Below are 114,510 nucleotides of genomic sequence, written 5' to 3' on the forward strand. Positions count from 1 at the left end.
CGCTCGGTGTGATCGCGCTGGCGGTGCTGATGGCGTCGCTCGCGCTGGGCAGCGTATCGCTCGCGCCGCTGCGCGTGCTCGCGGCGCTGCTGCCCTCGCATGGGCCGTCTGCGGGCTCCGCCGATCTGACGGCCGAGATCGTTCGCACGCTGCGTTTGCCGCGCGCGCTGGCCGGCTTTGCTTGCGGCGCGTTGCTCGCGTTGGCCGGCGCGCTGCTGCAGGTGCTGTTGCGCAATCCGCTCGCCGAACCTTACGTGCTGGGTGTGTCGGGCGGCGCGGCGAGCTTCGCGCTCGTCGCGATGATCGCCGGTTGCGCCTGGTGGATCGTCGACGCGAGCGCCTTCGCCGGCGCCTTCGTGTCGATCCTGCTGGTGCTCGGCCTCGCGCGCCGCGAGTTGTGGCGCGGCGAGCCGCAGGACACGTCGCCGCGTTTGCTGCTGACCGGCGCGGTGATCGCCGCGGGCTGGGGCGCGCTCATCACCTTGCTGCTCAACCTCGCGCCCGACAACCGTCTGCGCGGCATGCTGTTCTGGCTGACGGGCGACCTCAACGGCGGCGCGATGCCGTGGACGGCGCTCGCCGCGCTCGTTGTCGTGCTGGTCGCGATCATGCCCGCCGCGCCGCGTCTGAACGTGCTGCTGCGTGGCGACGCCGCCGCGCAGGCGTTGGGCGTCGCGGTGATGCCGTTGCGCTTGCGGGTGTATCTGGTGGCTTCGCTGGCGGCGGCCGCGGCGGTGACGACGGCGGGCACCATCGGCTTCGTCGGGCTGGTTGTGCCGCATATGCTGCGGCTCGCGTTCGGCAACGATCAGCGCATGCTGCTGCCGGCCGCCGCGCTCGGCGGCGGTGTCGCGGTGATGGGCGCGGACCTGGTCGCGCGCACCGTGATCGCGCCGGCGCAGTTGCCGGTCGGCGCGATCACGTCGATCATCGGCGTGCCGGTGTTTCTGTGGATGCTATTGCGCAGGCGCCGATGATGCCGACCTTCGATACCGCCCAGGCCGTCCTCAGCGCGCAACGTCTGACCTTGCGTGCCGGCGCGCGCACCTTGCTCGGCGCTTTCACGCATACGTTCTACGAAGGCGAGATCTGGTGCGTGGCCGGACCGAATGGCGCGGGCAAGACGACATTGCTCTCCACGCTGGCGGGTCTGTTGCAACCGTCGGCGGGCCATGTCGAACTCGACGGCGTGCGTGTGGCCGACTGGCCGCCGCTCGCGCTCGCGCAGCGCCGCGCGTTGATGCCGCAAAGCGCGCCGGACGCATTCAGCACGAGCGTGTTCGATATCGTGATGCTGAATCGCTTTCCGCATCTCAGCGGCTGGGGCTGGGAACGCGCGGCCGATCGCGAAGCGGCGCAGGCGGCGTTGGATTTGCTGGGCCTCGCCGCATTTGCCGCGCGCGATGTGCTCTCGCTCTCGGGCGGCGAGCGTCAGCGCGTGGCGCTGGCGGCGACGCTATGCCAGGACGCGCCATTGCTGCTGCTCGACGAACCGTTATCGCATCTCGATCTGCATCATCAGATCGACTGTCTCGAAGCGCTGGCCGCCTGGACGCGCGAGCCTCGGCGTACAGTGATGTTTTCGTGCCACGATCTGAACCTGGCGCGCCGCTTCGCCACGCATGCGCTCTTGCTCGACGGCGCAGGCGGCGCCTATGCCGGACCGGTACAAGATGTGCTGACGCCCGCGCTCGCGAGCCGGGCCTTCGGTTACCCCTTGATCCTGATTCGCGACGGCGAACACGAGGCGCTGATTCCCGCGCCGCGCGCGCGTCACGAATCGCTCGCCGGCCAAGACACGCCGGCAGGCTGATCGCTTCAATTCAACATTCTCTTTCAGACACGCTTATGACTTCATCGCCACGCTTGCCCGGATTGCCCGAAGTCGAACCACTCGATCAAACGCTGCGTGATCACTTGCAGCACATCATCGATACCAAGACCAAGCCGCCCGGCAGTCTCGGCCGGCTCGAAACGCTCGCGCGCCAGATGGGCCTGATTCAGCGCACCACGCATCCCGCCGTGACACGTCCGGCGATGATCGTTTTCGCTGGCGACCACGGCGTGGCCGAGGAGGGCGTGAGCCCTTATCCGCAAGCCGTGACCGCGCAAATGGTCGCCAACTTTCTCGCGGGCGGCGCGGCGATCAATGCGTTGAGCCGCGTCGCGGGCATCGAACTCGAAGTGGTCAACGCGGGCATCGCGACGCCGCTGCCTTCGGCGGAAGGACTCGTCGACATTCCGGTCGCGGCCGGCACGCGCAACTTCGCGCATGAAGCGGCCATGAGCCGCGACCAGGCCCTTGCCGCGATGCAGGCGGGCGCGGCGCGCGTGCGGCATCACGCGGCGCTCGGCACCAATGTGATCGGTTTCGGCGAGATGGGCATTGCGAATACCTCGGCGGCTGCCTGTCTGATGAGCCGCTTGTGCGGCGTGCCGATCGACGAATGCGTCGGCCGCGGCACGGGTCTGGATAACGCGGGGCTCGCGAGGAAGCGCGACGTGCTGGCGTCGGCGCTCGCGCATCACCCGGTGTCCACTGATCCGCTCGACGTGCTCGCCACCTTCGGCGGCTTCGAGATCGCAATGATGGCGGGCGCCTATCTCGCGGCCGCCGAAGCACGCATGACGATACTGGTCGACGGTTTCATCGCGAGCTCGGCCTTGTTGATCGCCGACGCCTTCGCACCGAGCGTGCGCGAATATTGCGTGTTCGCGCATGCGTCGAACGAAGCGGGGCATCGCCGCATGCTCGATCATTTCGGCGCGCTGCCATTGCTCTCGCTCGATATGCGGCTCGGTGAAGGCACCGGCGCGGCGCTCGCAGTGCCTTTGCTGCGCGCGGCGGTGGCGTTCGTCAACGAGATGGCGAGCTTCGAATCGGCCGGCGTCGCGAATCGCGATGCGTGATCGTTCATACGGAAACACGCTCCCGGCCCGCTCATGAATCCGCTCGCGGAACTGCGCTATTTTTTCACGGCGCTCGGTTATTTCACGCGCGTGCCCGTGCCGCGCTGGGTCGGCTATGAACCGCATTATCTGAATGCGGCGGCGCGTTATTTTCCGCTGGTCGGCGTATTGATCGGCGGATTGAGCGCGCTGGTCTATCTGGCCGCGTTGCGCGTGTTTCCGGCGGGCGTGGCGGTGCTGCTCTCGATGGCCGCGTCGCTGCTCGTGACCGGCGCATTCCATGAAGACGGTCTCGCAGATTGCGTCGATGCGTTCGGTGGCGCCTATACGCGCGAAGATGTATTGCGAATCATGCATGACTCGCGCATCGGCGCTTTCGGCGCCATCGCGCTCGTGGTGGCGCTCGCATTGAAATGGCAAACGCTCGCCGCCATGCCGCCGATGCGCGCCGCAAGTCTGATGATTGCCGCGCACGCGGCGAGCCGAACGTGCGCGATCAGCTATCTGGCTACGCTCGACTACGTGCGCGCCGAAGGCAAGGCCAAACCGGTGGCGCAGCGCCTGAGCGGCGGCGCGTTCGTCTGCGCCGCGATATCCGGTTTGCCGTGGCTGCTCTGGCCGAACTGGCTCGATGCGCCTGACTGGCGCTTTGCGGGCTCGGCGCTTGCGGTACTGGTCGTACTTCGCGTGGCAATGGGCCGTTATTTCGTCAGGCGCATCGGCGGTTATACCGGCGACTGCCTCGGCTTCGCACAGCAGATTTTTGAGTTGAGCATCTACCTGGTGGGGCTCATATGGATATCGTCCTGATTCGTCATCCCGCGGTCGCGCTCGATGCGGGCGTGTGTTACGGCCACAGTGACGTGGCGCTTGCCGAAAACGCCGAGGTGTCGTCGGCGGCGCTCGCCTTGAAGCTCGCGACTTTGCAGATGCCCGCGCCACGCGTGCTGATGTCGAGCCCGTTGAAGCGCTGCTCGGCGCTGGCTGCCGAGATGGCGAACGACTTCGGCTGTGTGATCAGTCACGACGATCGTCTGATGGAAATGAACTTCGGCGATTGGGAAACGCAACGCTGGGACGCGATCGATCGCGAACTGCTCGACGACTGGGCGGTCAATTTCGAACATGCGCGTGCGCATGGCGGCGAAAGCGTGGCGCAGTTCGTCGCGCGGGTGCGTGCATGGCTCGATGCGTTCGCACTGACGCGCGAGTTGTCGCCGGCCTATGTGGTCACGCACGCGGGCGTGATGCGGGCCATTGCATCGATCGTGCTGGACGTGCCGCTCGAACGCTGTCTGCGCTGGTCGCTCGACATGAGCGGCATCGTATGGTTGCGCAGGAACGATGAAACGCAGCAGTGGTCGCTGGTGCGGTGGAATGCGTAAGACGGGCAGGGCGCCGATCGCCCTTGCCTCATTGCGCGCCTGACTTTCTGCGTGAGCGCGCTATGTCGAGGTCTTCGCACATCTGTTTCGCGCCCTGCGCGATGCGCGGCGCCGGCCGGTTGATCAGATCGCCGTCGATCGCAAAGAGGTTGTGGTTCGCCACCGCGGTGAGGCTCGGCCACGCTCGCCATGCGCCGAGTTGCGGCAAGGTAGTGTCCGGTTCGGTCGCGCCCGGCGCCGCCGTGACGATCGCTTCCGGATTCGCCGCGAGCACCGCTTCGGTCGAGACGGTCGGCACCAGCGGTGCGAGTTTTGCGAACACGTTGCGGCCGCCGCACAACGCGATCACGTCGCTGACCATATGCTCGCCGTTGAGCGTCATCAACGGTTGATCCCACACCTGATAGAACACGCTGACGGGCGCCCGGCCCGCATACCGGCTGCGCAGCGCCGCGATGTCCTGGCGGTACGCGGCCGCTGCCGCATCCGCCGCCGGCGACGTGCCGAGCAATTGTCCGAGCTTCGTCAGCGACGCGGCCACGTCGTCGAGATGATGCGGCTCGCTGAAGAAGAGCGGAATGTGCATCTCGCGCAGGCGGTCGAGCTGACGCTGCGCATTGCCATGCCGCCACACCACGATCAGATCGGGCTTCAGCGCAACAAGTCGCTCGAGATCGAGCGACTTGTTGTCGCCGACGCGTGGCAATTTTTTTGCCTCCGGCGGGTAGTCGCTATAGGACACTGCGCCGATCAGCTTCGCGCCGCCGCCCGCCGCATACAGCAATTCGGTGACGTGCGGCGCGAGGCTGATTACACGTTGCGCGGGAGCGGGCAGGGTGACGGTTGCGCCGGTGTCGTCGGTGACGGAGATGGCGGCAAACGCGTGCGTCGCGTTGATGCAAAGCGCTGCGGCGATGGTGAAGCGGGCGAGTCGATTCATCGGGCGAAGAGGTGGGAGACGTAGGGTGAGCGTGGCAGGGATGCAAGGTCTTTGCTGCATCAGCCCCTTCGCGTGGGATCGATCTCCCGAACAGCCTCACGCAGGCTCCCGTCAAAGCGTGTCCATTCGGCCTCGCTTGCAGGCAAGCCGAATCTGACGCTACCTGACGGCGTGAACAGACGCGTCCACACGCCGCGCCGCGCCAAGGCTCGATGCAAAGCGGCGGCGCGTGCGTCGCAGGTCCACGCGAAGAGCGGTGTGCAGCGCGTGTCGAACCCTTGCGCATGCAACAGGTCGGCCAGCCGCGCGCTTTCGGTGTCGAGCCGGGTGCGCATGTGCCGTTGCCAGGCCTCGTCGGCGAATCCGGCTCTGACGGCGTGACGGGCCGGGCCGCTGACGGTCCACGCGCCGAGCGTGTCGCGCAAACGTTCGAGCAACGCAGGTGCACCGAGTACGAAACCCGCGCGTACGCCGGCGAGACCGAAGAATTTCCCCGGCGAACGCAACACGAGCAGGCCGTCGCGATGCGTGCTCGCCGCGAGCGATGCCGACGGCATCGCATCGGCGAACGCTTCATCGACCAGCAGCGTGCCGCCGCGCGCGCCCAACTGGGCATGCCAATGCAGCAGCCTGGCGGCGCTCAGATGCACGGCGGTCGGATTGTTCGGATTCACGACGACTGCATGCGTAAGCGTGTCGGGCAATGTTTCGAAGGAGACATCGAGCACGATCGTTTCATGGCCGGCGCGCTCGAATGCGGGCGCGTATTCGCCGTACGTGAGCGGCGCGATGCCGACGCGTGCGCGCGGCAGCAGCGCGGGCAGCGCGCGAATCGCCGCCTGGCTACCTGCAACGGGCAGCACATGCGCGGCGTCGGGCGCGCCGTAGTAGCGCGCGGCGCAGGCGGCGAAATCGTCGCCGTCGTCGGGCAGGCGGCGCCAGGCATCGGCGGGAACCGGCGGGACCGGATAGCCGTGCGGATTGATACCCGTCGAAAGATCGAGCCATTGCGCGTGCGGAATGCCGTAGCGTCTGGCCGCTTCTTGCAGATTGCCGCCGTGCGCGATCGTACCGGTTGCAGCGGGCATTCCGTTTGCCTCGTTCGCTTTGCTCGTTTCGCCCGTTGTGTTCAAGCGGCCTGTCATTCGATCAAACATGAAAGGGCACGCTCAGCAACGCCAGCACGATCAGCGCGGCGAGCCATAGAACGACCGTGCGCTCGACCAGCATCAACGCGGCGTTGACGTCGGCGGCCTTGGCCTCGCGTCCGAAGCCGAGCATCGGGCGATGTTCGAGTGCGCCGTGATAAACCGCCGGGCCGCCGATCAGCACGTTCAGACTGCCTGCGCCGGCTGCCATCACCGGTCCGGCGTTCGGGCTGTCCCAGCGCGGCGCCTGTTCGCGCCAGCAGCGCCACGCGGTGCGCGTGTCGCCGAGGAGCGCATAGCTGGCGGCTGTCAGACGGGCGGGAATCCAGTTGAGCACGTCGTCGATCCGCGCGGCGGCCCAGCCGTAGCGCAAATAGCGCGGCGTGCGATAACCCCACATCGCGTCGAGCGTGTTGGCGAGACGAAACCCCAGCGCACCCGGACCGCCCGCGATGGCAAACCAGAACAGCGCGCCGAAGATCGCATCGTTGCCGTTTTCGAGCGCCGATTCGACGGCGGCGCGCGACAGCGCACCTTCGTCCGCATGCGCGGTTTCGCGCGAGACGATGCGCGCGGTCAGCAAGCGCGCTTGCGGGAGATCGCGCTGCGCCAATGCCTGCGCGATCGGCGCAATGTGATCGTGCAGACTGCGCGCGCCGAGCGCGAACCACAGCAGCGCGACATGCACCGCGCAGGCCGCGAAAAACGGCAGCACGGCAACCAGGCACCAGGCGATCAGCACGGGCGGCATCACGGCCAGCGACCACGCGAGCAGCCCTTTGAGCCGCAAGCGGCGGCCGGTGTTGTAGCGCGTTTCGAGACGCATCGCCCATTTGCCGAACCCTACCAGCGGATGAGCCGTGCGCGGCTCGCCAAACCAACGGTCGAGGGCGACGCCCACGGTGGTCAGCGTCACGAGAAGCGGGAGCGACAGCATCACGCGTGGCTCGCGGTTTTCAGCGCGAGCGGCAATCCGGCGACCATCATCGTGGCCTGGGTGCTCAACGCGGCGATGCGCTGGTTGAGCCGCCCGAGTTCGTCGACGTAAAGACGCGTGGCCGCGCCGAGCGGCACCACACCCAGACCGATCTCGTTGCTGACCACGATGACCTTGCCTTGGGCGTTGACGAGCGCCGCTTCGAGCGCGGCGACGTGCGCGTGATAGCGATCGATCGGCAGCGCGTCGCCTTCGGGCGGACAGAGCAGATTGGCGAGCCACAGCGTCAGGCAATCGACCAGGATGCAGTGGCCGGGCGCGTCGCTTTGCGTCACCGCGCCGGCGAGATCGACGCCTGCTTCGAACAGTTGCCAATGCGCCGGACGCCGCTCGCGATGGTGGGCGATGCGCGCGCTGAATTCGGCGTCGTCAGCGACGCGCGCGGTGGCGATGTAGGTGACGGGCAGGGCGCTGCCTGTGGCAAGCTGTTCGGCGTGCACGCTCTTGCCCGAACGGGCGCCGCCGAGAACGAAGGTGAGGTCGCGGGGAGTCATCGCGTGATTGTACCGGCGTGCAGTGCGGGCCGGCGCGATGGGATAATGCCGCGTTCCATGCATGGCGCCTCAGCGCACCACACGGGGCCGGCGCTGCGCGGCTTGTTACCGGCACGCGTTGATGTCCGTATGAAAACGCACGGCCCGGTGCCCCGCGTGAGCGCTGCGTTGCCGCCAGCTTCATTGTCTGTTTTGTCTGTTCACCGCCAGGCCCTGGCCCAAGACTCCGTGACCACCACTTCGACCTCGCATAACGCCGTACCCGTGCCGCGCGGCACGCTGATGATCCAGGGCACCACGTCCGACGCGGGCAAGAGCACACTGGTCGCCGGATTGTGCCGGCTCGCGCGCCGCGCCGGCGCGCGGGTCGCGCCGTTCAAGCCGCAGAACATGGCGCTCAACAGCGCGGTAACGGTGGACGGCGGCGAGATCGGCCGCGCGCAGGCTTTGCAGGCGGTGGCCGCGGGCATTGCCGCGCACACCGATCTGAACCCCGTGCTGCTCAAGCCGACCAGCGACCGCGGCGCGCAGGTGATCATCCACGGCAAGGCGCGCACGAACCTCGACGCGCGTGCGTACCACGACTACAAACCCGTCGCGTTCGAAGCCGTGCTGCAGTCGTATGCGCGTCTGCAAGCGGCGTACGACACGATTTTTGTCGAAGGCGCGGGCAGCCCCGCCGAAATCAATCTGCGCGACCGCGATATCGCCAACATGGGTTTTGCGGAGGCGGTGGATTGCCCGGTAGTGCTGGTGGCCGATATCGACCGAGGCGGCGTGTTCGCCCATCTCACGGGCACGCTCGCGTGTTTGTCGGCGAGCGAGCAGGCGCGGGTGCGCGGCTTCATCATCAACCGTTTTCGCGGCGACGTCGGTTTGCTGCAGCCCGGTCTGGACTGGCTCGAAGCGAAGACCTGCAAGCCGGTACTCGGCGTGATCCCCTATCTGCATGGGCTGACGCTCGACGCCGAAGACATGCTGCCGCCCGAATTGCGCGCGGCGCATAGCGGTGGCGCGGGGCGCATGCTGCGGGTAGTCGTGCCGGTGCTGCCGCACATCAGCAATCACACGGATTTCGACGCGTTGCGCGCGCATCCGCAGGTCGATTTTCATTACGTGCGCAGCGGCACACCGCCGCCGCCGGCCGATCTGATCATTCTGCCGGGCTCGAAGAACGTGCCTGGCGACCTGGCGTTTCTGCGCGCACAAGGCTGGGACGCGGTGCTGCAAAAGCATCTGCGCTATGGCGGCCGGGTGATCGGGATTTGCGGTGGCATGCAGATGCTGGGGCGTGAAGTGGCCGATCCGCATGGCGTGGAGGGCGCGCCGGGTACGTCCGCGGGACTCGGCTGGCTCGACTATTCGACAGTGCTCACGCGCGACAAGACGCTGAAGAATGTGACCGGGCGCCTCGCGTTGCCCGGCGCGCCGGAAGTGGCCGGCTACGAGATCCATATGGGCGAGACGCGCGGGCCGGCGTTGGACACGCCCGCGCTGCAATTGGGCGACGCGCGGGATGCCCGCCCCGACGGCGCGATCTCCGCCGATGGCCAGATTCTCGCCACCTACGTGCACGGCCTGTTCGACACGCCGGCCGCCTGTGCGGCTTTGCTCGCGTGGGCGGGTTTGAGCGATGCCGAGGCAATCGACTACCCGGCGTTGCGTGAGGCGTCTCTGGAACGCCTTGCGGATACGCTTGCCGAGCATCTCGATCTGGCGAAACTTTTTGCTGCGATGGGTTGATCGGGGTCAAAGGGGAAGATCAGATTAAATCCTGTTGGGAAATAATCAAAGCGTGAGAACTGGTTTTTCGCTTCGTACGGTTCGAATAGAGTGCAGGCATCGACGGCCGTTTCCGTGCTGTCTCTCTCTCTTCAAGGACCTGTCATGAACCCGAACTGTTCTGCCGAGCTTGCCGCTTTACTCCTTCGCGTCGCTCTAGGCGTGCTCTATCTCGCCCACAGTCTGCAAAAGATTTTCGTCTTCACGCTGCCCGGCACGGCGCAGTTCTTCGTCTCGCTCGGCTTGCCGGGCTGGCTCGGCTACGTGACGGCATTCGTCGAACTGTTCGGCGGCATTGCGCTGCTGCTCGGCGTGCAGGTGCGCTGGGCCGCGCTGGTGCTGCTGCCGTTCATGCTCGGCGCGATGTCGCAGCATCTCCACAACGGCTGGGGTTTCGCGTCGCCGAACGGCGGTTGGGAATATCCGGCGTTCTGGGCCGTGACGCTGGTGGTGCAGTCGCTGCTCGGCGGCGGGGCGCTGGCGTTCGGCGGGGCGAAGGCGCCGCGGGCGGTGGCCGCCTGAGCGGTTGGCTGCTCCCATGAAAAGGCACGCGCCGCAAGGCCGCGTGCCTTTTTTATGGTACCGCGTCCCTTTCCCTCGTCAATACAACACGATCTGCGTACACCGGAACAGCGCCATCGTCTTGCCGTTCGGATCGGTGACCGTGGCATCCCACACCTGTGTGCTGCGCCCGAGATGCACGCTCTTTGCGACTGCACGGATCGTCCCCTCGGTTGCCGTGCCGAGAAAATTGCTTTTCACCTCGATGGTCGTGAAATTGCGCGCGGTCTCCGGCAGATGCGCGAGGCAGGCGTAGCCGCAGGCGGTGTCGGCGAGACCGATCACGGTGGCGGCATGCAAAAAGCCGTTCGGCGCGAGCAGTTCCGTGCGCACGGTCAATTCCGCGATCAGCACGCCCTCTTCCAGCGACACGACATGCACGCCCAGCAGGCCTGGCAGCGAGCCTTTCTGGCGTTCGTGGAGGCGTTCGACGGTGTATTCCGGGCGCAGTTTGCTCATGAGATTCGGATCCTGGTTGAAGAAATCGGCAGCGCACAGCGGCTAATTAGCCGTTTGGGGGCTTCGGCCAGCGTGCATTTGTCGATATTATCAACGGCTGGATCGGCAAGTGGATCTGAAACCAATGCGGATCCGGGCACACTTGCGCATGTCAGACCCAATACGCGGCAAACCGGCTGGCGGCAGCCAGCCTTCTTTCCGGGAGAATTCATGACGGTGATCGTGGTGGCGAATCCGAAGGGCGGCGTGGGCAAAAGCACGCTGTCCACCAATCTGGCCGGCTATTTCGCGGCGGCCGGCGAGTGGGTCGCGCTGGCGGACCTGGACAAACAGCAGTCCGCGCATGCGTGGCTGTCGCTGCGGCCCGACACGCTGCCGGCCATCGAAACCTGGGAAGTCAATCTGGACGCGCCGGTCAAACCGCCCAAGGGACTGGAGCATGCTGTCATCGACACACCGGCCGGGCTGCACGGCAATCGCCTGAATATCGCGCTGGATCTGGCCGACAAGGTGATCGTGCCGCTCCAGCCGTCCATGTTCGATATTCTCGCCACCCAGGAATTCCTCGAGCGGCTGGCCAAGGAGAAAGCGGTCAGGAAAGGCGCAATTGAAATCGGCGTGGTCGGCATGCGCGTGGATGCGCGCACGCGCTCGGCGGAGCAACTGCATCGCTTTGTCGAGGGGCTGAAGTTGCCGGTACTCGGCTTTTTGCGCGATACCCAGAATTACGTGCAACTGGCGGCCCACGGGCTGACCTTGTGGGACGTGGCGAAAAGCCGTGTGGAGAAGGATCTGGAGCAGTGGCAGCCGATCGTCGAATGGACTAGCGGGGCGGGAAGGAAGGGTTGAGGCGGCAGGGCCGGCGGCTGTGTGCCGCCCGCCAGGTCGAGTCCCCGCGCGGTGAATTCCCCAAGGAATTCCTTGGGGGCGCACGCGTGGCGGACATCTGACAAACTGCTAGCGAACTTGCCAGCAAACTACTACTGCGCGTTCAGGTCCAGTTCTGCGTCGGCACGTGATCGCGGCTGCCCTTGATCCTGTTGTTGTCGTCCACGAACACGAGGTCCGGCTTCCAGCCGGCCTTCAGCTCCGCTTCGTCCACCACTGCGAACGCCGCGATAATCACCAGATCGCCCAGCTGCGCGCGCCGCGCCGCCGATCCGTTCAGCGAGATCATGCCGCTGCCGCGTTCACCCTTGATCGCGTAGGTCGAGAAACGCTCGCCATTGTTGATGTTCCAGATGTCGATCCGCTCGTTTTCGACGATGTTCGCCGCTTCCAGCAAATCTTCGTCGATCGCGCACGAACCTTCGTAGTGCAGTTCGCAATGCGTGACCGCGACGCGGTGAATCTTCGACTTCAGCATGTTGCGTTGCATGACCAATCCTGTGTGATTTCTTTGCGTGTCTACGTCTGCCTAAGACGGCTTCAGATTTCGAGGTTATCGATCAGACGGGTGGCGCCGAGCTTGGCGGCGGCCAGCACCACCAGTTCCGCATTCGCGTCTTCCGGACCCGGCGGCAGCAGATTCGAGCGCTTGCGCACGGCGATGTAGTCGGGCTGCCAGCCGCGTGTGGCGAGCGCCGCCATCGCCGCCCGTTCGATTTTCGCGAAGTCGCGCTCGCCGCCAAGCACCGCTTCGCGCACCTGATTCAGTTCGGCGGCCAGCCTCGGCGCCTCGGCGCGCTCGGCGGACTGCAGATAGCGATTGCGCGAGCTGAGCGCGAGGCCGTCGGCATCCCGCACAGTTTCGGCGGCAATGATGTCGGTGGGCAGCGCGAACTGGTTGCACATGCGGCGCACGATCATCAACTGCTGGTAATCCTTTTTGCCGAACACGGCAACGCGCGGCTGCACGCACGACATCAGCTTCATCACTACCGTGCACACGCCCTGGAAGAAGCCCGGCCGGAATTCGCCTTCGAGGATATCGCCCAGATCGTGCGGCGGATGCACGCGGTACTCCTGCGGCTCCGGATAGAGGTCTTTTTCCGTCGGTGCGAACAACACGTAGACGTTTTCCTTCTGCAGCTTCTCGATGTCCGCTTCCATCGTGCGCGGGTATTTGTCGAAGTCTTCGTTCGGACCGAACTGCAGCCGGTTGACGAAGATGCTGGCCACCACCGGGTCGCCGTGCTGACGCGCGAGACGCATCAGCGACAGATGGCCCTCGTGCAGATTGCCCATTGTCGGCACAAACGCGGTGCGATTCTGGCCGCGCAACTGGTCGCGCAATTCATGGATCGAGCTGATGACTTTCATGATCGGACAGGGATTTCCTCGCGCGGCGCGAGACTGGGTGGACGCAAAACCCTAAGGAATCGCGCGGGCCGCCGCCTCACTGGTAATGACAGGTTCGGAGCGCGGGATTGTAGTGGATTTGGACGGCTGCCGCACCGAAAAGAGGCACCTTCTCCCGGCGAACGGAATCGAGCCCCGTTTGAGGGTGTCAGGCGGGCAAATAGGCGAGGCGCACATAGATCGGCGCGAACGGTTCCGCCTGGGTGATTTCAACGAGCGATTCGCGGCACAGCTCAAGCACGGCGATGAAATTCACCACGACCACCGGCACGCCTTTGCTCGTGTCGAACAGGTCGGAGAATTCGATGAAGCGCGCGTTTTGCAGCTGCCGCAGGATCGAGCTCATATGCTCGCGCACCGAAAGCTCCTCGCGCGAGATTCTGTGATGCTGGACCAGCTTGGCGCGCTTGATCACGTCGGCCCACGCGGCGCGCAGGTCTTCGCTGTTCACGTCGGGAAAACGCGGCGTGATGCTTTGCTCGATGTAGACCTCGGCGCGCAGGAAGTCGCGCCCGAGTTGCGGCAACTGGTCGATGCGCTGCGCGGCGAGCTTCATCTGCTCGTATTCGAGCAGGCGCCGCACCAGTTCCGCGCGCGGATCTTCGGCTTCCTCGCCGCTGTCCGCCTTCTTGACTGGCAGCAGCATGCGCGATTTGATTTCGATCAGCATCGCGGCCATGAGCAGATACTCGGACGCGAGTTCGAGATTGGTCTGGCGCAACTGGTCGACGTAGCCGAGGTACTGCACCGTGACGTCCGCCATCGGAATGTCGAGCACGTTGAAGTTCTGCTTGCGGATCAGATACAGCAGCAGATCCAGCGGGCCTTCGAACGTTTCGAGAAACACCTCGAGCGCGTCCGGCGGGATGTACAGATCCGTCGGCATCTTGAAGAGCGGCTCGCCGTACAGGCGTGCAAAAGCGATGCCGTCGACGGTGTCGGGTGTCGAATCGGTGGCGGGCGCGGCCAGCGCGGCGTCGGCGGGGGCCGGCGGAGCGCCGTGTGCCTCGTCGGCGTGACTCACGCGCTTAGAAGTTTTGATAGTACGAGTAAGGCGTCTGTTCCACGCGCGAGGCTTTCTGCTCGGCGCGTTCTTCGAGATCGATCGGCTGTTTGTCCCACAGCAGCGCGCGGCCGCGGCGCTGCTCGGCTTCCAGGTTGGGCTTCTGTTGCTTGAGCTGGTTCAGGAACTGGGTGATGTCCGATTGATACATGGCTCGACGTCCGTGGTATAGGAATTGGCGGCCGCCCGGCGGTCATTCGCCGGACACCGCTGCTATTCCGCAATTTTACCGCATGCGCGGCGCGCGGGCGAAAAACGGCGGCAGCGCCAGGTGGCCGGCGCACGAAAATACCCGGAACCCGCGCGGCGCGGTGTGCGTCAAAGGCGGGCGCGTCGCCAACCAGGCGGCGTGCATCCGTTGTATTCCCTGGGTTCGGTGCGGGCGTCAGGGTCTTCGCTGGCGTGTTGCGCCGCGCGCGAATCTGGCGGCGAGGCCCGCCCGCACGCGGCGCACCCCTTTTTAGAGATCTCGCGGCATCATGCCGATGTGGTCAAATAGCGAGCTTCGGCCGCCGCGGCGCGCCTGAGCGACGGAATTCATCAACCACGGCCGGAGGTCCTGTTTGGCGGGGTGTGCGATCGACAAGCCGCGGCTGCGGCGCGGCAAGGCCGGTTTCCGGCGTGGGCCTCGCACGCCCATGCGGCACTGGCTGCGCGCGTGGCTGGCATTCGGTCTCGTCATGTTGACGCTGGCGGCCGGCCACGCTCACGCCGCGAAAGCGGCCGCCAGCTACAAGGTCGATATCGAAGCCACGCCGCGCTCGCTGCGCAAGCTGCTCGAAGCGCATCTGGATATTGCGCGTTTCGCCAAACGCCCCGACATCAGCGACGACCAGTTCGAGTTTCTGATCACCGCCACGCCTCAACAGGTGCGCGATCTGGCTTCCACGCAGGGTTATTTCACGCCGGTCGTGCGTACCGACGTGCGCACCGTCGACGATACGAAGCGCGTCACCGTGAGCGTCGATCCCGGGCCGCAAACGCTGATCTCGTCGATTTCGCTGTCGTTCCGCGGGCCGGTGCTCACCGAAGACCCGGCGCAGGAGAACGCCGCGCGCTTCGCGTTTTCGCTGCACGAAGGCGACCCGTTTTCGCAGGGCGGCTGGGACGATGCAAAAAACGCGTCGCTCAAGGCCTTGCAGGCGCGCCGGTATCTGGGCGCGAAGATTTACCATTCCGAGGCACGCGTCGATCCGCGCACACACGAGGCGAAACTGTCGGTCACGTACGAAAGCGGGCCGACTTTCACGATGGGCAAGTTGGACGTCTCCGGCACGCGGCGCTACCCGGAACAGATCGTCGACAACGTGAACCCGATTTCGGTGGGCGATATCTACGACGTGCAGCGCGTCGCCGAATTGCAGCGGCAACTGCAAAACACGCCGTACTACGCGAGCGTCGCAATCGACGTGGATAGCGACCCCGCCAAACCGGTCGAGACGCCGATGCACGTGAAGGTGTCGGAATATCCGTACAACAGCATTCGCGGCGGCGTGGGTTATTCCACGGACAACGGTCCGCTGGTTCAGGGCTCCTATTCGTACCTCGACACTTTCGGCAAAGCCTGGCCGTTCACCGTCGAGGGCCGCGTCGACCAGATCCAGCAGTACGGGCAAATCGAACTCTCGATGCCGCCGGGGCGGCGCGCGTGGACCAATAGCATGCTGGCTTCCTACACCACGACCGACGTTTCCGACACGCGCATCTACAGTATCCGTGGCGGCGTGCAGCGGGCCCGGACCTCGCAGTTCATCGACTACAACTACGCGCTCCTGTTCTATCAGGACCGGCTCGACCAGAACGCGGCCGCGCCGACCACGAGCCGCGCGCTGGTGCCGTCCTGGTCATGGACCCGGCGCAACACCGACGACCCGCTGTTCCCGCGCAAGGGCAACCTGATTCACGTCGAGGCGGGCTTCGCGGTCAAAGGGGTGCTCACCGACCAGACCTTCATTCGCGGTTATGCGCGCGGCCAGCAGTACCTGCCGATCGGCAAGGAAGACCTCGTGCTGATTCGCGCCGAACTGGGCGGTGTGTTCACGAGCGGCCCTTCGAGCGGCATTCCGGCTTCGCTGCTGTTTCGCGCGGGCGGCTCGAATTCGGTGCGCGGCTATGGCTATCAGAGCATCGGTAACAACGTCGACGGTTCGGTGCTGCCCACCAAGTACCTCGTCACGGCGGCGGCCGAATACCAGCATTGGTTCAACCACGACTGGGGCGCTGCTGCGTTTTTCGATGTCGGCACCGCCACGGATACCTGGGGCGAAAAAGTCTTTTATCCAGGCGTCGGTGTCGGGGCACGCTGGCGCAGCCCGGTCGGCCCGGTCAACGTCGATGTCGCCTACGGGATCCGCAACCGCAGCGTGCGGCCGTATCTGACGCTGGGCATCGCCTTCTGATGGAAACCTGCTTCCCCATGATCCACGCATGACCACGGACGTTTCCGCCCAACCTCCCGCCCAGCCGCCGGGTGCTCATCCGCCAGGAGAGCCGCCAAGGCAGCCGCCGGGACAGCAGCCGCCACCCGAAGGGCCTGCGCCCAGGCGCCGGCTCGGCCGGTTGCTGCTGAAATCGCTCGCGTGGACGGTGGCCGTGGTCGTGTTGTTGCTCGCGTTGGCGGCGGGTTTGCTATACGGCGCGCTGACCACGGAGCGCGGCACCGCCTATGCGTGGCAAGCGGCGGTGAAGCTGTTGGGCGGTAAGCTGAGCGGCACGCTTGAAAGCGGCGCACTCGCCAACGGCCTGCAATTGCGGCAAGTGCGCTGGCGCAGCCTCGACGGCAGCGGCACCGATATCCAGATCGATCGCGTGGCGGGCCGCTGGGCGCTCGCGCGCCAACCGTGGCGCTTCACGGTCGACTATCTGCATGTCGGCACGGTGGACGCGCGCATCGGCGCTTCGTCGTCGAGCAGCGGGCCGATGAAGCTGCCGCAAGACCTGCGCTTGCCCATCCAGCTCGACATTCGCGACGTCCAGGTCGACAAACTGTTGCTGCATCAGGGCGCGTCGACGACCGAATTCTCGCGCTTCGTCTTTCATGGACGCAGCGACGGTCGCCATCACGAGGCCGCGATCGAGCGGCTCGACACGCCGTTCGGCGCGGTGACGGCGGCCGCGAAACTCGACGGCGTGCGGCCGTTTCCGCTGAGCGGGGACATCGGCTATTCGGGCAAGGTCAACAACGAGGCAGTGCAGGTGGGCGGGCATCTGAGCGGCTCGTTAGAGAATCTGATCGCCGAGCTCGACGCGAGCGGCATGAAACTCGCGGGTCACGCCAGGGTCGAGGCCGAGCCGTTCGGCGACGTGCCGCTACAGCGCGCCACGCTGACCTTCGATCACATCAACCCGCAGGCGTTTTCGCCGGGTGCGCCGCAGGCCGATCTCGCCGTGCGGGCAGAGTTGCAGCCGGTCGGGCAGGGGGCGGCGGAGGCGGCCGTGTCGGGGGCGAGTGGGGCGAGTGGGGCCAGCGCGGCGCAGCGCGCCATTGCCGCAAGCGGCGAACACAGCGCTCAGCCCCGCGCGTCAGGCAAAAGCACCGCCGGATTCGCGGTCGCCGGCCACGTTTCGATCGTCAACGCCAAGCCCGGCGCGATCGACCAGAACCTGCTGCCGCTGATCGATGCCAACGCCGACGTGCGGCTCGACGCCCAGACGCAGCGCATCTCGAACCTGAACGTGCGCCTCGTGAAGAGCGCCACGCTCACCGGCGGCGGCGCGCTGAGCGGCAAGCACGGGCAGTTCGATCTGCAGGTCGCCGGGCTCGACCTGAATGCATTGCAGGCAACGGTGCGGCCTACGCAGCTTTCCGGTCCAATCAGTGTTCGTCTGAACGACGACGTGCAGAGTGTCACGCTCGATCTCGCGGACCCAAAAGCGGCGCTGCGCGCCCAAGGCAAGATTACCTTCGATCCCGCGCGGATGAGCTTCAACGACGTGCGCATCACGTCGGGCAAAGGCCGCATCGATCTCTCCGGCGCGCTCAAGCACGACGCGAATTCCACCTACAACCTGAAAGCGCAACTGACCGATTTCGATCCGTTGACGCTGACTTCGCAGATGCCGTCGCGCACGCCGGTGGCCGGCCCGGCACCGGCGGCGAGCAGTGCCGGAAAGAGCGGAACCGCGCAGGCCACGGCGCAAGCCGGCAGCACGGCTGGCGCAAAGAGCGCGGCGCCCGCCGACAAAGCCGCCGCCGCCGTGAAAAACACCGCGAAGGCAGCGGTCAGAACCGAAGTGGCCCAGCGCAAAACGCCGGCGCCGAAACGCGGCGCGCCGCCTGCCCGCAAGATCGAGGCGCGCGTGAACGGCACGCTCAGCGCGGCCGGCATGCTCGGCCCGGTCTTCACGACCAAGGCCGACTTCAAGCTCGGTCCGAGCGTGTACGACGGCCTGCCGCTGACCGGTAGCGGCACCGTCCAACTGGCGGGCTCGCGAATCCTGCCGAGCCGCGCGAACCTCTCGGTGGCGGGCAACCAGGTGGATGTGCAAGGCAGCTTCGGCGCGCGTGGCGACCGGCTGAAGTTTCGCGTCGATGCGCCGGAACTGGAGCGCCTCGGCTTCGGTCTGGCGGGGCTCGTCGCTGCCGATGGCGACATCACCGGCTCGTTCGCGCATCCGAATGTGGTGCTGAACTACAAGGCGGACAGCGTGGTGTTCAGCAGCAACCGCATCGGTCATGCGGAAGGCCACGCGGAACTGCGCGACGGCGCGAACGGCGCGCTCGTCTTTACCACCGACGCACGCAATGTCAGCGCGGGCGGCGTCGATCTGAGCACGCTCACGGCGCGCTTGTCCGGCACGCGCGCCAATCACACGCTCGAGGCGGCGGCCACCGGCAAGCTGCAGGACCGTCCGCTCGATCTCACGCTCGCCGCCAACGGCAAGCTGACCGAAGCGCGCGAAGGCACGCGCTGGGACGGCACGGTCACCCGCTTGCAGAATCGCGGCACGCCGTCGTTCAATCTGGAGTCGCCGCTCGCCGTCAGCGCCGGGCCGCAGCACCTGACGCTCGGCGCGACGAGGCTCACGCTCGAAGGCGCGGTGCTGAGCCTGAAAACGTTCGCCTTCGACCACGGCAAGATTCAGTCGGCGGGCAGCCTGACTGACATTTCGGCCGTGCGCCTTCAGGATCTGCGGCGCCAGATCACCGGCGAGCCGCCGATCGTCAAAACCGACCTGGTGTTCGACGGCGACTGGGACTTCACGCTCGGCAGCACGGCGAGCGGCCACATCCAGCTGAAGCGCCGTAGCGGCGACGTTACGGTCGAGATCGGCCGGGGCCTCGCTTCCCTGGGCATTTCGGATATCAGCGCGCGCGCTGAGTTCAGCGGCGGCAACCGGCTCAACGCCACGGTGCATGCGCAGGCAAGCCGCATCGGCGTGATCGACGCCGACGCGCACACCACGTTGGTCATGCGCGACGGCTTCCTGACCGTCAACGAAGAGGGCGCGCTTACCGGCAATGTGAATGCCAATGTGCCGTCGCTGAAAACGACCGGCGGCCTGTTCGGTCCGAGCTATCTGCTCGACGGCCACCTCGCGCTCAAGCTCGCGCTCGGCGGCACGGTCGCCAAACCGAACCTGACCGGCTCGCTGCTCGGCGACGGAATTTCCGCGACGATGGTCGACCAGGGCGTGCAATTAAAGGATGGCGTGGTGCGTATCGCGCTCTCGCAGAATCTGGTCGACTTCCAGCAGGTCGAGTTTCACGGCGCGAGCGGCACGTTGCGCGCCACCGGGCGCGTGCGTCTGGACGGTGCCCAGCCGGACCTGACCGCGAGCATCGTCGCGGACAAGCTCGAATTGTTCGCGGCGCCGGACCGTAACCTGTCGCTGTCGGGCAGCGCGACCGTGGCGAACGGCGGGACGCTGGGCGGCATGGAGATCAACGGCAAATTCGTGGTCGATCACGCGTTGTTCGACATGCCGGAGCAGTCCGCGCCGAAGCTCGGCGACGACGTGGTGGTGGTGCGCCCCGACGGTTCGGTGGCGGGCGAGCGGCCGCGGCCCGTGGCGGGCACCAACAAGCCGATCGGCCCGTTCGCGCCGCGCGCCAATATTGACATCAACCTGGGCAACAGCTTCCGCTTCCGCGGTCAGGGCGCGGATCTGGGCCTGAGCGGTACGATCACCGCCATGAGCGCGCCGAATTTGCCGCTGCGCGCAGTGGGGAACGTGCGTGTCACGCCTGGTTCGACCTATACCGCGTTCGGCCGCAAGCTCAATATCGAAAACGGCTTCTTCACGTTCAACGGTCCGGTGGCCAATCCCGGCATCAACATCCTCGCCATGCGCCGCAATCAGCAGGTCGAGGCGGGCGTGCAGGTCACGGGCACGGTTCAATTCCCGACCGCGAAGCTGGTGTCCGAACCGAACGTGCCGGATAACGAAAAGCTCTCGTGGCTGCTGTTCGGTCATGGCACGGATCAGGGCAACAACCTGGGTCAACAGAGCACCATGACGACGGCGCTCGCGTTGCTCGGCAGCGCGAGCGGCAAGCGGATCGCGCAGACTTTCGGGCTCGACGAGTTCTCCATTGGGCGAAGCGAAGTCGGACTGACCGATCCGCAGGTGGTGATGGTGTCGAAGGCGATCAACGAGTGGCTCGTGATCGGCTACGAACAGGGGCTGCAGTCGGCGAGCAATGCGATCAAGGCGACCGTCAACCTGACGCGGTACTGGTCGGTTGCGGCTTATGGCGGCACGTTCGACGGCCTCGATCTGCTCTACACGCGGCGCTTCGACCGGATCCACTGGTGATGCGCGCGATGCGGGCTTGAATCTGCGCGGCCAGGCAAAAAAGGCACCGCAAAAAAAGTACGGCAAAAAAACGGCACAGCAAAAAAAACGGCACGCCTTTTAGAGCGTGCCGTTTTTATTCGCGCCTGCAGCGCAAGCCGCCGCGCGTTTTGTTTCTTTACTTCACGCGCATGCCCGGCTTCGCGCCGCTATCCGGCTCGAGCACGTAAAGACCCGGTTCGGCTTTCTCGTCGGTGGCGGAGGCGGCCAGCACCATGCCTTCGGACATGCCGAACTTCATCTTGCGCGGCGCGAGATTGGCGACCATGACCGTGAGCTTGCCGACCAGTTGCTCCGGCTGATACGCCGACTTGATGCCCGAAAACACGTTGCGGGTCTTCTCTTCGCCGACGTCGAGCGTGAGTTGCAGCAGTTTGTCCGAACCTTCCACCGCCTTGCAGTCGACGATCTTCGCAATGCGCAAATCGATCTTCGCGAAGTCGTCGATCGAGATGACGCCGGGTGTTTCGTCTTTCTCGGCGGCGGCTGCTTTTGCTGCCTTCGACTTGCCCTTGGCGTCGGCCGGCGCGGCTGCTTCCGGCGTGGCTTGCAGCGAGTCGCGATTGGCGGCGAGCAGCGCTTCGATCTGCTTCGGATCGACGCGCGTCATCAGATGCTTGTACGCGTTGATTGGCCGGGTGGAACTGAGCGGCACGTTGGCGTCCGCCCAAACCAGCGGTTCGATGGCGAGGAAGCCTTCGACCGCTTCGGCGAGCTTCGGCAGCACCGGCTTCAGCGCCAGCGACAGCAGGCGGAACGCTTCTATGCTCACGCTGCACGTTTCATGCAGCGCGACGCCGTTCGCCGGGTCTTTGGCCTGATCCCACGGCTTGGCGGTGTCGACGTACGCGTTCACGGCGTCGGCCAGTTCCATAGTCTGACGCAGCGCGCGGTTGTACTCGCGGGCTTCGTAGTTCGCGGCGATTTGCGGCACGGCGGCGCGCAGCGAAGTGAGCAGCGGATGCTGCATCGCACTGTCCTGCACGCGGCCGTCGAAGCGCTTGATCAGGAAGCCGGCGGCGCGGCTCGCGATGTTCACGTATTTGCCGACCAGATCGCTATTGACGCGCGCCTGGAAGTCGTCGAGGTTCAGGTCGAGGTCTTCCATCGTGCTGTTCAGCTTGGCCGCGAAGTAATAGCGCAGCCATTCCGGATTCAGGCCCGTCTCGATCAGACTCTGCGCGGTGATGAAGGTGCCGCGCGACTTCGACATCTTCGCGCCGTCCACGGTCAGGAAGCCGTGCGCGAACACGTTGGTCGGCGTGCGGTGGCCCGAAAATTCGAGCATGGCCGGCCAGAACAGCGTATGGAAATACAGAATGTCCTTGCCGATGAAGTGATACTGCTCGGCCTTCGAACCCTTGCGAACCCACGCGTCGAAATCGAGGCCGCGTTTTTCGGCGAGGTTCTTGAAGCTCGCGTAATAGCCGACCGGCGCGTCCAGCCACACATAGAAATACTTGCCCGGCGCACCCGGAATTTCGAAACCGAAATACGGTGCGTCGCGCGAGATGTCCCAGTCGGCGAGCTTGGCTTCGCCGGCGTCGCCGAGCCATTCGCGCATCTTGTTGGTGGCTTCCGGCTGCGCCAGACCGCCCACCCATGCGCGCAGGAAATTCTCGCAACGCGGATCGGAGAGACGGAAGAAGTAGTGCGTCGAGGTCTTGCGAATCGGCGTGGCGCCCGAGACGACCGAGTACGGATTGATCAGTTCGGTGGGCAGATAAGTCGAACCGCATACTTCACAGCTGTCGCCGTACTGGTCTTTCGCGCCGCATTTCGGGCATTCGCCCTTGATGAAGCGATCCGGCAGGAACATTTCCTTGACCGGGTCATACGCCTGTTCGATGTCGCGCGCGTCGATCAGGCCTGCTTCCTTGAGCGCCAGATAGACGTTTTCGCTGAGAACGCGGTTCTCTTCGGAGTCGGTCGAATAGTAATTGTCGAACGAAATCCCGAAGCTGTCGAAGTCGCGCTTGTGTTCCTGCCAGACGCGGTCGATCAGCTGCTTCGGCGTGAGACCTTCTTTCTCCGCGCGCAACATGACGGGCGTGCCGTGCGTGTCGTCGGCGCCCACGTAGTAGACCTCGTGCCCGTGCATTCGCAACGTCCGGACCCAGATGTCCGTCTGGATATATTCGACCAGATGGCCAATATGGATTTGCCCGTTCGCATAGGGAAGGGCCGACGTGACGAGAATCTGGCGACGGCCTGACGGCGCGCCTGCGGAGAGATCGGTTGCGGGTGCTGACATAAGGATGGTGGGAGCCTGCGGTGGGACGAAACGTTGATTCTAGCAGGGCAGGCGCCCGGCGCGGGGCGGGCCGCGTGGGGCGGTGTGTCCCCGAGGGAACTCACGTGGTGTGTAAACCGAGCGCCCAAAAAAAACCGGGGCTATTAACCCCGGAGCAACAACGACAAGAGGAGAATGGTGACGCGGCGGCATCGCCAGCCACGTACCGTAAAGACAGACAGCGGATTTTCCGCAGAGTTCGAAATTTTTTTCGTTCTCGTGCGAGATTCCTGTTCTCCGCCTTTCACGGCTTTCTAAAGCATCACAATCGGCATCACGATCGCCGGCGATGCAGTTGCGGCGACCGGCTTTCTCAATCTCCCCTGGTTCTGTCTTTATTGCGTGGTGTGCTGAGCCGTTGCGCGCAGATAGATCTCCACGCGGCGGTTCGCTGCACGGCCGGCTTCGGTGTTGTTGTCGGCGATCGGCTGGGTTTGGCCCATGCCTTGTGCCGACAGGCGCTGCGGCGCGACGCCGCGCTGGCCCAGGTAGCCCGTCACGCTTTCTGCGCGGTTGACCGACAGCGTCTGGTTGTACGCCGGCTGGCCCGTGCTGTCCGTGTGGCCGACCACCTGAGCGATCAGTTCCGGGTTCTGTTGCATGGTCTGCGCCAGTTGGTCCAGCACCGGCGCGAACGACGGCTTGACTGCGTAGCTATTGGTGTCGAACGTGACCGAGCTTGGAATGTTCAGCTTGAGCGAGCCGTCCGGCTGTTCGGTGATCTGCGTGCCGGTGCCCTTCGTGGCGCCCGACAGCTTGTTGTGAATGGCCTGCCAGTTATAACCGGTGATGCCGCCCACCGCTGCGCCGACGCCCGCGCCGATCGCCGCGCCCTTGCCGCCGCCGAAGATTGCGCCCAGCGCCGCACCGGTGCCGGCGCCGACGCCAGTACCTACGGCTGTGTTGGTGCCCTGTTGGGTGGCGCAACCTGCCAGCAACGAACCGGCAACGGCAAAGACGGCCAGGCGAGTCATGATTTTTGCATTCATTTTTGATTCCTCTTGAGTGAAGCTAGTCAGGCGGAAAAGGCGGCGACAAGCGACAAATCTATACGGTGAGCATGACGGCGGTAAAGCCGTCGGCTCGATAATACGAGAAGTCCTACGCCTTATTCAGCCTCGGTCCGACAGTGAAGAAGGGTCTTCCGGCAGGGCGTGGCGCCAACCACTACAATAATGGCTGAAGCACGCAGCGATGCGGCCCCATTGCGTTCCGCCTGCCCGAAGGGTGCCCGGCACGCCGGGTTTTCGCAATGCTGTCTAACAATTTCTTTCAAATTCCGGCGCGTGGCGGAGGCTTCGATTCCGCTACGCCGCAAGTGTTCCCCACGGAGTCTCAATGAGTATCGATCGGGCTTTGGTCGACGCTGCCCTCGCGGCCGTCGCCGACCCCAACACCGGCCGACCGTACGCGGCGGCCAAAAATATCAAGAACGTCGCGGTGCAGGATGCCACGGTCAGCGTCGATGTGGTACTCGGCTATCCGGCCATGCGCCAATTCGACGCCATCCGCGCGCAATTCTCCGACGCGCTGCGCGCCGTGCCCGGTGTGGCCGACGCGCGTGTCCAGGTGTCGCAGCACATCGCGGCGCATACCGTGCAGCGCGGCGTGAAACTGTTGCCGAACGTCAAGAATATCGTCGCGGTGGCGTCGGGCAAGGGCGGCGTCGGCAAGAGCACGACGGCCGTGAATCTCGCACTGGCGCTGGCAAGCGAAGGCGCCTCCATCGGCATTCTCGACGCGGACATCTACGGCCCGTCGCTGCCGATGATGCTGGGTATCGTCGGCCGCCCCGAGTCGCCGGACGAAAAGTCGATGAACCCGATGACCGGCCACGGCCTGCAGGCCAACTCGATCGGTTTCCTGATCGAGCAGGACAACCCGATGGTGTGGCGCGGCCCGATGGCCACTTCCGCGTTGGAACAGCTGCTGCGGCAGACCAACTGGCACGATCTCGACTACCTGATCGTCGACATGCCGCCGGGCACAGGCGACATTCAGCTGACCCTGTCGCAACGCGTGCCGGTGACGGGCGCCGTGATCGTCACGACGCCGCAGGACATCGCGCTGCTCGACGCGAAGAAGGGTCTCAAGATGTTCGAGAAGGTCGGCATTCCGATTCTCGGCATTGTCGAGAACATGGGCACGCATATCTGCTCGAACTGCGGCCATGAAGAGCATATCTTCGGCGCCGGCGGCGGCGAGCGCATGGGCAAGGAATACGGCGTCGACGTGCTCGGCAGCCTGCCGCTCGACATCGGGATCCGCGAGCAGGCCGACTCGGGCAAACCGACCGTGGTGGCGGACCCGGAGGGGCGTATCGCCGAGATTTACCGGTCGATCGCACGCAAGGTGGCGATTCATATCGCCGAGCGGGCTCGCGACATGACGTCGAAGTTTCCGAACATCGTCGTCCAGAACACCTGAGAAAACGCCGGGCCGCCCCAAGTTTTCTCACCCCCCTCGGGGGGCTGGCGCGTAGCGACAGATTGGGGGGCGCTCCTGGAACGCCGGGCCGCCCCAAGTTTTCTCACCCCCTCGGGGGCCGGCGCGTAACGACAGGTTGGGGCCGTTCCTGACAGCCGTCCGGACAAGGGGTCAAGGCGTCTTTTTGCGCCTGGTCTCGCGGTATCATGTCGACTTCACAAGTTCGGCTCGGCGGCCGCAGGGGCGGCCGCCAGGCCGGCAAGAGGATCGCATGGGAAAACGAATCGACGGGCAGGCGGTGCATGCGTTCATCGTCCTGGCTGCCACCAGTGTGCTGTTATGCGGCTGTAGCGCGTTCCTGAGACCGCAGGAAAAACGTGCCGACGCTCAGTTGCTGCCCACCGTGGGCAATCAGGCGCGCGGCCTCGTCACGTTCATCGAGCGCTCGGACGGCGTGCAGGTCACCTACAATCTCGCGGGCATGCCGCCCAATAGCGACCACGCGCTGCAAGTGCACGAGCGCGGCGACTGCAACGCCGCCGACGGTTCCAGCGCGGGCCAGGTGTTCTCGCCAGCCGCGGAGCGGCTGAAAACCGGCGCGCGGGTCGAAGGCGATCTCGGCAACATTCACGCGGATGCGAACGGCGTGGCCACGGGCTTCATCGTCGCGCCGGACGTTTCGCTCGACGGCATCCGCTCGGTATTGCAGCGCGCGGTGGTGCTGCATCACGACGCGACTGATCCGTACGCCTACCCGCAGCATGGCGCAGGCCCCGCGCTCGCATGCGGAGTGATCCGCCAATGAGCGGCGCGCGCACCGCGTGTTCGCGGGCGAAGCAGCTCGCCGGCATTCGGCCAGGCGGCGTTCAGCAAGGGGCAGGTCACAGGACCGTTCTCAACCCTACCTGCGGCAGCATGCTCACGATCGCGTAAAATAAGCGCCTTTCGTTCGGCTGCCTCTTCAGCGCGACCGTTCCGCCTTATGGGCGGGGCACTCAGTCAAAGGGGCATAGGGCGCCCGAACGGCGTGCCGCCTGTCCCGCACCCCGAAGTCAGCGCAACGCAGGCGTGCAGTTAACCAAAAGTGACCCGGCACTTACCGGGTCGTAATCCGTCACACCCCTGTCATTCACGTCGAGCAGCGTTCACCTATGACTATCAAATCCGACAAGTGGATCCGGCGCATGGCCGAGTCGCACAAGATGATCGAGCCGTTCGCGCCCGATCAGGTTCGCGTCTCCGAAGACGGCCGGAAGATTGTCAGCTACGGCACGTCGAGCTATGGCTACGACATCCGCTGCGCCGACGAATTCAAGATCTTCACGAACATCAACTCGACCATCGTCGATCCGAAGAATTTCGACGAGAAATCGTTTGTCGACTTCAAGGGCGATGTCTGCATCATCCCGCCGAATTCGTTCGCGCTTGCGCGCACCGTCGAGTATTTCCGCATTCCGCGCAGCGTCCTGACCGTGTGTCTGGGCAAGTCCACGTATGCGCGTTGCGGGATCATCGTCAACGTGACGCCGTTCGAACCGGAATGGGAAGGCCACGTCACGCTCGAATTCTCGAATACGACACCTTTGCCTGCGAAAATCTACGCGAACGAAGGCGTCGCCCAGGTGCTGTTTTTCGAAAGCGACGAGATTTGTGAAACGTCGTACGCGGATCGCGGCGGCAAATATCAAGGTCAGCACGGCGTCACGTTGCCGAGAACGTGACGGCCGCAGCGTACTGAACCACCAGGCATACCGGGTGACCGCTGCAATTGACAGAATGCAGCGGTCGTTCTTTTTGGAGAATCGCCCATGAAGTTTCGTTTTCCCGTCGTCATCATCGACGAAGATTTCCGCTCCGAGAACATCTCGGGTTCCGGCATCCGGGCTCTGGCCGAAGCTATCGAGAAAGAAGGCGCGGAAGTGCTCGGGTTGACGAGCTACGGCGATCTGACCTCGTTCGCGCAGCAGTCGAGCCGCGCCTCGTGCTTCATCCTCTCGATCGACGACGACGAACTGCTGCCGTACGTCGATAACGTCGTGGTGGAAGGCGAGACGCCGGAACTGGCCGCCGCGATCGTCGCGCTGCGCGCGTTCGTGACCGAAGTGCGCCGCCGCAACGCCGACATTCCGATCTTCCTGTACGGCGAAACGCGCACCTCGCGCCACCTGCCGAACGACATCCTGCGCGAACTGCACGGCTTCATCCACATGTTCGAGGACACGCCGGAGTTCGTCGCGCGCCATATCATCCGCGAGACCAAGGTGTATCTGGATTCGCTCGCGCCGCCGTTCTTCAAGGAACTGGTGCAGTACGCGGACGAAGGCTCGTACTCGTGGCACTGTCCGGGCCACTCGGGCGGCGTCGCGTTCCTGAAGAGCCCGCTCGGCCAGATGTTCCACCAGTTCTTCGGCGAGAACATGCTGCGCGCGGACGTGTGCAATGCCGTCGACGAACTCGGCCAGTTGCTGGACCATACCGGTCCGGTGGCGGCTTCCGAACGCAACGCGGCGCGCATCTTCAGCGCGGACCACGTGTTCTTCGTGACCAACGGCACGTCCACGTCGAACAAGATCGTCTGGCACGGTACGGTAGCGCCCGGCGACATCGTGCTGGTGGACCGCAACTGCCACAAGTCGATCCTGCACGCGATCACCATGACCGGCTCGATTCCGGTGTTCCTCACGCCGACGCGCAACAACTTCGGCATCATCGGTCCGATTCCGCGCAGCGAGTTCGAGCCGGAAAACATCAAGAAGAAGATTCTGGCGAACCCGTTCGCCCGCGAAGCGCTCGCGAAGAATCCGGAGCTCAAGCCGCGCATCCTGACCATTACGCAAAGTACCTACGACGGCGTGATCTACAACGTCGAGATGATCAAGGAAATGCTGGGCGACTGGCTCGACACGCTGCACTTCGACGAAGCCTGGCTGCCGCACGCGGAATTCCACGAGTTCTATCAGGACATGCACGCAATCGGCGCGGGGCGTCCGCGCATCGGCGCGATGGTGTTCGCCACGCACTCCACGCACAAGCTGCTGGCCGGCATTTCGCAGGCTTCGCAGATCGTCGTGCAGGATTCGAAGAACAGCCGCTTCGACAAGCATCGTTTCAATGAAGCGTATCTGATGCACACGTCGACCAGCCCGCAGTACGCGATCATCGCCTCGTGCGACGTGGCCGCGGCGATGATGGAAGCGCCGGGCGGCACCGCGCTCGTCGAAGAGTCGATCGCGGAGGCGTTGGACTTCCGCCGCGCAATGAGCAAGGTCGACGCCGAATATGGCGACGACTGGTTCTTCAAGGTGTGGGGCCCGGATCAGTTCGCCGAAGAAGGCATCGGCTCGCGCGAAGACTGGATGCTGCGTCCGAACGATCCGTGGCACGGTTTCGGACCGCTCGCAGACGGCTTCAACATGCTCGACCCGATCAAGGCAACGATCGTCACGCCGGGTCTGGATATGGACGGCGGCTTCGGCGAGTCGGGTATTCCGGCCGCGATCGTCACGAAGTATCTGGCCGAGCACGGCATCATCGTCGAGAAGACCGGGCTGTATTCGTTCTTCATCATGTTCACGATCGGCATCACCAAGGGCCGCTGGAACTCGATGGTCACCGAACTCCAGCAGTTCAAGGACGACTACGACAACAACCAGCCGCTGTGGCGCGTGCTGCCCGAGTTCGTCTCGCATCATCCGATGTACGAGCGCGTCGGCCTGCGCGATCTGTGCGAGCAGATTCACAGTGTCTACCGCGCGAACGACATTGCGCGCCTGACGACCGAGATGTACCTGTCGAGCATGGAACCGGCCATGAAGCCTTCGGATGCGTTCGCCAAGCTCGCGCACCGCGAGATCGACCGCGTGCCTATCGACGAACTGGAAGGCCGCGTCACGTCGATCCTGCTGACGCCGTATCCGCCGGGTATTCCGTTGCTGATTCCGGGCGAACGCTTCAACAGGACCATCGTCAACTATCTGCGTTTTGCGCGCGAGTTCAACGAGCGCTTCCCGGGTTTCCACACGGACATCCACGGGCTTGTCGGCGAAACGATCAACGGGCGCATCGAATACTTCGTCGATTGCGTTCGCGGCTGACGATGCGGCGAGCGAAGTCCCCGTTGGGCGCCGGCGGCCCGCAGCGGGCGTTCTGTGCGCTGGCGCTGGCCGCGGCAGCGGTGTTCGGCGCGGCGTCGTTGCCGGCGCATGCCGAAGTCGCCGCCGCCGATCCGATCGACGCGTCGATGCGCGCTTGCCTCGCGCGCAGCGACATGTCGTCGACAGTGGGGCAGGTGCAGTGCATGGACAACGCGCGGATCGGCTGGAGGACCGCGCTGGACAACGCGTGGCAGCAGCTTCAGCAGAAGGTGCCGCCCGCGCAGCGCAAGCAGTGGGAAAAGAGCCAGGCGAGCTGGCAGGCGTCGCGCGATGCCGAGAAGCCGTTGCTCGCTGCGGTGTTCGCCACCACGCGCGGTTCCATGTACGTGCTCGCCGAAGCCGACATGCAGTTGCAGCCCGTACGCGACCGGGCGCTCGCGCTGCGCAGCGCGGTCGCGAAGGCGAGCGCCGGCGGCGATCCGCCGCGCCGGGTGCGCGCCTGCCGCGCGGACGCGCAGTGCGAACACGCCATGTTCGATCTGAACCGCTACTACCGCCGCCTGCAGTCGAAGATGCCGGTACGCACGCGCCCGACGCTGGCGCGCGCGCAGAAGGCGTGGACCGTGTACCTGAACGCCACGACGCCGGTTATCGACGAGCGCGGCCGCATCGATATCATCGGCGCGCGGGTGGCGACGCTCAAGCGTTTGTCGGAAACCGTCGGCAATAGTTGAGCGTGCGGTAAGCGGCGTGCTTCGGGCGAAGCACGCTCAATTGAGTATGTAGCCTTCCGCTTCCGGGCTCGGCAGCGGCAGAGCCGGTTCGCCGAGCAGGTCGCGCATGGCGTCCTCGATCACCATCGACATCGTGTGAAGCGCCAGGTCGTTGTCGTCGGTGCCGAAAGGCTCTTCGATCTGCGACGCGATGGCTTCGTGCGCCATGAACGTGTACGCCACGAACACCGCGAAAACGGGCGTAAAGATGCCGATGCTGTCCACCAGTCCGAACGGCAAGGACGCGCAGAAGAAGTACACCGTGCGGTGAATCATCACCGAATACGCGAACGGCAGCGGCGTCGAAACAATGCGCTCGCAGCCGCCGATCACATCCGAAATGCCATTCAGATTCCGGTCGAAGGCGATGACCGCCATCGGATCGATTGCGCCTGCCCGGGCGTGGCGTTGCACCCATTCGCCGAGATAGAGCATCAAGGTGGCCGGCTTGTACCGCGACGCCATGACGCGCTCGAAGAGGGCTTGCGGCAGCCGTGCGGCGAGGTCTTCGCGCGGGTCGCTCTTGCGAAGCTGATGACGCAGCGCGTGAGGAAGGGCGCCGAGCGCCGTGAAAAATTCCCTGACGTCTTCTTTCGGCAATGGCCGGACCGGCAACGTGAGCACCTGGCGAGTAAGCGAGCGCGACTCGTTGAGCAACTGGCCCCAGAGCTTGCGGGCTTCCCACCAGCGGTCGTAACTGGCGTTGTTCCTGAAGCCGAGAAACACCGCGAGCGCAATGCCTATCAGGGAGAAGGGCGCCGTGGTGTTGAGATTCAGCGAGATCGGCAGAAGGTGGTCGTGGGCCGCCACGGCTACGATCGAAATGCAGAAGATCAGGAAGAGCCGCGGGAGCAATTGCGGAAGGACTGAGCCTCGCCAGGCGAGCAGCATGCGAAACCAATGGAGATGCGGGCGGATGATCATTGGGGGTGGTTTTCTTGCCTGAAGCAGCGGGGGTTCTATTATCGCTTTTTTGTGTTTTTGATCTCGCCGCTCAAACTCCCAGACAAACCGCCCCGGCCGCAACGATCACGCACGCGAGCCAGCGCTTTGCGCTCACCGCTTCCCGCAGAAACACGCGCCCGATCAGCACCGCGAACACCACGCTGGTCTCGCGCAACGCCGATACCGCGCCCATCGCGCCCGACTGCATCGCCCAGATCACGATGCCGTACGCCGCGATCGACACCAGGCCGCCGACGAGCGACGAACCCACTGCGATTGGCGCCGCCCGTACCGGTGTCCACAGCGCCGCGAGTCCGCGCATCGCGACGAACAGCAGCGGCATCAGCCAGTAGAACAGGAACATCCACGCCGTGTAGGTGAGCGCCCGGCCTTCGGATAAGCGCACGCCGATGCCGTCGATCACGGTATAGAGCGCGATCGTCGCCCCGGTCGTCAGCGCGGCCAGCGCACCCGCGCGCGATACGCGCCCGCCTTGCAGCGCGATCGCGATGATGCCGCCCGATATCATCGCAATCCCGAGCGCGTGCAAGGCGCCGATCGCCTCATGCGCGAAAAGCGCGGCGCCGAGCGTGACGAGCAGGGGCGATGAGCCGCGCGCGATCGGATACGCTTGGGCCAGATCGCTGCGGCGGTATGCCCGCACGAGGGTCATGTTGTAGACGATATGCAGGAGCCCCGAGACGACGATATACGGCCACGCCGCGCCGGTCGGCCACGGCGTGAACATGACCACGAAGCTGGAGACCGTTGCGATGGCGATGCTCATCCACGTCATGGACAGGAAACGGTCGCGGTTGCCGTGAAGCATTGCGTTCCAACTCGCGTGGAGCAGGGCTGCAAGCAGAACGAGACCGCCGGTATAACTGAGCATGGGCTCTGGGCCGGAAAGGGTGTGGAAAATTACGCTTCGCGCGTGCACGCCGCCCATCGGCGCTGCAAGCAGGATATCTATCTTGTCGCTCGCTAACAAACGAGTTAAATTGGGTGCTCGCGTTAGATAAACTCTTGTGAATGAAACGGGTATTGCCCCCGCTCAATGCATTGCGAGCCTTCGAGGCCGCAGGCCGACTCGGCAGCTTCAAGGAAGCGGCGGCCGAATTGCACGTGACTCACGGGGCGGTGAGTCAGCAGGTGCGCCTGCTCGAGGAATGGCTAGGCGCACCGCTATTCGAACGGCACAACCGGCGCGTGGTGCTCACCGCGGCGGCGAAGGCCTATCTGGGAGAAATCGGTCCCCTGTTCGAGCAGTTGTCGCAGGCAACCGCGAGATATGGTTTTCCGGAGACGGTCTCCCGCACACTCTCCGTGAATGCGCCTGCCACCTTCACATTGCGCTGGCTGGTGCCGAGACTGGCGAAGTTCCGCGCAGTGCATCCGGACGTGGACGTGAAGGTGGAGACGTCGAACGAGTCGGCGGAGAGTCTGAAAGATATCTATGACATCGTTATCCGGGGTGGTCCGGACACGTTCTACGGCTACTCGATGCGGCCTTTCCTGTCCGAGGAGCGGCTGCCGGTCTGTAGTCCGGCGCTATTGCAGCGACTGCCGCTTCGCACACCCGACGATATGCAGGAGCACACGCTGCTGCACACGTCGAGCCTTCCGCGTCTGTGGCCGGACTGGCTGGCGAGCGCGAAAATTCCCGCACTCAGGCCGGCTGCCGCTCTGACCTTCGACCATTTTTATCTGACGTTGCAAGCCGCCATCGACGGGATAGGCATCGCAATGGGGCCGACCGCGCTGGTATCCGACGATCTCGCGGCCGGCCGGCTTGTCGCGCCGTTCGCCGGCCCTCGTCTGCCGTCGCGGAGCTATTGCACTTATGTTCCGGAGGGGAAGTCCGCGGATGACCTGGTCGTGCTGTTCCGCTCCTGGCTCGAACGCGAGGGGATGTGCTCACGAGCGGAGACGAACCTCTGACCGGAAACGCAGCCCTGCGTCGCGACAGCAGGATTGCCCGAGCAGCCGGACACGGCGTGGCCCCGAGCGTCAGGTAAGAGCGCTGCTGGCCGCGGCCGCACGGCCGCGCAACCAGTTGATGCTCGCGAAGAGCAGCACGGCGAATACGATCAGCATCGTTGCCACGGCGAGAATCGAAGGGTCGATCGAATCGCGAATGCCGCTCCACATCTGCCGCGGCACGGTGGTTTGATCCGGGCCGCCAATGAACAGAATGACGATCACTTCGTCGAACGAAGTCGCGAATGCGAAGACGCTGCCGGTGGCGACAGCGGGCATGATGAGCGGCAGCGTGACGCGCCGGAACGTGACCCAAGGCGCTGCGCCTAGCCCGGAAGCGGCGCGCAACAGGCTTTGATCGAACGAAAGCAGCGACGCCGTCACGGTGATCACCACGAACGGCGTGCCGAGCGCCGCGTGCGCGAGCACCACGCCGGGATACGAGTTCACGAGGCCGAGCGGCGCGAAGATCAGATAGAAGCCCGCGGCGACGACCACGATCGGCACGATCATCGGCGAAATGATGATCGGCATGATCAGCGAGCGCAGCGGAAACTGCGCGCGCGAAAGGCCCAGCGCGGCGAGCGTGCCCAGACACGTGGCGATCAGTGTGGATGCCGCGCCGATGCCGATGCTGTTCAAAAGCGACCGTTGCCAGTCCGCGCTCGTCAGCGCCTGCTCATACCAGCGAAAAGAAAAGCCCTGCATCGGGTACGAGAAATACGAGCCCGAATTGAATGAGAGCGGGATGATCGCGAGAATCGGCGCGATCAGAAAGAAAAGCACGACCGCCGTATGCAGCCGCACCCAGCGCGTGGCGATGCGTTCCGTCAGCACCTTGTTGCGTTGTTCTTGCATGTCGTTCCTTCGTCGTATGCGCGTGTTTCGACCGAGGCTCAACCGAAGCGCAAGCGGTCGATACCGACGATGCGGTTGAACAGGAAATAGAAGATCGCCGTGAAGATCACGAGGTAGGCCGAGAGTGCGCCGGCGAGCCCCCAGTTGAGCTGCGTATTGGTCTGTATCGCGATGAGCTGGCTGATCATCTCGTCGCCTGCGCCGCCGAGCAGCGCGGGCGTGATGTAGTAGCCGAGCGCGAGCACGAATACGAGGAAGCAGCCTGCGCCCACGCCCGGCAGCGTCTGCGGAATGTAGACGCGCACGAACGCGGTGAACGGATGCGCCCCGAGCGATTGCGCGGCCCGCACGTAGACGGGCGATACGCTTTTCATCACCGAGTAGATGGCGAGAATCATGTACGGCAGGAGCACGTGCGTCATGCCGATGAGCACACCCGTGCGGTTGAAGATGAGCGGCAGCGGATGCGTGGCGAGCCCGAGACCCGTCAGCAGACTGTTGATGACGCCGCCCGGTTGCAGCAAAACGTACCATGCAGTCGTGCGTACGAGCAGCGAGGTCCAGAATGGCACGATCACGAACAGCATCAGGCGGTTGCTGCTTTTCGCGGGCAAGTTCGCGAGCAGCCATGCAACCGGATAGCCGAGCACGAGGCACAGCAGCGTGACCGTGGCGCTGATCGAGATCGTGCGCGCAAAGGCCTGCCGATAGATCGACGCATTGTCCGGCACGAACGCGACCGAGCCTTGCTGCGTGACTTGCGCATCGACGGCGGCGAGCAGATAGTCCGGCGTTGGCGACGCGGCGGCGCGCTTCAGCAGGCGCCAGATTTCCGGCGAATTCCAGCGTTCGTCGAGTTCGATGAGCGCCGGTTTCCATGCGGGCGGCGCATCGGCGGGAAGTTGGCGCGCGGTGCGCATCAACAGGCTGCGGAACTCGGCCTGGTCAAAGTTCAGCCGCCGCGCGACGGTGCCGAGCTGTCCGCTCTGCTGCGCCTCGCGGAGCCCCGCGGCGAGCAGGGCGAACATGGGCTCGTCCGGCACGCCGCGGCCGTCCCACGCGTCGAGCGCGCGCGTGAGCGCCGGCATGCCGTTGGACATCTCGTGGTTCTGCACGCTGCGCGCGAGCAGCAGCGCGATTGGTGCGATGAACGTCGAAACGAGGAACACGATCAGCGGCAGCGCGAGCAACAGTGCCCGCACCGACGCGCGGCGGCGCGCCTTCTGAAATGACGCGCCGCCGTCGGCTCTCGTCGGAGAGCCGACGGCTGTGGCGCGGGCCGAAGCGGGCATGCTGGTAGTCACGTTGGGCTCTCGTCGGACGATGGGGTTACTGCGTCAGCCACACCTGGAAGCGCTTGTTGATCTGGTCCGCGTTGTCGGCCCAGAAGGTTGCGTTGATCTGCAACGCGCGCTTGAAGTTCTGCGGTGACGTCGGCAGATCGGCGAGCCGCTGCTTGTCGACGAGCGCGATCGCGTCCTTGCGCGGCGGCGCATAGGCGATGTATTTCGACAGGTCCGCATATGCCTTCGGCTGCGACGCCGAGACGATGAACTTCGCGGCGTCGTCGGCATGTTTCGCGCCGGTCGGCACGCCCCACCAGTCGAAGTCGTAGACCTGTGCGTCCCAGACGGCCTTGAACGGCTTGTTGTCCTTCTTCGCGGCGTCGTCGATGCGGCCGTTGTAGGCCTGCGTCATCACGACCGCGCCGTCCGCGAGTAGTTGCGGCGCCTGCGCGCCCGACTCCCACCACACAATGCTCTTCTTGATCGTGTCGAGTTTCTTGAATGCGCGATCCACGCCGGCGGGCGTGCCGAGTACTTTGTAGACATCCTTGGGATCGACGCCGTCGGCGATCAGCGCCCATTCCATCGACACCTTCGGCGACTTGCGCAGACCGCGCTTGCCGGGGAATTTCTGCAGATCGAAGAAGTCGTTGACGGTGGTCGGTGCGGTCTTGAGCTTGCTGGCATCGTAGGCGTAGACCGTGGACCAGACCATGCTCGCGACCGCGCAATCGCTGATCGAGCCGGGGATGAAGTCGCTCGTCTTGCCGAGCGACTTCTTGTCGAATTTCTGCAGGAGGCCTTCGTCGCAGGCGGTGATCGCGTCGTTTGTTTCGAGGTCGATCAGGTCCCACGTGGTGTTCTTCGCCTGCTCCATCGCGGAGAGCTTGGCGAGGCCGCCGTCATACGATTCGGTCGAAAAGCCGATGCCGGTAGCCTGCGTGAACGGCTCGAAATAGGCCTTCTTCGCGGCCGCTTCATACGCGCCGCCGAAGGTCACGACGGAGAGCGTCTCCGCTGCCTGGGAGGCCGCGGCGGTGAACGCGAGCACGGCGAGTGCGGCGCATTGTGCTTTGAGGTTGTTGCGCATATCAGTTGGCTCCTGCGGCTGCTGTAGTGATGATGGAAGGTGAAGGCGGTGTGGATACCTGGAGCGCGGGCGCGCTGCGTGGCGAGCTCGCCGCGAGAATCTTGCAGTCGTCGTGGCGCCACGCGATTTCGATCTCGCTGCCAGGCGAGGGCAGCGCGTGGCGCTGCGTGTTGGGCACTTTTACGACGATGGAATCGCGCGAGCCGAGCTTCAGGTGCACGCGATGATGGTCGCCGCAATACACCAGTTCCTCGACGCGCGCGCGTACCACGTTGCTGTGCTCATCGACCTGAATGCCTTCCGCGCTCGGGATATGCGCGCGTTCGGGGCGCAACGCGAGCATCGCTTCGTCGTCCGCGCGCAGGCCGGGTTCGCAACGGCCGCGAATCACGCTGCCGTCCGACAGCGTGAGCGTCGCCCAGTCGTCGCTCACATTGACGACGCGCCCGGTCAGCCCATTGTTCTCGCCGACGAAATTAGCGACGAAGGCGTTCTGCGCGTTCTCATAGAGTTCGCTCGGCGTGGCGGCCTGCTGGATACGGCCATCCGAGAACACGGCCACGCGATCGGACATGGTCAGCGCTTCGGCCTGATCGTGCGTCACATAGACGATCGTGAGCGACAGTTCGCGATGCAGGCGCATGATTTCGTATTGCATGGTTTCGCGCAGGCGCTTGTCGAGCGCGCCGAGCGGCTCGTCCATCAACACGACGCTCGGCTCGAACACGAGTGCGCGGGCGAGCGCCACGCGCTGCTGCTGGCCGCCCGAGAGTTGCACGGGGCGCCGGTTCGCCAGATGCGGCAACTCGATCATGTCGAGTGCGCGTTTTACGCGCGTCTTCTGCTCGGCGCGGCTTACGTGGCGAACGGAGAGCGGAAACGCGACGTTCTCCGCAATCGTCAGATGCGGAAAGAGCGCGTAGTTCTGAAACACCATGCCGATGTCGCGTTGATGCGGCGGCTTGTCGTCGAGCCGGCGGCCGTCGAGACGGATCTCGCCGTGCGTGGGCGATTCGAACCCCGCGAGCATCATGAGCGTCGTCGTCTTGCCCGAGCCGGACGGACCGAGCAGCGACAGGAATTCTCCCTTGCGCACGTCGAGGTTCAAATCGTCGACGACATATTGCGTGCCGTCGTACGTTTTGCTCACGCCCGAGAACGAAATGAAGGAAGGGTTTGACATCGTAATTGCGTCCTGTCGATGAAGCGGGTTCAATGCGTGCCGAGCTTGGTCGCGGCGATTTTGCTCACAAGGTAGCGCGCGAAGTCGTAGTTCGGGCGTTCGAGATGGCTCAGGTGGCCGGGCCGCGCGAGCGGCGCGTGTACGCCGCGAAAGACTGCTTCCACGCCGCGTTTGTCTTCCGCGTTCACTTCGTCGAGCAGTTTCTTCAGCGTCGTCATGTGCGCGTTGGCCTCGGGATCCGCGATGAACTCCGGCGCAAGCCCGCCGCCGAAGCGGATATGCACGCGTCCCACACCTTGAGGCTGCAACACCAGATACCAGAAGTAACCCGGTGTGAGCGTGACGAGATGCGTCGGATAGATTGCGAGCAGTGCCGTAGTTTTGCGCCAGTGTCCCGTGAGACGCGTGTTATCCGGATGCGCATTGCCGATCGGCAAGCTCGCTTCCTTCGTGATCCAGTGATAGTTGAAGGCGGGATAGCCCGGCGGGCATTCCATTTCCTCAAGCCGCGAATGCGGCCCTACCGTCGCGCGATGCAGCATCGGCAGGTGATAGCTCTCCATGAAGTTTTCCGCGAGGATCTTCCAGTTCGTGTCCCACACGTGCTCTTCATAGAAGGTTTCAATGTAGTCCGACATACCGTATGCGCCGACCAGCTCGCTCAAGCTGGCGAGCTGCAAGTGAACGGGCGGCGCGTTTTCGTCGAGAGTCACGTAGAGCCAGCCTTGCCATTCTTCGCAGCGTACGGCGGGCAGCTTGTAGGCCTCCTTGCAGAAGCCTTCTTGTCGATCCATCAGCGGCGCGCCTTGCAGCGCACCGTCCAGCGAATAGTTCCACGCGTGATAGGGGCACACGACGCGACGCACATTGCCGCGCCCTTCGAGCAGTACCGACATGCGATGCAGGCACACATTCGACATTGCCTTGAGTTGCATCTGTTCGTCGCGCAAGATGACGATGGGTTGCGCGCCAATACGCGTCGTCAGGTAATCGCCGGGTACTTTGAGCGCACTGGCGCGGCCGACGCATTGCCATTCGCGCTCGAAGATTGCGCGCTCTTCCAGTGTGAGAAATTCGGGCGACGTATAGACACCGGGCGGCATTGCATGCGCGTCGCTGAAGGGTCGCTCGCAACCCGTCTGCAACTCGTCGACAAGCGCTTGCACTGCAATCGTCCTTGCCGGGTTGGTCATGGTGTCCTCCTGGATTCATCGCGGTAAGAGCGCGCCAGCACGAGGCTTGCTAGTGCAGCGCTCAACATGGACACCAATCTATCAAGCCAAATTGCAAGCCAAAATATTGTTTTCAGATACAGATCAAAGTTTTTACCTATGCAAGGTGCACCGGCTCGAAACGGGCGAGCACGCTTTGCCGATCAATCGTCGAGATGCAGCCGCCGGATATACGTCTCGCAGAACGACGCGAAGCGATGCACCACCTGGCGTGGTTTCATCGTGCGCGATTGCGCGATGCCGAGCATCGTCGCGTTGACATTGTCTTTGAAGCGTTTAATGACGAACTCTTCTCCATCCACGGTGCGATTCGATTTGAGTGGGAAGTTGAGCAGGCTATAGCCGAGGCCGTTGGCCACCATGCCGCGCACAACTTCCGGCTGCGACGAACGGAACGCGGGCACGGGGCGGTTGCCCACCGCATCGAAGAGCGCGGCGAAATACTCGCGACTGTGCGGCAGATCGAGCATCACATACGGCTCGGGCAGAAGGTCTGCGAGCGATACCTTGCGGGCACGCGCGAGGCGGTGCGTTCTCGGCAGGATCGCGTAGGGCGGCAGCGAGAGCAGCGGCGTGAACGCAATATCCTCCGTCAAATCGAGGCTATAGGTGAGGGCGATGTCGAGCGAGCCGTCGTGCAGGCCGCGCAACAGCCCATCCTGATGCGCCTCGACAGTGCGGAACGAGATACCCGTGTGCTCGGCCGTGAAGCGGCTGATGAGCCGCGGCATGAGCGGCGGCGCGAGCGAGACGAGGCAGCCGAGCGCGATGGCGCCTGTCATGCCGCCGTCCATTTCCTTGGCGGCCATCTGCAGTTCTTCCGCGATCTTCAGCAGATTGCGCGCTTGCCCGAGCAGATCGCGCCCCGCTTGCGTGAGCGAGAGACCGCTCGCGTGATGCCGTATGAAGAGTTGCACGCCGAACGACACTTCGAGGTCCGCAAGCGCTGTCGAGATCGACGGCTGCGAGATGTGCAGACGCTTCGCGGCGGCCGTGAAAGACAGCGCTTCCGCGGTGACCACGAAATAACGCAACTGGCGCAGCGAGTAGCGCAGGGGGTGGCTCTCCATCGACTTATGCTCCCTGTTCGAGGCCTTCAATGGATGGGATTGTGGGGTGGTCAAAAAGGCATGCATAGGAAAATCCGATGCTATGCATTTTTTAAATATATTTTTCAGATTCCGGCCGGGCGCGTAGATTTTCACGAGCACGAACGGCCCAAGGCGGCACGCGCCACCGCAAAACACGACTGGGTCCGCCACGGTTGCGAGCGTTCGAAGGCCGCGAAGCCGCAACCGAATCGAAACATTCCGTCTTTCAGAAGGACACAGCCATGACAGTGGAAACAACGTCAATCGATACGCTGGTGGTCGGCGCCGGCCAGGCCGGCGTCGCCATGAGCGAACACCTGAGCAGGCTCGGCGTGCCGCACCTCGTCCTCGAGCGCGCCCGTATCGCCGAGCGCTGGCGCACGGGACGTTGGGATTCGCTGGTTGCCAACGGCCCCGCATGGCACGATCGTTTCCCCAATCTCGAGTTTGCCGATGTCGACCCGGACGCTTTCGCGCCGAAAGAGCAGGTCGCGGACTATTTCGTCGCTTATGCGAAGAAATTCGATGCGCCGATCCGCACCGGCGTGGAAGTGAAGAATGTCGTGCGCAATGCAGGGCGGCAGGGCTTCACGATCGAAACGTCGGAGGGCACGATCGAGGCCAATCGCGTGGTGGTCGCGACCGGACCTTTCCAGCGCCCGGTCATTCCGCCGATCGCGCCGCAAGATTCGAGTCTCACGCAGATTCATTCCGCCGACTATCGCAATCCGGGGCAATTGCCCGAAGGGGGCGTGCTGGTCATAGGCGGCGGATCGTCGGGCGTGCAGATCGCTGACGAGTTGCAACGTGCGGGCAGGCGCGTTTATCTGTCGGTCGGCGCGCATGACCGTCCGCCGCGCGCTTATCGCGGCCGAGACTTCTGCTGGTGGCTGGGCGTGCTCGGCGAATGGGACGCGGAGGTCATGAAACCCGGCAGGGAACACGTCACCATTGCGGTGAGCGGCGCGCGTGGCGGCCATACGGTGGACTTCAGGCGTCTCGCGAATCAGGGCATCACGCTGGTCGGATTGACGAAATCGTTCGACAACGGCGTGGCGATCTTCGAAACGAATCTCGCGGAGAACATCGCGCGCGGCGACGAGAACTATCTGTCGCTGCTGGACGCCGCCGATGCCTATGCTGCCCGCAATGGCCTCGATCTTCCGGAGGAACCCGAAGCCCGCATCATTCCTGCTGATCCCGAGTGCGTGACGCAGCCGTTGCACGATCTCGATCTGGCGAAAGCCGGCGTGACGTCGATTGTCTGGGCGACCGGCTATGCACTCGATTTCAGCTGGTTGAACGTCGACGCTTTCGATGAAAAGGGTAAGCCGAAACATCAACGCGGCGTGGCAAAAGAGCCCGGCATCTATTTCCTCGGTTTGCCCTGGCTGTCGCGCCGCGGTTCCGCGTTTATCTGGGGCGTGTGGCACGACGCGAAGCACATTGCCGATCACATCGTCACGCAGCGCAAATATCTTGCCTATTACGACGACTCGCAACGCCATGCACAGGGCGGCAGCGAGGAAAGCACCGGCAACACGTCCCACGATTCACGCGTTCACAAAGTCAGCGAGTTGGGCGTGAATTGATGTGTATGCTTCTTTAATCCGCGATCCGTATCCGTTTCTCCCTAGCATTGAGGTGCATTGATGAGCCAACCCACGCACACCCGTATCCGCATGTTCAACACGAAGGATACGTATCCGAACCAGACGCTCGACAACGATCTTTGTCAGGCCGTGCGCGCCGGCAATACCGTTTATGTGCGCGGTCAGGTGGGCACGGATTTCGAAGGCCGCCTGGTCGGCCTCGGTGATCCGCGCGCCCAGGCCGAGCAGGCAATGAAGAACGTCAAACAGTTGCTCGCGGAAGCGGGCAGCGATTTGTCGCACGTCGTCAAGACCACGACGTTTCTGACCGACATCCGCTACCGCGAGCCGGTCTATCAGGAAGTCGGCAAGTGGTTGAAGGGCGTGTTTCCTATTTCCACCGGCCTGGTGGTGGTCGCGCTCGGTCAGCCGCAGTGGTTGATGGAGATCGATGTCGTCGCGGTCATTCCGGATGGATGGACGCCGCCGACGGCCTAAGGAGCGGGACATGACATTCTCTATCGTCGGACGTTGTCCCGAATCCGGGCAGCTTGGAATCGCTATCAGTTCGTCCAGCATCGCGGTGGGCGCCCGGTGCCCGTGGGTTCGCGCAGGCGTGGGCGCGGTGGCGACGCAGAACGTCACGCTGCCAGCGCTCGGCCCGCAGATTCTCGATCTTCTGGAGAACGGACAATCCGATCCGGCCGCTGCGCTGGAGCGCGCGCTTGGCGCGAACGAATGGAGCGAGTACCGGCAGGTGACGGTGATCGATAGCCAGGGCCGCACAGCTTTCTTCAGCGGCAAGGAAGCGTTGGGCACGTATCACGCCGTGGCCGGCAAGCAATGTGTGGCCGCGGGCAACATGCTCGCCGGCGTCGAAGTAATCGAGGCGATGGTTCCGGCGTTCGAGCAGGCAACGGGCACGCTCGCCGATCGCTTGCTAGCGGCCATGCATGCCGCAATGGCGGCCGGCGGCGAAGCCGGGCCCGTGCATTCGGCGGCGCTCAGTATTGTGGGCGAACCGAGTTGGCCGATCGTCGATTTGCGGGTCGATTGGGCGGATGACGATCCCCTCGGCCAGCTCGACCATCTATGGCAGGCATATCGGCCGCAGATGCAGGATTACGTGACCCGGGCGCTGAATCCGACTGCCGCGCCCAGCTACGGAGTGCCAGGCGATGAATGACCGATCCAGCCGGGCGCTGCTGGAACAACTGATCGGCTTCGCCACGGTCAGCCGCGAGTCCAATCTGGACATGATCGAATTCATTCGGGATTACCTCGGGGAACTCGGAGTCGAGAGCGAGTTGTTCTACAACGCCGAGCGCACCAAGGCGAATCTGTTCGCGACCATCGGTCCGCGTGAGCGTGGCGGTATCGTGCTGTCCGGTCACACCGACGTGGTGCCGGTCGAAGGCCAGGCGTGGACCGTCGACGCATTCTGCCTTACCGAACGCGACGGGCGGCTCTATGGCCGCGGCACGGCCGACATGAAGGGCTTCATCGCTTCGGTGCTGGCGGCAGTGCCTGTGTTTCTTGAGCGCGAACTGAAGCTGCCGGTCCATCTCGCCTTTTCGTACGACGAGGAAGTGGGATGCCTCGGCGTGCGGCCCATGCTGGCGGAACTGGAGCGGCGCCCGCATAAGCCGACTCTGTGCCTGATCGGCGAGCCGACCGAACTCAAGCCGGTGCTGGGTCACAAGGGCAAGCTGGCGATGCGTTGTCACGTGAAAGGCGCGGCTTGCCATTCGGCTTATGCGCCGTACGGCGTCAATGCCATTCAATACGCGGCGCGCATGATCGGCCATCTGGAAGAGATTGGCGAGCAGTTGGCGCGGCCCGAGCATCACGACGAGCGATTCGATCCGCCGTTCTCGACCGTGCAGACGGGCGTGATCAAAGGCGGCCGTGCGCTCAACATCGTGCCGGCCGAATGCGAATTCGACTTCGAAGTGCGGGCGCTGCCCGGCTATAACGCCCACGAGGTAGCCGACGAGTTGCAGACCTACGCCGAAGCCGAATTGCTGCCGAAGATGCGCGCCGTGAAGTCCGATACCGACATCCGTTTTCAGTCGCTCTCCACCTATCCGGGATTGGCCACTTCGCCCGATAGCGAAGCGGCGCGTCTGCTGGCGCTGCTCAGCGGTTCCACTGAGTTCGGCACGGTTGCGTTCGGCACCGAGGGCGGGCTCTTCGATCAGGCTGGCATTCCCACGGTGGTCTGCGGGCCGGGGAGCATGGACCAGGGGCATAAGCCCGACGAGTTTGTCACCGTCGAGCAATTGCGCCGTTGCGACGCGATGCTGATTCGTCTCGCGGACTATCTGTCGGCCGAGGTTGCTTGAGGTTCTGTCCAGGGCCAGTGGAGCAACCGGACCGAAAAATGAGCTGCGACGGTATCTGTCCGCGGAGCATGGGTACTCCCGGCGGGCAGAGGCCCGATCATTTCTTTGCCGGCCGTTGCTGCGACTTCTTGCTAGCGCTCGTATCGTCCGTCTCGCGCAGCGCCGCGTTGGCCGTGACCAATAATGCTGCGTCGTGGTTACGCAGCGCCTCGTCCACTGCGTCGAATGCCTTCTTTAGCTCCTTCTGCCCAGGCTTCGTGGCATTGCCGCCTTGCGAAATGGCATCGGCTTCCTTTTTCAATCGTCTTACGAGTTTCGCAGCAAACCGGCTGTCTAGCGACCTGTTCTCGACGAACGCCTTGATCTGAGCCGTCAACGCTATCAAAGCCTGTTCAGTTGTTTCATTCGAGTCGCCGGCGTCGTCGGAAAACGATTTCTTGCTCATCAAAACTCTCCAAATTGTGTTTGCTCTCGACGAGCAGGGCAACGCGAAAGCGTAAATTCGCGAGCTGGAATGCGCCGGCATGCCAGCCGTCGCTTGCGCGAAGACATGGAGTACAGGGGCGAATGGGGCGTGTGATTACTGAGGAGCCTTCATGGCGCGTTTTTTACTTATATCAGAACTGCGAGCGCACGAGTGCACAGTTCATCTTCCAGTCTATAGGTAGTCTGCTGCGTCGCAATAGAGGGCGTGGTAAAAATGTCGAATGGTTGGATGTCACAATTTTGAAAAATATTCGCCTGTGCGATTATGGATCGACCAGCTTTTGATCTGAAGATCATGATCCACGGGGACTCCATGAGTAGCCATGTGCTCATTTGGGCGGCGGTGCCGCACAACAGTGACGGCGTCGTCTTCCAGGTTCGTATTGCCCACGGACTTCAACGTTTCCACGTGTCGCGCCGCGTGCTCGAGGACGTGTTCGACCTGGAGTCGCCGGCTTCGGATGCGACCCAGCTCGAACTCTTCTATACGTTTCTGGAACGTATTCTGGTTCTGGCCGGCAAGAAACGCTCGATTGCCCGCTCGGGCACGGTTGCACTTCAGGCAACGGACTTCATTCCACGGGACAAAAAGGAAAGTGGGTCGAATCTACAGGCAAGCGCATTGCAACTCTGAATCGGTTCACGCGATGTCGCGATGAGTCGTCCATTAGCCTTCCATTAGCTGTCCCAGATGACCGCCGGTATGGCGAATAAGTGCTGCAATCTGGAAAGGTCTGTTACACGACGTAGATAAATCGCCGTGAGCGGGTTCGCGCAAAAGCTGTTGTAAACCTCTCTGACCACGCTCGGCAGTAGCGTGCGATCCACGGGACGCTCAAGCGCAAAGCGCCGTCCAGAAAGGGGTTGCGCGGTAACTCCCGTGTCTGGCTAAATGTTCAGTACACCATTCTATCCACCCGAGCCGACTCTCCCGTTAATTCGCCAATAACACAATCGACGATTTCTATATAACAAGAGATCATTTCCGCTACAGCGGACAGACTTCTAGCATCGACTCCCTCTAATGGCATATCCCGCAATATCACCATCTTTCCGGAGTCAACCTTGACCAAGAAGCTTGTCTTGGGCGCTACTGTCGCGGCGAGTCTGATCGCTCCGCTCGCGCATGCCCAGAATTCAGTCACACTCTACGGCCTGATCGACGCCGGACTCATGTACACGAATAACGTCAAGAAAGGGTCTTCCCAAGGCTCTCTCATTCAGGCGACGAGCGGCAACATCAACGGGAGTCAGTTCGGCGTGCGCGGCAACGAGGATCTCGGCGGCGGACTTCATGCAGTCTTCGTGCTCGAGAACGGGTTCAACATCCAGAATGGCAAGCTCGGGCAGAACAACCGTCTGTTCGGCCGCCAGGCTTACGTTGGTATCGACAGTGCCCAATACGGGACGCTGACGCTTGGCCGCCAGTACGATTCGGGTGTCGACTTCGTGGCGCCGTTATCCGAAGTGGCTTCGTCGTTCGGAAAGACAGGCTTCTCGCACCCATTCGACAACGATAATCTGGACTACTCTGTCCGCATCAACAACGCTGTCAAGTTCAATAGCCACAGCATTGCAGGTTTGAAGTTCGGAGGACTTTATGCGTTCTCCAACAGCACGGACTTCAGTTCGAATCGCGTATACAGCGTTGGGGCAAGCTACGGGCAGGGGCCGTTAAACCTGGCGGCCAGCTACCTGCAGATCAATGGATCGAACAGCGCGAATACCTCCGGCGCAATCGACACCGCCGAATCGACAGCAAACGGCACGGGCGGATTCCAGCTCGGCGCGGACGTGCAGCGCGTGGCCGCCGCCGGCGTGAACTACGCGTTTGGCCCCGCTGTGCTCGGCTTTGTGTATTCGCATAGCCAGTATCAAGGTACGAAGTCATTTGGGTCGGCTGGCGGCACGGTGCGCTTCGACAATTTCGAAGTGAACGGCCGTTATGCGCTGACGCCGGCTCTGAAGGCGGGCATCGCTTACGTCTACACGGACGGCCATGTGAGTCACACGACGACCTACGGCGCAGACCCCAAATGGAATCAGGTTAATGCGCAACTGATCTATTCGCTTTCAAAGCGAACCGATGTCTACGCGGAAGGCATGTATCAGCACGTGAGCGGCAAGCAGTACGTTGCGTTTGTCAACACATCGGGCGGCGCGTCGTCGAGTGCCAACCAGGTGGTCGGAACCGTTGGATTACGGACCCGGTTTTAAACTATAAGGCTCGTCGACCGTTCTCCGTCAACGCGAGACACGAGACACGAGGCCTGGCGCTCGGCGGCGGCTTCCGGCCGCCACCGAGCGCCTTTCGCCGACGCGACTCTTCGAATCAGGCGCAGTGCACCTGCGTCTCTCACCGCCAGGGCGCCATCGCCTGGAACACACCGTCACGCCTGACCAGTGCGTGTAACAGCGCCGCTGCCAGATGAAGCACGATCAGCGCAAAGAAGCACAGCGCGAGGGCCCGGTGCGCGTTCCATAGCAACGTGTGCAACCCGTTGCTATGCGGCAGGATGGATGGCAAGTGCACCCCGAACACCACGACGGGATAGTCCGCGGCCGACAGCATGCCCCATCCGATCAGCGGAAGTCCGATCATCAGCAGATAGAACGCAAGATGCGACAGGTGGGCGGCGAGTTTCATCGGTTCCGGCATCGATGCCGGCAGCGGCGGCGCGCCGCGCGTCAACCTGAGCACGAGGCGAATCACCGCCAGCACGAGAATCACGATACCGAGCGGCTTGTGGATGGACACCAGCGAAAGATAGTCCGGGCGAATGGTGGACACCATTCCGACACCGATGAACAGCATCGCCAGAATGCAAATCGCCATGAGCCAGTGAAGGGCGCGCTGCAGCGGCGTGAAGCGATCGTGGGTCGGGGTCATGGCGTGGCTCCTTCCGCCGGATGGTGCGGATAGTCCTTATCCTCGGCGGTCCGCCGATTGAACGACACGGAATAGGCGGCTGAGCGCGCGGCGGGAAACGGGTCGTCCGAAACATGCATGCCTGGCGGCAGCACGGTGGGATCGAAGTTGAGATCGCGACACGGCCCGTCAGCCTCGGGCTCGATCGCGTTGACCACCAGCGTCCCCGCCTCGACCTTGCGCCGATCCTCCGGCCAGGCTTTGCTGGGGTCGGCGGTCGGGTCGCCGGGATTGGCGACCGTGACGACCAAAGTCCATCGTTGCGGTCCGCTTTGCACCCGCTGCGTAATATCCGCGGCGAGGAAGTCGGCGGCACGTGCTTTCAACTGGTCGGCGGGTACGGCCTCGGGCTGCGCGGCGGGCACGAAGGACCAGCGCACCGCCTGGTCCTCTCCCGCGGCATTGGTGAAAATGAAGCTATTGAGGCTGTTGTACCGTTCCTGTGCATACGAGCCCGTCCATGGCGCGCTGCCGGCCCACGCGACAAAAGCGCCGAACTCCGGGTGCGCAGCGGCAAAGTTCTTCATGGCGTCCGGGTCGGTCTTGTCGGCCGACGCCTCGAGCAGAGCGTAGAAGGCCTGCGGCGTGGCGACCGGGAAGACGGGGGCGTCGATCATCGCCGAGCGCCATTCGCTTCTGTCCGGCGCGACGATACGCAGACTCAGGCCGCGTACCCGCACCGTGGCGTCCGGGGCCTTGGGGTCCGCCGTGGCGAGGTTGAAACGCCCCGTGACCGGATACGAGCCAGGCGCGAACATCGGCGCCCTGGACAGGGCCGCGGCCGCGCCATTCGATTCGAAGTTGCCGGTAAAGCAGATGCCCTTGGCATGATTGCGCCGGAAGCCGAGCGCCGCGCCGCCCGGCGGCGCCAGGCCGTTGACGATCTTTGCCGGCGTCAGGCGCCCTGGCGAAAGCCAGCCGGCCGTATAGGCGAAGGCCGCGACCAGCGCGGCCACGATGACTGCAATCAGAAGCAGCGAACGGACTGCGGACGTACTGGATGTCGGTCTGTCGGCCATCGATCTCTCCCGATCAATGATTCGGCTGAATGGAAATCTAGCAGGGTGGCGACAATAGTGCCATTGATTGATCAATCGTGCCTGGTCGCTGCCAGGCGTCGTAATGCGCGAACTCCTGGTGCGGGGTCGCCATGTGCCTTTGGTTCTGCACGCTCAAGGGAACGCCGAAAAAACTTCAAGGAAAGGCCGGCGCCGCGGGCAAGACAACTTCCGCCGCGGCGCAGCCCATTCCCCAACATCAATCCCGCGCCGAAGAAGCCGCGCCGTGGCTTAGCCAATCCAGCACGGCGGTCGCATCGTCGTCCGCGCCTTGCCGCGCCCTGGCGACCGTCTCCGCCACGTCGGCGCTCGGCACCGCACGACGGATCGCCACCCCGACCGCAAGAATATCGATCATCACCAGATGCAGAATCCGCGAAATCATCGACAACTGCGACTCGCGAATTTCGATGTGATCGGTTTCGAGCGCAACCGTGGCCCGCTTGGCCAAAGGCGTATTGCTCGACGTGATCGCGATCACCTTGGCGCCGGCCTGCATCGCTACATCCAGCACGCGCAGCAGTTCAGGCGCGCGCCCCGATTTGGACACCGCCACGATCACATCGCCCTTGCCGAGCAATGCCGCCGACGCCGCCTGCATGTACAGATCGCCGTACGCAATCGTCGGAATGCCGAAACGGAAGAACTTGTAGTGCGCGTCCTGCGCGACGATGTTCGAATTGCCGAGGCCATAGAACTCGATGCGCCGCGCGCCGTTCAGCAGATCGATGGCCCGCTCTACGTGCTCGAAGTTCAGATGCTCGCGCAACTGCAGGATCGCCGACACGGTGTTGTCCAGCACCTTCGCGCCGAAGTCCGTGGCCGTGTCGCCCAGATGCACCTGGCTGTGGCTCACCGGAATCGTGCCGGTCAAGCCCGTTGCCAGCTTCAGCTTGAAATCGGACAAGCCCTGGCAGCCGAGCGAACGGCAGAAGCGGATCACGGTAGGCTGACTCACGTCGGCCTTGCGCGCGATATCGACGATCGGATCGTTGATGATCGAACGCGGGTGATTCAGCGCGAGATCGGCCACGCGGCGTTCGGCTGGCGTCAACGCATCGCGCATCTGGCGAATCCGCTCGAACACTGCCGATGAACTGCCGCCCGCGCGGTTCGACAACTGTTCGGCGAGAATTGCCGAGACGCCGAGGAAGGCGGGATATTCGGCGGTAATCACATACGTCGGCACATTCTGCAGGTACGCCTCGAAGCGGCCCTTGGCTTCGAAGCGCTTGCGAAAAGACGAGCGGGCGAAGAGCTCGCCAAGCCGCGGCACCACGCCGCCGCCGATATAGATGCCGCCCAATGCGCCGAGCGTCACCGCGATATTGCCGGCGAAGGTGCCGAGAATGCCGCAGAACACGTCGACGGATTCGGCCGCGAGCGGCTCGCCTTCCATCGCGCGCTTGACGATCTCGATCGTATCGACGTTGGCCGCCACGCGCTTCTTGTCGCGGCCCGCGAGCGCGCGGTAGATCACTTCGATGCCCGGACCCGCGGCCACGCGTTCGAACGACACGTGCGACCACTTCTTGCGCGCGTATTGCAGCACGATGTCTTCGCGTTCGTCGGCCGGCGCGAAGGTGGCGTGGCCGCCCTCGCTGCCGAGCGCGATCCAGCGGTCGTCGGCGGGAATCAGGCCGGACACGCCCATGCCGGTGCCCGGCCCGAGCAGGCCGATCACGCTGTTCGGCCGGCGCGTGCCGCCGCCCACCTGCACGCGTTGCGCGTCGGTGAGGCCGGGCAGTGCCATGGCCAGCGCGGTGAAGTCGTTCACCACCAGCAGCGTGTCGAAACCGAGCGCGCGGCGCGTGGCTTCGATCGAAAAGCTCCAGTCGTGGTTCGTCATGCTTACCTGATCGCCGTCGACCGGGTTCGCAATCGCGATCGCCGCGTGATTCACGCGGCCGATCTTGGTGTCCTTCAGATACCTCTTGATGACTTCGGCAACACCCGGATAGTCCGCGCACGGATAGACCTTCACCGAGCCGATTTCGCCCGGACTCGCCTCCAGCGCGAAGCGCGCATTGGTGCCGCCGATATCGGCCAGCAGCCTGGGTCCATCGGCGTGCTGGCCCGCGCCCGGAGCAGCCTTAGTTTGCACACCAGTAGACATCGAGTCTCACTCCCTTGTCGTTTGCCAACTGTGAGATGGCATTTTTTTGTAGCGCAGCGGTGGCGGCATTCAGCACGTCCATCTTGCGCGGTCCTGCAATCAGCAAAAACAGATGCTTCACTTCCTTCAATGCGGACATCGACCAGCTCACGCGCGCATGCGGCGCGCTGCCGGGATGCACGGCAACGAAGCGCTCGGCGGTGGTGATCGCATGATCCCATTCGGGCGAGTCGGCAAAGATCGACGCGGTGTGGCCGTCTTCGCCCATGCCGAGAATCGCGACGTCGGGCACGCTGCTAAAACGCGCGTCGGCATTCAGCGCGGCGACATGCGCGTTGATATCCTGCGTGGTGTCCACGAGCGGCCAGAACGCGGCGTTCTTCGCGGCGTTCTGCAATAGCGTGGCGCGTACCAGTTGCGAGTTGCTCGCGCTGTCCGTTTCGGGCACCCAGCGGTCGTCGACCAGCGTCACGGCAATGCGTGCCCAGTCGAAGGACTGCGTGGACAACGTCTGCAGGAACGGGCGCGGACTGCTGCCGCCGGACACTGCAAGCATTGCCGGGCGCGCGCCGGTGGTGGCACCGGCGGCCTGTGCGGCGAGCGACGCATGCAACGCGTCGCCAACCGCTTTCGCCAACGCGTCGGACTGGGCGCGTTGATCGTCGAAAGCGTGAAGCTCGATCACTTCTCCTCCGTGCTGCTTTCTTGTTGGATCTGCCGAATGTGCCGTCCTGCTCTCACGCGATGCCTGCAAGATGGATGACTTGCAGGCGCCCTCGTGATACCGGCGCCATTCCGTTCAGTTCGTCGGTGGGTCTTACAGGCGCCACGCCATGTTCCGTGGAATACGACGTGGCGCCGCGATTCAATTCTCTTCTTCGAGCCAGCAGGTGCCGTGCTGTGCCAGCATCGCACTCGATGCGGCCGGTCCCCACGTGCCCGAAGCATACGGCTTGGGCGGCTTGTTCGACGCCTTCCATTCGTTCAGGATCGGTTCGACCCAGCGCCAGGCGGCTTCCTGCTCGTCGCGCCGCACAAACAGCGCGAGGCGGCCGTTGATCACGTCGAGCAGCAGACGCTGATACGCTTCCATCTGTCCTTCGCGGAAGAACTGGTCGAACGCGAGGTCGAGGTGGACGCTGGCGAGATTCATGCCTTCGCCGGGCTGCTTCGCGAGACAGTAGAGGCGAATGGTCTCGTTTGGCTGCAGGCGGATCACCAGGCGATTCGCGCCGGCGCGCAGCGCGGAGGCGCCCAGCGCCGAATGCGGCACGGGGCGAAAGTTCACCACGATCTCGGCGACGCGATCGGCCAGCCGCTTGCCGGTGCGCAGGAAAAACGGCACGCCGGCCCAGCGCCAGTTTTCGATCTCGACCTTCAGCGCAACGAAGGTTTCGGTCGTGCTGTCCGGCCTGACGCCAGGCTCCGTTGCGTACGCCGGCACGGAAGTGCCGCGAATCACACCCGAATGATACTGGCCGCGCACGGCCACCTTGCCGATATCGCGCGGATCGATAGGTTTGAGCGCACGCAGCACGCGCAGCTTTTCGTCACGCACCGAATCCGAATCCATGGAATGCGGCGGCTCCATCGCGACGATGGAGAGCAATTGCAGCAAATGGTTCTGCACCATGTCGCGCAGCGCGCCGGTATTGTCGTAGAAGTCGCCGCGCGCTTCCACGCCGAGCTCTTCCGCGATCGTGATCTGAATGCTTTCGACCCACTCCCGGCGCCACAGCGGCTCGAACAGCGCATTGCCGAAGCGCAGCGCCAGCAGATTCTGCACCGGCTCTTTACCGAGGTAGTGGTCGATCCGGTAGATCTGTTCTTCAGCGAAGATTTCGCCGACCGCATCATTAATTGCGTTCGACGACTTGAGGTCGTAGCCGAGCGGCTTTTCCAGCACGATGCGGGCGTTCGCATTCAATCCCACCGACGCGAGCGCGTGGCAGATCGGCACGAACAGCGACGGGCCGGTGGCCAGATAGAACACGCGGATGCCGGGCAGATCCTGAATGGCGTCGCGCAGCAGCGCGAAGTCGTCCGGGTTGCCGAGGTCGATCTTCACGAACTCGATGCGCTTCAGAAAGCTCGCCCATGCCGCTTCGTCCACACCGTTCTTCGACACATGCGGTTTGACGTGCTCGTTCACCCACTGCAGATATTCGCTGCGATCCGCCGCGTGCCGGGCCACCGCGAAGATCTTGCCGCTGTCGGCCAGCATGCCGCCCGCACGATGTGCTTCAAACAGTGCCGGCAGAATCTTGCGCATCGACAGATCGCCGGTTCCGCCGAAGAGAACGAAGGTGAAGCTTGAATCGGTTTGCATGAGTCTCCGTCGATTGTCCTGGGGCCGCGGAAAGTGAGTGGAAGCGCGACCGTAGTCCGATAAAATTTTTTTTGACACTGAATTGTAGTTTAACTACAATCCAAATCAAGAGGTAGCGCTAATTCGATGAAAAAAGCGTGCGCTGTGAGTCTGGAGGCGCGTTTTCCCGAATCGGCAGGCGTCCCCTGCATGTTAACGGACATTGCGTGCCGGCACTTGCCAGCATGCCCGGTGGACCTTGCGGAAAGCCGGGCGGTTGAGCGGCCGGCAGGGTCTGCCCCAGGTTGACGTGCAAGGCACCTCGAGTCTGCCGCGCGCGACGCGGGCAGGCAAAAATCAAAAGAGGAGACAGTCAGTTGCATCCCGAACCACTCATCTCTTGAGCTTCCAGCGGCCGGACATCGGTCCGCCGGCACATGCCTCGCGCATGCGCCCGACCGTGCTCGATCGCCCAGTGTTTTGCCTGTTTGAACCAACCACAGCACCCTGGCGACATCAGGGGCCATTTGTTTTTTGTTCAGGTGTCTGGAGGAGATAAGCAATGAAATTTCGCGCGATCATGGGCGCTTTGTGCGCCGCAGGTCTGATGTGTGGCGTCTCGGCGGTGCAGGCTGCCGAGTCGATCGAAGTGTTGCACTGGTGGACCTCGGGCGGCGAATCGAAAGCCGTTGGCGTCCTCAAGGACGACATGACGAAGCAGGGTTACACGTGGAAGGACTTCGCGGTTGCGGGTGGCGCCGGCGCGGCCGCCATGACGGCACTCAAGACGCAGGTGATCTCGGGCAACGCGCCGAGCGCCGCGCAGATCAAGGGTCCGCTGATCCAGGACTGGGCGCAGCAAGGCGTGCTCGTGCCGATCGACTCCGTTGCTGGCGACTGGAAGAAGAACCTGCCGCCGGAAATCGACAAGATCATCCATGCGGACGGTCACTACGTCGCCGCACCGTTCTCGGTGCACCGCGTGAACTGGCTGTACATCAACAAGGCGGCGCTGGACAAGGCGGGCGGCAAGGCGCCGACCACGTGGCCTGAATTCTTCGCGGTGGCCGACAAGATGAAGGCCGCGGGTATCCAGCCGATCGCGATGGGCGGCCAGCCGTGGCAAGACCTGACGCTGTGGGAAGACGTCGTGCTGTCGCAAGGCGCGGACTTCTACAAGAAGGCGCTGGTGGACCTCGACGAAAAAACGCTGACCTCGGACAAGATGGTCGGCGTATTCGACACGGTCCGCAAGATTCAGGGTTACTTCGACGCGGGCCGCACGGGCCGTGACTGGAACCTGGCAACGGCGATGGTCATCAACGGCAAGGCCGGCATGCAGTTCATGGGCGACTGGGCGAAGGGCGAATTCGCCAACGCCGGCAAGAAGTCGGGCTCGGACTACATCTGCGCCGCTGTGCCGGGCACGGAAAAGTCGTACACGTTCAACGTCGACTCGTTCGTGTTCTTCCAGCAGAAGGGTGCGAAGGCGGCCACGCCGGGTCAACTCGCACTGGCCAAGACGATCATGTCGCCGGACTTTCAGGAGCAGTTCAGCCTGAACAAGGGTTCCATCCCGGTTCGCCTGGGCGTGTCGATGGCCAAGTTCGACGACTGCGCGAAGAAGTCGTACGCGGATGAACAGGTGGCGATCAAGTCGGGCGGCTATGTGCCTTCGCTGGCACACGGCATGGCGCAACCGGATGCAGCAGCCGGCGCGATCTCGGACGTGGTCACGAAGTTCATGAACTCGCAGCAGGATTCGAAGAGCGCAGTTGCCGCGCTCGCGAAGGCAGCGAAGACCAAGTAGTCGCGTCAAGCGATGCGGCGCGCCCGGCGGTTCAGCAACGGGCGCCGGGCGCGCCCTTCGTGTCGCCGGTTGCCGGGCTGTCTAGCTCGCATCGGCAGGCGGCTTTACCTGGTTTCATAGAGTCACACCTATGCCGTTGCGGCTTCGCGTTTTTCAGCGTGAAGGTGCCGGCGGTACAGTTTCAGCAGGAGTCGAGTAGTGACTGCTTCTATCAGCGGAAACGGGAAACCGGCCACCGCCACCCGCCGCGTGTCGCCCATGGCGGCCCTTGCCGATCGCTGGATTCCGAAGCTGGTGCTCGCACCCAGCGTCGTGATCAGCCTGATCTTCGTGTACGGCTTCATCGCAATCACCGGCTATCTGTCGCTGTCCAATTCGCGGCTGATGCCTCGTTATGAATTTGTCGGTCTCGATCGTTATCGCGAACTGTTCGATAACGACGTGTTCTGGACGTCGGCTGCGAACCTCGGCTGGTTCGGCATCCCGTTCATCGGTATCTGTATCGGCCTGGGTCTGTTTCTCGCGATCCTGCTCGATCAGCAGATCCGCAACGAAGGCGCGCTGCGCGCCGTGTTCCTTTACCCGATGGCGCTGTCGTTCATCGTGACGGGTACGGCGTGGCAATGGATCATGACGCCGAGCATCGGCCTCGAAAAGGTGTTTCACGACTGGGGCTGGACGAGCTTTTCGTTCAGCTGGCTGGGCGACCCGGACAAGGCGATTTTCTGCGTCGTGATCGCGGCCGTGTGGCAGTCCACCGGTTTCGTGATGGCGCTGTTCCTCGCGGGCTTGCGCGGGGTGGACGGGGAAATCTTCAAGGCCGCGCAGATGGATGGCGCGGGCTTGCCCACCATCTATCGCAAGATCGTGATTCCGAGCATGCGCCCGGTGTTCTTCTCCGTGCTGCTGATTCTCTGCCACATCACGATCAAGACGTTCGATCTGGTGGTCGCGTTGACCGCGGGCGGTCCTGGCACGTCTTCGTCGCTGCCGGCCATTTTCATGTACACGTTTTCGTTCAATCGCGGGCAGCTGGGCGTCGGCGCGGCATCGTCGATGATGATGCTCGCCACCGTCGTAGCCGTGCTCGTGCCGCTGATGTATCTGGAATCGAGGAGCACCCGCAATGCAGCCTAAGATGACGATCAGCCGTGCCGTCATTTATGCGGCCTTGATTCTGTTCGCCCTGTATTTCCTGTTTCCGCTGTATGTGATGCTGTCCACGTCGTTCAAGGACATCGACCAGCTGCGCACCGGCAATCTGCTCACGCCGCCCACGCACTGGACCGTCGATCCGTGGATCAAGGCATGGAGCGGTGCCTGCACGGGAGTGCGCTGCGACGGCATGCAGCCCTTCTTCATGAATTCGGTGCGGATGGTGATTCCGGCCGTGCTGATCTCGTCGATCATCGGCGCGTTCAACGGGTATGTGCTCACGCACTGGCGTTTCCGTGGCGCTGACCCGATCTTCACGATGATCCTGGTCGGCTGCTTCATCCCGTTCCAGGCCATCCTTCTGCCGATGGCGCGTTTCGAAGGCTTTCTCGGCCTGTCGAACACGACGACCGGTCTGGTGGTGGTGCACGTGATCTACGGTATCGCCTTCACCACGATGTTCTTCCGCAACTTCTACGTCAGCATTCCGGCCGAGCTCGTGAAGGCGGCGCGTATCGACGGCGCGGGTTTCTTCACGATCTTCACGAAGATTCTGCTGCCGGTCTCGCTGCCGATTTTCATGGTGTGCCTGATCTGGCAATTCACGCAGATCTGGAACGACTTCCTGTTCGGTATCGTGTTCTCCGGTGTCGATTCGATGCCGATCACGGTGGCGCTGAACAACCTCGTAAACACCTCGACCGGCGTGAAGGAATACAACGTGGACATGGCCGGCGCGATCATCGCCGCACTGCCTACGCTGCTGGTCTACATCATCGCCGGGCGCTATTTCGTGCGCGGCCTGACGGCCGGCGCGGTGAAGGGCTAGACGCCAGGCTAAACCATCCGAGCGCGGCGGCGTCTGTTCGATTCGAAGCCGCCGTCACCCGACAAAGTTTTCAAGCTGTACCAGAGACAAGAGGATTCACAGCATGGCAAGCCTTTCCATCCGTGACGTGTACAAGACTTACCCGAACGGGGTGCCGGTTCTGAAGGGTGTCAACATCGACATCGAAGACGGCCAGTTCCTGATTCTCGTCGGCGGTTCGGGCTGCGGGAAATCGACGCTGCTCAACATGATTGCCGGCCTCGAAACCGTGACCAAGGGCGAGATCCAGATCGACGGCAAGACGGTGAACAACCTGTCGCCGAAAGATCGCGACATCGCCATGGTGTTCCAGTCGTACGCGCTGTATCCGTCCATGACGGTGCGCGAGAACATCTCGTTCGGCCTGAACATCCGCAAGGTGCCGAAGCAGGAGCAGGCACAGATCGTCGACCGCGTGTCGAACACGCTGCAGATCACGCACCTGCTCGACCGCAAGCCGGGTCAATTGTCCGGCGGCCAGCGTCAGCGCGTGGCAATGGGCCGTGCGTTGGCGCGCGACCCGGTCATGTTCCTGTTCGACGAACCGCTGTCGAACCTCGACGCGAAGCTGCGTATCGAGATGCGTTCGGAAATCAAGCTGCTGCATCAACGCCTCGGCACGACGATCGTCTACGTGACGCACGATCAGATCGAAGCCATGACGCTCGGCGACCGCATCGCGGTGATGAAAGACGGTATCGTCCAGCAGTTCGGCGCACCACAGGAAATCTACGACTCGCCGTCGAACCTGTTCGTGGCGGGCTTTATCGGCGCGCCGCCGATGAACTTCATCCAGGGCAAGCTGGTCGACCAGGGCGCGGGCGTGGCGCTCGAACTGGATACGGGTGTCGCGCGCACGGCGCTGAACCTGCCGTTCGACTCCGCGAAGGTGAAGTCGCATGTGGGCCGTGACGTGATTCTCGGCCTGCGTCCGGAGCGCATCACCGACGCGCGTGGCGCGCACGGCGACAACGCGAAGCTGCAACCGATCGAAGTGAAGGTCGACGTGATCGAGCCGACCGGCCCGGACACGCTGGTGTTCGCACAGGTCAACGGCAAGCGGATTGTGAGCCGCGTGCACCCGGCTTCGAATCCGCAGCCGCTGACGAACACGACGCTGCTGTTCGATACCTCGAAGGCGGTGCTGTTCGATCCGACCAACGAAGAGCGGATCGCCTGACCGCGAAGTTCGGATTGTGTTTAAAAAAAGCCCCATGTGTTGCAAGACGCATGGGGCTTTTGCTTGTGCGACGTCGCCTCATTGCTCCGCAATATGCAGATCCGGATTGTTCCGCGCCAGCTCGGTTACCCACTCGATGAACGCGCGCAACCGCGAACTCAGATTGCGGCGATGCGCGTAGAGCACCGATAGCGGCGTGCCGGGGCTCGTGTAGGTGGTGAGAATTTCCTTCAGCGCGCCCTGTTTGATCAGATCGGAGACCATGAAGCGCGACGGCTGGATGATGCCGTGACCGAGCACGGCCGCACCGATATACACCGAGCCGTCGTTCACCGCCAGCACGCTCTTCAGCGTGACCTTGGCCAGTTCGCCGTCCACTTCGTATTCGAACGGGAACGTTTTGCCCGTGCGCGCGGACACGTAGTTGACCGCGCGATGTTCGCTCAATGCTTCGAGCGTGGTCGGCTCGCCGTATTTCTCCAGATACGCCGGCGACGCGCACGTGACGATCCGCGCCTGACCGATCCGCCGCGCAACGAGACTCGACTCCTCCGGCGTGCCCATGCGGATCACGCAATCCACGCCGTCCTGAATCAGGTCGATGTTGCGATCGGCGAGGCCGAGCCGCACGTCGATCTCGGGGTACTGCCGGTAGAAGTCGTCGAGCGCGGGCAGCAGCAGCGCGCGGGCCAGCGTGCCGGACGTATCCACGCGGATCGTGCCGGCCGGATTTTCGCGCTTGTTCGACAGCGACGATTCGGCTTCGGCGACTTCGGCGAGGATGCGCACGCAGCGCTCGTAGAACAGCGCGCCGTCTTCGGTGACGCTGACCTGGCGCGTCGAACGGTTCAGCAGACGCACGCCGACGTGTTCCTCCAGCGCCTGGATGGTGCGGCTGACTTTGGCGCGCGGCAGGTCGAGCGACTCGGATACTTTGGTGAAGCTGTTCGCCTCGACCACACGCGTAAATATCTCCATCGCTTCGAAACGGTCCATGTTTTGCCTTGTGAGTGATTGGCGGAAGTAGGTGTCGAAGTGAAGTGTATAGGTTGGAAAAATTGTTGTCCCAAAGGGTAAGAATGGGCGGTTTGCCAGTGCTCGTGTTGAGGTTTGTCCGCAGCCGCAGCCGCCGCCGTGCCGCCGCGCTCAATCCCGGTCCGGCGCGCCGAGGGGGAAAAACGCGCGATACGGGCGCGCTTCGTCCACCGCGCGCGCAAACGACGGCCGCGCCAGCAGCCGCTTCCGGTAGGCGAGCACGTGCGGGAAGGTCGGGCCGATGGCGTGCGTCCAGTCGGCATAGAAGAGGAACGGCGCGGCGCCGCAGTCGGCGAGGCTGAAGGTGTCGCCGGCGGCCCATTCGCGTTCCGCCATCACATTGTCCAGCCAGCCGTACGCGGTGTCGAGCAGGGCACGCGCCTCGGCCACCGAGTGCGGATCCCGTTCCGGCCCCGGGCGCAAACTGTCATAGACGATCTTCTGCTGCGGAGTCGAGATGTAATTGTCGAAGAAGCGGTCCATGCTGCGTACTTCGAGCGCGGCGCGCGCGTCGGCCGGCAGGAGCGGCACCGCCCCCGGGTGATAAAGACCCAGATATTCGATGATGATGCTCGACTCCGCCACGGTCCGGGCGCCGTCCACCAGCACCGGAAACCGCCTGATCGGCCAGAGCGCGGCGAATTCGGCCATGATTTGCGGGTCGTCGTGCGCCAGCAGGCGTAGCTCGAATGGCGTGCCGTTTTCGTAGAGCGCGGTCAGAACCTTCTGGCAGTAAGAGGAGAAGGGATGGGCGTAGAGCTTCAGAGGCATCGTGGTCACCTTGGACGGTTGCTAGTGCGGAGTGCGCGGCGGCGCAATGACGGCCAAAGAGGCCGTTTACCTCACGACGAACGGCAGCGGCACAAATCGACGGGCGCCACGATCCGGCCAGTATTGACCAGGAACAGCAACTTGTCATACCTGACGGCGTTGTTCGGCGGCTTCAGGCGTGCCGGCGACCAACAGGTCAGTTTGGAACACGGCGCGCTGCCCGTTCGCGGGCATGCGCCGCACGTGAATGCAAGCTGTGCCGCGCTGGCTAGTGCGGCAAGCGGACATCGAACCTGAACGTCACCAGCCTTGCAAGCAGGATAAAGGCGGTGGCGATCAGCACGCTATAGACCGTGTCGAAGTCGAAGTAATCCAGCAGCACATAAAGCCAGCAGCCGACGAAAGCGCAGGTCGCATAAGGCCGCGAGTCGCGCAGAATCAGCGGCACTTCGTTGCACAGCACGTCACGAATCACGCCGCCGAAAACCCCGGTCAGTACGCCCATCATCACCGAGGTGAACCACGGCATTTGCGCGTCGTGCGCGATCGACGTGCCGGCGATGCTGAAGAGGCCAAGCCCAATCGCATCCGCCACCAGCAAAACCCGCTCGGAAAGCAGGCGCGACGTCATTTTCAGCAGCGTCGGCGCGAACAGGGACATCACGAAGATCGCGATCAGATAATCCTGATGCTCGACCCAGTAAAAAGGCCGGCGCTCCAGCAGCACGTCGCGCAACGTGCCGCCGCCGAAGGCCGTGGCGATCGCCACCAGAAACGTGCCGACGGCATCGAGCCGGCGGCTTCTGGCCTCGATGAAACCGGAAATGGCGTAGGCGAAAATCGCCAGCGCTTCCATGATGGTCAGCGCGAGCGTCAGCCTCGGATGGATCACCGCGGCTCCGTCAGGGTCTGGCGTGCGCCGGCACGGCGCCAGGCTGCAGCAGAACGACCACTGCTCCCGCGCCGCCGTCGTGCGGACGCGCCTGGCAGAACGCAATGACTTCGGACTTCTGCACGAGCCACGCGCGCACTTTGCCTTTCAGCACCGGCTCTTTGCCGATCGATCCCAGACCCTTGCCGTGAATCACGCGCAAACACCGCAAGCCGCGTTTCACCGACTCGCGGATGAACTCTGCCAGCGCCTCGCGCGCTTCCTCGCGGCGCATGCCGTGCAAGTCGATCTGCGCCTGCACGATCCAGTCGCCGCGCCGCAGTTTGCGCACGACTTCCTGACTCACGCCGGGGCGGCAGTAGGAAAGCGTTTCGTCGGTTTCCAGCAGGACTTCGGGATCGAACTCGTCCGAGATCGCTTCGTGCAGCACGGCTTCTTCATCGAGCCGGGTTTGCACCGGCAGCGGCGGCGGGGGATTGCGCGGCAGCGTGGCGCGCGGCGGCACGGCTAGCGGCGCGACCGAGCCGATCTCGCGGCGAAACAGATCGGCGTCCGCCGAGGCTTCGCGCTGCGCGGCCGCAGCGGCCGCCCGTTCGCGCTCGCGCCGTTGCGCGTCGACTTTTAGCGCATCGCGCAACGCGCCGAGGCCGGCGAGACCGGCCGCTGGTTCGAGTTTCGGTTTGACGGCGGGCGCAGCCGGTTCGGGCGCGGGCCGCGCGACGGCGCGCGCGCGCTTCGGTTCGCTCGGATGGGGCTGATTCTTCGGCATATTGGTAATACACGCAGAGAAGTAGTTCGGTCGCGCGACGTTTGTTTGCGAGCGGAATGCAAAAAGGCCGCCGGCTATTCAGCCGCGGCCTTCTTCGAGCAGGCGGCCGGGCCATGCCCAGCCGCCATTTTACCGTTGCGCTAATCTTCCCGGCCGGGTCTCGGACCGGCGCGGCCGATCAACGCTCGGCTTCCTGACTCATGGCGTGCTCGCCGGCCATTTCGTCGATGGTTTCCAGATAGCGCTGCGCGTCGAGCGCGGCCATACAGCCCGTGCCCGCGCTGGTGATTGCCTGGCGGTACACGTGGTCCTGCACGTCGCCCGCGGCAAATACGCCCGGCACGCTGGTGGCGGTCGCAAAACCGTTCAGGCCGCCCTTGGTGATGATGTAGCCGTTCTTCATCTCCAACTGGCCCGCGAAAATGTCCGTGTTCGGCTTGTGGCCGATCGCGACGAACAGGCCTTGCAGCGCGAGGTCCGTGGTTTCGCCGGTCTGCGTGTGCTTGATGCGCAGGCCGGTCACGCCGGAATGGTCGCCGGTCACTTCGTCGAGCGTGTGGTTCCACTTGATCTCGACAATGCCTTCTTTCTCTTTGGCCAGCAGACGGTCGATCAGGATCGGCTCGGCGCGGAACTTGTCGCGGCGATGGATCACGGTCACCTTCTTCGCAATGCCGGCGAGATAGAGGGCTTCCTCGACCGCGGTATTGCCGCCACCGATCACGGCCACATGCTGCTGCTTGTAGAAGAAACCGTCGCAGGTGGCGCAAGCCGACACGCCCTTGCCCATGAACGCTTCTTCCGACGGCAGCCCGAGGTATTGCGCCGATGCGCCGGTTGCGATGATCAGCGAGTCGCAGGTGTATTCGCCCGAGTCGCCGATCAGGCGGATCGGCTTCTCGTCCAGCTTGGCCGTGTGGATGTGGTCGAAAATGATTTCAGTGTTGAAGCGCTCGGCGTGCTCCAGAAAGCGCGCCATCAGTTCCGGGCCTTGCACGCCGTTGGCGTCGGCAGGCCAGTTTTCGACGTCGGTCGTGGTCATGAGCTGGCCGCCCTGGGCGAGGCCCGTGACGAGCACCGGCGCGAGGTTCGCGCGCGCCGCGTAGACCGCTGCCGTGTAGCCGGCGGGACCGGAACCGAGAATCAGAACCTTGGCGTGTTTCGTGGAAGTTGCGGGCATGATCGAATCCTTTTACGGCGCCCGGCTCGCCCATGCGAGGCCGCGCGACTTGAGCTGGAACTATAGTTGGGTATCAGTGCGGCATTATAAAGGGCGGGGCGCCCGCCTGCTCCATCAAGCTTTCCGATCGCGCCGATAGCGTCGGCGGCGCGCCCTGCAGCGCCTTTCTGTGGCCAGACGGCCAAGTTACCGTCATTTACAGCCTCGCGCGGGGCACTGCGTTTACAATAGGCCGGATCGAAGTTCCCGGAAGCCGGGATCGGGCCCGAAGCCCCGCTGGGTGAGGCTCGGCTACGGCCCAGGCGACAACCCAGGCCGGGAATCGGGCACACACGCAACAGGATCAATGGCAAAAGCTCCCTATTCCGCGAGCGCGCAGGCATTGCCGCACCGCATGTCGCGCCTCTTCACCGAAATCCGCTGGATCCTGCAGGTGGCGCTCGGCGTTTTCCTGCTCATGGCGCTCGTCAGCTACAGCAGGCGCGATCCGAGCTGGACCCACGCCGCGCAGGTCGACCATATCGCCAACTGGGCGGGCCGCGTCGGCGCGTGGACGTCGGACATCCTGCTGCTGCTGTTCGGCCTGTCCGCCTACTGGTGGATCGTGCTGCTCGGCCGTCATATCTCCGCGAACTACAAGCGCATCACCCGTCACGAGGAATTGCAGGAAGACGCGCCGCGCGACGTGAGTTGGCTCGCCGACGCGTTCGCCTTCATGCTCGTGCTGCTGGCGTGCGACGGCATCGAGGCCTTGCGCATGTGGTCGCTGAAAGTACAGTTGCCGCGCGCGCCGGGCGGCGTGATCGGCGAGGCGGTCGCGCGCGGCGTGTCGCATGCGCTGGGGTTCACGGGCGGCACATTGGCGCTGCTGATCGTGCTCGGCATCGGGCTGTCGCTGTATTTCCGCTTTTCGTGGCTGTCGGTGTCGGAGAAGGTTGGCGAATCCATTATTTCCGCCGTGACCTTCGCGAAGCTGCGCCGCGAGGCCGGCCGCGACCGAAAGCTGGGCGAAGCGGCCGCCGTGAAGCGCGAAGGCAAGGTCGAGAAGGGCCGCGTGCGGATCGAGGAACATGAGCCGGTCATGATCGTGCCGCCGGTCATCACACCGGCCAAGTCGGAACGCGTCGAGAAGGAACGGCAGGTGCCGCTCTTCACGGACCTGCCGGGCGACTCCACCTTGCCGCCCATTTCGCTGCTCGATGCCGCGCCCGTCGCGCAGGAAACCATCTCCGCGGATACGCTGGAATTCACCTCGCGCCTGATCGAGAAGAAGCTCAAGGACTTCGGTGTCGATGTGAGCGTGGTCGCGGCGTATCCCGGCCCGGTGGTCACGCGCTATGAAATCGAGCCGGCCACGGGTGTGAAGGGCAGCCAGATCGTCGGTCTCGCCAAAGACCTCGCGCGGTCGCTCTCGCTCGTGTCGATCCGTGTGGTCGAAACGATTCCGGGCAAGAATTTCATGGCGCTGGAGTTGCCGAACCAGCGCCGTCAGACCGTCAGTCTCTCGGAGATTCTCGGCTCGGCGGTGTATGCGGACGCCGCGTCGCCGCTGACAATGGGCTTGGGTAAAGACATCGGCGGCAAACCGGTGTGCGCCGACCTCGCGAAGATGCCGCACTTGCTGGTAGCCGGTACGACGGGTTCGGGCAAGTCGGTGGGGATCAACGCGATGATCCTGTCGCTGCTCTACAAGGCGAGCGCCGATCAGGTCCGCATGATCCTGATCGATCCGAAGATGCTGGAAATGAGCGTGTACGAAGGCATTCCGCATCTACTCTGTCCGGTGGTGACGGACATGCGCCAGGCCGGTCACGCGCTGAACTGGGCGGTGGCCGAAATGGAGCGCCGCTACAAGCTGATGAGCAAACTCGGCGTGCGTAACCTCGCCGGCTACAACAACAAGATCGACGAAGCCGCCAAACGCGAAGAAAAGCTGCCGAATCCGTTCAGCCTCACGCCGGACGATCCGGAGCCGCTCACGCGCCTGCCGAACATCGTGGTGGTGATCGACGAACTAGCCGACCTGATGATGGTGGTCGGCAAGAAGGTCGAAGAACTGATCGCGCGGATCGCGCAGAAGGCGCGCGCGGCCGGCATTCACCTGATTCTGGCTACGCAGCGTCCGTCGGTGGACGTGATTACCGGGCTCATCAAGGCCAACGTGCCGACGCGGATGGCGTTCCAGGTGTCCTCGAAGATCGACTCGCGCACCATTCTCGATCAGCAGGGCGCGGAATCGCTGCTCGGCATGGGCGACATGCTGTATCTGCCGCCGGGCAGCGGCCTGCCGGTGCGCGTGCACGGCGCGTTCGTGTCGGACGAGGAAGTGCATCGTGTGGTCGACAAACTCAAGGAACAGGGCGAGCCGAACTACATCGAGGGCATTCTCGAAGGCGGCGTGACGGGCGAGGGCGACGAAGGCTCCGCAGGCGCGGGGGGAACCGGATCGGGCGACGGCGAGTCGGACCCGTTATACGACCAGGCGGTCGACGTAGTGTTGAAGAACCGCCGCGCGTCGATCTCGCTGGTGCAGCGGCATTTGCGCATCGGCTATAACCGCGCGGCGCGCCTGCTCGAGCAGATGGAGAACTCGGGCGTGGTGTCGGCCATGTCGTCGAACGGCAATCGCGAGATTCTGGCGCCGGCGCGGGAAGCGGAGTGAGCCAGATGGCCTCGGTTCCGACGCGAAGCGGTGGCGCGCCGTCGGTCATGACCGCTCAACGAATTCAATCAAGGGAGAAAACTACATGCGGCTATTCGCGCAGCAGCACGCTCGAGAGAATGCTCAATCCGGCCGTTTCGGCCAGTTCGCGCGGACCCTCGTGCGTAGTGTGGGCAGTGTGGCGATCGGCGCGTCCGTGCTGTTCGCATCGCAGGCATTCGCGAGCGGCACCGAGCAACTGAAGGCGTTCGTCGCGCAAGTGCATTCGGCGCGCGGCACCTTCGTGCAGCAGGAAGTGCGGGCGCCGAGCAAGGCGCAGGGCGCAAGCGGTACCTTGTCCACCACGGGCGCCGGCAAGACCGGCACGTCGAGCGGCACGTTCACGTTCGCGCGTCCCGGCAAGTTCATCTGGCAATACGAGAAGCCCTATGCCCAACTGCTGCAAGCGGACGGCGACAAGCTCTTCGTGTACGACAAGGATCTGAATCAGGTGACGGTGCGCAGTCTCGGCGGCGCGCTCGGCGCGAGCCCTGCGGCGATCCTGTTCGGCAGCAACGATCTCGACAGGAACTTCACGCTGCGTGACGCGGGCGTGAAGGCCGGCATCGACTGGCTCGAACTGACGCCGAAGGCGAAAGACACGCAGTTTCAGCGCGTGGGCATCGGCTTCAAGGACGGCAATCTGGAAGCGATGGAATTGCACGACGTGTTCGGCAACGTCACGCTGCTGACCTTCTCGAACATTCAGAAGAATCCGCCGCTACCGGCCGATGCGTTCAAGTTCACGGTGCCGAAGGGCGCGGACGTGATCAACGGATAAACCGCCTGCGGGTGGTGTGTGATTGGCAGAAAGCCGCGCTCCGTGCGCGGCTTTTTATTGCGCGCGTTATTCATCCACCTGCAAAACCTGCATGGGATGCGCGGCCTTCATATCGTCGATAAACGCTTCGACGATATCCGTGCGATGCTGCCGCGCCCGCGTGACCATATGGAACGCGACGCGGTAGCGCATCTGAGCCGGATTCAGCGCGGCGAGCAGCCCTTGCTTGACGAACGGCGCCGCGAAATGCCCCGGCAGATAGCCGAGATGATGCCCGGAGAGCACCAGCATCGCGACCGCTTCCATGTTGTCCGCGACGGCGGTGACATTCTGCGGCCTGGTCGAACTCTCGGCTTCGGGCAGCGGATAACTGCGCCACGCCCATTCATGCTGCGCGGCCTCGGCGGGCTGCACCTCGCCTGCTTGCGCGAACAGCGGATGCCCTTTCGCGCAATAAGCGAACTGATCTTCCGCGAACACCTCGGTATATTCGAGCGACGGCACGCGGTGCCAGAAATAGCCGATGCCGATCTGAATCCGCCCATTGAGCAGCAGTTCCTCCAACTCGCCGGGAGAGCGCACCAGAATGGAAAACCGCACCGACTGATCGCGCGCCCGGAACCGGCCGATCGCGTCGCTGATGCGCGTGCTCGCCGACACCGGCGTGTGGCCGATCATGCCGATATCGAGCGTGCCGACCAGCTTGCGGCCCACGTTGCGCGCCTGCATGCCGAAGGTATCGACGGCCGACAGCAGCGCGCGGGCGGCGTCGATGAACTGCTCGCCGCGTGCGGTCAGACTGAAGCCGCCGCGGCCGCGCTCGCACAGCCGGTAGCCGAGGCGCGTTTCGAGCGTGGCAAGCTGTGTGCTGATAGTCGACTGGCCGACGTTCAGGGTCGCCTGGGCCGGTGAGACGCCGCCCGCGTCGACAATGGCGAGAAATACGCGGATCAGCCGCAGGTCGAGATCGGTGAGTTGGGAGAACATGGGTCAGGATACATCGCTGGGAATCAATGTGAAGTTTATGCCGTAGGTATTTTAAGTTCTGGGAAACTGCTCAAGAATCGAGATTCGCCCGGCAAGGTGCGGTTCAGACGCTCCTCCTCGGCCGGTCTGCATGATTTTGCGTGCTGTCCTTTTTTCATTGCCGAGACACGATGAATACCTCTTCCTTCATTAACCCCGAAGCCGGCGAACGGCCGCAGCCGCTGTCCGGCAACGCGATGCCGCGCTGCGGCGGCATTGCGACGATGATGCGGCTGCCGAACGTCGGCTCGGCCGAAGGGTTCGACGCCTGCTTCGTCGGCGTGCCGTTCGATCTCGGCACCTCGAACCGTACCGGCGCGCGCTTCGGGCCGCGCCAGATCCGCAGCGAGTCCGTGCTGCTGCGCCCGTACAACATGGCGACGCGCGCGGCACCGTTCGATTCGCTGCGCGTGGCCGACCTCGGCGACGTCGCGATCAATCCGTACAACCTGCACGATTCGATCAAGCGCATCGAAACCGCGTACGACGAAATTCTCCAGCACGATTGCACGCCGATCACGCTGGGCGGCGATCACACCATCGCGCTGCCGATCCTGCGCGCGATTCATCGCAAGCACGGCAAGGTCGGCCTGATTCACGTCGACGCGCACGCCGACGTCAACGACACGATGATGGGCGAGAAGATCGCGCACGGCACGCCGTTCCGCCGCGCGGTGGAAGAAGGCTTGCTCGATTGCGAGCGCGTCGTGCAAATCGGTTTGCGCGGCACGGGTTACGCGGCGGAAGACTTCGACTGGTGCCGCGATCAGGGTTTCGAAGTCGTGCAGGCCGAGGCCTGCTGGAACCAGTCGCTCGCGCCGCTGATGGCGCGTGTGCGCGAGCGCATGGGCGACGGTCCGGTGTACATCACGTTCGACATCGACGGGATCGATCCGGCCTTTGCGCCGGGTACGGGCACGCCGGAAATCGCCGGTTTGACGGTGCCGCAGGCGCTGGAGATCATTCGCGGTTCGCGTGGGCTGAATATCGTCGGCTGCGATCTGGTCGAAGTCGCGCCGCCGTACGATCCGTTTGGCACGACCGCGCTGCTCGGCGCGAATCTCGCGTTCGAATTGCTGTGCGTGCTGCCGGGCGTCGAGTATCGGGCGTCCACGCGCTGAAGTGACCTCGCAAACAGAAAAGGCCTGCATTTGCAGGCCTCTTCGCGTTTAACAGTGACGTTAGTTCAATCACGCATACGCAGTCTTGCGCGCCGACACGAACGCCAGATAGCACACCGCGCCGATTACCAGCGCGGGCAGCGTCGCGCCGAGATTCGGCAGCCATTGATTGATCGCCTGATACGCGACGATGCCGATGGCCCACGCGAGGAACGCGCTCAGATGCCAGCCGCCCGAGAAGCCGTAACGGCCGCGCACGTCGGCGAGAACCGCAGCTTCGATACGGCGCTTGCGCACGATGAAGTGATCCACCAGCACCACGCCGAACAGCGGCGCGAACACCGAGCCGATCAGCAGCAGGAAGTTCTGATACTTCGCCATCGGCACGAGCAGGGCGATCAGCGTGCACAGCGCGCCGAACGCCGCCGACAGGATGGGCACGCTGCCGCGCGTCCAGAACGTGCCCGTGGATACCGCGGCGGAGTGAATGTCGGCGAACGCGTTGTCGACTTCGTCGATCAGGATCAGCAGCAGCGCGAGGCCGCCGCCGGCTTGCGCCAGCGCGCTTGTCAGCAGCGCGTCGCCGCCGCCTGCCGCGAGGCCGTAGATCGCGCCGAGCGCGTAAAACCAGATGTTGGCGATGCCGTAGCCGAGCAGCGTGCCGCGGAACGTCTCACCGGCGCGCCGGCCGAAGCGCGTGTAGTCCGCGATCAGCGGCAGCCACGACAGCGGCATGGCGACCACCAGATCGATGGCGCCGCCGAACGACATCTCGCCCGTGCCCGGACGCTGCATCAGCGCAGCCAGATCGTGTTTTGCGAGCAGATTCCATGTCAGCCACGCCGCGCCCGCGAGCAACAGCCAGATGCCCCACGTGCGCAGAAAGCGCCGCACGAACGAGAGCGGTCCGCTGATCGCCAGCAGCGTCGCGAGCAGCCCGAAGATCACCGTCCAGATGAGCGGCATGGAGAGGCCGAAGGCCTGTTTGGCGAGGGCGTCGGCGGAATCGCGCATCACGATCACCTCGAACGAACCCCAGCCGACCAGTTGCACCGCGTTCAGCACGGCGGGCACCGACGCGCCGCGCACGCCGAGCGTCGGCCGCAGAGACGACATCGCCGCGAGCCCCGTATCCGTGCCGATCACGCCCGCCAGCGCCAGCAGCACGACGCCGATCACGCTGCCGATCACGATCGCCAGCAACGCATGCGGCAGCGACAGCCCGGGCACCAGCAGCGCGCCCGCTTGCGCGACCAGCAGGCCGATGCCGAGCGAGAACCAGAGCGCGAAGGCGTCGCCGGTGCGGAACGCGCGGCGCGCATCGGGCACCGGCATGAGCGGTGCGTAAGTGGAACCGGCGTCGCCGGCGAGTGGATCTTGTGCCATCTGGTCTTGTCCCTGTTGGTGTTGCTTGCCGATTTGCATGCGATGTTGCGTCGGCGGTTGCGTTTGCTGTTATGTCCGCGGCTGGGGCTTCGATTGCGTGCCCTGTTGCGTCGTACTTTGCCGGATTTTTGCACGGGTCGCGGCGCCCGGCTCGTCCCGGCGCAGTGCGCCGCCTTCGTTCGGGCGCCGTCACTGTCATAATGCAGGACGTTGCCCGCACTTTTGCGTGCTGGCGTGGCTCACCGGCAGTACGCCGCCTTCACACGGACCGCGTCCGGAAATGCCGAGATTATCCCCAAAACGTCATGTTTGAAGAAACCCGTGCCAATGTTCCGCTCGCCGAACGCCTGCGGCCCCGCAATATCGACGAAGTGATCGGCCAGAAGCACCTGCTCGGCCCGAACAAGCCGCTGCGGGTCGCATTCGAATCCGGCGAAGCCCATTCGATGATCCTCTGGGGGCCGCCCGGCGTCGGTAAAACCACGCTCGCCCGACTCATGGCCGATGCCTTTCATGCCGAGTTCATCGCGTTGTCCGCGGTGCTCTCGGGCGTGAAGGATATCCGCGAGGCCGTCGAGACCGCGCAGATTCATCGCGCGAACGGGCATCAGACGCTCGTGTTCGTCGACGAGGTGCATCGTTTCAACAAGAGCCAGCAAGATGCGTTCTTGCCGCACGTCGAGTCGGGGCTGTTCGTGTTCGTCGGCGCGACGACCGAGAATCCGTCGTTCGAAGTGAATAGCGCTTTGCTCTCGCGTGCCGCCGTCTACGTGCTGAAAAGCCTGACCGACGAAGAGCAGCGCGAGCTGCTCGAGCGCGCGCAAAAGGAACTCGGCGGCCTCACGTTCACCGACGAAGCCCGCGACGCGCTGATCGGTTCCGCCGACGGCGACGGCCGCAAGCTGCTGAACAACCTCGAAATCGTCGCGCGGGCGGCTTCACAGCAAAAGACCACAGAGATCGACGGTGCCTTGCTCGGCAGTGCGCTTGCCGAAAACCTGCGCCGCTTCGACAAAGGCGGCGACGCATTCTACGACCAGATCAGCGCGCTGCATAAATCGGTGCGCGGCAGCAGCCCGGACGGCGCGCTGTACTGGTTCTGCCGCATGCTCGACGGCGGCGCGGACCCGCGCTATCTGGCGCGCCGCATCGTGCGCATGGCGTGGGAAGATATCGGCCTCGCCGATCCGCGCGCCGCGCGCATCGCGCTCGACGCCGCCGAAACCTATGAGCGCCTCGGCACGCCTGAGGGCGAACTGGCGCTTGCGCAGGCCATCATCTATCTGGCGGTCGCGCCGAAGTCCAATGCCGGGTACAACGCGTATAACGAGGCGCGCCGCTTCGTCAGCAAAGACCAGTCGCGCGGCGTGCCGGTGCATCTGCGCAACGCGCCCACCAGGCTGATGAAGGAACTCGGCTACGGTCACGAATACCGCTACGCGCACGACGAACCCGATGCGTACGCGGCCGGCGAGACCTATCTGCCGGAGAACATGCGCGATCCGCATTGGTACGAACCGACGCCGCGCGGTCTGGAAGGCAAGATCGGCGACAAGATGGCGCGTCTGGCCGAACTGGACGCGCAGTGGCGTAGCGAGAACAAGCCGAAGAAGGGGTGAGCTGGTCCGGTGCGTTGCTGGGTGCTTTTTTCGCAGTTCGGTTTGTGGCTGGTTTGTGGCTCGTGGTGCGGCTTTTTCGCGGCTTGTTCCGCGGCTCGGTCTTTACCTCGTCGTGCAGTCTGTTTGCGCTTCGCAATGCGCCTCGTTGAGCGCGTCGGTTCGTACCTTGTCTCGCGCAGCGGCGCACGCCCGGTCGGCTTTGCGCTCACGCTGACCATCTAACCCACCGGCCGCCCGCGCCGGTGCGCTAAAATCCCACCTTCATACAACGAACATCCGCCCCATTCCATGCTCGACATTCAGCTGCTGCGCAAAGACCTCGACGGCGTTGCCAAACGCCTCGCCGACCGCGGCTATACCCTCGACGTGGCGGCCTTCACCGCGCTCGAAGCGGAACGCCGCGATACCCAGACCCGTACCGAAGAGATGCAGGCGCGCCGCAACAGTCTGTCGAAACAGATCGGCGCGCTGAAAGGCAAGGGCGAGGACACCTCGGCGGTGATGGCCGAAGTGAGCGGTATCGGCGACGAGATGAAGGCTTCGGCGGCCAGGCTCGACGAGATCCAGAAGCGTCTGTCGGACATGCTGCTCGGCGTGCCGAACCTGCCGCACGAAAGCGTGCCGTTGGGCAAGGACGAAACCGAAAACGTGGAAGTGCGCCGCTGGGGCACACCGCGCCAGTTCGAGTTCGAGGTGAAGGATCATGTGGACGTCGGCGCGCCGCTCGGGCTCGACTTCGAGACCGGCGCGAAGCTCTCGGGCGCGCGCTTCACCATGCTGCGCGGCCAGATTGCACGGCTGCATCGCGCGCTGGCGCAGTTCATGATCGACACGCACACGCAGCACCACGGCTATACGGAGATCTACACGCCGTACATCGTGAATCCGGAAATTCTGTACGGCACCGGCCAACTGCCGAAGTTCGCCGACGACATGTTCCGCGTCGAAAGGGGCGGTGACGAAAACACGGTTACGCAATATCTGATTTCCACGTCGGAAATTTCGCTGACGAACACGGTGCGCGACAGCATTGTCGAAGCGGACGCGCTGCCGATCAAGCTGACCGCGCATTCGCCGTGCTTCCGCTCGGAAGCGGGCTCGTATGGCCGCGACACGCGTGGTCTGATCCGCCAGCATCAGTTCGACAAGGTCGAGATGGTGCAGATCGTCGCGCCGGAGACCTCGTACGACGCGCTGGAACAGATGGTCGGCCACGCTGAAACGATTCTGCAGAAGCTGGAGTTGCCGTACCGCGTGATTACGCTGTGCACCGGCGACATGGGGTTTTCTGCTGCCAAGACGTACGATCTGGAAGTGTGGGTGCCGGCGCAGAATACGTATCGCGAAATTTCGAGCTGCTCGAATACTGAGTCGTTCCAGGCTCGCCGCATGCAGGCCCGTTATCGCAATGCGCAGGGCAAGCCGGAGCTGGTGCATACGCTGAATGGTTCGGGGCTGGCCGTCGGCCGTACGCTCGTGGCGGTGCTGGAGAACTTCCAGAACGCCGATGGTTCGGTCACTGTGCCGACCGCGTTGCGCCCGTACCTCGGCGGTTTGGAGCGGCTGGAATTGCCGGCTGCCTGATTTGAGCGCGGCGGGTTGCCGTGAATGGTTGCCAAGCCTCTTTAAAAATTTTTGACGAGGGGCTTGGAAATCGAATTAAGCTGTTCTATAATCTTTCTCTCCCAAGCAGCGACCCGCTTGGATCTGGCTTGATAGCAGCCCTGCAGTACGGTTGTTGCGAGTTGGAAGACACGGAAAGGTGGCAGAGTGGTCGAATGCGCTGGACTCGAAATCCAGTGTACCTTTAGGGGTACCGTGAGTTCGAATCTCACCCTTTCCGCCAAATTTAGAAAACCCCGCAGAATTTTCATTCTGCGGGGTTTTTGCTTTTCGACTGTCAACTCGACTATCAAGACAGTTTTGCGCGTCTGGGGTTCTTTACTGTCCCACGTACGTTTCGTAGCGCGTCGGAGTTTCTGCTTAGACTTTGCCGGAGGCGATGCGCATACGTTTGGCACTCGACTTCGTCCACTTTACACGAGGCGGAGAGGGGCACGACGACGACTCGCGTATGAGCAGACTGTCGTGCGTCGATTCCAGAAGTGGAACGGAACGCTGGCGTTGATATAAGCACCCACACGCGGAACCGGTCACGGATTGCAGGTAAGAGCTCAGTACGATCAGATCGTCGCGTCACTCGGCAAGGATGAATACAAGCCTCGCAGCGTTTCGATCGCGGACGACGCAACGGCCGCTGTTGTCCTTGCACAATTGAAATCCGGCGTGGCATTCGACCGGCTCGCCCGGGAGCACAGCACAGCACCGCACCGAGCAGGTCTGTCGGTGGTGAGCTAGCGTGGGTCAGCTTCAGAACACCGGTTATCGACGAGCATACACAAGGTGTGCCGTTGCCGTTAGCCCAGGCGCTGGCGCAGTTGCCTCGCGGTGGCGTTACCCCTGCGCCACTCGTTGTCGATAATGCACGCGTGCTGGTAAAACTGGACGCGAAGCGGCCAACGGAAGTCCCTGCGTTCGATCAGGCAAAAGCAGCGATTCCTCGGCAGTTGGAGATGGTTGCATTGGAAAAGGCGGCCGCCCGTCTCGTATATGCACTACCCATTGCCCACCGCAACATTCGAATATGTCCTTGGTTCATCCAGCAAACCAGGGCTTCCTGAATTTCGAAGCATTGTGCTCTCGATTTCCTCTGGACCCGCAACGAGGATCCTCCATGACCAACGTGAATATTCCACCGCCGGCCGTGACCCACGACCAGACCGGAAATCGCAACGACTTCATACCGCAATCGCCTCCACCCGTTCCCCCGGGCCGCTACTTGCACTTCGACGACCAGGGGAACTTGCAGAGCATGGAAAACTTTGACGGCAACGGCAGACACTCGCAGGAGACCATCGGACGGGACGGGAGTCGATACTTCGTGACCGATACCAAACGCGGCACGGAGTTCGATCTGTTCGGCCCCAGAGACCCGGTGACGGGAAAGCGATCGCATGACAGCTTTTCGATCAATGGACGTGACCCGCAAATATCCGCAGTCCCCTCGCCGAATCCGCAAGCCGGGTCGCCGACCACCTTCACTTACTACGACAATGGAAAGGTGAAGGACATCTTCGTGCCGCAACCGCCTCCGTCCGTTCCCCCAGGCAAGTACGTGCAATTCGACGATCGGGACGACCTGGCGGGCATCGATATATTCGACGGCAACGGCACACACGTGCTTCAGGAAAGCTTCGCGCCGGACGGGACCACCTACGCCGCGATCACCGACGACAAGGGCACGTGGTTTCATCTGTCCTGGCCCAAGGTCGATCCGGATTCTCCGGACGCGAAAGGGATCGACGTGGACCTCAATTCTGGACGCGGCACCCTGAATTTCACGCTGCCCCGACCCGGTACAGACGCAAGCAGCAAGCCTTGAACCGAAGCGCCGGCCAGGTGAAATGCGGCGGACAGCGGCGGTGCGGTCAATCGGCGCCGCACGACTTGTCCGCATCCACATGCTGGGCGCCGAAGACAGCCGCGAAATGGCATCACCCGCCTTCGCACGATCGGGCTACCCAGACCTGTTGAATCAAAAATGGCTCGATCCACCGCCTTTGCATCCAATTCACCCTTGGCTGCGTAAATCCCCTCAAGGACGCGCAACCCTCGCCGCACACCCCACTAACCGACCGCGCGCCCCCGATCAGGAGAGGCGCCCATGCCCCATTCCGCACCGACCTCACCACTGCCGCGCGGCTCGCGGGTCGCGGTCATCGGCGCCGGTATCTCGGGTTTGGCTAGCGCCTATCTGCTCACGCGCAATCATCGTGTCACGCTGTTCGAATCGGCCGGCTATCTGGGCGGCCACACCAACACCGTGGACGTCACGCTCGATGGCCACAGCCATCCGGTCGACACCGGCTTCCTGGTGTTCAACGACCGCACCTATCCGAACCTGATCGCGCTGCTCGCCGAACTGGGCGTCCGGTCGCATCCGAGCGACATGACCTTCTCGGTTTCGCTCGACGCGGGCCGCCTCGAATGGGCCGGCAGCAGTCTGAACACGGTGTTCGCGCAGCGTCGCAACCTGTTTTCGCCGACCTTCATCGGCATGCTGCGCGACATCGTGCGCTTTAACGGCGGCGCGCAACGCAACCTCGAACTGGCGATTCAAACGCGTGCGTCGATGGGCGAGTTGCTGACCGAAGGCGGCTACGGAGGCGCCTTCCAGCGGCAGTATTTGCTGCCGATGGCCGCCGCGATCTGGTCGAGCGCCACCGCCGACATCCTCGCGTTCCCGGCCGCGACGTTCCTGCGCTTCTGTCTGAACCATGCGCTGTTGCAGGTGAACCGCCGGCCGCAGTGGAAGACCGTGGCAGGCGGTGGCCGGGAATACGTGAGGCAGATAGCGGGCACGCTCGGCGATGTCCGCATCGGCACGGCGGTCCGCGGCGTGCGGCGCGACGCCGACGGCGTCGACGTGTTCACCGACGGCGGCACCGAGCGCTTCGACGCGCTGGTGCTCGCCACGCACGCGCCGACCACGCTGCGTCTGCTGGAAGACGCCGATCAGGACGAGCGCGGCGTACTCGCCGCCGTGCGCTATCAACCGAACGTCGCCGTGCTGCATACGGATACCAATCTGCTGCCGCGTCGGCAGCGCGTGTGGTCGGCGTGGAATTACCTGGGCAGCCGAAGTGTCGACGGCACGCATCCGGTGTGCGTCAGCTATCTGGTCAATCAGTTGCAGCCGCTGCCGTTCAGCACGCCGCTCGTCGTCACGCTCAACCCGGTGACCCAGCCGGTGCCGGGCGCCGAATTGCGCCGCTTCGTGTACGACCATCCGCTGTTCGATCTGGCCGCTATCGACGCGCAGCACCGTCTGCCTTCGCTGCAGGGCAAGCGCCGCACTTGGTTCGCGGGCGCGTGGACGGGCTACGGCTTCCACGAGGACGGTCTGAAATCGGCGCTGCGCGTGGCCGCGGATTTCGACGCGTCGCCGGCATGGGCCAGGCTATGAAACCGCCGAGCGACAGCCGCAACAGCACCTGCACCTGCACCGATCCGGCCGCCTGGCTTCTGACCGGCAAGGTGATGCACGAGCGTCTGCGGCCGAAGCATCATCGCTTCACCTACCCGGTGTTTTACGTGCGTTGCGACCTGGATAGGCTGACCGCGCTCGATAGCGGCTGGTTCGGCATAGACCGTTGGCGGCCGCTTGGTCTGCATCAGCGTGACCACGGTCCGCGCGACGGCAGCGACCTTGCCACATGGATGCGCGCGCAACTATCGCAAGCCGGTGTTGAAGAAGCGAACGGCCGGATCTGGTTGCAAGCTTTCCCGCGCGTATTCGGCTATGCGTTCAATCCGGTCAGCTTCTGGTTTTGTCATGATCGCGAAGGCCGGTTGCGCGCGCTGCTGGCCGAAGTGCGCAACACATTCGGCGAGCGCCACAGTTATCTGCTGAGTGCGGACGGCAACGCACCGATCACTGCGGACACGCGGCTCATGTGCCGCAAAGTGCTGCACGTGTCGCCGTTTTGTCGCGTGGAGGGCGGCTACACCTTCCGCATCAAGGAATCGCTCAACAGCGCGTCGGTCTCGATCGACTATCACGACGCGGACGGCCTGTTGCTGCGCACCGCATTGGGCGGCCGTTTGACGCCGCTAACGCGCGCGACCGCGCTCGCCGCGCTGCTGCGCCAGCCGCTGCTGACGGTTGGTGTCGTCACGAGAATTCACTGGCAGGCCCTGCGACTTGCTCTCAGGAACGCGCCGTTTTACGGCAAGAACCCCGCACCGGGTCAGACCGCCGACGCATCCGCCGACCCTACCGCAACGGGCCAACCAACCTCCGCCGCTCGCCCCGTTTCGCCCGATTGAGGAGATTCCGTCATGGCGCTTTCAAGAACCCTGAGCGGGCACCAGGCCGCCCCCGCGTCAGGCCGTCTGTTCCTCTCCTTGCTCGAGCGGATTCAGGTAGGGCATCTGATCCTGACCACACCGGACGGCCAACAGCGCGTATTCGGCGATCCCCACGCAGCGCCCGGCGCGCGCCTGGAAATGCATGACTGGCGCGCGTGCGGCGCGATTTTGCGCAAAGGCGATATCGGTTTCGCAGACGCGTGGCGCGCCTTCTGGGTCGATACGCCCGACCTGGCCGCGCTACTGCGCGTCGCGATCCGCAACGAGCGCGCTTTGCAACGCACGGTGTATGGCGGCTGGCTCGCGCAACTTTGGTACGGGCTGCGCCACAAGCTGAGGCCGAACACGCGTTCGGGCAGCCGGCGCAATATTCACGCGCACTACGACATTGGCAACGCGTTTTACGCGCAGTGGCTCGACCCGACCTTCACCTATTCGAGCGCCGTGTTCGACGGCAATTTGCATCAATCGCTCGAAGACGCGCAGCACGCGAAATATCAACGGATCGTCGATGCGCTCGGTTTGCGCGAAGGCATGCACATTCTGGAAATCGGCTGCGGGTGGGGCGGTTTTGCGATGCACGCGGCACGCCTCGGCATCCACGTGCACGGCGTGACGATCTCGCCGGCGCAGTTCGAATCCGGGCAGCAGCGTGTGCGCGAAGCGGGTCTGGGCGACCGCGTGAAACTCGAACTGCGCGACTATCGCACCTTGACCGGTCAGTACGATGGCATCGTATCGATCGAAATGTTCGAGGCAGTCGGCGAAAAGTTCTGGCCGACCTACTTCCGCATTCTGCGCGAACGTCTGCGGCCGGGCGCGCGCGCGCTGGTGCAAACCATCACGATCGACGACTCGCATTTTGCCGCGTATCGCGCGACGAGCGATTTCATTCGCGAGTTCATCTTTCCGGGCGGCATGTTGCCGAGTCCGCAGCGCTTCGGCCTGGCGGCGCGGCGTGCCGGACTCGTTGCTTGCGCGTCGCTCGCATTCGGCCGCGATTACGCGGAAACCTTGCGCCGCTGGCGCGACGCATTCGAAGCGCAACTCGAGACGATCCGCACGCAAGGGTTCGACGAGATTTTTGTGCGCACCTGGCGGCTGTATCTGACGTATTGCGAAGCCGGTTTCGACGAACGACGTACTGACGTGATGCAGTTCGTCCTTTCGAAAGCGGACTGACGTGTGCCCGCTCTCGGGGCGTCCGAATAAAACGGCGATTCGAGGCGCTCCGGAAAACACATCGTGAAGTTCGGGATTTTTGCAGAGATGAAATGCGTCAGTAAGGCATACTGATTTATTGCTGTAGGCCGACAGGGAGGTGCTGCCCAAATTTCCAGCTTGGCCGGTTTGGCATGGCTCGCGCAAGCCTTGTGGCGATCCTCTGTACAATTGGGCGATCGATTGAACATCGACTTTCCTATTCGACCCACATCGACCGAATTCATGGCCATTACCTACAAGACTCCCGACGACATCGCCAGGCTGCGCATTTCGGGCCGCCTCGCGGCCGACGTGCTGGCGATGATCGGCGAGCATATCAAGGCCGGTGTCTCCACTGAAGAGCTGGACACACTGTGCAACGACTACATTGTCAATACGCAAAAGTCGATTCCGGCAAATGTCGGCTATTTGGGATTTCCGAAGACTATCTGCACCTCGGTCAACTCGGTGGTGTGCCACGGCATCCCCAATCGCGGCGAAGTCCTGAAAGACGGCGACATCATCAATATCGACGTCGCGATCATCAAGGACGGCTATTTCGGCGACACGAGCCGCATGTATTGCGTCGGCCAGCCGAGCACGGTGGCGCGCCAGCTGATCGACACGACTTATGAGGCGATGCTCGCGGGCATCCGCGAAGTGAAGCCGGGCGCCACGCTCGGCGACGTGGGTCATGCGATCCAGAAGATCGCGCAGCGCGACGGCTTCTCGATTGTGCGCGACTATTGTGGGCACGGCATCGGCAAGGTCTACCACGAGGAGCCGCAGGTGCTGCATTACGGCCAGCCGGGGCAGGGCATACGCCTGAAGCCGGGCATGGTCTTCACGATCGAGCCGATGATCAACGCCGGCCGCGCCGGCACCACGGTGTTGCGCGACGGCTGGACCGTGGTCACCAAAGACCGCTCGCTGTCGGCGCAATGGGAACACATGGTCGCCGTCACCGACGACGGCTATGAGCTGCTGACGCCGTGGCCGGACGGCACCGGCAGCTACGAAGCGCCTTGAGCGTGCAAAGGGCGCGCTGCCTGCCGCCGCATGTGCCGGCGGCGGGCGCGCGAAATGCTGCTGAGTCTGGATAGACTCTGTGCGTGGTTCCACAATCCGGTAAAGAATGATTTGACTCTCGCGCCGGTTCGGTTAAAGCTACGCCTTAGGGTTTCAAGGGGTTTTCGTCTGCATGAGTCCGTCATTGACCGTTCGCCGTATCGCCGCTGATCAGGGCGCCGTTTTCCGCGAACTCCGTACTGCGTCGCTGCGGGAGGCACCCTATGCCTTCGGCGCCACGCTTGAGGACGCGTTGTCGGCCGACGCCGCCAGTTTCGACGCCACCGCCGCGGATCATGCGGTTTCCTTCACTGTTACCACCTTCATTCTTTACACCGAAGGTCATCCGGCAGGGTTGATCGAAGCGCATTTCGAACACACCGCCGCGCGCCGCGCATTCGTTTGCGAGCTGTGGGTGGCGCCGGCCGTGCGTCATCTGCGGGGTGGCGAGTTGCTGGTCGATTCGGCCGCTGCGTGGCTCGCGAATGAAGGCGCCACGGAAGTCTACGCGTGGGTCGCCGACGCCAATCGCAACGCCATGCGCTTCTATGAGGCGCTCGGCTTCGGGCCGACCGGCGAACATCGGCGCGTCGCGCGTGCACCGGACCAGGCGGAAAGTCTGCTGGTGCGCCACGTGCCGACCACGTCGCAGGTGTTTCAGCAGTGATCTTGCGAGCGGCGCGACAGCCTGCCGCTCGATTCCCATTCGTGTCTTCTGAGCGTGCGTCGCCGGATCATCGGCGTGAAGCGCGGCCTGAACGGCCAGCGTATTGTCCGCGTTATGGGCTACGTGATTGGCCACGTGACTGGCCACCGCGCGGCCGTTGCGGATCTACCGGCCGGCCCGTGCATGGCCGCACTGTTATCGCGTCGGCCCGCTCTCCCGGCAAAAAAGCTCGCCGCACGCGTCGACGCCTGTAAAATACGCAAAAATTTTTGCAGAACGCTATGTCGCCCAAGAAATCGCCCTTTTTCGAACTTCGCAGCGGCTCTGTCGACACCCTCCTGTTCGTGGTCAAGACAACCGACCTCGACGCCATGCGTGCCGAACTGACCCGGCGCTTCGAGGCGACTCCCGAGTTTTTCGCTAACGACGTCGTCGCGATCGACGTGCGGCGCCTCGCCGGGAACGAACGCGTGCCGCTCGCCGACATCGCGCAACTGCTCGACAGCGTGCGCATGCGACCGGTCGGCGTGGTCGCCAACGCGCAGCAGGCGTGGGCGGCGGAGTCAGCTTTGCCGCTGCTCGAAGCGCGCGACCGCCGTGGCGCCGCCGCTAGATCTGCGGATGAAGACAGCGCCTCCGCCACGGCGCCGGCTGTCACCGCCGCGACGGCCACGCCGCCGGCCGATCTGTTCGAAGCGGCCTTGGTCACGCCGGAAAGCGGCACGCCGGCCACGGCCGCCGCCGTCGAGCCTGCGCCGGCCGCGGAGCCGGTGCGTCTTGCCACCTCGTCGCAAACCATGGTGGTCGACAAGCCGTTGCGCTCCGGTCAGCGCATTTACGCCAAGGGCGACCTGGTCGTGCTCGGCCTCGTGAGCTACGGTGCGGAAGTGATCGCGGAAGGCAACATCCATATTTACGCGCCGCTGCGCGGCCGGGCGCTGGCCGGCGTGCAGGGCAATCACGACGCGCGCATTTTCTGTACGTGTCTCGAGCCGGAACTCATCTCGATCGCAGGCATCTATCGAACGACCGAGAACCCGCTGCCGGCCGACGTGCTCGGCAAGCCGGTGCAGATCTGGCTCGAAGAAGAAAAGTTGATGATCGAACCACTGCGGCTCACCTGAGCGACGTGAAGCGCGCTGCCTCGATCAATCCGGGGCACGCGGCGTTTCAGGCAAATAGGGCCGCACATAATTGATGAATTTGACGAACACAAGGTAAGGGTAATGGCAAAAATCATTGTGGTGACTTCGGGCAAGGGTGGCGTGGGCAAGACGACCACGAGCGCGAGTTTTGCATCGGCCCTCGCTCTGCGTGGCAGCAAAACCGCCGTGATCGACTTCGACGTCGGCCTGCGTAACCTCGACCTCATCATGGGTTGTGAACGCCGCGTGGTGTACGACCTGATCAATGTGATCCAGGGTGAAGCGAATCTGAACCAGGCGCTCATCAAGGACAAGAAGTGCGAGAACCTGTTCATCCTGCCCGCGTCGCAAACGCGTGACAAGGACGCCCTCACCATGGAAGGCGTCGAGAAGGTCATCAACGACCTGATCGCGATGGATTTCGAATACATCGTCTGCGATTCGCCGGCCGGTATCGAATCGGGCGCGCTGCTCGCCATGCATTTCGCCGACGAAGCGCTGATCGTGACGAATCCGGAAGTCTCGTCGGTGCGCGACTCCGATCGTATCCTCGGCATTCTGTCGTCGAAGACCAAGCGCGCGATCGAAGGCAAGGAGCCGATCAAGGAACATCTGCTGATTACCCGCTACAACCCCAAGCGCGTCAGCGAAGGCGAAATGCTGTCGCTCACCGACATCCAGGAAATCCTGCGCATCGACCTGATCGGCGTGATTCCGGAATCGGAAGCGGTGCTGCACGCATCGAACCAGGGCTTGCCGGCGGTGCACCTGGACGGCACCGACGTGGCCGAAGCCTATAAAGACGTCGTGTCGCGTTTCCTCGGCGAGCAGAAATCGCTTCGCTTTACCGACTACCAGAAGCCCGGGCTGCTGCAGCGCCTCTTCGGCACCAAGTAAGGGGAGCGCACGTAATGTCGATTCTTTCGTTTTTGCTGGGCGAGAAGAAGAAGTCCGCGTCGGTAGCGAAGGAACGCCTGCAGTTGATCATCGCGCATGAGCGCGCCGGCGGCCATGCGCCTGCCGATTACCTGCCTGCGTTGCAACGCGAACTGGTGGCCGTGATCTCGAAGTACGTGAAGATTTCCCATGAGGATATTCGCGTGAGCCTCGAACGTCAGGACGATCTCGAAGTGCTCGAGGTCAAGATCGAAATACCGCAGGCCTGATCGCCGGGTCTGTTCCGTTTCGCGGCCGGTTTCATATGACGTGCCGCGCGCTTCGCTGCGGTGCGTCGGAATGACGTGATGGGGCGAAGCGCGTGAGCGCGCCGGTTCGCGCCGCTCTGTCGTTCCTTTTTGTCGGTCCCGCTGCCTCAGTGCTTGTTCGCGCGCGCCTTGGCCTCGCGTCGAAATAATCCGTTGCACTTCAGCGCGTGGCGTTACACGCCCACGGTCAGCCATTGCATCCCCTCGCGCATTAAACGGGTAACGCCGCCTTCGGTGTTCACCTACAGAGGGACAACATGAACAAGACCTTTCGTTTGCTGCTCGCCAACGCCGTATTGATCGCCGCTGGCGCAACCGCTATGGCATCCGCTTCTGCGGCGGAAGTCGTCGTGATCGCGCCGTCCGCGCCGCCGCCGGTGCACTACGAAGCGGTGCCCGCGCCGCGTGTCGGCTACGTGTGGGATCGCGGTCACTGGCGCTGGGATCATGGCCGCTATGTGTGGATAGGCGGTCACTGGCAGGCCGCGCGCGTGGGCTATCACTGGGTGCCGGGCCACTGGGTCGCGCACGGCCCGCACTACCGCTGGGTTGAAGGCCACTGGGCGTAATTAGCGCCACAGGCTCCCACGGCTTGCGGCACGGCGCGGTGAACGCCGCGCGTGCCGCCCGTTCCATTTCGACGACATAGGCACCGCGCATGCGCCCGGCGTAGCGCCGGCCTGCGTGTTCCAGGAAACCCTTGTGATGAAAAAGAATCTGCTTCTGATCGCCGTTCTGGCGGTCATGCTGGCCGGCTGCGTCGTCGTGCCGGCGCGGCCGGTGTATCTGCGCGCGCCGGCCGTGGTCGTCTACTGACGCGCTGCGCCGCCGCTGTCTACGTGTGTGTCTTTGGCGGGCGGCTCATCATCGGCTTGCGTCGCGGCCGGCGCGGGCGCTTCGACTTCGGGCGCAACCGGCACCGGCGCGGGCGCCGGTTGTGCCAGCAGCGCCATATAGCGCGCCGCCAGCGACTCGTACAGCGGCGGCGCGAACAGCCGCGACACGCGGCTCGAAATCAACGCGGTGGCCATCAGCGAGATCACTAACGCGTGGCCGTTGATCATTTCCATCACGATTACGAACGAGGTGATCGGCGACTGCGTGACGGCGGCCAGATAGCCGACCATGCCGAGCGCGATCAGCATTGGTAAATCCATCGAGCCGAACACTTGATGCAGCAGATTGCCGAAGCCCGCGCCGATCGACAGCGACGGCGCGAAGATGCCGCCCGGAATGCCCGGCAGGTATGAGCCGACCATCGAGATCATTTTCATGAACGGATAAAACACCGACAACTGTGCATGCCCGTCGAGCAATCCGCGGGCTTCCGCGTAGCCGCTGCCGAACGTGGTGCCGCCCGAAATCAGGCCGACCACCGCGATTACCAAACCGCACAGCGCGGCGAACGCGACCGGCCGCTCGCCATGCAATCGACGCAGCGGCGCCGGAATCCAGCGCGCGGTATTCAGCAGCAGCCAGCCGAACGCGCCGCCTGCAAGGCCGGTGACAACCGCCGTGAGCAGCACGGCAAGCGCCATCAGATTGGGGAAGTGCGCGCCGATCTGAATCGTGCCGAAATAGGTGTAATTGCCGTTCAAACCGAGCGCGATCACGCCGGCAATGATGATCGCCGTAATCAGCACGCCGCTCGTGCGTGCCTCGAAGCTGCGCGTCAATTCCTCGATCGCGAAGACGATGCCGGCGAGCGGCGTGTTGAACGCGGCGGATAGACCTGCCGCCGCGCCGGCCAGCACCAGTTGCCGTTCGATCAATGCATTCGAGCGCGGATAGAGCCGTCGCAGATTGAACATCAACGCGGCTCCGACCTGCACGGTCGGACCTTCGCGGCCGATCGTGAAGCCGCCGAGAATCGCCAGAAACGACACGGCGATCTTGCCCAGCAGAATGGGAAACGACAGCAGCCGCGCTCCGTATGCGCCGGGTTTCGAGTGAAGGATAGCGATGACCTGCGGAATGCCGCTGCCTTCGGCACCGCGGAAGAATTTGCGCGTGAGCCAGACGGCGAGCGCTCCGACCGCGGGCGTGATGAACAGGGGCGCCCACACATGCTCGTGCTGAAGGGCGCGGAATTCGCCGTAGCCCCAGTCGATCAGCCGCGCGTACAGCACCGCGACGAGGCCGACCGCGATCGCGCCGAGCCAGAAGACGCCATATTGGCGCCAGAGCCGCCTCGCGCGGCGAACGAGACTGGACGGACGGAGCGTGAGTGGCACGAACATGAGCGAATGCTGGTGCAAAGGATGCAGTATAAGGCGCGCGACGCCCCGCGAGCCGGTATGAAAGTATTTTGAAATGGTGTAAAAGAGCTGCGTGTAAGGCATTCGATGTAACCCGCCGTATTAATGCCCGAAGTGCGCGCTGTGCGGTTCGGCAGAGGTCATCGCATTCGTCGGCTAAAATGTTTTGATGTTCGAACAACTCACAGGTCTTCAATGAAGCGAGTCCTTATCGTCAAGGTCACTTCACTCGGCGATATCGTGCAGGCTTTGCCCGTCGTCGCCGATATCAAACGCGCGTTTCCCGGCGTTCAGGTGGATTGGGCCGCCGACGAAGCATTCGCCGAAGTAGTGCACTGGAGCGAGAACGTGGACCGCGTGCTATGCGCGCCGCTGCGCCGCTTCAAGAAGGCGCGCCGGTGGGCCGATTTCAAATCGATCTGGGCGTCGATCGCCGAACTGCGCGCCTACCGCTACGATTTCATCATCGACATTCAGGGCGTGTACAAAAGCGCGATCATCGCGTTTCTGGCGCGTTCGTCGCGGCGCATCGGCTATCAGGCTCCGGATCTCGGCGAACGCGGCGCCGCGTTCGCTTACACCGGGCGGTTCGCCCGGCGTCCGCAGTGCAATGCATGGCACGGCATGCGGATCAGTGCGGGCGAGGCGCTCGGCTACGAGATAGAAGGCCCGGCTGTGTTCAAACTGCGGCTGCCGGAGTCCACCGGGCTTCCGTTCGTCTCGAATGGCGCACCGGTCGCGGCGTTCTTTCACGCCACCTCGAAAGACGACAAGAAATGGCCGGTGACCCATTGGGTGGCGATCGGCCGCGAGTTGACGCAGCGCGGTTTTCAACTGGTGCTGCCGTGGGGCTCGGAAGGCGAGCGGATCGAAGCGGAGCAGATCGCGGCGCAGTTGCCGGGCGCGACGGTGCTGCCGAAAATGAGCGTGACCGAAATCGCGCAGATGATCGACGCGTGCGCCCTCGTGATCGGCACGGACACCGGCTTCGTCCATCTTGCGCACGCGCTGCAAAAGCGCACGGTGATGATCTTCGTGGCGACCCCGCCCGCGCATTACGGCATCGAATCGCCGTTCCGCTCCATCTCGATCGGTGACGGCCAGTCAGTGCCGTCCGTTAGCGCCGCGCTCGCGGCAATCGACTACGTTCACACCGAGCCGCATGACGTGGCCGTGCAACACGGTTCGGCCGCTGCCTGAGCGCCGGGTCTCTCCGTCTTTCTTGCGCAATCGTTTGCCCGAAAAGAAAAGAGGCGTGACGTGCAGTCCGCCCGATCAAACGGGCGCTGCCTCGTAACGCCTCCGAAAAACGCCCGCGTCGGGGAACAGCGGGCAGAGAGGAACCGCGGCGCCGCGCATTACACGCCTGTTAAATCTGTCGCTTTTCGTTGAGTACCTAATTGGCTTACTCGCGCATTTTTCGCGCGATGCAAAAGCAGCCTTGTCGCGTGCCTGATCGCATGCACGCTCGCCGGCATTTTCATTTGCACGGCGTATGCACCGCTAGCAAGGCTCGCGCCGGACCGGCACGTTCAAACAAGTATAGGTGGTGTTTTCCTCTGATATGAATTCGTCGTGGTCGCGCTTCGGATGCAGCCCGTGGCGCGCCTCGATCATGTAACACCGCCGTGATCTTCCCTTACAAATGGCAACGCTTGCGCGAGGCGCCGTCGTGTTCAATCGAGTCATTCGGGGTTTCGGCTCGAATGACTCTGACTCGATGGAGAACAATATGAAACGTTTAATCTTGAGCCTGATCGCAGGCACGCTGCTCGCAACGGCACTCGGTGGCTGCATCGTCGCACCGGCACCGGGCTATTACGGCGGTGGTGGGTACTACCACCACGGCGGCTATTACTACCGGTAACTACTCCGGTTAAGTGCCGCGGCGCCGAAGGAGGGCGCCGCGACATTCGTCCGCGTCAGGCCAGCAGCATTTCGAACGCGACTACGGCGGCGATGGCCGCCGCATTCGCAGCCAACGCTTCCACGACAATGCCTTTCCATGTCGCCGGTCGAAAGCGCAATGCAAGCAGCAGCGAACATAGCAGCGCCAGCGCAATGATCATGACGATATCCGCGTTGTGGAGATGAATGTTCATCCGTGCCTCCCTGCTCGCCATAGGGTTATTGGAGTCGAGTATAGGCATGTCAAAAAGACGCGCAAGGCAGGGAATTTACTCAGGAATGCTCGGCAAGCAGCGGGTGTAAAGCGGGGAGGGGGACTGTACCGCCGCGGCGCGAGAATCGCACGCCGCGGCGGCACTGGGAGAGCGGGGCGCCAATCCAGTCTGGCGCCTCACATTACATCAGCCGCGTGTCGCGCGTTTCGCGCATGCACAGCACGCCGATCATGCTGACGGCCGCGGCAATCGACACATACGCGCCGACCCAAGGCAAGCCGCCGCGCGCGGCCAGCATCTGGGCAATATACGGCGCCACGGACGCGCCGAGAATCCCGCCCAGGTTATACGCCACACCCGCGCCGGTATAGCGCACGTTGGTCGGAAACAGCTCCGGCAGCAGCGCGCCCATCGGCGCGAAGGTCACGCCCATCAGGAACAGTTCGATGACGAGGAACAGCAGCACCAGCGGCGTCTGTCCGCTGCCGAGCAGCGGCGCCATCGTGAAGCCCGACAGGATCGCCGCGATGATGCCGACGATCAGCACCGGCTTGCGCCCATAGCGGTCGGCGGCCCAGGCCGAGAGCGGCGTGGCGAGCGCCATGAACACCACGGCGATGCACAGCAGACCGAGGAACGTCGGCCGCGGAATATGCAGCACGGACACGCCGTACGACAGCGAAAACGTGGTGGCGTTGTAGAACAGCGTGTAGCAGACCACCATCGCGAGCGCGCCGAGGAGAGTGGGCAGCCAGTGTTGCGACAACAGCGTGGCGATCGGCACCTTGACGCGTTCCTTGCGGTCGATCGCCGCCTGGAACGCGGGCGTCTCGGCGATTTTCAGGCGCACGTACAAGCCGAGCGCGACCAGCACGGCGCTCACGAGGAACGGCACGCGCCAGCCCCAGCTGCGGAATTGCTCGTCGCTCAGGGACAGCGCCAGCGCGAAGAACAGGCCGTTGGAAGCCAGAAAACCGATCGACGGCCCGAGTTGCGGGAACATCCCGAACCAGCCGCGTTTGCCGGCCGGCGCATTCTCGGTGGCGAGCAGCGCCGCGCCGCCCCATTCGCCGCCGAGGCCGATGCCCTGGCCGAAACGCAGGATGCACAACAGGATCGGCGCCAGGCTGCCGATCGAATCGTAGCCCGGCACGAAGCCGATCAGCGTGGTGGACAGGCCCATCACCAGCAGCGACGCGACCAGCGTCGACTTCCGGCCGATCCGGTCGCCGAAGTGGCCGAACAGGAACGAGCCGATCGGCCGCGCGACGAAGGCGATGCCGAACGTGACGAAGGCCGACAAGGCCTGAGCCGTGGCCGAGCCGTGCGGGAAAAACACCGGCCCGATGACGAGCGCCGCGGCGGTCGCATAGACGTAAAAATCGTAGAACTCGATCGCGGTGCCGATAAAGCTCGCGAAGATGATCCGCGAACTCTTGTTCTGCCCGGCCGCATTGGGCTGGGCTGCGGAAATCGGCGAAGTGGACATGCAGGGTCTCCAAATGTCGTGATGCCGCGAGGCGGCCGGTTCGTGAGCCGGTTGTGCGCGTGTGGGCGGCGTCCTTGTTTAAGTTCGTGTGCCTTGCTCGCTTGGCGGCCGGTGGAACGGCTACGCGCGGCGCGGGCGACGAAGCAACAGCTTACAACGGCAGCCGGCGAAGTTCGCCCGCGCAAGCGGCCATACCAGGGCAATAACCAGGCGGGTTGCGTGACGCGTGCGACCAACAACGCAAGGCGGCGAATGCCGCGCGAAGGCGCTGAACGTTGGCGATCAGGGCAAGCGCGCGCATCGCCCATCAAGCAGGCGGCGCTCGCGGATGGCGCAGCGGCGCTGCAATCGGGCTCTTGCCGCGCCGGCGGGTGAGCGGGCGGCGTGAGCCATGCCGGAAGGCTCCGGCGCGGGGAATCGGAAAATTATAGCGAGCACGGCTGTGGCGCAGCAAGGCGGCCGGGTTCGCCGCTTGCCTCGGGCGAGGCGAGCGCGCGTTCAATCGATGTTTTGCGCCTGCGGTGAGGCGAGCTCGCGGAGCTGGAATTTGCCGTCGTCGTTGAAGAGCCAGTCTTCGAACAGCTCCAGCTGGCCACGGCCGTTCAGCAATCTGCCGGGCGGTTGCGGCAGTGGCGCGGCACGGCGCAAGGTGGCGAGCGCGGTGCTTTCGGCTTCGTCGTCGCCGTTAGTGCGGTACACCGACGACTCCACTACGCGCCCGTTACGATCCACCGTGAACGACACCACCACCAGCGAGCGCAGCATGGCTTGCGGCGTGCCGCGCAACACATAAGACGGATTGCGTTCGATGATGCGTCGGGCCACCGCATCGCGGTACTGGTCGAGCGCCGCGCTGTTGATGGCGGCCGCGGGCGTCGAGACGACCGGACGCGGCGGCGGCGTGATCGTGCAGCCGGCTACGGCGATGCCCAGCGCCACGGCGAGCAGCATGCCGCGCATGGGAGCCGGCCGGACACGCAGGCCTGACGCACGGCGTGCGGTGAGGCAGAGAAGGTGACGTGTGCGCTTGAGCATCGTCGGAGAAAACACGGGACAGGGTCTAACTCGATGGTAGTCAAAAAGCGCCAGGAAGCAATTGGCGTTCGCCCGTGGTTTGTGGCTTGACCCTTGTAATAGGCTGAAATATGGCCGGATTGGTGTGCGGCCGAAACACGCCTACACTTTGATGGCCTCTTACGAGAGGCATCGGTGGAAGTCTTTCATTTTGCCCGCTTCGTGCGGGCTTTTTCTTTTGCGCAGCGCGTTCCATGCGAGCCGCTGCGGCGCAAAAAACAAAAGGCGAACCCGATAACGAGTTCGCCTTTCTGTTTGCAAGGCTGCGAGGCCGCAAACACCAAGCAAGCCAGGCGCACGCGATGAGCTTGCAATGCCGCCTCATCGCACGCCGCCCCCTTACTTCAACGCTTCGCGTGCCGCCTTCACCGCGGCGAGCACCTGCTCCGGCGCCGTGCCGCCCGGATGGTTGCGGCTCGCCACCGAGCCTTCCAGCGTCAGATACGAGAACACGTCCTCGCCGATCAGATGCGCGACGTTCGGCAGTTCCGTGCGCATTTCTGCGAGCGTGAGATCCGCCAGATCGCAGCCGCGATCCGCGCACACGCGCACGGCGAGCGCCACTGCTTCGTGCGCGTCGCGGAACGGCAGACCGCGCTTGACGAGGTAGTCGGCCAGATCCGTTGCCGTGGAGAAGCCTTGCAACGCAGCATCGCGCATGGCTTGCGGCTTCACCGAAATACCGGTGACCATTTCAGCGAAGATGCGCAGCGTATCCGCAACCGTATCGACGGTATCGAACAGCGGCTCCTTGTCCTCCTGATTGTCTTTGTTGTACGCGAGCGGCTGGCCTTTCATCAGCGTGAGCAGCGCGATCAGATGGCCGTTCACGCGGCCGGTCTTGCCGCGCGCGAGTTCGGGCACGTCTGGGTTCTTCTTCTGCGGCATGATCGACGAGCCGGTGCAGAAGCGGTCGGCCAGATCGATAAAGCCGACGCGCGGGCTCATCCACAACACGAGTTCTTCGGAGAAGCGCGAGATGTGCGTCATGACGAGTGCCGACGCCGCCGTGAATTCGATCGCGAAGTCGCGGTCGGACACCGCGTCCAGCGAGTTTGCGCAGATGCCGTCGAAGCCCAGCGTCTTCGCCACCGCGTAGCGGTCGATCGGATAGCTGGTGCCGGCGAGCGCGGCCGCGCCGAGCGGCAGACGGTTCACGCGCTTGCGGCAGTCGATCATGCGCTCGGCGTCGCGCGAAAACATTTCGACGTAAGCCAGCAGGTGATGGCCGAACGTGACCGGCTGCGCCACTTGCAGGTGCGTAAAGCCCGGCATGATGGTCGAGGCGTTCTTCTCCGCCATGTCGAGCAGGGCCGTGCGCAGTTCCGTAAGCAAGCCGCCGATCCGGTCGATCTCGCCGCGCAGCCACAAGCGGATATCCGTTGCGACCTGGTCGTTGCGCGAGCGGCCGGTGTGCAGGCGCTTGCCGGCGTCGCCGATCAGCGCGGTCAGGCGCGCTTCGATATTCAGGTGGACGTCTTCCAGATCGAGTTGCCACTCGAACTCCCCGCGCTCGATTTCACCCTTGATCTGCGCCATGCCGCGTTGGATCGCGGCGAGGTCGTCGGCGGCGATGATCTTCTGCGCGGCCAGCATGGAGGCGTGCGCGAGCGACCCTTCGATATCGACGAGCGCCAGACGCTTGTCGAAGAAAACCGACGACGTGTAGCGTTTGACGAGCTCCGACATCGGCTCCGAGAAGCGAGCCGACCAGGCTTCGCCTTTTTTGTGCAGTTGGGACGTCATGGTGTTGGGCAGTTAAGCGGCAGTTGAGCGAGCGGTGGGGAGGCTGACGACGCGCATGCACATACCGTGCAAAAGCAGCCGCCGAAGCGAAGAAAGACAGGGATTTTAACACCGGCGGGGAGGCTTGAAGCCGCGGTGCGCCATATGGTGGTGTCCAGAGGACGGCCCACAGCGGTCTGAGCGCGCGAGGTGAGGCGGCGTTGCCGCGTCCGGGAGGTCGGGCCAGGCGGGTTCGTGTGACGTGTTGCCGAGTCGCTGCGCGGCGCGCCCGCTGGCCACGGGCACGGCAACGCAAAAGCGGCTTTCCCTGGGGACGCGCTAACCGCCCCTGACCACCCATTCATCGCCTACTCGCGCACCAGCACAACCAGCTTCAAATCCTCGCGATGCGCGGGTTTGAACGTGATCTGGTCGTACACGATGCGGCCCTCGCGCGGATGGTTGAATTCGCGCCGTCCGCCTTCGCGGCCGCCCACGTCCTGCGACGCCCAGAAGCGCGCGAACGCGTCGCTCGCCGTAGTGAGCGAGTCGATCAGCGCGCGTGTGGGCGCGTCGTTCAGATGGCGGATCGAGTCGGCGCGGAATTCGGCGGCGAGCCGCCGCGCGCGCGTTTCCCAATCGACGATCAGCTCACGCGCGGCTAGCTCGGTAAACGTGTAGCGCAGCAGATTGCGGTCGTGCGCGCCGTCCAGCCAGCCGACGAACAGGTCGGCGGCACGCGCGTTCCACGCCAGCGCATTCCACTGGCGGTCGAGCACGTAAGCCGGCGCGTTCACGAGTTGCACGGTTTCCAGCAGGGTGGCGGGCGCGTCGGCGGCGGCCGGGTCGGGCTCCGCCGGGTCGCGCTGGGCGGCCAGCTCGAACAGATAGGCCCGCTCCGCGCGCGACAGCTGCAACGCGACCGCGATGCGCGCGAGCGCCTCGGCGGACGCGGAAACCGGGCGCCCCTGTTCGATCCACGTGTACCAGGTCGGACTCACGCCGCACAGTTGCGCGACTTCCTCGCGCCGCAATCCGGGCGTGCGGCGGCGCGGACCGGGCGGCAGGCCGACCGCTTGCGGCGAAAGCCGTTCGCGGTGAGCGCGGATGAAGTCGCCGAGCGCGCGGGCCGGGGTGGCGTCGAGCGGCGGCGGGTGGTCGGCGGAAGACGGCGTGGTCATTCTGAGCGGGCGGTGGGTGATGGGGCGACGAAGCGCAGGCAGGTAATAGAGATACCAGAATAATTGCTTAACTTGTACTGGTACACGGCGGGCTCTATTGTAGCGGCTCGTAGCGGCTGAAAGGGCACGACGTCCGCCAGCGCTACCCGACACACCTAACCGGAGCCTCCCATGAAGCATCACGATCAGGTCGCCGACGCCTTCGGCTCGACCGCCGCCGCCTATTTGACGAGCCCGACGCATGCCGCCGGCGCCGATCTGCGGACGCTGGCCGAAGCGATCGCGGCGACGCCGATTGCGACGGTGCTCGATATGGGGTGCGGCGCGGGTCACGCGAGTTTCGCAGTCGCGCCGCACGCGAAAGAGGTGGTGGCCTACGACATCGCGCCGCAAATGCTGGCGACCGTGGAAGGCGCAGCGAAGGAGCGTGGTCTCGCCAACATTCGCACGCAACAGGGCGCGGCCGAAGTGCTGCCGTTCTCCGACCATTCATTCGATTGGGTCATCAGCCGGATGAGCGCGCATCACTGGCACGACGTGCCGCTCGCGCTCGCCGAAGTGCGGCGCGTGCTGAAGCCGGGCGGCAAAGTGTTGTTCATCGATATTGCCGGCAGCGATCATCCGCTGCTCGACACGCATATCCAGGCCATCGAGTTGTTGCGCGATGCCTCGCATATCCGCGATTACCGCGCCGACGAGTGGCTCGCATTGTTCGCGGCGGCTGGGTTCAAAGCCGCGATTCACGAGCGTTGGCGCATCGATATCGAGTTCAGCTCGTGGGTGGCGCGCATGCGCACGCCGGAACCGCGCGTGGTGGCGATTCGTTCGATGTGGGCGTCCGCGCCGGATGAAGTCCGTCAATATTTCGACGTGCAGGAAGACGGCTCGTTCAAGCTCGACGCGTTGATGATCGAAGCGGCTTGAGGTGTGTCCTGACAACGTTAAGTCAAGTGATGCGTTCAACCGAACATCCCAAAATAAGTGCACGGAAACGCCGTGATATGCTCTGGATTGCTTAGCAATTTGGAGCTGTCGCCATGCTGAAACGAACCGTTAGCACCGCCTTTGTTGGCCTTTCCGTGGCAACGTTGTCGCCGTGCACCGTGGCTGAAACCAATCAGGAATTCTATAGCCGTAATGGCACGACACTGCCGCGCGCGATTGCCTCTTATCCCGGTGGCGTGCCGTATGGTGTTTCCTCGGATCCGCGGCACGCGCAGTACGGTTTCAGACCGCCCGGCATTACAGAGGGGAGTTCGGCGGTGACGTCGGCGCAGGAAGCGCGCGGGAACTTCGAGCGGCGATTTGCGGCGGACCTGGAGGCATACGACCAGGCAAGGCGCACGCGTGACAACCCCGAAATCAGGTTCAATATTGCGCCACGAGAAATGCCGAAGCCGGTCACGGCGAAATAATCCGCGACCGGCTTCAATTTCGGCCCAACCCTGGCGTGCAGCGGCTTAACCTGTATTACGCAAGCCCGCCGCAATCCCATTGATGCTCAAATGAATCCCGCGCCGCACGCGCGCATTGGTGTCGCCCGCGCGGTGACGCTTGAGCAACTCCACCTGCAAGTGATTCAGCGGATCGAGATACGGGAAGCGATTCTTGATCGAACGTGCGAGCAGCGGGTTCTCAGCAAGCCGCTCGCTCTTGCCCGTAATCTCCGACAGCACCTTCGACGTGCGCTCCCATTCCGCGACGATCCGCTCGAACACGTGCTTACGCAGCTTCTTGTCGGACACGAGCGCGGCGTAGCGCGAAGCGACCGCGAGGTCGGTCTTGGCCAGCACCATGTCCATGTTCGACAGCAGGTTCGCGAAGAACGGCCACGTCTTGTGCATTTTTTTCAGCAGCGCGAGACGGCTCTTGCGTTCGGCGTCGCTCGGCGCGCTGTCCAGATGCGCGGCCACCGCGCTGCCGAATCCGTACCAGCCGGTCAGCAGCAAACGGCATTGGCCCCACGAGAAACCCCATGGAATCGCGCGCAGATCTTCGATCTTGCGTTGCTTCGGATCCTGCAGTTTGCGCGAAGCCGGACGGCTGCCGATGTTCAATTCGGCGATCTCCGCAATTGGCGTCGACTCGAAGAAATACTCCTTGAAGCCGGGCGTTTCATAGACCAGCGCGCGATACGACGCCATTGCCGCGTCGGACAACTGCTGCATCGTTTCTTCGAACGCGGGCAGTTGCGCTGGGGCGATGCCGTGCGGCAGCAACGACGCTTCGAGCGTCGCGGCGACCACCGTTTCCAGATTGCGCCGGCCGATTTCCGGATTGCCGAACTTGCTCGCAATCACTTCGCCTTGCTCGGTCAAGCGGATCTGGCCGTCCACGGTGCCCGGCGGCTGCGACAGAATCGCCTGATAGGTCGGACCGCCGCCACGGCCGACCGTGCCTCCGCGTCCATGAAACAGACGCAGCGTCACGCCGCGTTCGTTGAACAGCGACACCAGCGCCAGTTCGGCGCGGTACAACTCCCAGTTCGACGTGAGGAAGCCGCCGTCCTTGTTGCTGTCCGAATAGCCGAGCATGACTTCCTGCTCGTTGCCCTGGTGTTCGATCAGCGCGTCCACGCCCGGCAGCGCAATCAGATCGCGCATGATGTGCGGTGCATTGCGCAAGTCGGGAATCGTTTCGAACAGCGGAATCACCATCAGGCCGGCCTGGGCCGGATCGTTCGCATTGCCGAGGCAACCGCGCAGCAGGCCGGTTTCCTTTTGCAGCAACATCACTTCGACCAGATCGCTCACGGTCTCCGTGTGCGAGATGATGTAGTTGCGCACCGCGCGCGCGCCGAACTTCTCGCGCGTGACGCGGGCTTCTTCGAGCACGCCGAGCTCGCTCTTCACGAGGTCCGAATACTCCGCGAACGGCAGACGCAACGGACGCGGCTGCGCCAGTTCCGAGAGCAGCACGTTGAGCTTGTCCGTTTCGGGGAGCTCCGCATAGTTTTCTTCGACGCCTGCACGCCTGAGCAGTTCGGTGATCACCGCCTCGTGAATGTCCGAGCTCTGGCGCAAGTCGATGCTCGCCAGGTGGAAGCCGAACACTTCGGCGGCACGTGCGAGCGGCGACAGACGCGGTGCGGCGAGCGGCGCGCCGTGATGCTCGGCGAGCGAATCGATCAGCACGTGCAGGTCGCGCACGAATTCGGCGGAGTCGGCATACGGCTTGGCGCGCACCGGCGCCGCGCCGCGGCCCGCGCTGCGCACCGGCACGCTGCCTTCGCCGAGGCGCACGCGCGCGCTTGCCGCGAGCCGCGTGTACATGCCGATCAACGCGCGGCGATACGGCTCGTCCGTGCGATGCGGCGACTGGTCGGGCGAAGCGGCCGCCAGTTCCTTCAAGGCGTCGCTGGCACCGGCCAGCAGGTTCGACACCGACAACTCGGCGCCGAGCTTGTGCACCTGCTCCATGTAATGCTCGAAGATCACCGCGGCCTGACGGGTGATAGCGTTCTCGAGGGTTTCGGCCGTGACATTCGGATTGCCGTCGCGGTCGCCGCCGATCCAACTGCCCATCTGGAAGAACGGCGGCAGGCGTGCTTCGAGGCCGTGCTCGGCGAGCGCTTCTTCGATATCGGCGTAGAGCGCCGGGATTTCTTCGAGGAAGGTGGCGCGGTAGTACGACAGCGCGTTTTCGATTTCGTCGGCCACGCTGAGACGCGAATCGCGCAGCATGCGCGTTTGCCACAGCGACGTGACGCGGGCGCGCAGCATCGCTTCGTTGTGCGCGCGTTCGCGGTCGGTCAACGGCTGGTCGCGTTCCGCGAGCAGGCGCGCGACGTCGTGCTGCGCGTCGAGAATGCTCTTGCGCTGGACTTCGGTCGGGTGGGCGGTGAGCACGGGCACGATCAGCGCGTTGTTGAAGAACTGCTGCAGGACCGGCGTGGCGGCGGCGCCCGCTTCGACGAGCCGTTCGAGCGAATGGGCAATCGTGCCCGGTTGCGAGGTCGAGCCGGCCAGTTCGTGAATCCGGTGACGGCGATTGCGGTGGCGGTCTTCCGCAATGTTCGCGAGATGCGAAAAATAGCTGAAGGCGCGCACCACGCTGACCGTCTGTTCCGGGCTCAGCGAGCGCAGTTTCTTGTCGAGCGTCTGCGCGGCGGCGCTATCGTCTTCGCGGCGAAAGCGCACGGCCGTCTGACGGATCGTTTCGACCACGTCGAACACCGCGTCGCCTTCCTGCTCGCGCAGCACGTCGCCGAGCAGGCGTCCCAGATAACGGATGTCCTGGAACAGCGGATGGTCCTTGTCCTCGCGCGTGCGGCCATTGGCTTTCGGCGCGGGCGCTTGCGCCGATGCGGCCTGCAGCGCGGACGCGTTCGCCGCCTGCGGTGCGGCGGCAACGATCTTGATCTTCGAGGAGCCGGCCTTGGCCGGTTTTTGCGCCTGGGCCGTGGCTGTGGCTTGCGTCGTCTTATCCGATTTGACTGCCTTCACAGCCTTGTCCGTCTTGACGGGCGTGGAGGTTTTGGCGGCCTTGCCGGCTTTGGCGGCATGAGCAGCCTGAGCGGGTTTGCCGGTGCGTTTGGCCGATGTCGGCACAGCAGCGGCCGTGGCGGAGGCGGCGGGCTTGGCGGCGTCGGCCGCTTGAGCGTTGGGCGATGCAGTGTTGCGGCGGGCAGGGCGCGCCGGTCCGGAAGACGTCACGATGGGTTTCCTCAGGGAAGCCAGGGTCTGTTGAGTGATGAACTGCTACTGCGGGACTGCACTATGAACTGCAACGTGAACAGCAAAGTGAACTGCGCGAAACGGTATGCGCCGATGGCGATACGCCTGAGAGAGACTGCGCGCCTTCATGGTGCCGTGCGTTTGCACGACGCGCACCTGAGGCGCTTGCGGCACATTGCACCGCATCGCATCATCCCGCATGCCGCAGCCCGGTGCGCGAACGACCGTGCGTGGACAGGCAGGGATGGGGCCGGCGCGCGCCGCGCGAAGCCCGTCTCCTCCATCGATACCGCTTCAGCACGGCACCCCGCCGCGTCTTGAGACGCAAGGGCGCGTGCTAACATTGATTGTTATTACATCCCGTCATTCGATCAGCAAGCTAATGAACACCGAGACGTTTTCCACGCCACCCCACACGCTTGTGATTGCGTCGCGAGAGAGCCGCCTGGCCATGTGGCAAGCGGAGCATGTGCGATGTGCGCTGCACAAATTATATCCATCTTGTGACGTAAAAATCCTCGGAATGACAACACGTGGCGATCAAATTCTCGATCGCACTTTGTCGAAGGTCGGCGGCAAGGGCCTCTTCGTCAAGGAACTGGAAGCCGCGCTTGCCGACGGCCGCGCCGATCTCGCCGTGCATTCGCTCAAAGACGTGCCGATGGCATTGCCCGAAGGCTTTGCGCTATCCACCATCATGGAACGCGAAGATCCGCGCGACGCGCTGGTCTCCAATACGTACGACTCGCTTGCCGCGTTGCCGGAAGGCGCTGTGGTCGGCACCTCCAGCCTGCGCCGCGAAGCCATGCTGCGCATGCGCTATCCGCATCTCGAAGTGCGGCCTTTGCGCGGCAATCTGGACACGCGCCTCGCCAAGCTCGATCGCGGCGATTACGCGGCGATCATTCTGGCGGCGGCCGGTCTGAAGCGCCTGGGTCTCGGCGAGCGTATCCGCGCGTTGCTCGATCCCGAAGACAGCCTGCCCGCAGCGGGGCAAGGCGCGCTCGGCATCGAGATTCGCGCCGACCGTGCGGACCTCGCGGCATGGCTCGCGCCGCTGCATCACGAGCATACGGCCGCCGCCGTCGAAGCGGAGCGCATGGTCTCGCGCGCGCTCGGCGGCAGTTGCGAAGTGCCGCTCGCCGCCTATGCCACATGGCATGACGGCGCGCTGCATCTGCGCGGCATCGTGGCGACGCCGGACGGCCAGCGGGTGCTGAGCGCGCAGGCGTCGGCGCCCGCAACCAGCGTCGAGCAGGCTATCGCGCTCGGCCAGGAAGTCGCGAGCGCGCTCGAGCAGCAAGGCGCGATGGAGATCGTTCGCGCACTCGGCGCCGCCAACGGTGCGGCTGCGGCGGACAGCGCGGTGACAGGCGACTGATGGCGGCCGATATCCCCGGCAACGCATCCCCATCCGTCGACAAGGCGGCGTTCACGGTCGTGATTACGCGACCGGCCGGTCAGTCAAACGAACTGATCGCACGACTCGCCGCCGCAGGCATCGCCACGCTCGACTTTCCGCTGATCGACGTCGCGCCCGTCGCGGACGAGGCTCCATTGCGCGCGGCGTTGAGTTCGCTCGAACGCTATGCGCTCGTCGTGTTCGTGTCGCCGAATGCCGTCGATTACGCCTTCGCCCGCAGCGATACGATCTGGCCGCATGCGCTGCCGATCGGCGTGGTCGGGCCGGGTAGCGTGCAGGCGCTGGCGCGTCACGGCGTGACCTCGCCGGCATACAACGTGATCAGCCCGCCGTCCGGCACCGACGAAGAAACCGCGCGCTTCGATTCCGAAGGCCTCTTCGCGGCGATCGACACGGCGCTCGGAGCGACGAACCTGGAAGGCAAGCGGGTGCTGATCGTGCGCGGCGACGGCGGCCGCGAGTGGCTGGCCGAGCGTCTGCGCGAAGCCGGCGCCGAAGTCGAGACCGTCGCGGCGTACCGGCGCCTCGTGCCGGAACCGTCGATAGGCGGCTGGGCGCGTGTGCACGAATTGCTCGCGGGCGTGCCGCACGCGTGGCTGCTCACCAGTTCCGAAGGCGTGCGCAATCTGCACGAACTGGCGCAAGACCACCTCACCGCCGACGAAATCTCTCAACTCAAACGCGCCGCGCTCGTCACGCCGCATCCCCGGATCGCGCAGACCGCGCGGGCATTGGGTTTTGATAGCATTACGGTGTCCGGCGCGGGCGACGAGCGCATTGTCCGCACCCTGCTTGCCGCCGTCCCGACCGTAGTTCAACCGGTACCGTCCAACCCGGCTCATTCACCGGCTAAATCACGCATGACTGAAACGAACGCATCCACGAACGCTTCACCCCAGCCTGCCGCGACCACTGCGTTGCCGCCGAATCCACCCTTCACGCCCTACGAAGCGCAAAAGCGCCATAGCGCGAGCGGACCGCTGCTGTGGTTTGTCGTCGTGATCATTGCTTGTGCCGCGGGCGTGGGCGGCTATGCGCTCAATCGCAAGGTGGAGCGCACCGAGCAGCAACTGGTGCAGCGCCAGCAGGCCAACGACACGCAGACCAACGAGCTGCGCATCAAGACGGAGCAGGCGCTCGCCACCGTGCATCAGTCGGACTCGCAGGTCGCGCAACTCGAAGGCAAGCTCGCCGATGCGCAAACCGCGCAGCAGGCGTTGCAACAGCAATACGCGGATCTTGCGCGCAATCGCGACGACTGGACGCTCGCCGAAGTCGGCCAGATGCTCTCCGCCGCCAGCCAGCAGTTGCAGCTCACCGGCAATACGCAGCTCGCGCTGTTCGCGCTGCAAAGCGCCGACACGCGCCTCGCCGCGTCGGACAGCCCGCAGGCGATCGCAGTGCGCAAGGCTATCGCGCAGGACATCGACAAATTGAAGGCCGCGCCTTCCACCGACCTCACGGGCATGGCCATCAAGCTCGACAACGCGATTGACCAGGTGGACGACCTGCCGCTCTCGGGCGAAGCCCCGATCGCCCATGCCACGCCGCACGCCGCGACGTGGGCCGATACGGCCAAGGTGGCCGCGGCCACCGGCGAGCCGCGTTGGAAGGTGTGGTGGCGCGAGGTGAGCACCGGCATCGGCCAGCAGTTGACGAGCCTCGTGCAGGTGCGCCGTATCGACAATGCCGACGCGATGCTGGTCACGCCCGATCAGGGCTACTTCGTGCGCGAGAATCTCAAGCTGCGCTTGCTGTCCGCGCGTCTTGCCTTGCTCTCGCGCAACGAGACCACGCTGAAGTCCGACCTGCTGGCGGCACAGAATGCGCTCACGCGTTACTTCGACAACTCGTCGAAGAAAACGCAGACCGTGAGCGATCTCGTCAAGCAGGTGCAGGCGGGCTCGGCCGCGGTTGAGCTGCCGAATCTGAACACGAGCCTGCAGGCCGTCAATCAATACCGGAGCCGGGGTTAATCATGGCGATCCGGGGACTTCTATGGCTCGCGTTGCTGTTCGTCATCGCGGTGGTGCTGGCGGTGGTGGGACGCTTCGACATGGGCCAGGTGCTGTTGATCTATCCGCCGTACCGCGTGGACATGTCGTTGAATCTGTTCGTGGTCGGGCTGGTGGTGCTGTTCATTCTGCTATACGCGCTGCTGCGCATCTTCCGCAATATCTGGCGCATGCCGCAACGCGTGGCCGCGTATCGCGCGCGTTCGCGTGTCGCGAAAGCGCATGCCGCGCTGCGTGATGCGATCGGCAACCTGTATGCGGGGCGTTTTTCGCGCGCGGAAAAGGCGGCCAAAGACGCGCTCGCGAATGGCGACAACAAGGGCGCGGCCGGTTTGATCGCGGCCACGGCCGCGCATCGCATGCATGAATATGCGCGGCGCGACGAATGGCTCGCGCAGATCAACGAAGCCGACTGGCAGGACGCTCGCCTGATGGCCACCGCCGACATGCGCGCGGATGGCCGCGACGCGGACGGCGCGCTGACCGCGCTGACCGAAATGCAGTCGCAGGGCGCGCGGCGGATTCACGCGCAGCAGATCACGTTGCGCGCGCAACAGCAGTTGAAGAACTGGGGCGAGGTGCTCAAGCTCGTCAAGACGCTGGAAAAACGCGAAGCGATTCATCCGGCCGTGGCGGTGCGTTTGCGTCAGATCGCGGCGGAAAACCTGTTGCGTGACCGGCGCCACAATGCCGACGCGCTGCTGGAGTTGTGGAATTCGCTGTCGGCCACGGAACGCCATTCGCCGCGTCTCGCGGATCTCGCCGCCGAGTTGCTGGTGGCGCTGAACCGTCCGCAGGAAGCGCGCAAGATCGTCGAGGAAGCGCTGGCGCAAAACTGGGACGCGCGTTTGCTGCGCCGCTATCCGGATACGGCGGGCGGCGACGCGTTGCCGCTGATTCAGAAGGCCGAAGCGTGGCAGAAGGATCGTCCGGAAGATGCGGACCTGATGTTCGCGCTGGGCCGCTTGTGTCTGCATCAGCAACTGTGGGGCAAGGCGCAATCGTTCCTCGAACGCGCGCTGAAACTCGCGGACAACGAGACGCTGAAGATTCGCTCGCATCGCGCGTTGGCGCGGTTGCATGAACAGCTCGGCGATACGGAGAAGGCGAGCCAGCATTATCGCGAGAGTGCGTTGGCGATGAATATTGTTTGAGGGTTTTTGGGGCGGCGTGCGGGTTCTTGGTGCGCTGCTTTGAGAGCTTGGGACGGCTGGTTTTTTAGTTCGTGAGTTGATGGGTTGATGGCCGCAGCGGATGCTGCGGCCATTTGTTTTTGTGCTGGCGGTTGCCTGTTAGGCGAGGCTCGATTTGATCGCTTGGTGTGGTCTTAGTGCGGCGCGGTGGACGGCTGTTGCACGGTCACGGACGGCGATTCGATCGCGGTTTTCGTGGAGGGCTTTTTGCGGGGCGACGCTTTTGTTGCTTCGATGGACGCCTCTGCTCGCTGCGACGCTTTAGTCAGCAAGTTCGTCGCATGCTGCGCCGTGAGGCGGCTGCGCGCGACGCCCTTCGCGTCGAGTGCAATCACCTGGAACAACTCGCGGTCGTATTCGAGATCCTGCTGATACTGCTCGGCCGTGTCCACCAGCAATTCGAGCAGAGTCTGACGACGCTTTCTTTCGTCGTGGGTAATCGCAGGATTTCTAACTATCGATGACGCCAGTGTGATCAACGTGTCCAGTTGACCCAGCTGCCGGTCGCATAAATCGAACGCGGAAAGGGCAAGCTTTTCGTACTGGAGTGCGTCGACGGGCGGACGCGAAGCCGGTTGAGTTTTGACGGGCCTGGTCATGGTGCGATCTCCTTATTGGTGGGGTGGATCGCCCGGACACGCTTCTTTGGGGGGAGGGGTGAGCGGGCACGAAGTAGGGTTAATGGAATGGACGCCCCCTCTCCTGCGGTACGGATATGCCAAAGTAAGGGTCTCAAACGTTAGCGCGAAGGAGAGCATCATGAAGATCGCGACCATTGGCCTTGACCTTGCCAAGAACGTTTTTCAGGTCCACGGCGTCGACCCGCGCGGCGTCCCCGTCTTAAGGAAGCAGCTAAAACGCATTCAGGTGCTGCCATTCTTCGCCACGCTGGAACCCTGCCTTGTCGGCATGGAAGCCTGTTGCGGTGCACACTTCTGGGCGAGAAAGCTGCAGGCGTATGGGCATACGGTGAAGCTCATTGCGCCACAGTTCGTCAAACCTTACGTGAAGAGCAACAAGAATGATGCCGCGGATGCAGAGGCAATCTGTGAAGCCGTCTCGCGACCGAACATGCGGTTCGTACCCGTCAAAAGCGTCGAGCAGCAGGCGATACTGGCACTGCACCGGGTCCGGCAAGGATTTGTTACCGCGCGTACCGCCCACGCCAACCAGATCCGCAGTCTGCTCGCAGAATACGGTCTGGTTGTGCCGCAAGGTATTCATCATCTACATCAGGATGTCCCTGATCTTCTGGAAGACGCCAGTAACGAACTGCCGGGCGTATTCCGGCAACTGGTCATGCGTCAGCTCGACTATCTGCGGGAGTTGGACCACCAGGTGCAACTGCTCGAAGCGCAAATAAAGACCTGGCATCGGGAGAACGAAGCAAGCCGCAGACTTGCGCAGATTCCCGGCGTCGGACCCATCACCGCTACTGCGCTGGTCGCATCAGTGGGCGACGCGCGATGCTTTGCAAGCGGCCGGCAACTAGCGGCATGGATCGGTCTGGTGCCGCGCCAGCACTCAAGTGGCGGCAAACAGGTGCTGCTCGGCATCGGCAAACGTGGGGACGCTTATCTGCGCTGCCTGCTTGTCCACGGTGCACGGGCTGTGATCAGCGCCGTACGCCAAAAAGACGGCACCTCCACAAGCTGGCTAGGTCGTCTGCTTGCACGGCGACATACGAACATCGCAACCGTGGCACTTGCCAACCGCAATGCGCGCATCGCCTGGGCCTTACTCGCACATCACCGGGAGTTCTGCTCCGACTATGGGCGCGCAGCACCGGTCGTCTGACACATGGACACGGATATTAGATGATACAGGATAACTAACTAATGAATAGGTGGTAGCTTCCAGCGATTGCGCGGGCAATCATGACGTGATGGCAAAACAGGTGAGACCGGGATCGGGAAAATTCTGTGGTCTGCCACGCGCTTCGAGCGCGATGGGTTAACGAGAAACCGATCTGCACATTCCATCAGGGACAGAGGCAAGTCCTCACAAGTCCGGATGTATGGCTGCAATCCTTCATCTGCTAACGATCACCGAATGACGGCTGTGCAAACTGGGGGCGTCCATGTATGACAGACCGGGGCATAAACAAACCGGCGAGCCTTGCGGCTCCCCTACCAAGGCCCGCCCATTGAAATATAGACGTGCAGAGGTAGTCGCACGACCCGCCTGGGCGGGTGTGCGGTTTATGCCACAGGCTGTCAAACCTGGTCGCTGGGTGTTTCCCGACGACTTGGTGATTATAAGGGAGTGGGCCTATCTCGGATTTAGTCTTGCGGTTAAATGGTGGGATTGGCTGAAGGGATAAGGGCGAGTAGGGCGGGTGATCGATGCTTTGCCTATACCACTCAATTTTGTACAGCTGACCGGTCTTTGTTATTCGTGACACTCCCTTCGACACCGGCCTTGCGAGTGCCAGCGATTAGAAAACTCGGAGGACTGAAGTCGACCCGTTGCCGTCGTTCAAACCTACGGCATTGCTAAGACCGCTCCTGGCGGTGTAGCGGCTATTCGGCAGAATTCCAAACGTTCCTGATTCCCGGTACAGTTGGCGCGGCACCCACACGATACGCTTACTATTTTCTGGCTTAACGAATTAGAATTGAGAGACCTGAAATCCGATAACGCTTCTCATGGCATTGCGAAACCAAACGCTAACTTCCGTCAAGGTGTATCTCGGATTTCATCGGCAATGCTTAGCCACAGGCACGGCGTTCGTCTATGCTCGAAACGATCAACGGTACCTTGTGACCAATTGGCATAATGTAACGGGGCGGAACTCACTTACGCATAAGAACCTGAATACGCTGGCGTCGATACCAAATAGGCTCGTTGCTGTCTGCCCGATTTATCACGAAGGTGACATAACGTCTCCGCATGCCGTGCTTTTCTGGGAGGAACTCAACCTTCCTCTATATGAGGACGATGGTAGTCCTTGTTGGTATGAGCATCCCGCCCACGGATCGCTGGTCGACGTGGTCGCCATTCCGATTGGAGCGCCATCTCCGAGAAGCGCATTAATCTGTGTAAACGATCAACGAGTAACTTTTGCGAATCAAGCTGTCGGTGCGGGCACTGACGCTTTTGTACTTGGATATCCGCATGGTTTGTCGGGCGGTGCCAAACTCCCGATATGGAAGCGCGGGAGCATCGCGTCTGAACCCGAAGCGGACATTGACCGACTGCCGAAGGTTTTGATCGACGCGTCGACTAGCAGGCCGGTGAAATACCTCAAGTAGCGGTCATCCGGGACGCAGGCGTAAACGTTGAACTGATGTCATCAATGAGAGCGAGATGGAACGGATGCGTGGGCCAGATGGTTTTACCGAGTCAATGTTCACGGTGTTGAAGCTGGATGATTTTGTGCCGAAGGACCATCCGTTGCGTCCGATTCGCACCTGGCTCAATGACGCGCTTACACGCATGGACGATGTGTTCGCGCGGATGTACGAGGCTGACGCGAAAGGAGGTCGGCCTAGCATCGCACCGGAGAAGCTGGTGCGAGCTCTTTTGCTGCAGGTGCTGTATTCGATTCGTAGCGAGCGCATGCTGGTGGAACAGATTTCCTACAACATGTTGTTCCGCTGGTTCGTCGGCCTGCCGATGGACGGGACCGTGTGGGACCACTCGACGTTCAGCAAGAACCGCGACCGGTTGCTCGAACACGATGTGCTGGTGTTGCTCTTCAACGAGACAGTCGAGACCGCGCGCGAGCGCGGATATCTTTCCGGGGAGCACTTTAGCGTCGACGGCACGTTGATTCAGGCATGGGCCGGGCACAAGAGCTTTGTGCCCAAGGCAAGTCCGGACAAAGACGACACGCCTCCTGACGAACCGCCCGCGCCGAATGACAACTGGCACGGACAGAAGCGCAGTAACGAGACGCACCAATCCACGACTGACGAGCAGGCGCGCCTGTTTCGCAAGAGCAAAGGAACCGGAGCGATGCTCTGTTATATGGGCCACGTGCTGACCGACAACCGGCATGGCCTGGTGGTCAACGCACAGGTGACGCTGGCGACGGGCACCGCCGAGCGCGACGCGGCCGAGCTGATGCTTGCCGATGCCGCATGCGTTGCGCCGCTCGGCATCACGGTCGGCGCGGACAAGAACTACGACACCGCCGGTTTCGTGGCCAGTTGTCGAGCGAACCGTGTGACGCCGCATGTGGCGCAAAACGATGGGCGTCCAGGAGGTTCAGCAATTGACGGGCGAACTACGCGCTGGCCGGGCTACGCGGTCAGCCAGCAAAAACGTAAGCGCATTGAGCAGGTGTTCGGATGGGGCAAGACAGTCGGGCGAATTCGACAAGCGATGTATCGGGGACTTGAACGCGTAGACCAGCTCTTCGTGCTGACGCAGGTCGGCTACAACCTGACGCGTATGCGCACACTTGCCGGTTGAGGGGCAGGAAGCGATGGATAACACCTATATGGTGAACCCGCGAGTAACGCCGAATGCCCGCAAACGTGTTCCGCGTTTCAAAAGTGCAAACCCGGCATCCGTCGTAATGCATCTGAGCGCATCAACGACGGATATTTCAACGGCCTGCTAGGCGCGGAATGTCAGGTTCTCCAGTGTTTGCACACGTGGAGGGGCTGAGCTTACCGGTGGGAAGTACAAATTTAGGTGATGGCGTGTTCGGGAGTACCTTCCAATTTATGGGATGCTACTCGGGCAGTTTGGGACGCGAGCCGTTCGAGGCGCAACTAGGAGTTTTGTGGAAGGAACAAGCCATAATCGAGATTGTCACCGCTCAGCATAAAGGCCCACCTTCAGCCGAATTGTTTGAGCGCGAAGCTTCTTCCGGCACCACCCACGAGGCATTTGATTGGAATGATTGGGGCGACCTCCCGGAACTTCCGCAAATTGTGTAAGCGGTAGACACGTTACTCGTCGACAGTCACGCGTATGCTGCCTAGGCATTTCTCAAATCCACGAAGGTCCGCTTAGGAAATGAAGAAGAAAATGCCAACCCTGCTCTATATCCCAGTGTCACCGGACTTAGCCGACCGTGCTTTCAACTCCGCGAATATTCTCTTGATTATTGGAGCTTTTTTAGTGTTCGCTTCGACGTATGTTTCGATTCGGGCCGGCTCAATCCGCGACTTCTATTCCGATCAACGGCGCGTTGAAAATGAACGACAGACCGCCTTCGCTAAGGCAGAGGCGGCGGAGGCGAACGAGGGGGCCGAAGTGGCCAAAGCAGACGCCGCGCAGGCAAACGCCTCAGCAGAGACCACTCGCCAAAGTAACCTCAAGCTTCAAATCGCGCTTGAAAAAGAACGTGCTGAACGCCTTCAGCTTGAAGAAAAAGTCGCTCCGAGAAGCCTGTCAGACACAGAGCGGGGAGCGATGCAGAATCAGGCGAACAAGGTGTGCCAGCGAGTTAGGAGAGTGGTCGTAACCGCAGCGAACTCCAACAATGAAGCGCAACGGTACGGAAACGAGTTCATCGAAATCTTCCGGCAAGCTGGCTGTACGGCGGATCTCGCGCTTCCGATCCCTGGATTGGAACCGGGGGTTCTCGGAGTTCACATTGTCGTGAGAGACGCTAACCACGTACCTGAGCAGGCCACCTTACTGGCAAGCGTCCTAGATGCCGCGCACATCGCCTACGAAACCCATACAGCCAAGCCGGATTTTTTTCCCGAGGAGCAGTGGGTGCTAGTCATAGGCGGTAAGCCACTGCCAAGCGTAAAGTAACGCAGGTTTGGCCGGTAAGGTGACGAAGGCGATTGACGCCGTGAATGTCTATTGTCTGAAGTGAAATCGACATTGGAGCGCCCGTCTGAACGCGCGGGCCAGCGGCCGCTCGCGGCCCGCTAGGCCCGACGACCGGGCGCGGCGATCTTCTCGTCAGGGCGCGCGATGCAAAAGGCATATCACTACCCGTTTCTGCCGCTCACAAGATTCTAAGTCGACCGGCCGTTATATGGTGTACCTCGGACCTATCGATCGGTCGCGAAAACTAACATGGACGATGAAGGCTTCGCGTACCATCAAAAAAACTGTGCAATGTATGCGCTGAGTGGCGAAGTGATAGGTCAACGTCAGTCGTCCCCGCTCTCGTCATCTGCCTCGACGTAGGAATTCAAATAACAGGCGATAACGTCGCCGTGGCACGCCAGAGGTTTGCAGAAGCAACCAAGCCGGTAGCCCCTAAGAGAAAGCAATGCTGCATGCTTCTCAGGATCGGGAAGAATTTCTTTTTCAAAATACTCGCGGTACTTGTCGATCGCTTCTTCGCGGCTAAGTCCGCCTGGACCGTGCCCGATCTTGAATGGGTTTCCCCACGGTCCACCACGACCTATCGAGACGTCGAACTCTTCCTTGGACTGGTTTCGCACCGTAGTTATGCGTAGCGGGATGATGCGTGTACTTTTCTTTAGCAGCCGCGCGAAATAAACGATGTCGGTGAGGTCATGTCCGCCCCAAAACACAACAACATGCGTCGCCCCGTCTACCATAGTCTTCGCAGACATACGATTGGATGCTCGTTGACTACGAGCTTGGATCTTCCGTTCGGAGAAGTAATTCGCGGCGATTCCCTGCTCGTCCTGTACGAGCACCACTTCAACATGTGGAAGCGCACCGGTTATCTTGTCCATTTTTTTGACGAACAAGGCTGGCGCATTAAAGCCCGCCGACAACGCGACCAGCAGCACAGGTTTGCTCGAAACGTTCATAAGCGTGCTTCAGAAAAGATGGGACACTTTTAGTATATTGTCCCATCGCGAGTTTAGATACTCGACCGCAAGACGGCGGTGGCAGTGATGAGGCTTGTCTTCACTGCATAGAAGGCAACCGTGATCAAACAAGGCAATATCTAGATTGCTCTCCACGCGACGTTTGGCAAGCAACTCCGTGTATGCATTGGCGTAGCTATCCCAAGTCAATTTTTTGTCCTGATATTGCTTCAACATCTCTTTTTCCGGAGCAAGGTCGCCCAGTTCTACGAAACTAGCATCCAGCAACTCGGATAGAAAGAACTTCAAATCAGCCTTCTTGGCAAATCCTGCGAGTTGTGATGTGTTGTTCAAGCGAACGTCAAGTAGCGTGCGCACTCCAGCCTCGCGCAACAGACCAAAAAAATTCTCGGCTGTCTTGTTCGTAAATCCAATAGTTGATACGTCGATGTTCGGCATCTTACTTGACGTCCTCGCTTCGTTATTTTCAGATCAGGTCAATCGAATCACTGCTGCAATTAGCTTGAATCTAAACGAACGGTTATCACCGCCGACAGTCTTCACTAGAGGTGATGACAGGCTCACCGACAGCATGCAGGGTCCAAGATCATGAACTGCTTCACGTTGAGGCATGAATTCAGCCTCGATCACGGGATCCGTGACTGTAATCCAGTAATGCGTTCCGTTGTACTCGAACCGTCCTTGGCATTTCCGTCTACCCCAGTGGTCGAAGACATGTATAGCTACATGCGGAACATGAACCAGCAAAAGAGAGCCGCCATGACGGTCCGCTTCTTCGGTAAGAATTTGATCGTTGAGCCCAGCACTGGTGTGGCTACCATTCTGGAATAAGATTGCTGGCGGCTGCATTGCGTTGACCAGACGCTGTCTATCGACTTCGTGGCTTTTCACCCAGCGTTGTGTGTTGTCAACCTGCCAGTTTTCAACCTGACAGCCATCGGGCTGATGTCGGGTTAGGTGAACATCAAGAACATCCAGCACCTGTGCGGACGTTCCGTCTATGTATAACTGTTCAATCGTCAGCAGCGCCTGCTCATGCCCACTACCAACTGGCCGAATCCAACCTCCAAGGCGCTGGCCCCCATCTAGGATTTCGATGCCTGCAACGCAATGCTCAGCCCGTTTGCGTGAATTCGCCAAGCAGATAATTCTCTTTGTTACCATCGATTTACCCGCCTCTCAGGTTCTTTTTGTACTTCTGCAATCCTGTATTATGTAACAAACTTGTAAGCGCAAGCGTAGATGCGAGGTCCGCGAGTTGGCCTTTCGCGACCTTCATGCACCGATGCAACAGTGCGACTCGCTCTCCTTTGGGCGTTGAATGGCAAATTCTGAGCTTTAATTTAACAGCCTTCTGAACGTCCGACACGAGCGCCTCGCCAGTGTCGCTTATTGGCCGATCCCAGAACCTCCGTAGCCGACCCACTACTGTCGTTTGCCCCACCACCGCGTCAACGGCCGCTTCGCCGGGCTACAGCAGCGGCCTCACATCACTGCGCCCGACAGCGACTATGAGTGTTTAATCGACCGTCGGCATCCTCAACAGATTCCGGACGAACTCTGCTTGACAGTCATCTATGGCATAGACCTGTTCCGACGCAAGGCGCACGACCGTAGCGTTAAGCCACTCTACCAGTGATGTCCTGTTCCAATTCAACACAAACTGAACTACACGTTCATCGGGGCAGGCAAAAAAAGCGAGCGTCGGTGATATTGGTAGAGCAAGGACGCATCCTGGGTGGTCAATTCCCGGCATGATAATTACGGGATGGTCACTCGTCAAAAGTGAGACCTTTGAGTCGCTGAAGTCTCCGCTCCACCAATGCATTTGATGAATCCGCTTGAACGCCTTGTCATCCATGATCAGACGGGGCAGTAATCGCTTTCCGAAGTCATCAATGAATCCAGGGGCCTCTTTTTCCACAAACTCCAACAGCGTTTCCGGGTCGCCTTCTTCTGCCAGTGTGTCGTATTCTTCCGGATCGTTTTCGAGGTTTTTGCGTAGCTCGGCTGGAGCCTCGGCATTGAGTTGCTCCACGATTTCTGGAGATCGGATGCGTAACGACATGATAAAGCGCGTCCATGCGACTCGCTGCTCTTGCTTCAAGTCGTGCCTAGGTCCCGCTGTTCGCATATGATGCAGAACGCCCCCAGCGGGGTTGTCGATGATCCTGGCCAAAAAGTCTGTTTCTATTCGTTGCTGGTCCTGAATCGGAACACCTTCCAGCGAATAAAGTCTGTCAAGACAGGCGGTTGAACGGGGTACAACGCGCTCAGCCAAGAATTTGCCGCCTTTCCACTGGAACCGCGTTAAGCGAAGAGCTTGCGATTCATCCTGCGTAGTCCAACCGTTCAGATAAAATCGCGGGACATAATGATGTTTTTCTGCGCTCGCCATGTGATTCTCCGTTGGCCATGAATGCGCTGCTGCGTGAACGCCAGCATAGCGCTTCCTGTCGATACCTTCGGATCTCTAGCCGCAGTCGCCATATGCAGCGGTAACTGCTATGACCGCTTTCATCTATACACTTGACAATCAAATGAGCATCTAGTGTCGTCTGTGGCTGACCGATATTGGGCCGGCTACCGCCTCACGCACTTGACAGCAGTCGGCCAACATTTGTCAAAACCGGCGAAACCTCAGCAGCAAATCACCGCCAAAGGCGCACTCCAAGTCCTCACCTATTAACCATCTTCGCCGGCACACTAATAGCCAGCAACCCGCCGAGCACCATAAACGCCGCGAGCATATACATGCCGGAGTCGTTCGCCGCCGTCGCCTGTTTGAGCCAGCCCACCGCATAGGGACTCAAAAAACCCGCCAAATTGCCGATCGAATTGATCATGGCAATGCCGGCAGCGGCGCCCGTGCCGGCGAGGATCGCCGTAGGCAAACTCCAAAACAACGGCAGGGTAGTAAGAATCCCCATCGTCGCAAGCGTAAGCGAAGCCATCGCCAACACAGTGTTATGCGTCCACACGACAGAAAGCACCAACCCAATCGCCCCCGCAAACGCCGGCAGCGCAATATGCCACCGCCGCTCCCGCTTCCTATCCGCACTACGCGACACAAACACCATCGCCACCACAGCCCCCGCGAACGGAATCGCCGACAGCAACCCGATCATGAAAGCATCCGTCACCCCAGTCGCCTTAATAATCGTCGGCAACCAGAAGCTCACCCCATACAACCCCATCACAAACGAGAAGTACGTCAGACTGAGCATCAACACTCGCCCACTCGTGAGCACCTGCCGAATCGGCATGTCATGCTTGGTCGCTTCCTCCGCAGACACATGCCGCTCGAGCATCTCCTGCTCTTCCTTGGTCAGCCACTTCGCCTTCGAGATCCGATCGTCCAGCATGACGAACACCATGATCCCGACGATCACCGAAGGAATCCCTTCGAGCAGAAACAGCCACTGCCAGCCATGCCAGCCGTTCAAGCCGTTAAAGGTCTTCAGGATATAACCCGACACCGGCCCGCCGATCACACCCGACAACGCAATCGCCGTCATGAACCACGTCGTCATGCGACCACGCCGATGCGACGGATACCAGTACGTCAGATAAAGAATGATCCCAGGAAAGAACCCCGCTTCAGCCAGACCCAGCAGAAAGCGCATCACATAAAACATCGTCGGCGTAGTCACGAACATGGTCAGCATGGAGATCACGCCCCACGACACCATGATCCGCGCAATCCACACCCGTGCGCCGACCTTATGCAAAATCACATTGCTCGGAATCTCGAAGATGAAATAGCCGACAAAGAAAATCCCCGCGCCGAATCCGTACACCGCATCGCTCAGCCCAAGGTCGCTGGTCATTTGCAGCTTGGCGAAACCCACGTTGACGCGATCCAGATACGCGACCACGTAACAGAGCATCAGAAGCGGCGCGAGCCGCCAGGTGACCTTGCGGTAGGTGGCCTCTTCGAAAGTGGAAGGTGGCGCACCCGCGCCGGGATGGTGGAGCGGATTTGCGGGACTAGCCATGGTGTCTCCTCTTTTCTTGTGGAATTGAAGTACCGCCGTCGATCGATTCTATCCGCGCTCAGTGCTTTGCACGACGAATCGATACCGGGGGAAAACACTGACTGCGGCGAGGGCGGCGCAGCGGCGGCCCTCGCTAGAATGGTCCGGCGCGGCGCTACACGCAGCGCCCGCCGTCTACTTCGAGACACACGCCGGTGATGAATTCCGCCTCGTCCGAGGCCAGATAAAGCGCGGCGTTGGCAATATCCTGCGGCGTCGAAAAACGCCCGAGTGGAATGCCGGCGAGAAAGCGCTGGCGATTTTCCGGCGTATCTTCCACGCCCATGAATTCGGACAGCAGCGCCGTCTCGCCGATCACCGGATTCACGCAGTTCACCCGAATCCGGTCCGGACCCAGCTCGACCGCCAGCGACTTGCTCGCAATGATCACCGCGCCTTTGCTGCCGTTGTACCAGACGAGCCCGGGGCGCGGCCGCACACCCGCCGTGGACGCAATATTGATGAAGCAGCCGCCGCCTTGCTCGCGGAAATACGGCACGAATTCCTGCACGCTCCAGTAGATGCTTTTCACGTTCACCGCGTAGACGCGGTCGAATTCGGCTTCCGTGACTTCCATCACCGGCTTGTTGCGGTGCGTGGTGCCGGCGTTGTTGACGACGATCTGCACGCTGCCGAAGTCTTCGAGCGCGGCCTCGCGCAGCTTTTGCCAGTCCTCGCGCTGGGCGACGTTGCCCGTCACCGCGATCGCCTTGCCGCCGGCCAGCGCGATTTCGCTTGCCACGCGCTCGGCGGCCGGGCCGTTCAGATCGTTGACCACCACGTTCGCGCCTTCGCGCGCGTAGGTCTTGGCAATGCCTTCGCCGAAACCCGAGCCGCCACCCGTGACGATGGCTGTTTTTCCTGTCAACCGCATAGTGTCTCCGTTGTTTGTTGTGGATGGTGATGCAAGTGCGTGACTCGCGACTAACCGTGCCGGATCGCAATGGTTTTCAGCACGGTAAAGCCATACAGCGCTTCGAATCCCTTTTCCCGCCCGTGGCCCGAATGCTTGACGCCGCCGAACGGCAGTTCGACGCCGCCGCCCGCGCCATAGTTGTTGATGAACACCTGGCCGGAGCGCAGGCGGCGCGCGAGCCGCATCTGCCGTGCACCGTCGCGCGTCCAGATACCGGCGACCAGACCAAATGGCGTGCCGTTGGCGAGCGCAAGCGCTTCGTCCTCGCCGCTGAAGGACATGGCGGCGAGCACGGGGCCGAATACTTCGTCGCGCGCGAGGCGGTGGCTGGCGGGCACGTCGCGCAACAGCGTGGGCGCCTGATAGAAGCCGCTTTCCGGCGCCTCGGGAATCACCTCGCCTTGCGCCGCCATAGGAATGCCGTCGTGCTGCGCGTCCGAGAGAAAATCCCACACGCGCCGCTGCTGTTTCGCGCTGATCAGCGGTCCGCAGTCCAGATCGGCATGCGAAGGGCCGACCCGCAACGCATGAAACGCGCTGCTCAGCCGGTCGAGCAAGGGTTCGTAAATGGACCGGTCGATCAGCACGCGGCTGCCCGCCGAGCAGGTTTGCCCGGCGTTCTGCACGATTGCCGACACCAGCACGGGCAGCGCCGCGTCGAGATCCGCGTCGGCGAACACGATTTGCGGCGACTTGCCGCCGAGTTCGAGCGTGACCGGCACGTGATTCTCGGCGGCCATCTGCGTGACGAGCTTGCCGGTTTCCGGCGACCCGGTAAACGATATGTGATCGATGCCCGGATGACGCGCGAGCGCCGCGCCCGCTTCATGGCCGTAGCCGGTGACGATATTCAGCGCGCCGGCAGGCAAACCCGCCTCGGCAGCCAGTTCGGCGACGCGCAGCACGGAGAGGCACGCATCTTCGGCCGGTTTGACGACGCAGGCATTGCCGGCGGCGAGCGCCGCGCCCACGCTGCGCCCGAAAATCTGCATGGGGTAATTCCACGGCACGATATGGCCGGTCACGCCGTGCGGCTCGCGGATTGTCAGCACCGTGTAGCCGGTCTGGTACGGCAGCGTTTCGCCGTGCAGCTTGTCCGCCGCGCCGGCGTAGAACTCGAAGTAACGGGCGAGGGCGGCCGAATCGGCGCGCGCCTGCTTGAGCGGTTTGCCGGTGTCGCGGGCTTCGAGCAGCGCCAGTTCTTCCTGGCGCGCGGCAACCAGCATGGACAGCCGGTA

The 114,510-nt window shown here is 63.1% G+C and carries 100 protein-coding genes and 1 tRNA gene (2 of these 101 running past the window's edge); 54 read left to right on the plus strand and 47 right to left on the minus strand.

Annotation, left to right across the window (positions count from 1 at the left end; all coding sequences use genetic code 11):
- The 5 genes in view from PDMSB3_RS04120 to cobC are tightly spaced (at most 35 nt apart) and all read left to right on the plus strand, a layout consistent with a single transcriptional unit that may run on beyond the window.
- Positions 1–977 carry the 3' portion of a FecCD family ABC transporter permease gene (locus PDMSB3_RS04120; protein ID WP_165184959.1) on the plus strand. Its footprint begins 88 nt before the window's first position, so 977 of the gene's 1,065 nt are visible here — the last part of the coding sequence; its start codon lies off the left edge, out of view; it ends in the stop codon at positions 975–977.
- On the plus strand, positions 974–1,813 hold the full coding sequence (locus PDMSB3_RS04125; RefSeq protein ID WP_165187350.1) for an ABC transporter ATP-binding protein: 840 nt from the start codon (positions 974–976) through the stop codon (positions 1,811–1,813). Before PDMSB3_RS04120 ends, PDMSB3_RS04125 begins: the two co-directional genes overlap by 4 nt.
- A 35-nt stretch (positions 1,814–1,848) precedes the next feature.
- Positions 1,849–2,910: a nicotinate-nucleotide--dimethylbenzimidazole phosphoribosyltransferase gene (gene cobT, locus PDMSB3_RS04130; RefSeq protein WP_165184960.1), complete on the plus strand. Its 1,062-nt coding sequence runs from the start codon at positions 1,849–1,851 to the stop codon at positions 2,908–2,910.
- 33 nt (positions 2,911–2,943) lie between these two features.
- The gene (locus PDMSB3_RS04135; protein WP_165184961.1) at positions 2,944–3,720 is read left to right on the plus strand and encodes an adenosylcobinamide-GDP ribazoletransferase; all 777 of its coding nucleotides are present in this window, start codon (positions 2,944–2,946) and stop codon (positions 3,718–3,720) included.
- Positions 3,705–4,295, plus strand: a complete 591-nt coding sequence (cobC, locus tag PDMSB3_RS04140) for an alpha-ribazole phosphatase (protein WP_165184962.1) — start codon at positions 3,705–3,707, stop codon at positions 4,293–4,295. The genes PDMSB3_RS04135 and cobC overlap by 16 nt, the downstream gene beginning before the upstream one ends.
- A gap of 28 nt (positions 4,296–4,323) precedes the next feature.
- Here the strand turns inward: cobC and PDMSB3_RS04145 are convergent, their stop codons facing one another.
- From PDMSB3_RS04145 to cobU, 4 genes are all read right to left on the minus strand, one after another.
- Positions 4,324–5,235, minus strand: a complete 912-nt coding sequence (locus PDMSB3_RS04145; protein WP_165184963.1) for a cobalamin-binding protein — start codon at positions 5,233–5,235, stop codon at positions 4,324–4,326.
- Between the two features lie 59 nt (positions 5,236–5,294).
- Positions 5,295–6,323: a threonine-phosphate decarboxylase CobD gene (gene cobD / locus PDMSB3_RS04150; protein ID WP_165184964.1), complete on the minus strand. Its 1,029-nt coding sequence runs from the start codon at positions 6,321–6,323 to the stop codon at positions 5,295–5,297.
- Between the two features lie 61 nt (positions 6,324–6,384).
- On the minus strand, positions 6,385–7,320 hold the full coding sequence (gene cbiB / locus PDMSB3_RS04155; RefSeq protein WP_165187352.1) for an adenosylcobinamide-phosphate synthase CbiB: 936 nt from the start codon (positions 7,318–7,320) through the stop codon (positions 6,385–6,387).
- Positions 7,320–7,874, minus strand: a complete 555-nt coding sequence (cobU, locus tag PDMSB3_RS04160; RefSeq protein WP_165184965.1) for a bifunctional adenosylcobinamide kinase/adenosylcobinamide-phosphate guanylyltransferase — start codon at positions 7,872–7,874, stop codon at positions 7,320–7,322. The genes cbiB and cobU overlap by 1 nt, the downstream gene beginning before the upstream one ends.
- Positions 7,875–8,156: 282 nt before the next feature.
- Here cobU and PDMSB3_RS04165 point away from each other — a divergent pair, with 282 nt between their 5' ends.
- Complete coding sequence (locus PDMSB3_RS04165; RefSeq protein WP_232064243.1) at positions 8,157–9,617, plus strand: cobyric acid synthase; 1,461 nt, start codon at positions 8,157–8,159, stop codon at positions 9,615–9,617.
- A gap of 144 nt (positions 9,618–9,761) precedes the next feature.
- Positions 9,762–10,178, plus strand: a complete 417-nt coding sequence (locus PDMSB3_RS04170; protein ID WP_165184967.1) for a DoxX family protein — start codon at positions 9,762–9,764, stop codon at positions 10,176–10,178.
- A gap of 78 nt (positions 10,179–10,256) precedes the next feature.
- Here the strand turns inward: PDMSB3_RS04170 and PDMSB3_RS04175 are convergent, their stop codons facing one another.
- On the minus strand, positions 10,257–10,676 hold the full coding sequence (locus tag PDMSB3_RS04175; protein ID WP_165184968.1) for a PaaI family thioesterase: 420 nt from the start codon (positions 10,674–10,676) through the stop codon (positions 10,257–10,259).
- 210 nt (positions 10,677–10,886) lie between these two features.
- Here PDMSB3_RS04175 and PDMSB3_RS04180 point away from each other — a divergent pair, with 210 nt between their 5' ends.
- A complete protein-coding gene (locus PDMSB3_RS04180) occupies positions 10,887–11,525 on the plus strand; it encodes a ParA family protein (protein ID WP_007175927.1) in 639 nt (212 codons plus the stop codon).
- A gap of 142 nt (positions 11,526–11,667) precedes the next feature.
- Here PDMSB3_RS04180 and panD read toward each other — a convergent pair whose 3' ends face one another.
- The 4 genes from panD to PDMSB3_RS04200 form a co-directional block, all read right to left on the minus strand.
- Positions 11,668–12,054, minus strand: coding sequence for an aspartate 1-decarboxylase (panD, locus tag PDMSB3_RS04185; RefSeq protein ID WP_007175926.1), 387 nt, complete (start codon positions 12,052–12,054; stop codon positions 11,668–11,670).
- 50 nt (positions 12,055–12,104) lie between these two features.
- On the minus strand, positions 12,105–12,938 hold the full coding sequence (panC, locus tag PDMSB3_RS04190; protein WP_165184970.1) for a pantoate--beta-alanine ligase: 834 nt from the start codon (positions 12,936–12,938) through the stop codon (positions 12,105–12,107).
- 187 nt (positions 12,939–13,125) lie between these two features.
- Complete coding sequence (locus tag PDMSB3_RS04195; protein WP_165184972.1) at positions 13,126–14,001, minus strand: segregation and condensation protein A; 876 nt, start codon at positions 13,999–14,001, stop codon at positions 13,126–13,128.
- A 4-nt stretch (positions 14,002–14,005) separates the two neighbouring features.
- Positions 14,006–14,191 (minus strand): DUF3460 family protein, encoded by a 186-nt coding sequence (locus PDMSB3_RS04200; RefSeq protein ID WP_007175923.1) that lies wholly within the window; start codon positions 14,189–14,191, stop codon positions 14,006–14,008.
- Between the two features lie 412 nt (positions 14,192–14,603).
- Here PDMSB3_RS04200 and PDMSB3_RS04205 point away from each other — a divergent pair, with 412 nt between their 5' ends.
- On the plus strand, positions 14,604–16,439 hold the full coding sequence (locus PDMSB3_RS04205; RefSeq protein ID WP_165184974.1) for an autotransporter assembly complex protein TamA: 1,836 nt from the start codon (positions 14,604–14,606) through the stop codon (positions 16,437–16,439).
- 28 nt (positions 16,440–16,467) lie between these two features.
- Positions 16,468–20,799: a translocation/assembly module TamB domain-containing protein gene (locus tag PDMSB3_RS04210; protein WP_165184976.1), complete on the plus strand. Its 4,332-nt coding sequence runs from the start codon at positions 16,468–16,470 to the stop codon at positions 20,797–20,799.
- 157 nt (positions 20,800–20,956) lie between these two features.
- Here PDMSB3_RS04210 and metG read toward each other — a convergent pair whose 3' ends face one another.
- On the minus strand, positions 20,957–23,092 hold the full coding sequence (gene metG, locus PDMSB3_RS04215) for a methionine--tRNA ligase (RefSeq protein ID WP_165184979.1): 2,136 nt from the start codon (positions 23,090–23,092) through the stop codon (positions 20,957–20,959).
- Positions 23,093–23,466: 374 nt separating this feature from the next.
- The gene (locus PDMSB3_RS04220) at positions 23,467–24,120 is read right to left on the minus strand and encodes an OmpA family protein (RefSeq protein WP_165184982.1); all 654 of its coding nucleotides are present in this window, start codon (positions 24,118–24,120) and stop codon (positions 23,467–23,469) included.
- Positions 24,121–24,469: 349 nt separating this feature from the next.
- Between PDMSB3_RS04220 and apbC the strand changes: the two genes are divergently transcribed.
- The 5 genes from apbC to PDMSB3_RS04245 all read left to right on the plus strand — a co-directional run bounded on the left by apbC (position 24,470) and on the right by PDMSB3_RS04245 (position 30,386).
- On the plus strand, positions 24,470–25,558 hold the full coding sequence (gene apbC, locus PDMSB3_RS04225) for an iron-sulfur cluster carrier protein ApbC (RefSeq protein ID WP_165184985.1): 1,089 nt from the start codon (positions 24,470–24,472) through the stop codon (positions 25,556–25,558).
- A gap of 271 nt (positions 25,559–25,829) precedes the next feature.
- A complete protein-coding gene (locus tag PDMSB3_RS04230; protein ID WP_165184988.1) occupies positions 25,830–26,363 on the plus strand; it encodes a superoxide dismutase family protein in 534 nt (177 codons plus the stop codon).
- 346 nt (positions 26,364–26,709) lie between these two features.
- A complete protein-coding gene (dcd, locus tag PDMSB3_RS04235) occupies positions 26,710–27,279 on the plus strand; it encodes a dCTP deaminase (protein ID WP_007175915.1) in 570 nt (189 codons plus the stop codon).
- An 87-nt stretch (positions 27,280–27,366) separates the two neighbouring features.
- Positions 27,367–29,652: an arginine/lysine/ornithine decarboxylase gene (locus PDMSB3_RS04240; protein ID WP_165184991.1), complete on the plus strand. Its 2,286-nt coding sequence runs from the start codon at positions 27,367–27,369 to the stop codon at positions 29,650–29,652.
- A gap of 2 nt (positions 29,653–29,654) precedes the next feature.
- Positions 29,655–30,386 (plus strand): lysozyme inhibitor LprI family protein, encoded by a 732-nt coding sequence (locus PDMSB3_RS04245; protein WP_165184993.1) that lies wholly within the window; start codon positions 29,655–29,657, stop codon positions 30,384–30,386.
- A gap of 36 nt (positions 30,387–30,422) precedes the next feature.
- Here the strand turns inward: PDMSB3_RS04245 and PDMSB3_RS04250 are convergent, their stop codons facing one another.
- Entirely contained in the window at positions 30,423–31,349 is a 927-nt protein-coding gene (locus PDMSB3_RS04250; protein WP_165184996.1) for a bestrophin family protein, read from the minus strand.
- 70 nt (positions 31,350–31,419) lie between these two features.
- Entirely contained in the window at positions 31,420–32,262 is an 843-nt protein-coding gene (locus PDMSB3_RS04255; RefSeq protein WP_165184998.1) for a DMT family transporter, read from the minus strand.
- 140 nt (positions 32,263–32,402) lie between these two features.
- Here PDMSB3_RS04255 and gcvA point away from each other — a divergent pair, with 140 nt between their 5' ends.
- The gene (gcvA, locus tag PDMSB3_RS04260) at positions 32,403–33,311 is read left to right on the plus strand and encodes a transcriptional regulator GcvA (protein WP_165185001.1); all 909 of its coding nucleotides are present in this window, start codon (positions 32,403–32,405) and stop codon (positions 33,309–33,311) included.
- 69 nt (positions 33,312–33,380) lie between these two features.
- Here the strand turns inward: gcvA and PDMSB3_RS04265 are convergent, their stop codons facing one another.
- The 6 genes from PDMSB3_RS04265 to PDMSB3_RS04290 all read right to left on the minus strand — a co-directional run bounded on the left by PDMSB3_RS04265 (position 33,381) and on the right by PDMSB3_RS04290 (position 40,069).
- Positions 33,381–34,208 carry an ABC transporter permease gene (locus PDMSB3_RS04265; protein ID WP_007175909.1) on the minus strand — a complete coding sequence of 276 codons (828 nt, stop codon included), beginning with the start codon at positions 34,206–34,208 and terminating at the stop codon, positions 33,381–33,383.
- A 38-nt stretch (positions 34,209–34,246) separates the two neighbouring features.
- Complete coding sequence (locus PDMSB3_RS04270) at positions 34,247–35,500, minus strand: ABC transporter permease (RefSeq protein WP_165187354.1); 1,254 nt, start codon at positions 35,498–35,500, stop codon at positions 34,247–34,249.
- A 37-nt stretch (positions 35,501–35,537) separates the two neighbouring features.
- On the minus strand, positions 35,538–36,584 hold the full coding sequence (locus PDMSB3_RS04275) for an ABC transporter substrate-binding protein (protein WP_165185004.1): 1,047 nt from the start codon (positions 36,582–36,584) through the stop codon (positions 35,538–35,540).
- A 1-nt stretch (position 36,585) separates the two neighbouring features.
- On the minus strand, positions 36,586–37,767 hold the full coding sequence (locus tag PDMSB3_RS04280; protein ID WP_165185007.1) for an ABC transporter ATP-binding protein: 1,182 nt from the start codon (positions 37,765–37,767) through the stop codon (positions 36,586–36,588).
- Positions 37,768–37,796: 29 nt separating this feature from the next.
- A complete protein-coding gene (locus PDMSB3_RS04285) occupies positions 37,797–38,960 on the minus strand; it encodes an SRPBCC family protein (RefSeq protein ID WP_165185009.1) in 1,164 nt (387 codons plus the stop codon).
- A gap of 182 nt (positions 38,961–39,142) precedes the next feature.
- Entirely contained in the window at positions 39,143–40,069 is a 927-nt protein-coding gene (locus PDMSB3_RS04290; protein WP_007175904.1) for a LysR family transcriptional regulator, read from the minus strand.
- A 263-nt stretch (positions 40,070–40,332) separates the two neighbouring features.
- On the opposite strand from PDMSB3_RS04290, the gene PDMSB3_RS04295 reads away from it, so the two are divergent.
- From PDMSB3_RS04295 to argE, 4 genes are read left to right on the plus strand one after another with little or no spacing between them, the layout of a single operon-like run.
- A complete protein-coding gene (locus PDMSB3_RS04295) occupies positions 40,333–41,682 on the plus strand; it encodes a flavin-containing monooxygenase (RefSeq protein WP_165185012.1) in 1,350 nt (449 codons plus the stop codon).
- Between the two features lie 60 nt (positions 41,683–41,742).
- Positions 41,743–42,180 carry a RidA family protein gene (locus PDMSB3_RS04300; RefSeq protein ID WP_165185014.1) on the plus strand — a complete coding sequence of 146 codons (438 nt, stop codon included), beginning with the start codon at positions 41,743–41,745 and terminating at the stop codon, positions 42,178–42,180.
- 10 nt (positions 42,181–42,190) lie between these two features.
- On the plus strand, positions 42,191–42,868 hold the full coding sequence (locus PDMSB3_RS04305; protein ID WP_165185017.1) for a DUF1028 domain-containing protein: 678 nt from the start codon (positions 42,191–42,193) through the stop codon (positions 42,866–42,868).
- Positions 42,861–44,027: an acetylornithine deacetylase gene (gene argE / locus PDMSB3_RS04310; RefSeq protein WP_165185019.1), complete on the plus strand. Its 1,167-nt coding sequence runs from the start codon at positions 42,861–42,863 to the stop codon at positions 44,025–44,027. The genes PDMSB3_RS04305 and argE overlap by 8 nt, the downstream gene beginning before the upstream one ends.
- 97 nt (positions 44,028–44,124) lie before the next feature.
- On the opposite strand, the gene PDMSB3_RS04315 is transcribed toward argE, so the two are convergent.
- Positions 44,125–44,472 carry a hypothetical protein gene (locus tag PDMSB3_RS04315; RefSeq protein ID WP_165187357.1) on the minus strand — a complete coding sequence of 116 codons (348 nt, stop codon included), beginning with the start codon at positions 44,470–44,472 and terminating at the stop codon, positions 44,125–44,127.
- Between the two features lie 354 nt (positions 44,473–44,826).
- On the opposite strand from PDMSB3_RS04315, the gene PDMSB3_RS04320 reads away from it, so the two are divergent.
- Both PDMSB3_RS04320 and PDMSB3_RS04325 read left to right on the plus strand, forming a co-directional pair.
- Complete coding sequence (locus PDMSB3_RS04320) at positions 44,827–45,147, plus strand: hypothetical protein (RefSeq protein WP_165187359.1); 321 nt, start codon at positions 44,827–44,829, stop codon at positions 45,145–45,147.
- Positions 45,148–45,578: 431 nt separating this feature from the next.
- Complete coding sequence (locus PDMSB3_RS04325; protein WP_165185021.1) at positions 45,579–46,730, plus strand: porin; 1,152 nt, start codon at positions 45,579–45,581, stop codon at positions 46,728–46,730.
- A 139-nt stretch (positions 46,731–46,869) separates the two neighbouring features.
- Here the strand turns inward: PDMSB3_RS04325 and PDMSB3_RS04330 are convergent, their stop codons facing one another.
- The 5 genes from PDMSB3_RS04330 to zwf form a co-directional block, all read right to left on the minus strand.
- The gene (locus PDMSB3_RS04330; protein WP_165185023.1) at positions 46,870–47,403 is read right to left on the minus strand and encodes a cytochrome b; all 534 of its coding nucleotides are present in this window, start codon (positions 47,401–47,403) and stop codon (positions 46,870–46,872) included.
- Positions 47,400–48,461 carry a catalase family peroxidase gene (locus tag PDMSB3_RS04335; RefSeq protein WP_165185026.1) on the minus strand — a complete coding sequence of 354 codons (1,062 nt, stop codon included), beginning with the start codon at positions 48,459–48,461 and terminating at the stop codon, positions 47,400–47,402. The genes PDMSB3_RS04330 and PDMSB3_RS04335 overlap by 4 nt, the downstream gene beginning before the upstream one ends.
- 238 nt (positions 48,462–48,699) lie before the next feature.
- Positions 48,700–50,616, minus strand: coding sequence for a bifunctional transcriptional regulator/glucokinase (locus PDMSB3_RS04340; RefSeq protein WP_165185028.1), 1,917 nt, complete (start codon positions 50,614–50,616; stop codon positions 48,700–48,702).
- Positions 50,594–51,301 carry a 6-phosphogluconolactonase gene (pgl, locus tag PDMSB3_RS04345; protein ID WP_165185031.1) on the minus strand — a complete coding sequence of 236 codons (708 nt, stop codon included), beginning with the start codon at positions 51,299–51,301 and terminating at the stop codon, positions 50,594–50,596. Before pgl ends, PDMSB3_RS04340 begins: the two co-directional genes overlap by 23 nt.
- 180 nt (positions 51,302–51,481) lie before the next feature.
- A complete protein-coding gene (gene zwf / locus PDMSB3_RS04350) occupies positions 51,482–52,945 on the minus strand; it encodes a glucose-6-phosphate dehydrogenase (RefSeq protein WP_165185033.1) in 1,464 nt (487 codons plus the stop codon).
- A gap of 541 nt (positions 52,946–53,486) precedes the next feature.
- Between zwf and PDMSB3_RS04355 the strand changes: the two genes are divergently transcribed.
- The 4 genes from PDMSB3_RS04355 (at position 53,487) to PDMSB3_RS04370 (ending at position 57,937) form a co-directional block, all read left to right on the plus strand.
- A complete protein-coding gene (locus PDMSB3_RS04355) occupies positions 53,487–54,734 on the plus strand; it encodes an ABC transporter substrate-binding protein (protein WP_165185036.1) in 1,248 nt (415 codons plus the stop codon).
- A 198-nt stretch (positions 54,735–54,932) separates the two neighbouring features.
- Positions 54,933–55,871: a carbohydrate ABC transporter permease gene (locus tag PDMSB3_RS04360; RefSeq protein WP_007175885.1), complete on the plus strand. Its 939-nt coding sequence runs from the start codon at positions 54,933–54,935 to the stop codon at positions 55,869–55,871.
- Positions 55,861–56,718: a carbohydrate ABC transporter permease gene (locus PDMSB3_RS04365; protein WP_007175884.1), complete on the plus strand. Its 858-nt coding sequence runs from the start codon at positions 55,861–55,863 to the stop codon at positions 56,716–56,718. Before PDMSB3_RS04360 ends, PDMSB3_RS04365 begins: the two co-directional genes overlap by 11 nt.
- A gap of 103 nt (positions 56,719–56,821) precedes the next feature.
- A complete protein-coding gene (locus tag PDMSB3_RS04370; protein ID WP_007175883.1) occupies positions 56,822–57,937 on the plus strand; it encodes an ABC transporter ATP-binding protein in 1,116 nt (371 codons plus the stop codon).
- A gap of 78 nt (positions 57,938–58,015) precedes the next feature.
- Here the strand turns inward: PDMSB3_RS04370 and PDMSB3_RS04375 are convergent, their stop codons facing one another.
- From PDMSB3_RS04375 to trxB, 5 genes are all read right to left on the minus strand, one after another.
- Entirely contained in the window at positions 58,016–58,933 is a 918-nt protein-coding gene (locus tag PDMSB3_RS04375; protein ID WP_007175882.1) for a LysR family transcriptional regulator, read from the minus strand.
- 150 nt (positions 58,934–59,083) lie between these two features.
- On the minus strand, positions 59,084–59,743 hold the full coding sequence (locus tag PDMSB3_RS04380) for a glutathione S-transferase family protein (protein ID WP_165185039.1): 660 nt from the start codon (positions 59,741–59,743) through the stop codon (positions 59,084–59,086).
- A gap of 268 nt (positions 59,744–60,011) precedes the next feature.
- On the minus strand, positions 60,012–60,632 hold the full coding sequence (locus tag PDMSB3_RS04385) for a trimeric intracellular cation channel family protein (RefSeq protein WP_035516978.1): 621 nt from the start codon (positions 60,630–60,632) through the stop codon (positions 60,012–60,014).
- 13 nt (positions 60,633–60,645) lie between these two features.
- Positions 60,646–61,404 carry a Smr/MutS family protein gene (locus PDMSB3_RS04390; protein ID WP_007175879.1) on the minus strand — a complete coding sequence of 253 codons (759 nt, stop codon included), beginning with the start codon at positions 61,402–61,404 and terminating at the stop codon, positions 60,646–60,648.
- Between the two features lie 178 nt (positions 61,405–61,582).
- A complete protein-coding gene (gene trxB, locus PDMSB3_RS04395; RefSeq protein WP_165185041.1) occupies positions 61,583–62,584 on the minus strand; it encodes a thioredoxin-disulfide reductase in 1,002 nt (333 codons plus the stop codon).
- Between the two features lie 346 nt (positions 62,585–62,930).
- Here trxB and PDMSB3_RS04400 point away from each other — a divergent pair, with 346 nt between their 5' ends.
- Entirely contained in the window at positions 62,931–65,246 is a 2,316-nt protein-coding gene (locus PDMSB3_RS04400; RefSeq protein ID WP_165185044.1) for a DNA translocase FtsK, read from the plus strand.
- Positions 65,247–65,331: 85 nt separating this feature from the next.
- Complete coding sequence (gene lolA, locus PDMSB3_RS04405) at positions 65,332–66,066, plus strand: outer membrane lipoprotein chaperone LolA (protein ID WP_007175876.1); 735 nt, start codon at positions 65,332–65,334, stop codon at positions 66,064–66,066.
- Positions 66,067–66,132: 66 nt separating this feature from the next.
- Here the strand turns inward: lolA and PDMSB3_RS04410 are convergent, their stop codons facing one another.
- Positions 66,133–67,053 (minus strand): LysR family transcriptional regulator, encoded by a 921-nt coding sequence (locus PDMSB3_RS04410; protein WP_007175875.1) that lies wholly within the window; start codon positions 67,051–67,053, stop codon positions 66,133–66,135.
- A gap of 170 nt (positions 67,054–67,223) precedes the next feature.
- On the opposite strand from PDMSB3_RS04410, the gene speB reads away from it, so the two are divergent.
- Complete coding sequence (gene speB, locus PDMSB3_RS04415) at positions 67,224–68,213, plus strand: agmatinase (RefSeq protein ID WP_007175874.1); 990 nt, start codon at positions 67,224–67,226, stop codon at positions 68,211–68,213.
- A gap of 69 nt (positions 68,214–68,282) precedes the next feature.
- Here speB and cytX read toward each other — a convergent pair whose 3' ends face one another.
- Entirely contained in the window at positions 68,283–69,599 is a 1,317-nt protein-coding gene (gene cytX, locus PDMSB3_RS04420; RefSeq protein ID WP_007175873.1) for a putative hydroxymethylpyrimidine transporter CytX, read from the minus strand.
- A 305-nt stretch (positions 69,600–69,904) separates the two neighbouring features.
- On the opposite strand from cytX, the gene PDMSB3_RS04425 reads away from it, so the two are divergent.
- From PDMSB3_RS04425 to PDMSB3_RS04490, 14 genes are all read left to right on the plus strand, one after another.
- Positions 69,905–71,218: a replication-associated recombination protein A gene (locus PDMSB3_RS04425; RefSeq protein ID WP_007175872.1), complete on the plus strand. Its 1,314-nt coding sequence runs from the start codon at positions 69,905–69,907 to the stop codon at positions 71,216–71,218.
- Between the two features lie 288 nt (positions 71,219–71,506).
- Positions 71,507–72,802 (plus strand): serine--tRNA ligase, encoded by a 1,296-nt coding sequence (serS, locus tag PDMSB3_RS04430; protein WP_007175871.1) that lies wholly within the window; start codon positions 71,507–71,509, stop codon positions 72,800–72,802.
- Positions 72,803–72,974: 172 nt separating this feature from the next.
- Positions 72,975–73,064, plus strand: a tRNA-Ser gene (locus PDMSB3_RS04435).
- 559 nt (positions 73,065–73,623) lie between these two features.
- Entirely contained in the window at positions 73,624–73,899 is a 276-nt protein-coding gene (locus PDMSB3_RS37745; protein WP_232064105.1) for a peptidyl-prolyl cis-trans isomerase, read from the plus strand.
- 53 nt (positions 73,900–73,952) lie between these two features.
- A complete protein-coding gene (locus PDMSB3_RS04445; RefSeq protein ID WP_007175870.1) occupies positions 73,953–74,660 on the plus strand; it encodes a hypothetical protein in 708 nt (235 codons plus the stop codon).
- Between the two features lie 282 nt (positions 74,661–74,942).
- Positions 74,943–76,244, plus strand: a complete 1,302-nt coding sequence (locus PDMSB3_RS04450) for an NAD(P)/FAD-dependent oxidoreductase (protein ID WP_165185047.1) — start codon at positions 74,943–74,945, stop codon at positions 76,242–76,244.
- Positions 76,241–77,107, plus strand: coding sequence for a DUF1365 domain-containing protein (locus PDMSB3_RS04455; protein ID WP_007175868.1), 867 nt, complete (start codon positions 76,241–76,243; stop codon positions 77,105–77,107). The genes PDMSB3_RS04450 and PDMSB3_RS04455 overlap by 4 nt, the downstream gene beginning before the upstream one ends.
- A 12-nt stretch (positions 77,108–77,119) precedes the next feature.
- Entirely contained in the window at positions 77,120–78,331 is a 1,212-nt protein-coding gene (locus tag PDMSB3_RS04460) for an SAM-dependent methyltransferase (protein WP_165185049.1), read from the plus strand.
- 264 nt (positions 78,332–78,595) lie between these two features.
- Positions 78,596–79,381, plus strand: coding sequence for a type I methionyl aminopeptidase (gene map, locus PDMSB3_RS04465; RefSeq protein ID WP_007175866.1), 786 nt, complete (start codon positions 78,596–78,598; stop codon positions 79,379–79,381).
- A 172-nt stretch (positions 79,382–79,553) separates the two neighbouring features.
- Positions 79,554–80,087, plus strand: coding sequence for a GNAT family N-acetyltransferase (locus PDMSB3_RS04470; RefSeq protein WP_165185051.1), 534 nt, complete (start codon positions 79,554–79,556; stop codon positions 80,085–80,087).
- A gap of 281 nt (positions 80,088–80,368) precedes the next feature.
- The gene (gene minC / locus PDMSB3_RS04475; protein WP_007175864.1) at positions 80,369–81,211 is read left to right on the plus strand and encodes a septum site-determining protein MinC; all 843 of its coding nucleotides are present in this window, start codon (positions 80,369–80,371) and stop codon (positions 81,209–81,211) included.
- A gap of 102 nt (positions 81,212–81,313) precedes the next feature.
- Entirely contained in the window at positions 81,314–82,129 is an 816-nt protein-coding gene (gene minD, locus PDMSB3_RS04480; protein WP_007175863.1) for a septum site-determining protein MinD, read from the plus strand.
- A gap of 14 nt (positions 82,130–82,143) precedes the next feature.
- A complete protein-coding gene (gene minE, locus PDMSB3_RS04485) occupies positions 82,144–82,398 on the plus strand; it encodes a cell division topological specificity factor MinE (RefSeq protein ID WP_007175862.1) in 255 nt (84 codons plus the stop codon).
- Positions 82,399–82,694: 296 nt separating this feature from the next.
- Positions 82,695–83,006, plus strand: a complete 312-nt coding sequence (locus tag PDMSB3_RS04490) for a YXWGXW repeat-containing protein (RefSeq protein WP_165185054.1) — start codon at positions 82,695–82,697, stop codon at positions 83,004–83,006.
- A 240-nt stretch (positions 83,007–83,246) separates the two neighbouring features.
- Here the strand turns inward: PDMSB3_RS04490 and PDMSB3_RS04495 are convergent, their stop codons facing one another.
- Positions 83,247–84,677 (minus strand): chloride channel protein, encoded by a 1,431-nt coding sequence (locus PDMSB3_RS04495; RefSeq protein ID WP_165185056.1) that lies wholly within the window; start codon positions 84,675–84,677, stop codon positions 83,247–83,249.
- A 213-nt stretch (positions 84,678–84,890) separates the two neighbouring features.
- Between PDMSB3_RS04495 and waaC the strand changes: the two genes are divergently transcribed.
- Positions 84,891–85,895 carry a lipopolysaccharide heptosyltransferase I gene (gene waaC, locus PDMSB3_RS04500; protein ID WP_165185059.1) on the plus strand — a complete coding sequence of 335 codons (1,005 nt, stop codon included), beginning with the start codon at positions 84,891–84,893 and terminating at the stop codon, positions 85,893–85,895.
- Between the two features lie 532 nt (positions 85,896–86,427).
- Positions 86,428–86,562 carry a hypothetical protein gene (locus PDMSB3_RS38165; RefSeq protein WP_012432108.1) on the plus strand — a complete coding sequence of 45 codons (135 nt, stop codon included), beginning with the start codon at positions 86,428–86,430 and terminating at the stop codon, positions 86,560–86,562.
- 55 nt (positions 86,563–86,617) lie between these two features.
- Here PDMSB3_RS38165 and PDMSB3_RS04505 read toward each other — a convergent pair whose 3' ends face one another.
- The 5 genes from PDMSB3_RS04505 to PDMSB3_RS04525 form a co-directional block, all read right to left on the minus strand.
- Positions 86,618–86,797 carry a hypothetical protein gene (locus PDMSB3_RS04505; RefSeq protein WP_007175856.1) on the minus strand — a complete coding sequence of 60 codons (180 nt, stop codon included), beginning with the start codon at positions 86,795–86,797 and terminating at the stop codon, positions 86,618–86,620.
- A gap of 202 nt (positions 86,798–86,999) precedes the next feature.
- The gene (locus PDMSB3_RS04510; RefSeq protein WP_007175855.1) at positions 87,000–88,307 is read right to left on the minus strand and encodes an MFS transporter; all 1,308 of its coding nucleotides are present in this window, start codon (positions 88,305–88,307) and stop codon (positions 87,000–87,002) included.
- Between the two features lie 498 nt (positions 88,308–88,805).
- The gene (locus PDMSB3_RS04515; protein WP_232064106.1) at positions 88,806–89,267 is read right to left on the minus strand and encodes an energy transducer TonB family protein; all 462 of its coding nucleotides are present in this window, start codon (positions 89,265–89,267) and stop codon (positions 88,806–88,808) included.
- 453 nt (positions 89,268–89,720) lie between these two features.
- Complete coding sequence (gene argH, locus PDMSB3_RS04520; RefSeq protein WP_007175853.1) at positions 89,721–91,127, minus strand: argininosuccinate lyase; 1,407 nt, start codon at positions 91,125–91,127, stop codon at positions 89,721–89,723.
- Positions 91,128–91,474: 347 nt separating this feature from the next.
- A complete protein-coding gene (locus PDMSB3_RS04525; protein ID WP_165185061.1) occupies positions 91,475–92,287 on the minus strand; it encodes a helix-turn-helix transcriptional regulator in 813 nt (270 codons plus the stop codon).
- Positions 92,288–92,458: 171 nt separating this feature from the next.
- On the opposite strand from PDMSB3_RS04525, the gene PDMSB3_RS04530 reads away from it, so the two are divergent.
- Positions 92,459–93,211, plus strand: a complete 753-nt coding sequence (locus PDMSB3_RS04530) for a class I SAM-dependent methyltransferase (protein WP_007175851.1) — start codon at positions 92,459–92,461, stop codon at positions 93,209–93,211.
- A 113-nt stretch (positions 93,212–93,324) separates the two neighbouring features.
- Complete coding sequence (locus PDMSB3_RS04535) at positions 93,325–93,702, plus strand: hypothetical protein (RefSeq protein ID WP_165185063.1); 378 nt, start codon at positions 93,325–93,327, stop codon at positions 93,700–93,702.
- A 45-nt stretch (positions 93,703–93,747) separates the two neighbouring features.
- Here the strand turns inward: PDMSB3_RS04535 and ppc are convergent, their stop codons facing one another.
- On the minus strand, positions 93,748–96,942 hold the full coding sequence (ppc, locus tag PDMSB3_RS04540) for a phosphoenolpyruvate carboxylase (protein ID WP_007175849.1): 3,195 nt from the start codon (positions 96,940–96,942) through the stop codon (positions 93,748–93,750).
- Positions 96,943–97,345: 403 nt separating this feature from the next.
- Here ppc and hemC point away from each other — a divergent pair, with 403 nt between their 5' ends.
- The 3 genes from hemC to PDMSB3_RS04555 are packed head-to-tail and all read left to right on the plus strand — an operon-like array spanning position 97,346 to position 101,555.
- A complete protein-coding gene (gene hemC / locus PDMSB3_RS04545; RefSeq protein WP_007175848.1) occupies positions 97,346–98,344 on the plus strand; it encodes a hydroxymethylbilane synthase in 999 nt (332 codons plus the stop codon).
- The gene (gene hemDX, locus PDMSB3_RS04550; RefSeq protein WP_007175847.1) at positions 98,344–100,362 is read left to right on the plus strand and encodes a fused uroporphyrinogen-III synthase HemD/membrane protein HemX; all 2,019 of its coding nucleotides are present in this window, start codon (positions 98,344–98,346) and stop codon (positions 100,360–100,362) included. Before hemC ends, hemDX begins: the two co-directional genes overlap by 1 nt.
- A 2-nt stretch (positions 100,363–100,364) precedes the next feature.
- A complete protein-coding gene (locus PDMSB3_RS04555; protein WP_007175846.1) occupies positions 100,365–101,555 on the plus strand; it encodes a heme biosynthesis protein HemY in 1,191 nt (396 codons plus the stop codon).
- Between the two features lie 173 nt (positions 101,556–101,728).
- Here PDMSB3_RS04555 and PDMSB3_RS04560 read toward each other — a convergent pair whose 3' ends face one another.
- Positions 101,729–102,193: a hypothetical protein gene (locus PDMSB3_RS04560; RefSeq protein ID WP_165185066.1), complete on the minus strand. Its 465-nt coding sequence runs from the start codon at positions 102,191–102,193 to the stop codon at positions 101,729–101,731.
- A gap of 160 nt (positions 102,194–102,353) precedes the next feature.
- On the opposite strand from PDMSB3_RS04560, the gene PDMSB3_RS04565 reads away from it, so the two are divergent.
- The 4 genes from PDMSB3_RS04565 (at position 102,354) to PDMSB3_RS04580 (ending at position 107,315) form a co-directional block, all read left to right on the plus strand.
- Positions 102,354–103,391: an IS110 family RNA-guided transposase gene (locus tag PDMSB3_RS04565; protein ID WP_007175844.1), complete on the plus strand. Its 1,038-nt coding sequence runs from the start codon at positions 102,354–102,356 to the stop codon at positions 103,389–103,391.
- Positions 103,392–104,912: 1,521 nt separating this feature from the next.
- A complete protein-coding gene (locus PDMSB3_RS04570; protein WP_165187363.1) occupies positions 104,913–106,013 on the plus strand; it encodes an IS5 family transposase in 1,101 nt (366 codons plus the stop codon).
- Between the two features lie 158 nt (positions 106,014–106,171).
- Entirely contained in the window at positions 106,172–106,486 is a 315-nt protein-coding gene (locus PDMSB3_RS04575) for a hypothetical protein (RefSeq protein WP_165185069.1), read from the plus strand.
- A 79-nt stretch (positions 106,487–106,565) separates the two neighbouring features.
- On the plus strand, positions 106,566–107,315 hold the full coding sequence (locus PDMSB3_RS04580; protein ID WP_165185072.1) for a hypothetical protein: 750 nt from the start codon (positions 106,566–106,568) through the stop codon (positions 107,313–107,315).
- A gap of 347 nt (positions 107,316–107,662) precedes the next feature.
- Here the strand turns inward: PDMSB3_RS04580 and PDMSB3_RS37625 are convergent, their stop codons facing one another.
- From PDMSB3_RS37625 to PDMSB3_RS04615, 7 genes are all read right to left on the minus strand, one after another.
- Complete coding sequence (locus PDMSB3_RS37625; RefSeq protein WP_197740205.1) at positions 107,663–108,298, minus strand: DUF4326 domain-containing protein; 636 nt, start codon at positions 108,296–108,298, stop codon at positions 107,663–107,665.
- Positions 108,299–108,307: 9 nt separating this feature from the next.
- Positions 108,308–108,757 (minus strand): DUF488 domain-containing protein, encoded by a 450-nt coding sequence (locus PDMSB3_RS04590; protein WP_165185075.1) that lies wholly within the window; start codon positions 108,755–108,757, stop codon positions 108,308–108,310.
- Between the two features lie 33 nt (positions 108,758–108,790).
- Positions 108,791–109,483, minus strand: coding sequence for a dual OB domain-containing protein (locus tag PDMSB3_RS04595; RefSeq protein WP_407670524.1), 693 nt, complete (start codon positions 109,481–109,483; stop codon positions 108,791–108,793).
- Positions 109,484–109,838: 355 nt separating this feature from the next.
- Complete coding sequence (locus PDMSB3_RS04600; RefSeq protein ID WP_165185081.1) at positions 109,839–110,717, minus strand: DUF4238 domain-containing protein; 879 nt, start codon at positions 110,715–110,717, stop codon at positions 109,839–109,841.
- A gap of 280 nt (positions 110,718–110,997) precedes the next feature.
- Entirely contained in the window at positions 110,998–112,317 is a 1,320-nt protein-coding gene (locus PDMSB3_RS04605) for an MFS transporter (RefSeq protein WP_165185084.1), read from the minus strand.
- Between the two features lie 154 nt (positions 112,318–112,471).
- Positions 112,472–113,230 (minus strand): SDR family oxidoreductase, encoded by a 759-nt coding sequence (locus tag PDMSB3_RS04610; protein ID WP_011487326.1) that lies wholly within the window; start codon positions 113,228–113,230, stop codon positions 112,472–112,474.
- Between the two features lie 50 nt (positions 113,231–113,280).
- Positions 113,281–114,510, minus strand: the 3' portion of a protein-coding gene (locus tag PDMSB3_RS04615; protein ID WP_007175838.1) for an aldehyde dehydrogenase family protein. It continues 210 nt past the right edge of the window; 1,230 of the gene's 1,440 nt are visible here — the last part of the coding sequence; its start codon lies off the right edge, out of view; the stop codon is at positions 113,281–113,283.

This window comes from Paraburkholderia dioscoreae, assembly GCF_902459535.1.
Classification (GTDB): Bacteria; Pseudomonadota; Gammaproteobacteria; order Burkholderiales; family Burkholderiaceae; genus Paraburkholderia; species Paraburkholderia dioscoreae.

Bases quoted from the DNA above. Each gene is read 5' to 3' on its own strand.
- PDMSB3_RS04590 (WP_165185075.1), bottom strand. From the start codon at position 108,757: ATGCCGAACATCGACGTATCAACTATTGGATTTACGAACAAGACAGCC.
- PDMSB3_RS04315 (WP_165187357.1), bottom strand. From the start codon at position 44,472: ATGAGCAAGAAATCGTTTTCCGACGACGCCGGCGACTCGAATGAAACA.
- cobU (WP_165184965.1), bottom strand. From the start codon at position 7,874: ATGACTCCCCGCGACCTCACCTTCGTTCTCGGCGGCGCCCGTTCGGGC.
- PDMSB3_RS04470 (WP_165185051.1), top strand. From the start codon at position 79,554: ATGAGTCCGTCATTGACCGTTCGCCGTATCGCCGCTGATCAGGGCGCC.
- trxB (WP_165185041.1), bottom strand. From the start codon at position 62,584: ATGCCCGCAACTTCCACGAAACACGCCAAGGTTCTGATTCTCGGTTCC.
- PDMSB3_RS04535 (WP_165185063.1), top strand. From the start codon at position 93,325: ATGCTGAAACGAACCGTTAGCACCGCCTTTGTTGGCCTTTCCGTGGCA.
- PDMSB3_RS04560 (WP_165185066.1), bottom strand. From the start codon at position 102,193: ATGACCAGGCCCGTCAAAACTCAACCGGCTTCGCGTCCGCCCGTCGAC.
- PDMSB3_RS04595 (WP_407670524.1), bottom strand. From the start codon at position 109,483: ATGGTAACAAAGAGAATTATCTGCTTGGCGAATTCACGCAAACGGGCT.
- PDMSB3_RS04510 (WP_007175855.1), bottom strand. From the start codon at position 88,307: ATGTCCACTTCGCCGATTTCCGCAGCCCAGCCCAATGCGGCCGGGCAG.
- PDMSB3_RS04600 (WP_165185081.1), bottom strand. From the start codon at position 110,717: ATGGCGAGCGCAGAAAAACATCATTATGTCCCGCGATTTTATCTGAAC.
- hemDX (WP_007175847.1), top strand. From the start codon at position 98,344: ATGGCGGCCGATATCCCCGGCAACGCATCCCCATCCGTCGACAAGGCG.
- PDMSB3_RS04255 (WP_165184998.1), bottom strand. From the start codon at position 32,262: ATGCTCAGTTATACCGGCGGTCTCGTTCTGCTTGCAGCCCTGCTCCAC.
- PDMSB3_RS04230 (WP_165184988.1), top strand. From the start codon at position 25,830: ATGGGAAAACGAATCGACGGGCAGGCGGTGCATGCGTTCATCGTCCTG.
- PDMSB3_RS04335 (WP_165185026.1), bottom strand. From the start codon at position 48,461: ATGGCCGACAGACCGACATCCAGTACGTCCGCAGTCCGTTCGCTGCTT.
- PDMSB3_RS04400 (WP_165185044.1), top strand. From the start codon at position 62,931: ATGGCAAAAGCTCCCTATTCCGCGAGCGCGCAGGCATTGCCGCACCGC.
- PDMSB3_RS04210 (WP_165184976.1), top strand. From the start codon at position 16,468: ATGACCACGGACGTTTCCGCCCAACCTCCCGCCCAGCCGCCGGGTGCT.
- PDMSB3_RS04575 (WP_165185069.1), top strand. From the start codon at position 106,172: ATGTCAGGTTCTCCAGTGTTTGCACACGTGGAGGGGCTGAGCTTACCG.
- cobC (WP_165184962.1), top strand. From the start codon at position 3,705: ATGGATATCGTCCTGATTCGTCATCCCGCGGTCGCGCTCGATGCGGGC.
- PDMSB3_RS04460 (WP_165185049.1), top strand. From the start codon at position 77,120: ATGGCGCTTTCAAGAACCCTGAGCGGGCACCAGGCCGCCCCCGCGTCA.
- PDMSB3_RS04530 (WP_007175851.1), top strand. From the start codon at position 92,459: ATGAAGCATCACGATCAGGTCGCCGACGCCTTCGGCTCGACCGCCGCC.
- argE (WP_165185019.1), top strand. From the start codon at position 42,861: ATGAATGACCGATCCAGCCGGGCGCTGCTGGAACAACTGATCGGCTTC.
- PDMSB3_RS37625 (WP_197740205.1), bottom strand. From the start codon at position 108,298: ATGAACGTTTCGAGCAAACCTGTGCTGCTGGTCGCGTTGTCGGCGGGC.
- zwf (WP_165185033.1), bottom strand. From the start codon at position 52,945: ATGCAAACCGATTCAAGCTTCACCTTCGTTCTCTTCGGCGGAACCGGC.
- serS (WP_007175871.1), top strand. From the start codon at position 71,507: ATGCTCGACATTCAGCTGCTGCGCAAAGACCTCGACGGCGTTGCCAAA.
- PDMSB3_RS04285 (WP_165185009.1), bottom strand. From the start codon at position 38,960: ATGACCAACCCGGCAAGGACGATTGCAGTGCAAGCGCTTGTCGACGAG.
- PDMSB3_RS04145 (WP_165184963.1), bottom strand. From the start codon at position 5,235: ATGAATCGACTCGCCCGCTTCACCATCGCCGCAGCGCTTTGCATCAAC.
- PDMSB3_RS04165 (WP_232064243.1), top strand. From the start codon at position 8,157: ATGATCCAGGGCACCACGTCCGACGCGGGCAAGAGCACACTGGTCGCC.
- cobT (WP_165184960.1), top strand. From the start codon at position 1,849: ATGACTTCATCGCCACGCTTGCCCGGATTGCCCGAAGTCGAACCACTC.
- cobD (WP_165184964.1), bottom strand. From the start codon at position 6,323: ATGCCCGCTGCAACCGGTACGATCGCGCACGGCGGCAATCTGCAAGAA.
- argH (WP_007175853.1), bottom strand. From the start codon at position 91,127: ATGACGTCCCAACTGCACAAAAAAGGCGAAGCCTGGTCGGCTCGCTTC.
- cytX (WP_007175873.1), bottom strand. From the start codon at position 69,599: ATGGCACAAGATCCACTCGCCGGCGACGCCGGTTCCACTTACGCACCG.
- PDMSB3_RS04450 (WP_165185047.1), top strand. From the start codon at position 74,943: ATGCCCCATTCCGCACCGACCTCACCACTGCCGCGCGGCTCGCGGGTC.
- minD (WP_007175863.1), top strand. From the start codon at position 81,314: ATGGCAAAAATCATTGTGGTGACTTCGGGCAAGGGTGGCGTGGGCAAG.
- PDMSB3_RS04555 (WP_007175846.1), top strand. From the start codon at position 100,365: ATGGCGATCCGGGGACTTCTATGGCTCGCGTTGCTGTTCGTCATCGCG.
- metG (WP_165184979.1), bottom strand. From the start codon at position 23,092: ATGTCAGCACCCGCAACCGATCTCTCCGCAGGCGCGCCGTCAGGCCGT.
- map (WP_007175866.1), top strand. From the start codon at position 78,596: ATGGCCATTACCTACAAGACTCCCGACGACATCGCCAGGCTGCGCATT.
- PDMSB3_RS04270 (WP_165187354.1), bottom strand. From the start codon at position 35,500: ATGCCCGCTTCGGCCCGCGCCACAGCCGTCGGCTCTCCGACGAGAGCC.
- PDMSB3_RS04355 (WP_165185036.1), top strand. From the start codon at position 53,487: ATGAAATTTCGCGCGATCATGGGCGCTTTGTGCGCCGCAGGTCTGATG.
- PDMSB3_RS04340 (WP_165185028.1), bottom strand. From the start codon at position 50,616: ATGTCTACTGGTGTGCAAACTAAGGCTGCTCCGGGCGCGGGCCAGCAC.
- PDMSB3_RS04250 (WP_165184996.1), bottom strand. From the start codon at position 31,349: ATGATCATCCGCCCGCATCTCCATTGGTTTCGCATGCTGCTCGCCTGG.
- PDMSB3_RS04445 (WP_007175870.1), top strand. From the start codon at position 73,953: ATGACCAACGTGAATATTCCACCGCCGGCCGTGACCCACGACCAGACC.
- PDMSB3_RS04375 (WP_007175882.1), bottom strand. From the start codon at position 58,933: ATGGACCGTTTCGAAGCGATGGAGATATTTACGCGTGTGGTCGAGGCG.
- PDMSB3_RS04570 (WP_165187363.1), top strand. From the start codon at position 104,913: ATGCGTGGGCCAGATGGTTTTACCGAGTCAATGTTCACGGTGTTGAAG.
- PDMSB3_RS04330 (WP_165185023.1), bottom strand. From the start codon at position 47,403: ATGACCCCGACCCACGATCGCTTCACGCCGCTGCAGCGCGCCCTTCAC.
- dcd (WP_007175915.1), top strand. From the start codon at position 26,710: ATGACTATCAAATCCGACAAGTGGATCCGGCGCATGGCCGAGTCGCAC.
- PDMSB3_RS04300 (WP_165185014.1), top strand. From the start codon at position 41,743: ATGAGCCAACCCACGCACACCCGTATCCGCATGTTCAACACGAAGGAT.
- PDMSB3_RS04200 (WP_007175923.1), bottom strand. From the start codon at position 14,191: ATGTATCAATCGGACATCACCCAGTTCCTGAACCAGCTCAAGCAACAG.
- waaC (WP_165185059.1), top strand. From the start codon at position 84,891: ATGAAGCGAGTCCTTATCGTCAAGGTCACTTCACTCGGCGATATCGTG.
- PDMSB3_RS04170 (WP_165184967.1), top strand. From the start codon at position 9,762: ATGAACCCGAACTGTTCTGCCGAGCTTGCCGCTTTACTCCTTCGCGTC.
- PDMSB3_RS04605 (WP_165185084.1), bottom strand. From the start codon at position 112,317: ATGGCTAGTCCCGCAAATCCGCTCCACCATCCCGGCGCGGGTGCGCCA.
- PDMSB3_RS04275 (WP_165185004.1), bottom strand. From the start codon at position 36,584: ATGCGCAACAACCTCAAAGCACAATGCGCCGCACTCGCCGTGCTCGCG.
- panC (WP_165184970.1), bottom strand. From the start codon at position 12,938: ATGAAAGTCATCAGCTCGATCCATGAATTGCGCGACCAGTTGCGCGGC.
- cbiB (WP_165187352.1), bottom strand. From the start codon at position 7,320: ATGCTGTCGCTCCCGCTTCTCGTGACGCTGACCACCGTGGGCGTCGCC.
- PDMSB3_RS04290 (WP_007175904.1), bottom strand. From the start codon at position 40,069: ATGGAGAGCCACCCCCTGCGCTACTCGCTGCGCCAGTTGCGTTATTTC.
- PDMSB3_RS04240 (WP_165184991.1), top strand. From the start codon at position 27,367: ATGAAGTTTCGTTTTCCCGTCGTCATCATCGACGAAGATTTCCGCTCC.
- minE (WP_007175862.1), top strand. From the start codon at position 82,144: ATGTCGATTCTTTCGTTTTTGCTGGGCGAGAAGAAGAAGTCCGCGTCG.
- PDMSB3_RS38165 (WP_012432108.1), top strand. From the start codon at position 86,428: ATGAAACGTTTAATCTTGAGCCTGATCGCAGGCACGCTGCTCGCAACG.
- PDMSB3_RS04610 (WP_011487326.1), bottom strand. From the start codon at position 113,230: ATGCGGTTGACAGGAAAAACAGCCATCGTCACGGGTGGCGGCTCGGGT.
- PDMSB3_RS04525 (WP_165185061.1), bottom strand. From the start codon at position 92,287: ATGACCACGCCGTCTTCCGCCGACCACCCGCCGCCGCTCGACGCCACC.
- PDMSB3_RS04320 (WP_165187359.1), top strand. From the start codon at position 44,827: ATGAGTAGCCATGTGCTCATTTGGGCGGCGGTGCCGCACAACAGTGAC.
- PDMSB3_RS04125 (WP_165187350.1), top strand. From the start codon at position 974: ATGATGCCGACCTTCGATACCGCCCAGGCCGTCCTCAGCGCGCAACGT.
- PDMSB3_RS04495 (WP_165185056.1), bottom strand. From the start codon at position 84,677: ATGTTCGTGCCACTCACGCTCCGTCCGTCCAGTCTCGTTCGCCGCGCG.
- PDMSB3_RS04280 (WP_165185007.1), bottom strand. From the start codon at position 37,767: ATGTCAAACCCTTCCTTCATTTCGTTCTCGGGCGTGAGCAAAACGTAC.
- panD (WP_007175926.1), bottom strand. From the start codon at position 12,054: ATGCAACGCAACATGCTGAAGTCGAAGATTCACCGCGTCGCGGTCACG.
- PDMSB3_RS04365 (WP_007175884.1), top strand. From the start codon at position 55,861: ATGCAGCCTAAGATGACGATCAGCCGTGCCGTCATTTATGCGGCCTTG.
- PDMSB3_RS04490 (WP_165185054.1), top strand. From the start codon at position 82,695: ATGAACAAGACCTTTCGTTTGCTGCTCGCCAACGCCGTATTGATCGCC.
- PDMSB3_RS04305 (WP_165185017.1), top strand. From the start codon at position 42,191: ATGACATTCTCTATCGTCGGACGTTGTCCCGAATCCGGGCAGCTTGGA.
- PDMSB3_RS04565 (WP_007175844.1), top strand. From the start codon at position 102,354: ATGAAGATCGCGACCATTGGCCTTGACCTTGCCAAGAACGTTTTTCAG.
- apbC (WP_165184985.1), top strand. From the start codon at position 24,470: ATGAGTATCGATCGGGCTTTGGTCGACGCTGCCCTCGCGGCCGTCGCC.
- PDMSB3_RS04295 (WP_165185012.1), top strand. From the start codon at position 40,333: ATGACAGTGGAAACAACGTCAATCGATACGCTGGTGGTCGGCGCCGGC.
- PDMSB3_RS04380 (WP_165185039.1), bottom strand. From the start codon at position 59,743: ATGCCTCTGAAGCTCTACGCCCATCCCTTCTCCTCTTACTGCCAGAAG.
- PDMSB3_RS04580 (WP_165185072.1), top strand. From the start codon at position 106,566: ATGAAGAAGAAAATGCCAACCCTGCTCTATATCCCAGTGTCACCGGAC.
- PDMSB3_RS04425 (WP_007175872.1), top strand. From the start codon at position 69,905: ATGTTTGAAGAAACCCGTGCCAATGTTCCGCTCGCCGAACGCCTGCGG.
- PDMSB3_RS04265 (WP_007175909.1), bottom strand. From the start codon at position 34,208: ATGCAAGAACAACGCAACAAGGTGCTGACGGAACGCATCGCCACGCGC.
- minC (WP_007175864.1), top strand. From the start codon at position 80,369: ATGTCGCCCAAGAAATCGCCCTTTTTCGAACTTCGCAGCGGCTCTGTC.
- PDMSB3_RS04135 (WP_165184961.1), top strand. From the start codon at position 2,944: ATGAATCCGCTCGCGGAACTGCGCTATTTTTTCACGGCGCTCGGTTAT.
- PDMSB3_RS04455 (WP_007175868.1), top strand. From the start codon at position 76,241: ATGAAACCGCCGAGCGACAGCCGCAACAGCACCTGCACCTGCACCGAT.
- gcvA (WP_165185001.1), top strand. From the start codon at position 32,403: ATGAAACGGGTATTGCCCCCGCTCAATGCATTGCGAGCCTTCGAGGCC.
- PDMSB3_RS04220 (WP_165184982.1), bottom strand. From the start codon at position 24,120: ATGAATGCAAAAATCATGACTCGCCTGGCCGTCTTTGCCGTTGCCGGT.
- speB (WP_007175874.1), top strand. From the start codon at position 67,224: ATGAATACCTCTTCCTTCATTAACCCCGAAGCCGGCGAACGGCCGCAG.
- PDMSB3_RS04180 (WP_007175927.1), top strand. From the start codon at position 10,887: ATGACGGTGATCGTGGTGGCGAATCCGAAGGGCGGCGTGGGCAAAAGC.
- hemC (WP_007175848.1), top strand. From the start codon at position 97,346: ATGAACACCGAGACGTTTTCCACGCCACCCCACACGCTTGTGATTGCG.
- PDMSB3_RS04390 (WP_007175879.1), bottom strand. From the start codon at position 61,404: ATGCCGAAGAATCAGCCCCATCCGAGCGAACCGAAGCGCGCGCGCGCC.
- PDMSB3_RS04410 (WP_007175875.1), bottom strand. From the start codon at position 67,053: ATGTTCTCCCAACTCACCGATCTCGACCTGCGGCTGATCCGCGTATTT.
- PDMSB3_RS04370 (WP_007175883.1), top strand. From the start codon at position 56,822: ATGGCAAGCCTTTCCATCCGTGACGTGTACAAGACTTACCCGAACGGG.
- PDMSB3_RS04505 (WP_007175856.1), bottom strand. From the start codon at position 86,797: ATGAACATTCATCTCCACAACGCGGATATCGTCATGATCATTGCGCTG.
- PDMSB3_RS04515 (WP_232064106.1), bottom strand. From the start codon at position 89,267: ATGCGCGGCATGCTGCTCGCCGTGGCGCTGGGCATCGCCGTAGCCGGC.
- PDMSB3_RS04245 (WP_165184993.1), top strand. From the start codon at position 29,655: ATGCGGCGAGCGAAGTCCCCGTTGGGCGCCGGCGGCCCGCAGCGGGCG.
- lolA (WP_007175876.1), top strand. From the start codon at position 65,332: ATGCGGCTATTCGCGCAGCAGCACGCTCGAGAGAATGCTCAATCCGGC.
- PDMSB3_RS04175 (WP_165184968.1), bottom strand. From the start codon at position 10,676: ATGAGCAAACTGCGCCCGGAATACACCGTCGAACGCCTCCACGAACGC.